The organism is Streptococcus sp. FSL E2-3488 (genome assembly GCF_038003585.1).
Classification (GTDB): Bacteria; Bacillota; Bacilli; order Lactobacillales; family Streptococcaceae; genus Streptococcus; species Streptococcus thermophilus.
On record NZ_JBBOPL010000001.1, the window covers coordinates 519,043 to 634,385 of the forward strand.

Annotated in this window: 86 protein-coding genes, 2 tRNA genes and 25 pseudogenes (2 of these 113 only partly in view); 85 read left to right on the plus strand and 28 right to left on the minus strand. The window is 38.3% G+C overall.

Features of this window, described 5'->3' with window-relative positions:
* From MHH90_RS02805 to MHH90_RS02820, 4 genes and pseudogenes are all read left to right on the plus strand, one after another.
* Window positions 1–1,707, plus strand: partial view of a rhamnan synthesis F family protein gene (locus MHH90_RS02805; RefSeq protein ID WP_340725769.1) — the 3' portion only. The gene continues 1,275 nt to the left of window position 1, outside the view; the window shows 1,707 of its 2,982 coding nt (coding positions 1,276–2,982); its start codon lies off the left edge, out of view; its stop codon occupies window positions 1,705–1,707.
* Window positions 1,694–3,001, plus strand: coding sequence for a DUF2142 domain-containing protein (locus MHH90_RS02810; protein ID WP_101415661.1), 1,308 nt, complete (start codon window positions 1,694–1,696; stop codon window positions 2,999–3,001). The genes MHH90_RS02805 and MHH90_RS02810 overlap by 14 nt, the downstream gene beginning before the upstream one ends.
* Window positions 3,002–3,004: 3 nt before the next feature.
* Window positions 3,005–4,252, plus strand: a complete 1,248-nt coding sequence (locus MHH90_RS02815; RefSeq protein WP_101415660.1) for a glycosyltransferase family 4 protein — start codon at window positions 3,005–3,007, stop codon at window positions 4,250–4,252.
* A 16-nt stretch (window positions 4,253–4,268) separates the two neighbouring features.
* Window positions 4,269–4,583: pseudogene (locus tag MHH90_RS02820) on the plus strand (glucosyltransferase domain-containing protein); the annotation flags it as partial.
* A gap of 48 nt (window positions 4,584–4,631) precedes the next feature.
* On the opposite strand, the gene MHH90_RS02825 reads toward MHH90_RS02820, so the two are convergent.
* On the minus strand, window positions 4,632–5,807 hold the full coding sequence (locus MHH90_RS02825; RefSeq protein WP_340725732.1) for an IS256-like element IS1191 family transposase: 1,176 nt from the start codon (window positions 5,805–5,807) through the stop codon (window positions 4,632–4,634).
* Between the two features lie 88 nt (window positions 5,808–5,895).
* Between MHH90_RS02825 and MHH90_RS02830 the strand changes: the two are divergent.
* From MHH90_RS02830 to radC, 7 genes and pseudogenes are all read left to right on the plus strand, one after another.
* Window positions 5,896–7,106: pseudogene (locus MHH90_RS02830) on the plus strand (glucosyltransferase domain-containing protein); the annotation flags it as partial.
* A gap of 197 nt (window positions 7,107–7,303) precedes the next feature.
* Complete coding sequence (gene cps2T, locus MHH90_RS02835; RefSeq protein WP_014608562.1) at window positions 7,304–8,452, plus strand: beta 1-4 rhamnosyltransferase Cps2T; 1,149 nt, start codon at window positions 7,304–7,306, stop codon at window positions 8,450–8,452.
* Window positions 8,449–9,387, plus strand: coding sequence for a glycosyltransferase family 2 protein (locus MHH90_RS02840; RefSeq protein ID WP_101415658.1), 939 nt, complete (start codon window positions 8,449–8,451; stop codon window positions 9,385–9,387). The genes cps2T and MHH90_RS02840 overlap by 4 nt, the downstream gene beginning before the upstream one ends.
* Window positions 9,388–10,194, plus strand: a complete 807-nt coding sequence (locus tag MHH90_RS02845; RefSeq protein WP_014608560.1) for an ABC transporter permease — start codon at window positions 9,388–9,390, stop codon at window positions 10,192–10,194. It begins immediately after the preceding gene.
* Window positions 10,194–11,396 (plus strand): ABC transporter ATP-binding protein, encoded by a 1,203-nt coding sequence (locus tag MHH90_RS02850; RefSeq protein WP_014608559.1) that lies wholly within the window; start codon window positions 10,194–10,196, stop codon window positions 11,394–11,396. The genes MHH90_RS02845 and MHH90_RS02850 overlap by 1 nt, the downstream gene beginning before the upstream one ends.
* Window positions 11,397–13,040, plus strand: a complete 1,644-nt coding sequence (locus MHH90_RS02855) for a rhamnan synthesis F family protein (RefSeq protein WP_340725770.1) — start codon at window positions 11,397–11,399, stop codon at window positions 13,038–13,040.
* Between the two features lie 45 nt (window positions 13,041–13,085).
* Window positions 13,086–13,772 carry a RadC family protein gene (gene radC / locus MHH90_RS02860; protein ID WP_011226324.1) on the plus strand — a complete coding sequence of 229 codons (687 nt, stop codon included), beginning with the start codon at window positions 13,086–13,088 and terminating at the stop codon, window positions 13,770–13,772.
* Between the two features lie 52 nt (window positions 13,773–13,824).
* Here radC and MHH90_RS02865 read toward each other — a convergent pair.
* From MHH90_RS02865 to MHH90_RS02890, 6 genes and pseudogenes are all read right to left on the minus strand, one after another.
* Window positions 13,825–14,521: pseudogene (locus tag MHH90_RS02865) on the minus strand (gamma-glutamyl-gamma-aminobutyrate hydrolase family protein).
* Complete coding sequence (locus MHH90_RS02870; RefSeq protein WP_064355764.1) at window positions 14,514–15,173, minus strand: redox-sensing transcriptional repressor Rex; 660 nt, start codon at window positions 15,171–15,173, stop codon at window positions 14,514–14,516. The pseudogene MHH90_RS02865 and the gene MHH90_RS02870 overlap by 8 nt, the downstream one beginning before the upstream one ends.
* A 143-nt stretch (window positions 15,174–15,316) precedes the next feature.
* A complete protein-coding gene (locus MHH90_RS02875; protein ID WP_002948028.1) occupies window positions 15,317–15,664 on the minus strand; it encodes a DUF1831 domain-containing protein in 348 nt (115 codons plus the stop codon).
* Window position 15,665: 1 nt separating this feature from the next.
* A complete protein-coding gene (locus MHH90_RS02880; protein WP_064355763.1) occupies window positions 15,666–16,778 on the minus strand; it encodes a cysteine desulfurase family protein in 1,113 nt (370 codons plus the stop codon).
* 3 nt (window positions 16,779–16,781) lie between these two features.
* Window positions 16,782–17,753 (minus strand): ribose-phosphate diphosphokinase, encoded by a 972-nt coding sequence (locus MHH90_RS02885; protein WP_011681428.1) that lies wholly within the window; start codon window positions 17,751–17,753, stop codon window positions 16,782–16,784.
* 362 nt (window positions 17,754–18,115) lie between these two features.
* Entirely contained in the window at window positions 18,116–18,691 is a 576-nt protein-coding gene (locus MHH90_RS02890; protein ID WP_100273465.1) for a CYTH domain-containing protein, read from the minus strand.
* A 95-nt stretch (window positions 18,692–18,786) separates the two neighbouring features.
* Between MHH90_RS02890 and MHH90_RS02895 the strand changes: the two genes are divergently transcribed.
* From MHH90_RS02895 to MHH90_RS02915, 5 genes and pseudogenes are all read left to right on the plus strand, one after another.
* The gene (locus MHH90_RS02895) at window positions 18,787–19,461 is read left to right on the plus strand and encodes a GTP pyrophosphokinase (protein WP_113870318.1); all 675 of its coding nucleotides are present in this window, start codon (window positions 18,787–18,789) and stop codon (window positions 19,459–19,461) included.
* On the plus strand, window positions 19,433–20,269 hold the full coding sequence (locus MHH90_RS02900) for an NAD kinase (protein ID WP_014608552.1): 837 nt from the start codon (window positions 19,433–19,435) through the stop codon (window positions 20,267–20,269). Before MHH90_RS02895 ends, MHH90_RS02900 begins: the two co-directional genes overlap by 29 nt.
* Window positions 20,266–21,162: an RluA family pseudouridine synthase gene (locus MHH90_RS02905; RefSeq protein ID WP_014727627.1), complete on the plus strand. Its 897-nt coding sequence runs from the start codon at window positions 20,266–20,268 to the stop codon at window positions 21,160–21,162. Before MHH90_RS02900 ends, MHH90_RS02905 begins: the two co-directional genes overlap by 4 nt.
* A 13-nt stretch (window positions 21,163–21,175) precedes the next feature.
* Entirely contained in the window at window positions 21,176–22,159 is a 984-nt protein-coding gene (pta, locus tag MHH90_RS02910) for a phosphate acetyltransferase (protein WP_011227420.1), read from the plus strand.
* A gap of 124 nt (window positions 22,160–22,283) precedes the next feature.
* Window positions 22,284–23,597, plus strand: a pseudogene (locus tag MHH90_RS02915) (IS3 family transposase).
* A 45-nt stretch (window positions 23,598–23,642) separates the two neighbouring features.
* Here MHH90_RS02915 and MHH90_RS02920 read toward each other — a convergent pair.
* Entirely contained in the window at window positions 23,643–24,848 is a 1,206-nt protein-coding gene (locus MHH90_RS02920; protein ID WP_011681420.1) for an L-lactate MFS transporter, read from the minus strand.
* A 346-nt stretch (window positions 24,849–25,194) separates the two neighbouring features.
* On the opposite strand from MHH90_RS02920, the pseudogene MHH90_RS02925 reads away from it, so the two are divergent.
* The 4 genes and pseudogenes from MHH90_RS02925 to MHH90_RS02940 form a co-directional block, all read left to right on the plus strand.
* Window positions 25,195–25,509: pseudogene (locus MHH90_RS02925) on the plus strand (TatD family hydrolase); the annotation flags it as partial.
* Between the two features lie 31 nt (window positions 25,510–25,540).
* Window positions 25,541–25,951 (plus strand): annotated as a pseudogene (locus tag MHH90_RS02930) (ABC transporter ATP-binding protein); the annotation flags it as partial.
* Window positions 25,945–26,135 (plus strand): annotated as a pseudogene (locus MHH90_RS02935) (IS3 family transposase); the annotation flags it as partial. The pseudogenes MHH90_RS02930 and MHH90_RS02935, both read left to right, overlap by 7 nt.
* A 235-nt stretch (window positions 26,136–26,370) precedes the next feature.
* Window positions 26,371–28,344, plus strand: a complete 1,974-nt coding sequence (locus MHH90_RS02940) for a peptide ABC transporter substrate-binding protein (protein ID WP_011681419.1) — start codon at window positions 26,371–26,373, stop codon at window positions 28,342–28,344.
* 44 nt (window positions 28,345–28,388) lie between these two features.
* On the opposite strand, the pseudogene MHH90_RS02945 reads toward MHH90_RS02940, so the two are convergent.
* Window positions 28,389–29,639: pseudogene (locus tag MHH90_RS02945) on the minus strand (ISL3 family transposase).
* A 355-nt stretch (window positions 29,640–29,994) separates the two neighbouring features.
* On the opposite strand from MHH90_RS02945, the pseudogene MHH90_RS02950 reads away from it, so the two are divergent.
* The 5 genes and pseudogenes from MHH90_RS02950 (at window position 29,995) to MHH90_RS02970 (ending at window position 36,459) form a co-directional block, all read left to right on the plus strand.
* A pseudogene (locus MHH90_RS02950) lies at window positions 29,995–31,961 on the plus strand (peptide ABC transporter substrate-binding protein).
* Between the two features lie 61 nt (window positions 31,962–32,022).
* Window positions 32,023–33,516, plus strand: coding sequence for an ABC transporter permease (locus MHH90_RS02955; RefSeq protein ID WP_014608541.1), 1,494 nt, complete (start codon window positions 32,023–32,025; stop codon window positions 33,514–33,516).
* Window positions 33,516–34,442 (plus strand): oligopeptide ABC transporter permease OppC, encoded by a 927-nt coding sequence (gene oppC, locus MHH90_RS02960; RefSeq protein ID WP_002946409.1) that lies wholly within the window; start codon window positions 33,516–33,518, stop codon window positions 34,440–34,442. Before MHH90_RS02955 ends, oppC begins: the two co-directional genes overlap by 1 nt.
* Window positions 34,443–34,451: 9 nt before the next feature.
* Window positions 34,452–35,537, plus strand: coding sequence for an ABC transporter ATP-binding protein (locus MHH90_RS02965; RefSeq protein WP_011226304.1), 1,086 nt, complete (start codon window positions 34,452–34,454; stop codon window positions 35,535–35,537).
* Window positions 35,530–36,459 (plus strand): ATP-binding cassette domain-containing protein, encoded by a 930-nt coding sequence (locus MHH90_RS02970; RefSeq protein WP_002951426.1) that lies wholly within the window; start codon window positions 35,530–35,532, stop codon window positions 36,457–36,459. The genes MHH90_RS02965 and MHH90_RS02970 overlap by 8 nt, the downstream gene beginning before the upstream one ends.
* Window positions 36,460–36,508: 49 nt before the next feature.
* Here the strand turns inward: MHH90_RS02970 and MHH90_RS02975 are convergent, their stop codons facing one another.
* The 3 genes from MHH90_RS02975 to MHH90_RS02985 are packed head-to-tail and all read right to left on the minus strand — an operon-like array spanning window position 36,509 to window position 38,386.
* Complete coding sequence (locus tag MHH90_RS02975) at window positions 36,509–37,294, minus strand: hypothetical protein (protein ID WP_002951425.1); 786 nt, start codon at window positions 37,292–37,294, stop codon at window positions 36,509–36,511.
* Between the two features lie 11 nt (window positions 37,295–37,305).
* Entirely contained in the window at window positions 37,306–38,004 is a 699-nt protein-coding gene (locus MHH90_RS02980; protein WP_023909821.1) for an ABC transporter ATP-binding protein, read from the minus strand.
* Between the two features lie 4 nt (window positions 38,005–38,008).
* On the minus strand, window positions 38,009–38,386 hold the full coding sequence (locus MHH90_RS02985) for a GntR family transcriptional regulator (RefSeq protein ID WP_011681413.1): 378 nt from the start codon (window positions 38,384–38,386) through the stop codon (window positions 38,009–38,011).
* Window positions 38,387–38,570: 184 nt separating this feature from the next.
* Between MHH90_RS02985 and MHH90_RS02990 the strand changes: the two genes are divergently transcribed.
* The 20 genes from MHH90_RS02990 (at window position 38,571) to MHH90_RS03085 (ending at window position 59,088) form a co-directional block, all read left to right on the plus strand.
* Window positions 38,571–39,365, plus strand: a complete 795-nt coding sequence (locus MHH90_RS02990) for an HAD-IIB family hydrolase (protein WP_011681412.1) — start codon at window positions 38,571–38,573, stop codon at window positions 39,363–39,365.
* Entirely contained in the window at window positions 39,358–40,173 is an 816-nt protein-coding gene (locus MHH90_RS02995; RefSeq protein WP_024010001.1) for a Cof-type HAD-IIB family hydrolase, read from the plus strand. Before MHH90_RS02990 ends, MHH90_RS02995 begins: the two co-directional genes overlap by 8 nt.
* A 13-nt stretch (window positions 40,174–40,186) precedes the next feature.
* Window positions 40,187–41,578, plus strand: coding sequence for a signal recognition particle-docking protein FtsY (ftsY, locus tag MHH90_RS03000; protein WP_014608538.1), 1,392 nt, complete (start codon window positions 40,187–40,189; stop codon window positions 41,576–41,578).
* 225 nt (window positions 41,579–41,803) lie between these two features.
* Window positions 41,804–42,433 (plus strand): guanylate kinase, encoded by a 630-nt coding sequence (gene gmk, locus MHH90_RS03005; RefSeq protein WP_014608537.1) that lies wholly within the window; start codon window positions 41,804–41,806, stop codon window positions 42,431–42,433.
* Between the two features lie 21 nt (window positions 42,434–42,454).
* On the plus strand, window positions 42,455–42,769 hold the full coding sequence (gene rpoZ / locus MHH90_RS03010; RefSeq protein ID WP_002951415.1) for a DNA-directed RNA polymerase subunit omega: 315 nt from the start codon (window positions 42,455–42,457) through the stop codon (window positions 42,767–42,769).
* 141 nt (window positions 42,770–42,910) lie between these two features.
* Window positions 42,911–45,307: a primosomal protein N' gene (locus tag MHH90_RS03015; RefSeq protein ID WP_014608535.1), complete on the plus strand. Its 2,397-nt coding sequence runs from the start codon at window positions 42,911–42,913 to the stop codon at window positions 45,305–45,307.
* Window positions 45,308–45,324: 17 nt separating this feature from the next.
* A complete protein-coding gene (gene fmt, locus MHH90_RS03020) occupies window positions 45,325–46,260 on the plus strand; it encodes a methionyl-tRNA formyltransferase (protein ID WP_014608534.1) in 936 nt (311 codons plus the stop codon).
* The gene (rsmB, locus tag MHH90_RS03025; protein ID WP_014608533.1) at window positions 46,250–47,572 is read left to right on the plus strand and encodes a 16S rRNA (cytosine(967)-C(5))-methyltransferase RsmB; all 1,323 of its coding nucleotides are present in this window, start codon (window positions 46,250–46,252) and stop codon (window positions 47,570–47,572) included. Before fmt ends, rsmB begins: the two co-directional genes overlap by 11 nt.
* A 43-nt stretch (window positions 47,573–47,615) precedes the next feature.
* Window positions 47,616–48,353, plus strand: a complete 738-nt coding sequence (locus MHH90_RS03030) for a Stp1/IreP family PP2C-type Ser/Thr phosphatase (RefSeq protein WP_220016104.1) — start codon at window positions 47,616–47,618, stop codon at window positions 48,351–48,353.
* The gene (pknB, locus tag MHH90_RS03035) at window positions 48,353–50,224 is read left to right on the plus strand and encodes a Stk1 family PASTA domain-containing Ser/Thr kinase (protein ID WP_340725772.1); all 1,872 of its coding nucleotides are present in this window, start codon (window positions 48,353–48,355) and stop codon (window positions 50,222–50,224) included. The genes MHH90_RS03030 and pknB overlap by 1 nt, the downstream gene beginning before the upstream one ends.
* A 636-nt stretch (window positions 50,225–50,860) precedes the next feature.
* A complete protein-coding gene (locus tag MHH90_RS03040) occupies window positions 50,861–51,028 on the plus strand; it encodes a potassium channel family protein (protein ID WP_014608530.1) in 168 nt (55 codons plus the stop codon).
* A 254-nt stretch (window positions 51,029–51,282) separates the two neighbouring features.
* Entirely contained in the window at window positions 51,283–51,981 is a 699-nt protein-coding gene (gene liaF / locus MHH90_RS03045; RefSeq protein WP_011226289.1) for a cell wall-active antibiotics response protein LiaF, read from the plus strand.
* Window positions 51,978–52,988 carry a sensor histidine kinase gene (locus tag MHH90_RS03050; RefSeq protein WP_011226288.1) on the plus strand — a complete coding sequence of 337 codons (1,011 nt, stop codon included), beginning with the start codon at window positions 51,978–51,980 and terminating at the stop codon, window positions 52,986–52,988. The genes liaF and MHH90_RS03050 overlap by 4 nt, the downstream gene beginning before the upstream one ends.
* Window positions 52,978–53,622 carry a response regulator transcription factor gene (locus tag MHH90_RS03055; RefSeq protein WP_002951384.1) on the plus strand — a complete coding sequence of 215 codons (645 nt, stop codon included), beginning with the start codon at window positions 52,978–52,980 and terminating at the stop codon, window positions 53,620–53,622. The genes MHH90_RS03050 and MHH90_RS03055 overlap by 11 nt, the downstream gene beginning before the upstream one ends.
* A gap of 283 nt (window positions 53,623–53,905) precedes the next feature.
* Window positions 53,906–53,977: transfer RNA gene (locus MHH90_RS03060), tRNA-Gln, on the plus strand.
* A 29-nt stretch (window positions 53,978–54,006) separates the two neighbouring features.
* Window positions 54,007–54,078: transfer RNA gene (locus MHH90_RS03065), tRNA-Glu, on the plus strand.
* A 215-nt stretch (window positions 54,079–54,293) separates the two neighbouring features.
* Window positions 54,294–54,812 carry a ribosome maturation factor RimM gene (gene rimM, locus MHH90_RS03070; protein WP_011226286.1) on the plus strand — a complete coding sequence of 173 codons (519 nt, stop codon included), beginning with the start codon at window positions 54,294–54,296 and terminating at the stop codon, window positions 54,810–54,812.
* A complete protein-coding gene (trmD, locus tag MHH90_RS03075) occupies window positions 54,802–55,521 on the plus strand; it encodes a tRNA (guanosine(37)-N1)-methyltransferase TrmD (protein WP_002951382.1) in 720 nt (239 codons plus the stop codon). The genes rimM and trmD overlap by 11 nt, the downstream gene beginning before the upstream one ends.
* Window position 55,522: 1 nt before the next feature.
* The gene (locus MHH90_RS03080; RefSeq protein WP_011226284.1) at window positions 55,523–56,521 is read left to right on the plus strand and encodes an NAD(P)/FAD-dependent oxidoreductase; all 999 of its coding nucleotides are present in this window, start codon (window positions 55,523–55,525) and stop codon (window positions 56,519–56,521) included.
* A gap of 152 nt (window positions 56,522–56,673) precedes the next feature.
* The gene (locus tag MHH90_RS03085; protein ID WP_011681401.1) at window positions 56,674–59,088 is read left to right on the plus strand and encodes a DNA translocase FtsK; all 2,415 of its coding nucleotides are present in this window, start codon (window positions 56,674–56,676) and stop codon (window positions 59,086–59,088) included.
* Window positions 59,089–59,213: 125 nt separating this feature from the next.
* Here the strand turns inward: MHH90_RS03085 and MHH90_RS03090 are convergent.
* Together MHH90_RS03090 and gshAB are read right to left on the minus strand one after the other, a co-directional pair.
* Window positions 59,214–60,298: pseudogene (locus MHH90_RS03090) on the minus strand (ISL3 family transposase); the annotation flags it as partial.
* Window positions 60,299–60,399: 101 nt separating this feature from the next.
* Window positions 60,400–62,664 (minus strand): bifunctional glutamate--cysteine ligase GshA/glutathione synthetase GshB, encoded by a 2,265-nt coding sequence (gene gshAB, locus MHH90_RS03095; RefSeq protein ID WP_113870324.1) that lies wholly within the window; start codon window positions 62,662–62,664, stop codon window positions 60,400–60,402.
* 690 nt (window positions 62,665–63,354) lie between these two features.
* Here gshAB and MHH90_RS03100 point away from each other — a divergent pair.
* Window positions 63,355–63,621, plus strand: a pseudogene (locus MHH90_RS03100) (ABC transporter ATP-binding protein); the annotation flags it as partial.
* A pseudogene (locus MHH90_RS03105) lies at window positions 63,618–64,211 on the plus strand (ABC transporter ATP-binding protein); the annotation flags it as partial. The pseudogenes MHH90_RS03100 and MHH90_RS03105, both read left to right, overlap by 4 nt.
* Before the next feature lie 54 nt (window positions 64,212–64,265).
* On the opposite strand, the pseudogene MHH90_RS03110 reads toward MHH90_RS03105, so the two are convergent.
* Window positions 64,266–64,517, minus strand: a pseudogene (locus MHH90_RS03110) (ATP-binding cassette domain-containing protein); the annotation flags it as partial.
* Window positions 64,518–64,745: 228 nt separating this feature from the next.
* Between MHH90_RS03110 and MHH90_RS03115 the strand changes: the two are divergent.
* Together MHH90_RS03115 and MHH90_RS03120 are read left to right on the plus strand one after the other, a co-directional pair.
* A pseudogene (locus tag MHH90_RS03115) lies at window positions 64,746–66,507 on the plus strand (ZmpA/ZmpB/ZmpC family metallo-endopeptidase); the annotation flags it as partial.
* A 121-nt stretch (window positions 66,508–66,628) separates the two neighbouring features.
* Window positions 66,629–67,183 (plus strand): annotated as a pseudogene (locus MHH90_RS03120) (IS3 family transposase); the annotation flags it as partial.
* Window positions 67,184–67,662: 479 nt separating this feature from the next.
* Here the strand turns inward: MHH90_RS03120 and MHH90_RS03125 are convergent.
* Window positions 67,663–68,657 (minus strand): annotated as a pseudogene (locus MHH90_RS03125) (LacI family DNA-binding transcriptional regulator).
* A gap of 141 nt (window positions 68,658–68,798) precedes the next feature.
* Here MHH90_RS03125 and MHH90_RS03130 point away from each other — a divergent pair.
* The 7 genes and pseudogenes from MHH90_RS03130 to MHH90_RS03160 form a co-directional block, all read left to right on the plus strand.
* The gene (locus tag MHH90_RS03130; RefSeq protein WP_084828964.1) at window positions 68,799–69,965 is read left to right on the plus strand and encodes a galactokinase; all 1,167 of its coding nucleotides are present in this window, start codon (window positions 68,799–68,801) and stop codon (window positions 69,963–69,965) included.
* 19 nt (window positions 69,966–69,984) lie between these two features.
* Window positions 69,985–71,466, plus strand: a complete 1,482-nt coding sequence (gene galT, locus MHH90_RS03135) for a UDP-glucose--hexose-1-phosphate uridylyltransferase (RefSeq protein ID WP_340725773.1) — start codon at window positions 69,985–69,987, stop codon at window positions 71,464–71,466.
* Between the two features lie 30 nt (window positions 71,467–71,496).
* On the plus strand, window positions 71,497–72,498 hold the full coding sequence (galE, locus tag MHH90_RS03140) for a UDP-glucose 4-epimerase GalE (RefSeq protein WP_084828962.1): 1,002 nt from the start codon (window positions 71,497–71,499) through the stop codon (window positions 72,496–72,498).
* A 68-nt stretch (window positions 72,499–72,566) separates the two neighbouring features.
* Window positions 72,567–73,613: an aldose epimerase family protein gene (locus tag MHH90_RS03145; protein WP_084828961.1), complete on the plus strand. Its 1,047-nt coding sequence runs from the start codon at window positions 72,567–72,569 to the stop codon at window positions 73,611–73,613.
* Window positions 73,614–73,718: 105 nt separating this feature from the next.
* On the plus strand, window positions 73,719–75,623 hold the full coding sequence (locus tag MHH90_RS03150; RefSeq protein ID WP_084828960.1) for a PTS sugar transporter subunit IIA: 1,905 nt from the start codon (window positions 73,719–73,721) through the stop codon (window positions 75,621–75,623).
* A 3-nt stretch (window positions 75,624–75,626) separates the two neighbouring features.
* On the plus strand, window positions 75,627–78,707 hold the full coding sequence (locus MHH90_RS03155) for a glycoside hydrolase family 2 TIM barrel-domain containing protein (RefSeq protein WP_084828959.1): 3,081 nt from the start codon (window positions 75,627–75,629) through the stop codon (window positions 78,705–78,707).
* Window positions 78,708–79,268: 561 nt separating this feature from the next.
* Window positions 79,269–79,427: pseudogene (locus MHH90_RS03160) on the plus strand (IS3 family transposase); the annotation flags it as partial.
* On the opposite strand, the gene MHH90_RS03165 reads toward MHH90_RS03160, so the two are convergent.
* A protein-coding gene (locus MHH90_RS03165; RefSeq protein ID WP_095559415.1) for an IS3 family transposase occupies window positions 79,424–80,571 on the minus strand; the annotation gives its coding sequence in 2 pieces (ribosomal slippage) (window positions 79,424–80,319 and window positions 80,319–80,571; 1,149 coding nt in all). The pseudogene MHH90_RS03160 and the gene MHH90_RS03165 overlap by 4 nt on opposite strands.
* Window positions 80,572–80,804: 233 nt before the next feature.
* On the opposite strand from MHH90_RS03165, the gene MHH90_RS03170 reads away from it, so the two are divergent.
* The 13 genes and pseudogenes from MHH90_RS03170 to MHH90_RS03230 all read left to right on the plus strand — a co-directional run bounded on the left by MHH90_RS03170 (window position 80,805) and on the right by MHH90_RS03230 (window position 93,662).
* Window positions 80,805–82,013 (plus strand): metallophosphoesterase family protein, encoded by a 1,209-nt coding sequence (locus tag MHH90_RS03170; RefSeq protein WP_084828956.1) that lies wholly within the window; start codon window positions 80,805–80,807, stop codon window positions 82,011–82,013.
* Window positions 82,010–85,189: an SMC family ATPase gene (locus tag MHH90_RS03175; RefSeq protein WP_340725774.1), complete on the plus strand. Its 3,180-nt coding sequence runs from the start codon at window positions 82,010–82,012 to the stop codon at window positions 85,187–85,189. The genes MHH90_RS03170 and MHH90_RS03175 overlap by 4 nt, the downstream gene beginning before the upstream one ends.
* Window positions 85,190–85,483: 294 nt before the next feature.
* On the plus strand, window positions 85,484–86,101 hold the full coding sequence (locus MHH90_RS03180; RefSeq protein ID WP_037622990.1) for a hypothetical protein: 618 nt from the start codon (window positions 85,484–85,486) through the stop codon (window positions 86,099–86,101).
* A gap of 152 nt (window positions 86,102–86,253) precedes the next feature.
* Entirely contained in the window at window positions 86,254–86,412 is a 159-nt protein-coding gene (locus MHH90_RS03185) for a hypothetical protein (RefSeq protein ID WP_011681388.1), read from the plus strand.
* Between the two features lie 235 nt (window positions 86,413–86,647).
* Window positions 86,648–87,987, plus strand: a protein-coding gene (locus MHH90_RS03190; protein ID WP_095559508.1) for an IS3-like element ISSth6 family transposase whose coding sequence is annotated in 2 segments (ribosomal slippage) — window positions 86,648–87,089 and window positions 87,089–87,987 — 1,341 coding nt in all. Because the reading frame shifts where the segments join, the coding sequence is not laid out codon by codon here.
* A 239-nt stretch (window positions 87,988–88,226) separates the two neighbouring features.
* Window positions 88,227–89,087: an Rgg/GadR/MutR family transcriptional regulator gene (locus MHH90_RS03195; protein WP_084829018.1), complete on the plus strand. Its 861-nt coding sequence runs from the start codon at window positions 88,227–88,229 to the stop codon at window positions 89,085–89,087.
* 82 nt (window positions 89,088–89,169) lie between these two features.
* A complete protein-coding gene (locus tag MHH90_RS03200) occupies window positions 89,170–89,262 on the plus strand; it encodes a KxxxW-cyclized peptide pheromone (protein WP_011681384.1) in 93 nt (30 codons plus the stop codon).
* Window positions 89,263–89,334: 72 nt separating this feature from the next.
* Entirely contained in the window at window positions 89,335–90,651 is a 1,317-nt protein-coding gene (kwcM, locus tag MHH90_RS03205) for a KxxxW cyclic peptide radical SAM maturase (RefSeq protein ID WP_340725775.1), read from the plus strand.
* On the plus strand, window positions 90,648–91,739 hold the full coding sequence (locus MHH90_RS03210) for an MFS transporter (RefSeq protein WP_011681382.1): 1,092 nt from the start codon (window positions 90,648–90,650) through the stop codon (window positions 91,737–91,739). The genes kwcM and MHH90_RS03210 overlap by 4 nt, the downstream gene beginning before the upstream one ends.
* Window positions 91,740–91,746: 7 nt before the next feature.
* Window positions 91,747–91,818 (plus strand): annotated as a pseudogene (locus MHH90_RS03215) (MFS transporter); the annotation flags it as partial.
* Window positions 91,815–92,435, plus strand: a pseudogene (locus MHH90_RS03220) (SPASM domain-containing protein); the annotation flags it as partial. The pseudogenes MHH90_RS03215 and MHH90_RS03220, both read left to right, overlap by 4 nt.
* Window positions 92,432–92,754 (plus strand): annotated as a pseudogene (gene wgkC / locus MHH90_RS03225) (PqqD family peptide maturation chaperone WgkC). The pseudogenes MHH90_RS03220 and wgkC, both read left to right, overlap by 4 nt.
* Window positions 92,751–93,662, plus strand: coding sequence for an MATE family efflux transporter (locus MHH90_RS03230; RefSeq protein WP_011681380.1), 912 nt, complete (start codon window positions 92,751–92,753; stop codon window positions 93,660–93,662). The pseudogene wgkC and the gene MHH90_RS03230 overlap by 4 nt, the downstream one beginning before the upstream one ends.
* A gap of 99 nt (window positions 93,663–93,761) precedes the next feature.
* Here the strand turns inward: MHH90_RS03230 and MHH90_RS03235 are convergent, their stop codons facing one another.
* The 5 genes and pseudogenes from MHH90_RS03235 to MHH90_RS03255 all read right to left on the minus strand — a co-directional run bounded on the left by MHH90_RS03235 (window position 93,762) and on the right by MHH90_RS03255 (window position 96,958).
* Entirely contained in the window at window positions 93,762–94,061 is a 300-nt protein-coding gene (locus tag MHH90_RS03235; RefSeq protein WP_011681379.1) for a hypothetical protein, read from the minus strand.
* Window positions 94,062–94,220: 159 nt separating this feature from the next.
* A complete protein-coding gene (locus tag MHH90_RS03240) occupies window positions 94,221–94,490 on the minus strand; it encodes a hypothetical protein (protein WP_011681378.1) in 270 nt (89 codons plus the stop codon).
* A pseudogene (locus MHH90_RS10200) lies at window positions 94,481–94,908 on the minus strand (transposase); the annotation flags it as partial. The gene MHH90_RS03240 and the pseudogene MHH90_RS10200, both read right to left, overlap by 10 nt.
* A gap of 324 nt (window positions 94,909–95,232) precedes the next feature.
* Complete coding sequence (locus tag MHH90_RS03250; RefSeq protein WP_011681376.1) at window positions 95,233–95,907, minus strand: ABC transporter ATP-binding protein; 675 nt, start codon at window positions 95,905–95,907, stop codon at window positions 95,233–95,235.
* A gap of 4 nt (window positions 95,908–95,911) precedes the next feature.
* Window positions 95,912–96,958: an FtsX-like permease family protein gene (locus tag MHH90_RS03255; protein WP_038694561.1), complete on the minus strand. Its 1,047-nt coding sequence runs from the start codon at window positions 96,956–96,958 to the stop codon at window positions 95,912–95,914.
* A gap of 647 nt (window positions 96,959–97,605) precedes the next feature.
* Here MHH90_RS03255 and MHH90_RS03260 point away from each other — a divergent pair.
* Together MHH90_RS03260 and MHH90_RS03270 are read left to right on the plus strand one after the other, a co-directional pair.
* Window positions 97,606–99,699, plus strand: a complete 2,094-nt coding sequence (locus tag MHH90_RS03260) for a glycosyltransferase (protein ID WP_167401549.1) — start codon at window positions 97,606–97,608, stop codon at window positions 99,697–99,699.
* A 558-nt stretch (window positions 99,700–100,257) separates the two neighbouring features.
* On the plus strand, window positions 100,258–100,617 hold the full coding sequence (locus MHH90_RS03270) for a hypothetical protein (protein ID WP_011226262.1): 360 nt from the start codon (window positions 100,258–100,260) through the stop codon (window positions 100,615–100,617).
* Window positions 100,618–100,957: 340 nt separating this feature from the next.
* Here the strand turns inward: MHH90_RS03270 and MHH90_RS03275 are convergent, their stop codons facing one another.
* The 3 genes from MHH90_RS03275 to MHH90_RS03285 all read right to left on the minus strand — a co-directional run bounded on the left by MHH90_RS03275 (window position 100,958) and on the right by MHH90_RS03285 (window position 102,571).
* Window positions 100,958–101,575, minus strand: coding sequence for a LysE family translocator (locus tag MHH90_RS03275; RefSeq protein ID WP_011226260.1), 618 nt, complete (start codon window positions 101,573–101,575; stop codon window positions 100,958–100,960).
* A 1-nt stretch (window position 101,576) separates the two neighbouring features.
* The gene (locus MHH90_RS03280; protein WP_002945812.1) at window positions 101,577–102,035 is read right to left on the minus strand and encodes a hypothetical protein; all 459 of its coding nucleotides are present in this window, start codon (window positions 102,033–102,035) and stop codon (window positions 101,577–101,579) included.
* A gap of 74 nt (window positions 102,036–102,109) precedes the next feature.
* On the minus strand, window positions 102,110–102,571 hold the full coding sequence (locus MHH90_RS03285; RefSeq protein WP_228024339.1) for a hypothetical protein: 462 nt from the start codon (window positions 102,569–102,571) through the stop codon (window positions 102,110–102,112).
* 114 nt (window positions 102,572–102,685) lie between these two features.
* On the opposite strand from MHH90_RS03285, the gene MHH90_RS03290 reads away from it, so the two are divergent.
* The 5 genes from MHH90_RS03290 (at window position 102,686) to MHH90_RS03310 (ending at window position 105,794) form a co-directional block, all read left to right on the plus strand.
* On the plus strand, window positions 102,686–103,045 hold the full coding sequence (locus tag MHH90_RS03290) for a hypothetical protein (RefSeq protein ID WP_064355586.1): 360 nt from the start codon (window positions 102,686–102,688) through the stop codon (window positions 103,043–103,045).
* 80 nt (window positions 103,046–103,125) lie between these two features.
* Complete coding sequence (locus MHH90_RS03295) at window positions 103,126–103,494, plus strand: hypothetical protein (RefSeq protein WP_340725776.1); 369 nt, start codon at window positions 103,126–103,128, stop codon at window positions 103,492–103,494.
* Between the two features lie 4 nt (window positions 103,495–103,498).
* Complete coding sequence (locus tag MHH90_RS03300; RefSeq protein WP_340725777.1) at window positions 103,499–103,849, plus strand: cytosolic protein; 351 nt, start codon at window positions 103,499–103,501, stop codon at window positions 103,847–103,849.
* Between the two features lie 173 nt (window positions 103,850–104,022).
* Window positions 104,023–105,438, plus strand: a complete 1,416-nt coding sequence (locus tag MHH90_RS03305) for a Y-family DNA polymerase (RefSeq protein ID WP_340725778.1) — start codon at window positions 104,023–104,025, stop codon at window positions 105,436–105,438.
* On the plus strand, window positions 105,435–105,794 hold the full coding sequence (locus MHH90_RS03310; protein ID WP_011681370.1) for a hypothetical protein: 360 nt from the start codon (window positions 105,435–105,437) through the stop codon (window positions 105,792–105,794). Before MHH90_RS03305 ends, MHH90_RS03310 begins: the two co-directional genes overlap by 4 nt.
* Window positions 105,795–105,839: 45 nt before the next feature.
* Here the strand turns inward: MHH90_RS03310 and MHH90_RS03315 are convergent, their stop codons facing one another.
* Complete coding sequence (locus tag MHH90_RS03315; RefSeq protein WP_014621771.1) at window positions 105,840–106,052, minus strand: hypothetical protein; 213 nt, start codon at window positions 106,050–106,052, stop codon at window positions 105,840–105,842.
* Here MHH90_RS03315 and MHH90_RS03320 point away from each other — a divergent pair.
* Window positions 106,052–106,552, plus strand: a pseudogene (locus MHH90_RS03320) (SSURE domain-containing protein); the annotation flags it as partial. The gene MHH90_RS03315 and the pseudogene MHH90_RS03320 sit on opposite strands and share 1 nt — an antisense overlap.
* Before the next feature lie 79 nt (window positions 106,553–106,631).
* A pseudogene (locus MHH90_RS03325) lies at window positions 106,632–107,286 on the plus strand (response regulator transcription factor).
* Between the two features lie 189 nt (window positions 107,287–107,475).
* On the opposite strand, the gene MHH90_RS03330 reads toward MHH90_RS03325, so the two are convergent.
* Window positions 107,476–107,739, minus strand: a complete 264-nt coding sequence (locus MHH90_RS03330; RefSeq protein ID WP_011227387.1) for a hypothetical protein — start codon at window positions 107,737–107,739, stop codon at window positions 107,476–107,478.
* 259 nt (window positions 107,740–107,998) lie between these two features.
* On the opposite strand from MHH90_RS03330, the gene MHH90_RS03335 reads away from it, so the two are divergent.
* A complete protein-coding gene (locus MHH90_RS03335) occupies window positions 107,999–108,343 on the plus strand; it encodes a hypothetical protein (protein ID WP_011681366.1) in 345 nt (114 codons plus the stop codon).
* 219 nt (window positions 108,344–108,562) lie between these two features.
* Here MHH90_RS03335 and MHH90_RS03340 read toward each other — a convergent pair whose 3' ends face one another.
* Complete coding sequence (locus tag MHH90_RS03340) at window positions 108,563–110,047, minus strand: DUF1846 domain-containing protein (protein WP_023909792.1); 1,485 nt, start codon at window positions 110,045–110,047, stop codon at window positions 108,563–108,565.
* Window positions 110,048–110,381: 334 nt separating this feature from the next.
* On the opposite strand from MHH90_RS03340, the pseudogene galE (MHH90_RS03345) reads away from it, so the two are divergent.
* The 6 genes and pseudogenes from galE (MHH90_RS03345) to MHH90_RS03370 all read left to right on the plus strand — a co-directional run.
* Window positions 110,382–111,382: pseudogene (gene galE, locus MHH90_RS03345) on the plus strand (UDP-glucose 4-epimerase GalE).
* A gap of 132 nt (window positions 111,383–111,514) precedes the next feature.
* Window positions 111,515–112,357, plus strand: coding sequence for an aldo/keto reductase (locus MHH90_RS03350; RefSeq protein WP_082245806.1), 843 nt, complete (start codon window positions 111,515–111,517; stop codon window positions 112,355–112,357).
* A 64-nt stretch (window positions 112,358–112,421) separates the two neighbouring features.
* Window positions 112,422–113,119 (plus strand): annotated as a pseudogene (locus tag MHH90_RS03355) (DUF1275 family protein).
* A gap of 92 nt (window positions 113,120–113,211) precedes the next feature.
* Complete coding sequence (locus MHH90_RS03360) at window positions 113,212–113,844, plus strand: nitroreductase family protein (protein WP_014608498.1); 633 nt, start codon at window positions 113,212–113,214, stop codon at window positions 113,842–113,844.
* A 188-nt stretch (window positions 113,845–114,032) separates the two neighbouring features.
* Window positions 114,033–115,325: a PTS transporter subunit EIIC gene (locus MHH90_RS03365; protein ID WP_014608497.1), complete on the plus strand. Its 1,293-nt coding sequence runs from the start codon at window positions 114,033–114,035 to the stop codon at window positions 115,323–115,325.
* On the plus strand, window positions 115,312–115,343 hold the beginning of the coding sequence (locus MHH90_RS03370) for an alpha/beta hydrolase (protein ID WP_113870330.1). Its footprint extends 832 nt past the window's final position; the window shows 32 of its 864 coding nt (coding positions 1–32); its start codon is at window positions 115,312–115,314; the stop codon falls past the right edge of the window. Before MHH90_RS03365 ends, MHH90_RS03370 begins: the two co-directional genes overlap by 14 nt.

Consider the following 115,343-nt stretch of genomic DNA (forward strand, 5'->3'; position numbering starts at 1 on the left):
TACGGTAAGGTTTTGACTCGTGATAACAGGGGATATGATACTGCGGCCTTTAGAGAAGGGATTTTTGCCTTTGGTAAAGACAAGCTTAAAGATTACGACCAGCTCCTCTTGGTGAATGATACTAATATTGGTCCGATGAGAGATTTGTCTCAAGTATTCCAGGAAATGGCTGACAAGCAGCTAGATTTCTGGGGAATCTCCTTTGGAGAAGAGCAAGAGGATGTTACTAGAGAGAATCCTTATGGCTACATTCCTAAGCATCTTCAATCTTATTTCCTAGTTATTGAAAAGCTCATGCTAAATGATGATGCCTTTTATGAGTACTGGGCGCATTTGACGGATACAGATTCTCGTGATAAGGCTATTGGTCGACATGAGACACGTTTTACCAAGCATTTTGCAGATTTGGGATATCGTTTCGATGCTGTTGTGCAAGAATACGAAGACTCTGCCATGTATATCCACCCGCTTAAGATGCTCAAAGCAGGTAGTCCTTTGGTGAAATACACGGCTCTGAAAAATTATGATGAAGACCAGTTCTTGTGGCAAGGTCTGGACCGTGATTCGGAAGTCCCTGACTTGTTAAAGTTTGTCGCAGAAGAAACAGACTACCCAGTGTCAATCTTGGAAGATATTGTGAATAAATTTAAGGCGGTTCCACGTGATCAATATATTTTATTGATTGATGGGGTTGAAAATATTATTCCGCAATGTACCCGTTATCGTGTCTTGAACAAGGCAGAACAATTACGTAAGCATGGTTTCGCAGTCAAAGTTGTTAACCTATCTGATTTCCAACTGTCGATGGCTCAAAATGCTAGTCATATCATCATCTACCGTTCACCAATCTCACCTGAACTTTTGCGTCTCTGTCATTTGGCTAAGGAATTTGGAAAACCTGTCTTCTTTGATATAGATGATTTGGTTTTTGATACGGTTTATACAGACCAATTGAGTTATACGCAAGGGCTTAATTCGGTTGAAAAAGGAAACTATGATGCAGGCGTTCGAAATTATGGTTATATGCTAGAAAACTGTGATGGTGCCATTACTTCGACTAACCAGTTGCAGGAGGAACTGTTTAAGTATCAAAGTAAGGTTTTACTTAATCGAAACTTGGCTTCTGATGACTTAATCGCTATTAGTAGTCAATACATCAAAGGTTACTCTCAAACATCCGATATTGTTAAGATTGGTTATTTCTCTGGTTCCATTAGTCATAATGAGAATTTTGAATTGATTAAACCAGCTATTAAAGAATTGCTTACAAAATATAGCAATGTCCAATTACATATTGTCGGAATTCTTGATATTCCAGAAGATATGAAGCCCTTTGAAAATCAAATTGTAACTCACGATTATGTGGACTGGGATAAACTGCCTGCCTTAATTAGCGAGGTTGACATTAACCTAGCACCGCTTGTGGATTCTATCTTTAATCGTGCGAAGTCAGAGATTAAGTGGATTGAAGCTGCCTTGGTGAAAGTACCAACAGTAGCAAGTAAGATAGGAGCTTTCTCAGATGCAGTTGTTGATGGTGAAACAGGATTGTTAGCTACTGACAAACAGTGGTTCGACAAGCTTGAAGCCTTGGTTTTATCTCCAGAATTAAGACAGAAAATTGCAGATGCTGCTTATCGGGCTGTTCTTGAAAACTGTACCTTAAGCAAGAAAGATGATATGGTGACTTATTTTGAACAGAATTAAACAAATAAAAGTTGAAAATTTATTTTTCATCTTAGCGACGATTTTTATTTTCTCATTTATGTTTGTATTTCCAATTAATCGTGTGCCAGATGAAACAAACCACGCGCGTATGACCTGGGAGACCTTCCATAAACCAACCGATACATCATTTAAGTGGATGGATGAGATTCCAAGTAATGATAAGGTTAAGTTAGCGGAATATAAACAAATTTTTGCTCAAAAGATTGATATGAGTAAGGAACCCTTTCAATTTGGTGTGAGCTTAAAAACAATCTCCTTTATTCCACAGTTGATAGGGATGACGATTGGAAGTTGGATTAGTCCCACAGTTGGGATGATCATCTATATGGGGCGTATCTTTAATGCACTGGCTTATATATTAGGAATTTACTTTTTAATACGTTATTTCAAGTATGGAAAGACTGCTTTAATGTTTATTTCACTTTTACCAATTATGGTTCAGCAAGCTTCATCACTTTCTTATGATGTGATGAACTACTTGGAAGTGATGTTGGCTCTTGGTTTTATCACTAATCTTGCCTATTCTAAACGGTTTACCAATCGTAATTTTATACAGGTGGTAGGTCTAGCGATTTTGCTTCTAGCAACCAAGCCAAATAATATTTTATTGTTGGGTTTGATTCCGTTTGTGCCTTTTGAGTTTGAAGGTGCCTTAGCCTTTCTAAATCGTCCAGTGCAATCCGTTAAGACCTTTATTTCAAAATATAAAGCAGTTTTCTACCTTCTCTTTGTAGTCGGCCTTGTAGTGGTTCTTCAGTTCTTAATGAAGAATCAGGGCGGTCTTCGTCATTATGGCGAGGTTTTGCGTAATACACTCTTTAATCCTGAGTTGAATGACAATTTGAATGGTATCTTGTCGCTTGGTATGTTCGGTTATCTTGGTAACCTGACTTTGCAAATGCCACTTTGGTTAATCTTTATTGATATCGTAGTTCTTACTATTTTATTCCTATCAAGTAAGAAGGATTTCTTTACAAAAGATTTTGCTAATGCCTCTTGTATTCTCTTCATACTAGAGGTTCTAGCTGCTGTTACAGTAATGTATATTGCGTGGACACCAATTGTTCTTGGACAGGGAGCTAATATATCAGTTGGTGCTCAAGGACGTTATTTTACGCCATTTATCATTCTCTTGTTACCGTTAATTGCTAATACAGCTAAAGTTGATTTAGCTCGACAGAAAAGATTGAAGATAGCAACTCTGACTTTAATTGCTAATTTCTTAGTGGCTATTTATTTGATTCTTTTCCATTATTGGGGGGTATTTGCATAATTTATGACTAAGACAATTTTATTTATATCTCCGACGGGGACTCTGGATAATGGTGCCGAAATTTCTATAGTCAATCTTATGAAATTTCTTGTAAAAAAAGGTTATCGTGTATTAAATGTTTTTCCTGATTACAAGGTGCCGTCTCAAGAGGAATATCAAGTAGAACTTCAGAAAGCAGGGATTGAAACCCACGGTCTTTCAGCTGTCAAATGGTGGTGGGAAGAAGCACCGGGTGGTTCGCCAGGCAATCATTATAAGCGTATTCAAGGCTACAAGAAAAATATTAGAGACTTGAAGAGGATTATTATATCTGAAGATGTAAACCTAGTGATATCAAATACTGTGAATGTTTTCCAAGGTGCACTTGCTGCAACTTTTGAGAATGTCAGACATTTTTGGTTGATTCATGAATTTCCTGAGGGAGAATTTGGTTACTATAAAGAAAAACTTGACTTTATAGACAAGTTTTCTGATGAGATTTTTGCTGTAACAGGAGCGTTGACCGAGGATTTACAAAAGCATTTCCCAAATAGGAAGATTTATTCTTTTGCACCCTATACTCAAATTGAAACCAAAGAAGGGGTGTCACTTGGATCCAACGACCACCATCGTATCGTTTCAGTTGGTCGCTTGACTCAGAGAAAGAATCAGCTTGAGTTGATTAAAGCTTTTCAAATGCTTAATCTAGCAGGCACTGAACTTGTATTTTTAGGTGCATGGGATGAGGATTATAAACAACTCTGTGATGATTATATTGCAGAGCATAATTTGAAAAATGTTTCATTTATGGGATATTTAGATGATCCTTGGTCAGAGATTACTGATAAGGATTTAGCTGTTTTCCCGTCGAGTATGGAGACGTTTGGTCTTGTTTATGTTGAATCTGTTTTAAATGGTATTCCAACGATTTTATCAGATAATGCGGGACATAAATCAGCCTTCGAGTATATGAATGAGCAAGGGCATATCTACCCTTCGGGGGACTTGGATACCTTAACTAGCATGATTTCAGAGGTCCTTGGTAGATTTGACCAAGAGAAACTTGAAGCAGTAAAAGCTGTTCCAAGTTTAAAAGAGAGATATTCTCTTGAGAGTGTCTATGCTAATATTACTGAAAAGATTGAGGACGATGAATTGCGTCATAAAAAAGTAAATCAGAAAGAGATCGATTTTTTAAACAACCGAAAAGCACTAACGAAAAGTGTGAAATCTGCTGTAAGAAAATTATTTCAGCTTAAAAAAATGAGTTAGAGGTTTAAATGTTTCAATGATTGAATTTATGTCTAAGAAAAAATCTTTAGTCATTTATACTATGTTTTTAATAGTATTGATCTATGGATTAAAAATTGCAAATACATCTTATGGAATGGATACCAATTGGTTTATTCAAAATCCATCAGGCTATATGAATTATTGGATAAGTATTGGACGTTTTGGCGAGGTGATTCTAAAAAAAATATTTTTGAAAGAGTTCACCAATATATATATGATAAATACCTTAACTTGTATACTTTTAGGGATAACTTCATTATATTTAACTTATCTTTTTAGTGATTATATAGAAATTAGAGAAAATAAGAAAGATACTGTCAATAATTATGTGTAAACACTCAAGTAGAGTTGAAGAATGTTAATCAAATAAGCTTTCAAGTGTGTCAGCACATTGGCCAAACCCTTTATGGATGCGTTGATTTTGCTTGAAATTATAATCTTCAAACAGGGTAACTAAATAACGTTCCAGAGCCTCCTCGTTAGGAAAAAGAACCTTCTTTTTCGTTTGACGTTTGATTTCTTTGTTAAGAGACTCAATGAGGTTTGTCGAATAAATGCTATGCCAAATCTGGTAGGGAAACTGATAAAAAGTTAAAAGATTATCCGTATTCTCCAGACTTTCCATGACTTTCCTATACTTTGGTTTCCATTCGGCGATAAAGTTCTCTAAAATTTGCACTGCCATTTCTAAATTTTCAGCACGATAAATCGTTTTAAATTGCTCCAGAATAACCGCTCTATCTGCTCGTTTCACTTTACTAGCTAGATTTCGACTAATATGAATTAAGCAACGTTGTTGTTTAGCTAATGGGTAAGCCTGATTGATAATCTGTTCAAGCCCCTTGAAGCCATCGGTCACTACAAGAGAAACCTGTTGGATTCCTTGGTTTTGAAGCTTGTCTAACAGGGTGGACCAAGAAGCATTGTTTTCATTTGGGGCGATTTCATATCCAAGAACAGCCTTCTGTCCTTCTGGTGTAATGCCAAGTGCGATATGAATACATTCTTTACTAACGGTTCCACGTCTTAAGGGGAGATAGGTTCCGTCAAGAAATAAAACAGAGTAATTGGCTTCTAAGCTTCGCTCATGAAAAGTAGCGACATTCTCCTGAGTTGCTTTTGAGATATTAGAAATTGTGGCAGGACTATAGTGATGACCATACATTCGCTCGATGATATCACTAATTTCTCGAGTCGTTACACCGGTTTGATAGAGTTTGATAACCATCTCTTCCAAGTGGTCATCTCGACGTCCATAAGCGGGAAGCAAAGCTGGACTAAAGTTCCCATTACGATCTCTAGGAATACTCAACTGAACAGTCCCATATTTGGTTTCGAATTTCCGTGCATAGCTTCCGTTACGACTATTCCCAGAATTATAGCCTAATTTATCGTAAGGTTCATACCCTAAAAAGGCTGATAACTCTGCTTGAAGCAGATCATTCATTGCTGTTTCAAGAGAAGTACGGAAAAATTCATCAATATCTTGCTTTTGGGCTAGGAAGTTAAGTAGTTCTGTGGTAAACTGAGTCATAGGAATAAATCTCTTTCTAGTAATGTTTTGCAACTCTACTATAACGGATTTATTCCTTTTTGTGTTTACACAACTTATTTTACACTACCATAAGAAACTTTTTATAGTTCCTAGTCTATTTACTATAAGCCAGTTATTTGTTTTTCAATATTATTTTGTTCTTCATAATTTTGAGTTTTCGCTGGCAATGTTACTGACTGTTATAGTGGCTAGTTATTGCTTAAAAGTGAGAACTTTTTCTGGATTAAAAAAATAATCATTTATATTATCCTAATTAGCCTAATGACCTTAGTTATAGGTGTCTATCAAACATTTATTTTATTCTTCATACAGATAATTGTTGCGATGCTTTTGTTGGAATATAAGAAATCAAAATTCTCTTTTTCTGAATTAATAGTAAAAGCTTTTCCTAGTGTACTAGTTTTACTATTAGGCATAGCTTGTTATTGGTTATTAGATAGACTTATTGTCTTTGCTCTGAAAACAACACATGCTAATCACTCCTTAGGAATGATAACGTGGTTTGATAAGTCATTTGTAGATGGTTTATCAAGTTTGAGAGTGGCATTTACTTCTATGTTCCCCACTTTAGGTGATACACCGAATATTTATGGCTTTAGTTTTATAGTAGGAATTTTATTTGCTTTTCTTATCTTAATAATTTATTTCTATAAAGGATATGATGTTAAGATTTGCTCTTTGTTACTCTTCTTGTTATTCTTTGCTGGTCTGGGAATTGTTATAGCTTCAGGAACTCTACCTACTCCGAGAAGTATGGTGCCCCAATACCCTTTTTTAATCGCATTTATTGCATTTTATTTGAGTATACTTATAGATAATGATAAATTAATAACTAATGTTATTCTTGGTATAGTGCTCTTATTAACGTTTACTCAGGTAAAAATGTCGAGTAATTTAGTGGTTGCTGAAGATGCAATTTTCAGAGAAGATCAACAAAAAATTCAACTAATTTATCAAGCAGTTGAAAATTTACAACTTGAAAATAAAAGTGACTATAAGTTAATGATTATTGGTTCCTCACCATCTAAGAATAAACAAAGATTTGGTAATTTTGGAGATTTGGTAGGAGTTTCTATGTTTGAATTTGGAGGAACGTATGCAATTTCTACTAACATTGTTTCAATAATGGAAAACATGGGGATGTCATACCAATCACCAACATATGAAGAGTATATGAATTATTGGAAAAATAGGACAACTTTGGAGCAAAAAAATACTGATTTTGGTATAGAGGTTATAGATAATATGATTATTGTTAAAGTTACTCCTAACTTATAAAAACTTTTTCTGATTTTAAAACAAACTATTTTTATCAAAATTTGATTATGGAAGATAGCCGTATAAAGACAGTTTTGGCTGTCTTTTTTGTTTTTCTATTTCAGTCCAATCATGCAAAATACCTTCCAAAATGGTATAATAAAAGCTACTGTGTATAATTGTGTGTATTTGAGAGATGTGACGAATGGAGGTAAACTTTGAAGGATATTTTTATCATAGGTAGTAGAGGTTTGCCTGCTCAATATGGTGGTTTTGAGACATTTGTTGAGAAGTTGGTTTCTCATAAGGTATCGCCTGCTATACGTTATCACGTTGCTTGCTTATCTGACGAAAGTACTGGTAACCATTTTGACTATAAAGGTGCGGATTGTTTTACGGTCAATCCTCCAAAGCTAGGTCCTGCGCGTGTCATAGCTTACGATATGATGGCTATCAATTATAGCTTGAAACTTATTAAAAAAGAGGGAATTCAATCCCCAATTTTCTATATTTTAGGAAATACCATCGGTGCCTTCATTGTTCATTTTGCCAAGAAAATTCAGTCCATTGGTGGGATTTTGCTAGTCAATCCTGACGGTTTGGAATGGAAACGTGCTAAGTGGTCTAAACCTGTTCAAAGCTATCTCAAATACTCTGAAAAAGAGATGACAAAGTATGCGAACTTAATTATTTCTGATAATCGAGGCATTGAGACCTATATTCGAAATACTTATCCGTGGTCTAGGACGACTTTTATTGCCTATGGAACCGATTTATCAAAGACGACTTTGACTGCTGAAGATAGTTCTGTTCGAGATTGGTATCAAAAATGGCAGACGCAAGAAAAAGAATATTATTTGATATTGGGGCGTTTTGTACCTGAAAATAATTACGAAACTGCGATTCGAGAGTTTATGAAGTCGTCTACAGAGCGTGATTTGGTTATCATCTGTAATCATGAAGGAAATGCTTACTTTGATGAACTACGACAGATTACAGGATTTGATAAAGATAAACGTGTGAAGTTTGTTGGTACTGTCTATGATCAGGATTTGCTTAAGTATATTCGCAACCAAGCCTTTGCTTATATTCATGGACATGAAGTAGGTGGAACGAATCCGGGCTTATTAGAGGCCTTGGCTCAAACGGACCTCAACCTTATTTATAATGTAGACTTTAACCATCAGGTTGCTCAAGAGACTGCCTTGTATTGGAATAAAGAGGATGGGAATTTGTCTCAGCTTATCGATTCTGTAGATGGTCAAGTGTCATTTGAGGACTTGGGAAATGCTGCTAAAGCAAATATGAAAGAAAATTACACCTGGGAAAAAATCGTGGGTGAATACGAGGAGCTATTTTTATCATGAAAGTAACTATTCTCATGTCTACTTATAATGGCGAGAATTTTTTAGCAGAGCAAATAGAGAGTATTCAGCAACAGACTTATACGGATTGGACCTTGTTAATTCGAGATGATGGTTCTAAAGATAAAACAAGAGAGATTATCAAACGTTTCGCTTTAGAAGATGATCGCATTACTTTTATCAATCCTGATCAAACTGAAAATTTAGGTGTAATAAAGAGTTTCTTTACGCTTTTGAAGTATCAAGAATCTGACTACTATCTTTTCTCAGACCAGGATGACATCTGGCTACCTGAAAAGTTATCTCTTCAGCTTGAGAAAGCGAGTAGATACTCATCTGATAAACCACTTTTGGTATACACGGATTTAAAGGTTGTGAATCAAGATTTAGAGGTGATTCATGAGAGTATGATTCGTACTCAATCTGACCATGCTAATACTGAGTTGGTTCAAGAAATGACAGAAAACACTGTTACTGGCGGTGTGTCGTTAATTAATCATGCTCTAGCCGAATTATGGACTGGCGAGGAACCCAATGAGCTTCTGATGCATGACTGGTATTTAGGTTTGCTTGCTTCAGCATTTGGTCATCTGGTCTATATTGATCAACCAACAGAGCTTTACCGTCAGCATGCAGATAATGTTTTGGGTGCTAGAACTCTTCGAAAACGTATGCAGAATTGGATTCGACCTCAGACTTTATTTAATAAATACTGGAAGTTGATCAAGGCTAGTCAGAGTCAGGCAGAAAACCTTCTTTCTTTGCCACTGGATACTGAAAGTAGGGAGTTGGTTGAAAACTTTGTGACTATTATGGATCAAGGATTAAGAGAGCGTTATCACCGTCTGAAAACATATGGTTATCGTAAAAACAGGGCTTTTCATACCTTTGTATTTACGAGTTTGATTTTGACAAAATTCATGTATAAGGAGGACTAAATGAATTTCTTTAGTCAGAAAAATAGGATTTTACTTAAGGAACTGATTAAAACGGATTTTAAATTACGTTATCAAGGTTCTTTCATTGGTTATCTTTGGTCTATTTTGAAACCTTTGATGATGTTTACAATTATGTACCTTGTCTTTGTTCGTTTCTTGAGATTTGATGATGGGACACCACACTATGCAGTAGGATTGCTTTTGGCTATGATTTTTTGGGGCTTCTTTACAGAGGCTACCAATATGGGGATGCTTTCCATTGTTTCACGAGGGGATCTCTTACGTAAACTTAACTTTCCAAAACAAACAATTGTTATCTCATCTGTACTAGGAGCTGCGATTAACTTTTTGATTAATCTTGTTGTTGTCTTCGTATTTGCTTTGATTAATCATGTTCCTATTGGGTTTAATACCTTGGTTATCATTCCTCTTTTCATTGAAGTACTATTGATGGCAATGGGAGTTGCTTTTATTTTATCAGCACTCTTTGTTAAATATCGTGATATTGGTCCAGTTTGGGAAGTAGTACTTCAAGCAGCTATGTATGCAAGTCCAATTATCTACTCAATCACTTATATTCTTCAAAGAAATCAAGAGTTTGTTGCTAAGATTATGATGCTTAACCCTATTGCTCAGATTTTACAGGATATGCGTCATTTTATCATTGACCCAGTTAATCCAAGAGGATGGGATATTATCAACAATAAGTTGATTGCCTTTGTTCCTTATGCGATTCCTGTAGTGATTTTTATCATTGGTTTCCTTGTCTTTAATCGAAATGCTAAACGATTTGCGGAGATTCTATAATGTCAAATAATATTGCTGTAAAAGTAGATCATGTAAGTAAGTATTTTAAATTACCAACTGAGGCGAGTCAGAGTTTGAGAACGACTCTAGTCAATCGCTTTAAAGGAATTAAAGGGTATACTGAACAACATGTCTTAAAAGATATTTCTTTTGAAGTTGAAAAGGGTGATTTCTATGGAATTGTTGGACGTAATGGTTCTGGTAAGTCAACGCTTCTAAAAATTATTTCTGGGATTTATGTTCCGGAGAAAGGTAAAGTTACTATTGATGGTAAGTTAGTATCTTTCATTGAACTTGGGGTTGGGTTTAACCCCGAATTGACTGGTCGTGAGAATGTCTATATGAATGGTGCTATGCTCGGCTTTTCAACGGAAGAAGTGGATGCCATGTATGATGACATTGTAGACTTTGCTGAACTTCATGATTTCATGAATCAAAAGTTGAAGAACTACTCAAGTGGTATGCAGGTTCGTCTAGCCTTCTCAGTAGCTATCAAGGCCCAAGGTGATATTCTTATCTTGGATGAAGTCTTAGCTGTAGGTGACGAGGCCTTTCAACGTAAATGTAATGATTATTTCATGGAACGTAAGCAATCTGGAAAGACAACTATCTTGGTTACCCATGACATGTCAGCAGTTAAAAAGTACTGTAATAAAGCAGTTTTGATTGAACATGGTTTAGTCAAGGTTGTCGGTGACCCAGATGAAGTTGCTAACCAATATAGCTTTGATAATGCTGCTGGTCAAAAAGTTTCGAATGACGACGTTGTTGTTGAGAATCCTAAGATTACTAATCTTCAAGTAAAACTCTTGAATGATAATATTATCAGTCCTGATCAAGATATTTCATTTGAGATTTCATATGATGTCAATGAGGAAATTGAGACCTATATTGCATTTTCATTGACAGATATTGACCGTGGTATCTGGATCTACAATGATAATTCTATGGACAATAAGACGAGTGGTTCTGGAAGAAAAACACTCACATATAAGTGTAGTCTTGCCCATCTTAATAATATCAAGCTTAAGCTTCAGGTTTCTGTCAGAGATAAGGATGATCAGATGATAGCTTTTGCTGATTCAGATAACTCACCAATTATTCTCTTGAATCGAAATGATATTGAGGATGATGATAAGTCTGCTAAAGATTCTGCAACTGGTATGGTTCAGAGAAATGGAAAATGGGAGATTCAAGAATAAATGAAACGTCTCTTATTGTATGTTCATTATAATAAGTACGACGAATTAAGTGGTCATGTGCTCTACCAATTGGAGCAACTTCGACCACTTTTTTCTAAACTTATTGTGATTTCAAATAGTCAACTAACAAAGTCTGCAACATCAACCCTCAAAGAGACTGGTGTGGATGAGGTTATCCAGAGAGAGAATTTAGGCTTTGATTTTGCAGCCTGGAGAGATGGTATGGCTCATATTGGATTTGAAGATTTAACAGATTATGATTCCGTTACTCTCATGAATGATACTTGCTTTGGTCCTCTTTGGGATATATCTGACATCGTTGAAGGATTTGAAGAGCGCCCGAATGTTGACTTTTGGGGAATGACGAATTTTAAAAAGACCAAATATTTCGATGAGCATCTGCAAAGTTATTTTATATCTTTCAAAAAACATGTTGTCGATTCAGAAACCTTTCAACAATTTTGGACTTCTATAAAGACTTTTACCGATGTTCAAGATGTTATTGACAATTATGAAACTAAGGTTACCAGTGTTCTTACTGAGGCGGGGTTTCGTTATGATGCTGTCTTTAATACCGTTTCTGAAGAGACTGGCGATTTAATTCACCCGGATTTTTCTTACTATAGACCGATAAGTACACTTGAACATAAGGTACCGTTCATTAAACTAAAAGCATTTACTGACAATGAAAAAAAAGGGAAACTACTTTTAGACTATATTACTAAGCTATCGGCATATCCATTAGCACTAATTAAGTCCCATCTTAACAGCTACCATTCGCCAGATAGCTTAGTCATTTTAGATGAGAAAATCATTGAACCTTCATTTCATTCGGTAAGTGGGAAAGGCTATCATTCGGCTATCCATGTACATATTAGTGACCTTGAGAGACTAAAAGTTTTCTCTGATAAAAAGTTATCTGCCTTTTATTATTTCACTTTATCAAGCCATTTGGATAAAAATATCGTTGAGAACACCTTATTAAATAGCTTTGATAAAGATAGATTTCAGCTAGTCTCTCAAAAATTTGATAATCATTACTATGCCTTAGTATCCTTGGCATCTCAGTTTAGCGAGTATGACTTTGTTGGGCATTTTCACACAGAAGACTTTGGAAATGAGGGCAAATTTGTTGATGAAGCTACAAGACTTGCTTTAGTGAATATGTTATTAGATGAAGAGAGAGTGGCATCAATCTTTGACCATTTTCCAGAGGTTGGTCTGGTTTTTGCTGATTTATCAAAAGAACTCTATTGGACAGATGCAATTGGTACTTTAAATCAAAATCAGGCAGCTAAACTAGATAACGAATGTCAAAAAACAATCAAAAATTCACTTCATGTTTTTCAAGGATCTATGTGGTTGTCAAAAGATTTTTTGGAAAAAATTATTCTAAAGGATAATCACATTTTCTATAACACTGACGAAAATACTCTCCCTTATCTTTTCTATCGAAAAGCTTGGGATGTAGGAATTGATTATCGCATTATTTCTTCCGAAAAAACATCTTTTGCAGAACGTTATAAGCTCCATCTTATTGAAATGTCGCAGGTAGCAGAACCACTGACGTTAAAGAAAAAATTTTCAGCATATCGAAAAGCCTTGTTAAAGAAATTAGGTTTAAAAAAATCCTCAGCTGTGTAACTTCCCCCTCCCACTTACGAATAATTAAGTAGGAGGTTTTTTCTTATGTATAGTATTGTAGCTGAGGAGTCGGGGCTTTTGCCTCGTGAGCGTCTCTTACAAAAGGGTGCAGAGGTCTTGTCTGACCAGGAACTGTTGGCGATAGTGCTGCGAACGGGGACTAGGTCTGAGTCGGTCCTATCCATGGCCAACCGTATTTTAAAAGGAATGACGAGTTTGGCTGATTTGTCTCGCTTGTCTCTGAATGAGCTTCAGGAGATTCCTGGTATTGGGCGTGTGAAATCCATTGAGCTGAAGGCTATGGTGGAGTTGGCTAAGCGGATTGAGAAGGCTGAGTTGGCTCGTTCTGAGCAGATTATGTCTAGTCAGCAGGTGGCACGTCGCATGATGTTAGATATTGGTGACAAGCCTCAGGAGCATCTGGTGGCCATCTACCTTGATACGCAGAATCGTATTATTCAGCAAAAGACGGTCTTTATTGGTGGGGTTCGCCGTTCGATTGCCGAGCCGCGTGAGATTTTGTATTATGCTTGTCATCTGATGGCAACTTCCTTGATTGTGGTCCACAATCATCCTTCGGGGGAAGCCTATCCTAGTCGCAATGATATTGATTTTACTCAAAAGATTAAGAGGTCCTGTGACGACTTGGGAATTTGTCTTCTTGACCATCTGATTGTTGGAAAATCAACTTATTATTCCTTTCGTGAGGAGAGGGAGGATTTTGAACTTTAAGTAGAGTCTATAAAGACACAAGAAAAGCAACTGAATGCAGTATCAGTTGCTTTTAAAGTTCGTTTACAACGTATTCAAAGAGTTTGAGGTCTTCTTCACGTTTGTGTAGGAGAAGTTCTGGATGCCACTGAACACCAAGGTAACGAAGATCTGGTGTGTTTGATTCAACAGCTTCGACAGTATTATCCTCAGAGTCACGCGCAATAACACGGAGGTCAGGGGCCAAGTGTTTTGATACTTTGATGGTGGAAAGAGTTGATAGAGGTTTCACGTCCGTAGATTTCAGCCAACTCACTGTTCTCATCAACAATAATCTTATGGTAGAGGTAATCAGAAGGCTTGTCCTGCCAGTGATGCTCAATATCTTGATGGAGGCTACCACCTAGTGCGACGTTCATGAGTTGGGTTCCACGACAGATTGAAAAGATGGGTTTCTTCTGCTTAGTGGCTTCCTCAATGAGTGCCATTTCAAAGATATCCCGTTCGAGGAAGAAGTCATCTTCACTGGCATGGTTCTCTTCGTTGTAGAATTTAGGGTCAACGTTTTGTCCACCGATGAGGATAAGCTTGTCAATCATGGAAATATAGGTTTTAGCCTCCGAAGGTTCGGATACGGGTAGTAGGATTGCTAAGCCACCGGCTCTTTGAACTCCTTCTACAAAGCCAGATGGGGCATAGGACCATTTGATGTCTTTATGGGCTGGATTAGGTCTTACATTGGCTGTGATTCCGATAATTGGTTTAGTCATTGTTTCTCCTTGATTTTTCCTCTTCTTTCATGAAATAGAGTAGGGTTTGTAGTTCGCTAGTCAAGTCTACATATTGGACCACCACGTGGCGTGGAAGATTGAGGTTGACTGGAGAGAAGCAGAGAATGCCTTCAATTCCAGCATCAACTAAAAGCTCAGCCACCTCCTGTGCCTTGACTGATGGCACTGTCAGGATGGCCGTTTTGATATCTTCCTGGGCAATCTTGTCCTTGATTTGAGAGATACCATAGATAGGAATATTGTCTTCAGTCTGGCTTCCTACCAGTTCGTTATCGTCTGTATCAAAAGCCATAACCAGCTGCATGCGGTTACGTTCTTGAAAACGGTAGTGAAGAAGAGCACGGCCGATATTTCCTACTCCTACAAGGACCACCTTAGTTGTCGCATTATCATTAAGGAGTTCTGCGAAAAATGTCATCAGCTTACTAACGTCATAACCAAAACCACGACGACCTAACTCACCAAAATAGGAGAAGTCACGACGCACTGTAGCAGGATCAATTCCAATTGCTTCAGCAATTTGTTTGGAACTTGTTTTGTCGATATTTTCACGATGGAATCGTTTGAATATTCGATAATAGAGAGAGAGACGTTTAGCAGTAGCGTTTGGAATGTTTTTCTCATATGTCATTGATCGCATTTCCCTTCTTGAATTAATATGATTCACTTATATTATTTTAGGAAAGGTTTGTGAAGATTGCAACAAAATAGTATAAATGATGCGATATAAATAACCTATCACTAGGATAGGTTATTTATATATCTAAAAATGGTTTAGACCTCTTCTTGCTCAAAAACTTGACGGTCTACTAAACTCTGCATCAAGAAGTAGAATTTTTCTTGTAAGATATGGTGGTCTTCATTTTTAAAGATATTAATGTTACGAAGGCCAGATTTGTCTGTGATTGACAATTTGAAACCTGTCAAATCTTTGTTAATAGTGATCTTTAGTGGGAAACCTTCACCTGAGTTAGGCACTTTTTCGAGTAGACGGTGTAACTCGTAGTGTCCAATTTTATTTTGTACAAAAGTTGTATCACGAAGGGTGAATTTTTTGACATTAGAGCTGATGGTGTAACGGTATTTACAGTCAGCCAAATGGATGCTTTTTTCAAATGCCATCTTAGTCTCCTATGATTTGATTAAGTTTTTCTGCTAGGGCCTGAAGTTCTTCAGCAGTGTTCTCCTCTGATAAACTAACGCGGATAGCTGTTTTAAGCTTGTCAGAATCCTTGCCATATAGGGATTGGATGACGTGGCTTGGGTCAACAGTTCCAGCAGTACAAGCAGATCCAGTTGAGACAGCAAATCCAGCCAAGTCTAACAGGGTTAAGAGAGGCCCATTTTCCTTGCCAGAAAAACTAATGTTGATAACGTGAGGTAGACTGGGTCCTACGCTGTTAATCTCGTAAGGAACAGTGAGAGAATTAAGGAACACCTGACGGATCGTTTCAACATGCTTGTAATTGTCTTGGTAGTTCTTACTAGCTTGTTTGTAAGCTGCGGTCATGCCTGCAATACCGACAAGATTTTCAGTGCTGGCACGACGCTTTTCCTCTTGTTCACCACCGTGGAGTAGGTTGTCAAAGTGCAAATCATTATAATAGAGCAGGCCGACACCTTTAGGTCCATGAAATTTATGAGCACTGATTGAGAGAAAATCGACACCGAGTTCTTCTGGGTGAATTGGAAGTTTTCCTGCAACCTGAACAGCATCCACGTGGAAAGCAGCCTGGTGGTTGGTGAGCAGGTCACCAATTTCCTTAATAGGAAGTAACTGACCAGTTTCATTATTGGCATACATGACAGAAACCAGAATAGTATCGTCACGTAAGGCCTCAGCAATCTGTTGGGCTGTAATGACCTGATTGACCGGCTGGATATAAGTAACCTCAAAACCAAAACGCTCTTCCAGGTAGGCCATGGTGTGAAGGACAGAGTGATGCTCGATAGCAGTCGTAATCAAATGTTTCCCCCTAGCTTGATTGGCAAGGGCATAACCTTTGATAGCTGTATTGTTACCCTCAGTCCCACCAGAGGTGAAAATGAGTTTTCGAGCAGGAACTTGAAATTGCTTGGCCATTTCTTCACGAGCCTCACGGAGTTCCTTAGAAGCCTGACGACCATAAGCATGTAGGCTGGATGGATTTCCAAAGGTTTCAGTCATGACATGTGTCATCGCTGAGATAGCAGCAGTATTCAAAGGAGTGGTTGCTGCATTATCCAAATAAACCATAAATTAGTCCTCGTTGGCAGTATATGCAAAAAGTGGGCTAAGTGGTTGACGTTCAAAGATACGGGTAATAGCATTAGCGATAAGCTCACTTGCTGAAAGGTATTTAACACTTGTAGGAACATTTTCTTTAGTTGCAACTGAATCTGTAACCAAGATTTCTTTGATTGGAGAAGCGTTGAGGACTTCACCGGCACCACCAGCAAAGAGCCCGTGACTAGCTACTGCATAGATGTCATTAACCCCACCACGTTCTAGGATTTTAGCCGCTTCGGCAAAAGTTTTACCCGTATTAAGGATATCATCAACCAAGATCGCAGTTTTACCTTCAACCTCACCGATGATGTAGCCTTCTTCACGTCCCGTATCATCTTGAGCATAATCAATAATAGCGATTGGAGCATCAAGATATTCAGCCAAGCTACGAGCACGTTTAACACCAGAATTTTTAGGGCTAACAACGACAACGTCTGCACCAGTCAACCCTTTTTCATTGTAGTATTCAGCAAAAAGAGGGATAGTAAAGAGATTATCCACGGGGATGTCAAAAAAGCCTTGAACTTGGACAGCGTGAAGGTCAAGCGTCAAGACACGGTTGACACCAGCTTTAACCAACATATTGGCAATCAATTTAGCAGTGATTGGTTCACGTGAAGCAGCAATACGGTCTTGACGTGCATAACCAAAATAAGGCATAACTACATTGACAGAGTTAGCACTGGCACGTTTGCAGGCATCAATCATGATGAGCAATTCCCAAAGGTGGTCGTTAACAGGGTTGCTAGTAGATTGGATGATGTAAATATCGTCTCCACGAACAGACTCTTCAATGTTAATCATGATTTCACCGTCAGAAAATTGACGTGAAGATACTTTTCCAAGTGGCAATCCGGTATTCTCAGCAATTTTTTCAGCAATTTCTGGATTTGAGCTGAGCGAGAACAATTTCAATTTTGGGTTTGCTTTTTGATGTACCATGACGATGGTGACTCCTTTAAAAAAATAAGATGCGAAGCCCAATTAGGGCTATTATAATAAAACTACAGATGCTTCTATTTTAACAAAAAAAAATAGAAATTTCAGCCTTCAGAAAGCGATATTGATGAAAATTGACGAACCATAAATCACTGAATCATTTTTGTATGCGTTTTTAGACAGAAGAGAGATTGTGGAAGTTGCCACAAGTACCAAATTGTTTTTGCATATATAAAAAAGACAAGGGTTGATCCTTGTCTTAAAATGAAGTAAATGGTTTTTATAGACGTTTTTACGGTGGAAAGTCCGCCTCAGAACGGATCAAAAATGACTAGTAGAATTTCTATAAACTCACATTTCACCAACTAGTCTTTATCTCGCTTTAGGGTTGCTATAAAACGTGCAACCTTACTCTTGGCATACTTAAAGTTAATATTATTTTCCTTAAGAAAGGCATAAAAGTCGTCTTTACCTCTCTTAGCATCTGAAACTTCCAACTCAAGCTCATAGTCTTTCTTATCAGCATAGACATTGACATCAAGTGCCATGAGACCAATATTGGTCTGGTATTCACGACGGGTTGTGGTTAAATGTCCAAGGATGGTTAGATTCTCTAACTTAACACCACGTTCTAGAAGAATGGACTTGATTTGGCATTCAGGGAAGTCAAGAGACTTGGTCATAGCCTTAGCCTCTGAACAGTCCATGGTGACATTGTATTCCATATTTCCGACCTTTTCAGGAATTTTCAAGGTCAACTCACCATGAGTGGGAAGGGTTCTGATACGTAAAGACAACCTTTTATTCCTCATGTCACCTTGGGGTGTATCAATGTAGTAATTGGTTTGCGTAACAGGTGTTACATGGGAGAAAAGCACTGCTAAACGATTATACTCGTCTTTGGTGAGCAGAGTCTTGTACTCTATCTCTAAATGGTTCATGTGTGTCCTCCCTTGTTCTTTTAAATGTGGTATAATATAACAGATTATATTTATTTTATAAAAAACTAAAGCTTTTGACAAGGAGGAGTCCTATCTTGACCATGGATTGGGAACAATTTTTAGACCCCTATATTCAGGCCGTAGGTGAGCTCAAAATCAAGCTCCGAGGCATTCGTAAACAATTTCGTAAGCAAAACCGTCACTCGCCTATTGAGTTTGTGACGGGACGTGTGAAGTCAGTGGCTTCCATTGAGGAGAAAATCGCCCTTCGTGGTCTTTCAATTGAAAATTTGGCTCAAGATATGCAGGATATCGCTGGTCTCCGAGTCATGGTCCAATTTGTCGATGATGTGGATGAGGTTTTGGCTTTGCTTCGTCATCGTAGTGATATGACGATTGTTTCAGAGCGAGACTATATCAGAAACCGTAAAAATTCGGGTTATCGCTCTTATCATGTTATTATCTCTTATCCCGTTGATACCATAGATGGTCGTAAGGAAATTCTTGCAGAGATTCAGATTAGGACTTTGGCCATGAACTTTTGGGCCACCATTGAACATTCTCTTAATTACAAGTATCAGGGGAATTTTCCTGAGGAAATTAAACTTCGCTTGGAAACTACGGCCCGCATGGCTTATGAGCTTGACGAAGAAATGCGGAAGATACGTGATGATATTAGAGAAGCCCAGTTGCTCTTTGATCCAATTAATAGAACTTTGAAGGATAGTGTAGGAAATAGTGATGACACAGATGAAGACCTCTTCGTATGAGATGAAGGTAGCTATTATTGCCAATGGCAAACCCCAAAGTAGGCGTGTTGCCTCGAAACTTTTTAATGCCTTTCGAGATGATCCTGATTTTTATTTGACCAAGAAAAATCCAGATGTGGTCATCTCAATTGGTGGTGATGGTATGTTGCTATCGGCCTTTCATATGTATGAAAAAGAGCTTGCGCGTGTGCGTTTTGTAGGGATTCACACGGGTCATCTAGGCTTTTATACGGATTATTTGGACAGTGAAGTGAATCAATTAATTGAAACCCTACGTAAAGATAACGGAGCAAAGATTTCTTACCCTCTTTTGAATATCAAATTGACCCTGGCTGATGGTCGTTCTTTTACGTCAATTGCCCTCAATGAAGCAGCAATTAAGCGTAATGAGAAAACCATGGCAGCAGATGTTTGCCTTAATGATGTCTTGTTTGAGAGCTTCCGTGGAGATGGGTTGTCGGTGTCAACGCCTACAGGATCAACCGCCTACAATAAATCTTTGGGTGGTGCGGTACTTCATCCCACTATTGAGGCTTTGCAGTTGACAGAAATTGCTAGTCTTAATAATCGTGTTTACCGTACCTTAGGTAGTCCACTTATCGTGCCAAAACATGAGAAGATTACTGTCTATCCTACTCGAATGGGGAGCTACACTCTGTCGGTTGATAATAAGACCTATACCAACCGGAATGTGAAAAAGATAGAATTTTCGATTGACCAACGTAAGATTTCTTTTGTTGCTAGCGCTAGTCACACAAGTTTTTGGGAACGTGTCCGTGAATCCTTTATTGGAGATATGGAAGAATGAGATATGAATTTACTGTAGGACGTTCATGTCGAGTTAAAACCTTTTTGAAGGAGCACGATATTTCAAAAGGACTTCTAGCCAAAATTAAGTTTGAGGGAGGTCACATCTGGGTCAATGGTGAGGAGCAGTTTGCGACTTATCCTGTCCATGAGGGAGACGTGGTTGCCATAGAAATCCCTGATGAGGCCCCGCATGAAACCTTGAAGCCAATTCCTTTTGACTTGGATATAGTCTATGAGGATGATAACTTCTTGGTGATTAATAAACCCTATGGCTATGCTAGTATTCCAAGTGTTAACCATGATAATACCATGGCTAACTTTGTCAAACATCACTTTGTCAGCAATAATTATCCCAACCAGCGTGTCCATATCGTGACACGTTTGGATAAGGACACATCTGGTCTCATGCTGTTTGCCAAGCATGGTTACGCCCATGCTCGTATGGATAAACAGTTACAACAGAAGTCTATAAAAAAACATTATTATGCCTTGGTTGAAGGTGAGACCAAGCTTGAGCAGCAGGGTGAAATCATTGCACCGATTGCGCGTGATGTGGATTCCATTATCACACGTCGAGTCCATAAATCGGGGAAATATGCCCACACTAGTTATCGTTTGGTAGGTGATTATGGTAGGGTTAAACTGGTTGATATCAATTTGCATACTGGGCGTACCCACCAGATTCGTGTCCACTTTGCCCATTTGGGACTCCCCCTTTTAGGAGATGACCTTTATGGTGGTTCTCTAGACTATGGTATTGAGCGCCAGGCCTTGCATTGCCACCGACTTGCATTTGTTGATCCTTTCACCAAAAAAGAAATGGTCCATGAGTCTTCCTTGACAGATGATTTTGAAACCGTTATCATGGGCTTGAAAACTAAAAAAGATTGATTGAGGAATTTTTATGCGTAGTCTATTTGGTGAACTTCGTGAACATATTTCAGGGAAAGGTGTTAGGATTGTTTTCCCTGAGGGTAATGATGACCGTGTGGTTCGTGCAGCTGCCCGTTTGAAATTTGAAGAATTAGTTGATCCTATTATTTTGGGAGACCCAACAGAGGTTCACAAAATCTTGAACGATCTTGGTTTTGTAGACTTTAACTGTACTATTATTAATCCTGAAACCTATGAAGGCTTCGAGGAAATGAAGGAAAAATTTGTTGAAGTCCGTAAAGGGAAAGCGACAATTGAAGATGCAGACAAGTTGCTTCGTGATGTCAACTATTTTGGTGTTATGCTAGTTAAACTTGGTTTAGCAGATGGAATGGTTTCAGGCGCGATTCACTCAACAGCGGATACCGTTCGTCCTGCTCTTCAAATTATCAAAACGAAACCTGGTATTTCTTGTACATCAGGTGTCTTCCTTATGAACCGTGAAGACACCAATCATCGCTTGATGTTTGCCGACTGTGCTATCAATATTGAACCAAATTCTCAAGAATTAGCAGAAATTGCAATTAATACTGCAGAAACAGCTAAAGTTTTTGGTATTGATCCTAAAGTGGCAATGCTTAGCTTCTCAACAAAAGGTTCCGCTAAATCACCAAAAGTTGACAGGGTTGTTCAAGCAACAAATATTGCTAAAGAAATGCGTCCTGACTTGGCTATTGATGGTGAGTTGCAGTTTGATGCAGCCTTTGTTCCAGCAACAGCAGCTATTAAGGCACCAGACAGTGACGTAGCAGGACAAGCTAACGTCTTTGTCTTCCCATGTTTACAGGCTGGTAATATTGGTTATAAGATTGCCCAACGTTTGGGAATGTTTGAGGCTATCGGACCAATCTTACAAGGTCTTAATAAACCAGTAAACGATCTTTCTCGTGGTGCTAGTGCTGAAGATATTTACAACTTAGCTATTATCACAGCTGCTCAAGCTCTTAATAATTAAAAGCAATAATAAAAGAAAGTCTGGCTAAGTGAACTGCACCCCAAAAGTTAGACAGAAAAAATCTAACTTTTGGGGTGTTTTTATTATGAAATTAATTTATGAAGATAAAGTTCAAATATATTAATTGAGAAAGCAAGGTCAAATCTTCAACCAACTTTCAAAACGATTTGGTGTGGATGCTTCTGGATTAAAATATATGACGAGATTGATTGAACGTTACGGAATAGAAATTATCAAGAAAGGTAAGAATTGTTACTATTCACCAGAATTAAAACAAGAAATGATTGATAAAGTGCTACTTGAAGGTCGTTCACAAAAAAAGTGTAAGTCTTGATTATTGTTTTCCAAGTGGTGGAATGTTGCCTAATTGGATAGCACAATACAAGAAAAATGGGTATACTCTTGTTGAGAAAAGAAGAGGGAGAGTACCTAAAATGGGGCGTAAACGTAAGAAAACTTGGAAAGAAATGACAGAACTAGAGCGACTCCAAGAGGAGAATGAACGCTTACGTACCGAGGTAGCCTATCTAAAAAAGTTAAAAGAGTTAGAGAAAAGGGACGAAGTCTTACAGCGAGAAAGGCAGAAACAGTTAGAGAAATGGTTTCAGGATGATTTCGACTAGATTTACTTCTTGAAACTGCACGTTTAGCTCGCTCGACTTACTATTATCAGTTGAAACAACTAGATGGGCACGACAAAGATGAAGAGACTAAAGGCGAAATTCAAGAAATTTATTATGAGCATAAAGGAAATTATGGCTATCGTCGCATCACTTTGGAACTAAGAAACTAAGGTATTTTGATTAACCACAAAAAAGTCCAATGCTTGATGAAAGAACTTGATTTGGCAGCCCGTATTCGTCGTAAACGCAAGTATTCTTCATACCAAGGAGAAGTTGGCAAGAAAGCAGATAATTTCATCCAACGACAATTTGAAGCTTCAAAGCCCTACGAAAAATGTTATACCGATATCACAGAATTTGCCATTCCAGTCAGTTCACAAAAGCTATATTTATCACCGGTTTTAGATGGCTATAATAGCGAGATTATCGCTTATCAGCTATCCACTTCACCGAATTTAGAACAAGTCAAAGCTATGTTAACACAAGCTTTTCCAGAAGAACATTATGACCAGACGATTCTTCACAGTGACCAAGGTTGGCAATATCAACACCAGTTTTATCATGATTTTCTTAAGAAAAATGGAATTCGTCCATCCATGTCCCACAAGGGAAACAGTCCAGATAACGGTATGATGGAATCTTTCTTTGGCATCTTAAAATCTGAAATGTTTTATAGTTTTGAGAAACAATTCAACTCACTTGACGAGCTCAAACAATCCATTATCAATTACATTGATTATTACAACAACAAACGCATTAAAGTAAAATTAAAAGGACTTAGTCCTGTGCAGTACAGAACTAAATCCTTTCAATAATTAATTGTCCAACTTTTTGGGGTTAGTACATTGTAGGGGTTATTTTTATGACAAATATTTATTTTCTTTTTTTGATTTTAGACAAAGTGTAATAGCTAGCGCAAATAGATAAAGTAGGATGAAGACGACAAGAGTGCTTGTGTATGATTTGGTTGCTGAGTATATGACAGCAAGCAACATTGGACCTGCTAGCGCAGCCATTCCCCAAGCTGTTAAAATATAACCGTGCATGGTTGCTAGCTCTTTAGCACCGAAAATATCGCTAAGATACGGTGGAATGAGTGAGAAGCCAGCTCCGTAGCAAGTCATGAGCACAGCCATGGCAATGGTGAATAATGCTGGCGCGTGAAGGAATATGAGAGATATAGTCATGAGGATATTAACAACAAATAAAATAGTGCAGGTCAGCGGACGACCAATATAGTCTGACAAGCTAGCCCAGAGCAATCTTCCAAAGCCATTGAAAATTCCCATAAGCCCGACGATAATGGCAGCTTGGTTAGCAGTCATGCCAGCTACATCTTGTGCCATAGGTGAGACAACAGAGATTAAGGCAAGCCCACAAGAAATGTTGATGAAGAGAATTAGCCAGAGCAGGTAAAATTCAACCGTTTTTAAGGCTTTTTTAGCCCCAATACCTTGGCTTAATTGCTTATGACTGTCGTTAGTATCCTGTTCACTGTAGTATGGAAATTTGAGAAATTGTGAGACGATAAGCATAACCAGAAAATAAGCCACACCTAACAGGTAAAAGGTGTTGATAACATCATATTTGGTGATTAAGAAATACGAAATTGGACTGGTTAAAAGAGAGGCAAAGCCAAACCCCATGATAGCTAGCCCAGTTGCCAGCCCACGTTTATCAGGAAACCACTTGATAATCATTGATACGGGTGTGACATAGCCCGTACCAAGCCCGATACCGCCAAGAACACCATAGCCTAGATAAAGTAGTAAAAGACTATGATTAGCAAGTGCAACACCGGTTAAAATATTTCCAGATGCGTACAGGATAGCTGAGATGGTCCCAGTCACCCTAGGACCAAATTTATCAACAACTTGTCCCATAAAGGCAGCAGACATGCCCAGACAGAAAATCGCAAGTGAGAAGGCAAAAGCAATTGACGATTGATTCCAGCCAGTTTCAGCGATAATAGGATTACGATAAACACTCCAAGCATAAGTAGATCCCAACATTAAATGCAAGATAACACCGCAGCTTGCGATGAGGTAACGATTTTTGGCTAACATATTTTCTCCTTTTTACGAATATTAAACCAATTAATTTTTATAAACGATAGGATATTATTGTATATTATTTTTTTAAATAAGTAAAGTAGTATTTATTTTTAAATAAACACGTACAATATAAAAAGAATGAATAATAACGTTCAGAGTTTGATGATTTGGTTAAATAAGTTTTTATTTTTTGATGATAAAGTTATCAACATGTGAAAAACTTAAAATGTTTTTAAAATAGTCATTATCCACAGAACGACCAAGGGTGAGAGATTTTAAGGTAAAATAAGGGGAACTTTCCCCCCATTTTCCTCACACTTGCTTTGGTGTCTTTTGTGGTGTGTGTTATAAAAAAAGCATGGAAATTTTCGATACACATACGTATCTTAACGCTGATGATTTTGCTGGTCGTGAAGCAGAAGAATTAGCCCTCGCTAAAGAAATGGGCGTTACTCGACACAACGTCGTTGGTTTTGATGCACCAACCATTAAACGAGCTATTGAATTAGCTGAAGAATACCCAGAAATTTATGCCACAATCGGTTGGCACCCAACTGAAGCTGGCTCTTATAATCAAGAGGTTGAGGATATGATTGTCGCCAACCTATAGCATCCAAAAGTGATTGGTCATGGTGAGATTGGACTGGATTATTATTGGATGGAAGATCCAAGAAATTGGTGTTGGTCCACGTAGTGGCATTATTCACTCACTTTCTGGGGGACAACGTCAACGTATGGGGATTGCGAGTTCTTTGGTCATGCAGCCTGATTTGATTATCACTGATGAACCAATCTCAGCCCTTGACGTGTCAGTTCGTGCTCAAGTTTTGAATTTGCTTAAGAAATTCCAAAAAGAGTTGGGGTTAACCTATCTCTTTATCGCTCACGATTTGTCAGTGGTTCGTTTCATTTCTGACCGTATCGCTGTTATCTAAAAGGGGACAATCGTGGAAGTTGCTGAGACAGAAGAGCTCTACAACAATCCTATCCATCCTTACACCAAGTCACTCTTGTCTGCTGTTCCTATTCCAGATCCAATCTTGGAACGTAAGAAAGTCTTGAAGGTTTATGATCCAAACCAACACGACTATTCGGTTGATAAACCAGAAATGGTATGATGGGATCCTTCTTTGGTATTCTTAAGTCTGAGATATTTTGTGGTTACGAGGCTACCTTTCAGTCACTTGAGCATTGAAATAAGCTATTGTAGACTATATTGATTATTACAACAACAAACGTATTAAGGTAAAATTAAAAGTACTCAGTCCTGTGCAATACAGAACTAAATCCTTTGGATAAATTAGTTGTCTAACTTTTTGGGGTCAGTACAAAGCGACTGGGCTTTTTTGTGGAACTTTTGTAATTAAAAATAAATCAATGTTAACTAAATGAGAACCTTTATTGATAAGGAATTACAGTTGTTATCGTGTTTACATTATGTTATCGAATTTTACAAAATTTTCTGATAAAAAGCTAGACTGCTTGATTATTTATGCTATAATAAAGTTGTAAAAAATTTTTTTGGAGGCATTTTATGAAAAAAAGCAAATGGTTGGCCCTCGCGGGTGTAGCACTTCTAGGTGTTGGTGTGTTAGCGGCTTGTTCATCTAAATCAAACACTAGCGGAACTACTTATGGTTACGTTTACAGTTCGGATCCAGAAACTTTGGATTATATTACATCAAATACGGGACCTACAAAATCTGTTGTGACAAATGGTGTAGATGGACTTATGGAAGCGGACAAATATGGTAATCTTGTTCCATCAGTAGCTGAAGACTGGTCTGTGTCTAAAGATGGTCTTACTTATACCTATAAAATTCGTAAAGGGATCAAATGGTATACTTCTGAAGGTGAAGAGTACGCTAATGTTACTGCTAAGGACTTTGTAACGGGTCTTAAACATGCTGCGGATTCCAAAGCAGGTGGTATCTATTTGGTTCAAGATTCTATTGCTGGATTGTCTGACTATCTCTCTGGTACCAATAAAGATTTCTCGAATGTGGGTGTCAAGGCAATTGATGACTATACTTTGCAGTACACGCTTAAGCAACCAGAACCATACTGGAACTCTAAGACAACTTATAGTTTGCTTTTCCCAGTAAATGAAGACTTCCTCAAGAATAAGGGAAAAGATTTTGGTAAATCAACAGACCCAACCTCTATCCTTTATAATGGACCTTTCCTTCTCAAATCTTTGACAGCTAAATCTTCAATTGAGTTGGTTAAGAATGAACATTATTGGGACAAGAAAAATGTACACTTTGATGCCATCAAATTCTCATATTATGATGGTTCGGATCAAGATGCTCTAGTACGTGGTTTCACTGATGGTGCTTATAATTTTGCTCGTGTCTTTCCAACAAGTTCAAACTATGCTTCCGTAGAAAAAAAATATAAAGATAATATTTTTTACACAGCACCAGGTGCGTCTACATCAGCTATTGGTATTAATATTGACCGTCAAAGTTACAAGTATACAGCCAAAAAGACGGATTCTGAAAAATCATCAACCAAGAAAGCCCTTCTAAACAAGGACTTCCGTCAAGCAATTAACTTTGCCATTGACCGTAAGGCCTATCAATCACAAATTAACGGTAAAGATGGTGCAACTCTAGGTGTTCGTAACCTCTTTGTGCCTTCTGATTTTGTGAGTGCAGGTGATAAGACCTTCGGAGATCTTGTAACAGAGAAAATGTCTTCATATGGGGATGAATGGTCAGGTGTGAATCTTGCTGATAGTCAAGATGGCCTCTACAATGCTGAAAAAGCTAAGACTGAGTTTGCCAAAGCTAAGGATGCTCTCCAAGCAGATGGTGTTCAATTCCCAATTCATTTGGACCTTCCAGTTAACCAAAGCTCTAAACTTAATGTTGCCCAAGTCCAATCTTTGAAACAAACCATTGAAAAATCATTGGGTAGCGAAAATGTTGTTATAGATATTAACCAATTGTCATCTGATGATTTGGAAAATGCAACACTTAATGCAGCCAACGCAGCAGCAGAAGACTGGGATATTTCAAATAGTGTCGGTTGGGCGCCAGATTACCAAGATCCATCAACCTACCTTGATATCTTTAAGACAACTTCAAGTGAAAACACTAAGGCTTTCATGGGTTATGATGATCCAAATAATGCGGCAGCAGCCCAAGTGGGACTCAAAGACTATGATGCTTTGCTGAATTCTGCAGCTTCAGAAACAAGTGACCTTAATGTTCGTTACGATCGTTATGCTCAAGCTCAAGCATGGTTGGAGGACAGTTCGCTTGTGATTCCATTGACTGTTGGTAATGGTGCGGCACCAGTTATCTCACGCTTGACACCGTTTACCGGTGCTAGCCTCCAGGTGGGTGATAAAAACTCATCAAACGACTACATCAAATATGTGAAACCACAAGAAAAAGTAGTTACTAAGAAAGAATATGAACAAAGTCGTGAAAAATGGCTTAAAGAAAAGAAAGAATCTAACGAAAAAGCTCAAAAAGATCTTGAGAAACACGTTAAATAATAATGGCTCTTTGTCAACTGTAGTGGGTGACGAAAAGCTAACATCTAGAGAGGACCGGGTAGGTCCTTTTTTTATGTATGTTCAGTGTGATGAAGACACGCTTCTTAAAGTTGATAAAGTTTCTAAAACCGAAGTCCAAGCGTTTGATGTCTTTGTTCAACTTGTTAGTAGCTTCCAGTTTTGCGTTTGAATAGTCTGTTTCTAGTGCATTTTGGATGTATTGCTTGTGTCTAAGAAAAATCCTAAAGACCGTTTGAAAATAGTGATTGACCTTGCTTCTATTTTCCTCTATCAGGTCAAAGAACTCACCTACTCTCTTCTCCTGAAAGTGAAAAAGCAAAAGTTGATAAAGTGTATAGTAGTCAGTAAGCTCTTTTGAAAAGACTAGTGTCTTCGCAATGACTTCATGTGGTGCTAAAGTTTGACGGAAAGTCTTTGAATAGAAAGAGTTGAGAGATAACTTACATCTGTCCTTTTGGAAGAGTCGCCAGTGATTTTTCAGGGCTCGATAGGGTAGTGACTTCTTATCGAATTGGTTCATAATTGCAATTCTTGTCTTTAAAAAGGCACATCCAAGGTGCTGGATGATGTGGAAACGATCAAGAACGATTTTTGCGTTTGGAAAGAGCTTGTGAGCCAGTGGAATATAAGCTCCAGACATATCCATCGTGATAAATTGTACCTGTTGTCGGACTTTCAATGGATACTTCAAAAAGTAGTTTCGTATAGTAGTTTGGCGGCGATTATCAAGGATGGTTATGAGTTCGTTTGTCTCATAATTCTGCGCCACAAAAGCCAATTCCCCTTTCTTGAACCCAAACTCATCCCAGGACATAACAGCTGGAAGTTTGTCATAATGTTCCTTGAAAGTAAACTGATCAAGCTTACGATAAGCCAGTGGACGTCGACACGCGAAGTCTTCTTGCAATATCAGTTAGTGACACTTTCTCAGTTAGGAGTTGTGTAACTTTTTGTCGGACTAGATTGGAGATTTGGCAGTTTTTCTCAACGATAGATGTCTCAGCTACCGTGACACTTCTACAACTTTTACACTGGAAACGACGTTTTTTCAGACGTAGTAGAGTTGGCGTTCCCGCTTGCTCGAGAAGAGGGATTTTAGAGTTTTTTTGAAAGTCATATTTGATCATCTTTCCTTGGCAGTGAGGACATGATGGTGAAGGGTAATCAAGTTTTGCTTGAATCTCGATATGAGTGTCAGTTTCAAAAACAAGTGAAATCTTGATATTTTGGTCTTTGATTCCGATTAATTCTGTGTTATTCTTAATAAGTCTCATAAGTTCTTCCTAATGATGGTTTGGTTGCTTTTCATTATAGTTCTTATTGGACTTTTTGTGTACACTCAAAAAGCTCTATAATCTCTACAGTAGTTTTACCCACTACAGAAATTATATAGCCTAAATAGTAAAAGAGCTATCCGTTTGGATGGCTTTTTTCTATTTTTTAGAAAATATGTGAAAGGCTATTGAAATTATTCCAACAATTGTGTAAAATGGTAAACGACAATTCAGATTATTCTGAAAAATTGTTTTAGATGATAGTTTTTTTTTATCACCTTGATTAAGTTTAAGTATTATTTAAGCTTAGTGAATTCTGTTACAATAAAAAAAATCAATCTCAAAGGAGAGTATTATGAAACTTAAAAAAATTCTTGGAATTACGGGTGTAGCCCTTCTAAGTGTAGGTGTGTTAGCGGCTTGTTCATCTAAATCAAACACTAGCGGAACTACTTATCGTAACGTTTACAGTTCAGATCCAGAAACCTTGGATTATATTACATCAATTATGGGAGGGACAAAAGCTGTTTTGACTAATGGTGTAGATGGTCTTATGGAAGCGGACAAATATGGTAATCTTGTTCCATCAGTAGCTGAAGACTGGTCTGTGTCTAAAGATGGTCTTACTTATACCTATAAAATTCGTAAAGGGATCAAATGGTATACTTCTGAAGGTGAAGAGTACGCTAATGTTACTGCTAAGGACTTTGTAACGGGTCTTAAGCATGCCGCTGATGCCAAATCTGGAGCCCTTTATTTGGTACAAGATTCTATTGCTGGATTGTCTGACTACCTTTCTGGTGCCAATAAAGATTTCTCAAATGTTGGCGTTAAAGCAATAGACGATTACACTCTGCAATACACACTAAAAAAACAGGAACCATACTGGAACTCTAAGACAACCTATGGTGTGCTCTTCCCAGTTAACGAAGACTTTCTTAAGAACAAAGGGAAAGATTTTGGTAAGTCAACAGACCCAACCTCTATCCTATATAACGGTCCTTTCCTTCTTAAATCTTTGACAGCTAAATCATCTATCGAGTTGACTAAGAATGAGAATTATTGGGATAAGAAAAACGTGCATTTTGACTCTATCAAATTCTCATATTCTGATGGATCGGATCTAGAATCAATAGAACGTAGTTTCTCTGACGGCGCTCTCAGCATTGCACGTGTCTTCCCTACGAGTTCAAACTATGCATCGGTAGAAAAAAATATAAAGATAATATTTTTTACACAGAACCAGGTGCATCTACATCGGTTATTGGTGTAAACATTGACCGCCAAAGCTATAAATTCTCAGCTAAGAAGACAGATGCTGAAAAGACATCAACTAAGAAGGCTCTTCTAAACAAAGACTTTCGTCAATCAATCAACTTCGCTATTGATCGTACAGCCTATCAATCACAAGTAAACGGTAAAGATGGCGCAGCTCTTGCTCTACGTAACCTTTTTGTTCCTTATGATTTTGTCAGTGCAGGCGATAAGACCTTTGGTGATCTTGTGACAGAAAAAATGAGCTCTTATGGTGATGAGTGGTCTGGTGTTAACTTTGCAGATGGTCAAGAGGGTCTCTACAATGCTGAAAAAGCTAAGACTGAGTTTGCCAAAGCCAAAGAGGCTCTTCAAGGAGAAGGAGTACAATTCCCAGTTCACTTAGACCTTCCAGTTGATCAAAGTTCTAAACTTAATGTTGCTCAAGCTCAATCTTTGAAACAAACCATTGAAAAATCATTGGGTAGCGAAAATGTTGTTATAGATATTAACCAAATGTCATCTGATGATATGCAAAATGCGACTAGTAATGCGGCAAATGCTGCAGCAGAAGACTGGGATATTTCTAACGGTGTGGGTTGGGGTCCAGACTATCAAGATCCATCAACTTATCTTGATATCTTAAAAACAACATCAAGTGAAAATACCAAGGCTTTCAATGGTTATGATGATCCAAACAATGCAGCAGCAGCCCAAGTAGGTCTTAAAGATTATGATGCCTTGATTGATTCAGCAGCTTCAGAAACAACAGACCTCAACGCTCGTTACGACCGTTATGCTCAAGCCCAAGCTTGGTTGGAAGATAGCTCTCTTGTCATTCCATTGACTGTTAGTAACGGTGCAGCACCGATTATCTCACGTTTGACACCATTTACGGGTGCTAGCATACAGGTGGGTGATAAGGGCTCATCCTACCTCAAATATGTGAAATCACAAGAAAAAGTAGTTACTAAGAAAGAATATGAACAAAGTCGTGAAAAATGGCTTAAAGAAAGGAAAGCATCTAACGAAAAAGCTCAAAAAGATCTTGAGAAACACATTAAATAAAAGGACGATGGAACTTTCTCATTAGATTGGGAAAAGTTCTTTTGGAATTAAAGGAAGAGACATGAAAAAATACATTTTATTGAGAACACTCCGTTCTCTATTGTCAATATTTGTCGTGACGGCTTTGACCTACACGATTATCTATACCATGGTGCCGAGGCGTCTGATTTTCAGACAAGACCCGAACTACAACAAGATTGCTAAGACAGCTGATTCTAAGGCTAACTATGAAAATACAATCTATGAACGCTTGGGTTACATTGATTACTATGACACCAAGGAGTTGCAGGAGAAAGCTAGCTCCCTTGATAAGTCAGTAACCACTAAGCCAACAAAAGAAAATAAGGCTATCTACCAAAAATATGTGGATAGTTTAGGACGTGGTTGGCGTTTGCATCAGTTCAAGCAAAGTAAACAATTCTATGCGACACGTGATGTGCCAGTGCTTGAACGTGTGTTTGGCTTCTATACGCACCTCTTTGAATTTGACAATACTGGATGGGTTAAAGATAAAACAAATCCAAACTTGAAGCGTTATATCCGTATTGAAAATGACCCAGCTATCGGTTGGTCAGTTGTTGGTTCAGGGACTAAGCATAAATATTTGCTTTACTTTAATGGTCAGTTCCCATTTGTTCACCAAAATTTTGTGAAGATGAATCTTGGAACTTCATACCCAACTTATGCTGGGCAAGGTGTTCTTGATGTTATTACACAAGGCCAAGGACAGACAAAAAGCTCTGTGGTTAACTTCCCTACTGGTAAGAAAATATCTTCAGTAGATATCTACTCTCGTACTTATAAATCACCAAGTCAGGCTGACGCTAGAGATCGTTCTTACTATGGAAATGATCCATACACAGCTACCAAGAGTCGTTATCAATACCCATCAATGGTGACAAGTTCTGCCATTGCAGGTTTGATTGGTTTGGTCTTGTCTTATGCTTTGGCAATTCCATTGGGATCATACATGGCACTCTTTAAAAACACACTCTTTGATAGTGTGTCAACAGGTGTCTTGACTTTCTTGCTTTCACTACCAACCATCGCCTTGGTTTATATCATTCGTTTGATTGGTTCTGAGATTGGTCTTCCAGATTCCTTCCCTATCTTGGGTGCAGGTGACTGGCGTTCATACGTCTTGCCATCTGTTATTCTCGGTCTCTTGTCAACACCAGGTCTTGCGATTTGGATTCGTCGTTACATGATTGACTTGCAATCACAAGACTTCGTTCGTTTTGCACGTGCCAAAGGGTTGTCAGAACAAGAAATTTCAAATAAACACATTTTAAAAAACGCTATGGTTTCCTTGGTTTCAGGGATCCCAGCATCTATTGTTGGGGTTATCACAGGGGCAACCTTGACAGAAACAATCTTCGCCTACCCTGGTATGGGTAAAATGTTGATCGATTCTGTTCGTGCTTCTAATAATGCTATGGTCGTTGGGCTGGTATTTATTTTTACAGCTCTCTCCATCTTCTCATTGCTTGTGGGTGATATCCTTATGACTATTATTGACCCACGTATCAAATTGACATCTAAAGGAGGTAAATAATGGCTTCAATTGATAAAAGTAAGTTCCAATTTGTAAAGCGCGATGATTTTGCCTCTGAAACAATTGATGCACCGTCTTACTCATACTGGAAATCAGTGATGCGTCAATTTTTTAAAAAGAAATCAACAGTTGTAATGTTGGGAATCTTGATTACTATTATTTTAATGAGTTTCATCTACCCAATGTTTTCTAAATTTGACTTCAATGATGTCTCAAAAGTAAATGATTTCAGTTTGCGTTATGTACATCCAAACGCTCAATACTGGTTCGGTACTGACGGTAATGGTAAGTCTCTATTTGACAGTGTTTGGTTTGGGGCTCGTAATTCTATCCTTATCGCTGTTATCGCTACCTTCCTGAATGTTATAATTGGTTTGCTTGTAGGTGCTGTTTGGGGGATTTCTAAGACCTTCGATATGATTATGATGGAAATCTACAACATCATCTCAAATATTCCCTCTCTCCTTGTGGTTATCGTCTTGACTTACTCATTAGGTGCTGGTTTCTGGAATATGATTTTTGCCATGACCGTAACAGGTTGGATCGGTATTGCCTATACAATCCGTATTCAAATCATGCGTTATCGTGATTTGGAGTATAACTTGGCTTCTCGCAATTTGGGAACACCAACGGCTAAGATTGTGATTAAAAATATCATGCCACAACTTGTGTCAGTTATTGTAACCATGGCTAGTCAACTTTTGCCAGGATTTATCTCTTATGAGGCCTTCCTTTCATACTTTGGTTTGGGTCTTCCTGTTACTACGCCTAGTCTTGGTCGTTTGATTTCAGACTATGCACAGAACGTTACAGTCAATGCCTATCTCTTCTGGATTCCATTGACTACCTTGATTCTTGTTTCTCTTGCCCTCTTTATTGTTGGTCAAAACTTAGCGGATGCTAGTGACCCACGTACGCATAGATAGGAGTCCAATATGACAGAAAATAAAAATGTAATATTATCGGCTCGCGATATCGTCGTGGAATTTGACGTTCGTGACCGTGTTTTGACAGCTATTCGAGGGGTTTCTCTTGATTTAGTTGAAGGTGAAGTTTTAGCCTTGGTTGGTGAGTCTGGTTCAGGAAAATCAGTCTTGACTAAAACTTTTACAGGGATGCTGGAAGAAAATGGTCGTGTAGCTAGCGGATCTATCGACTACCGTGGCAAAGACTTGACTAAATTTAAGAGTCACCAAGATTGGGCAGCTATCCGTGGAGCTAAGATTGCAACTATTTTCCAAGATCCAATGACCAGTCTTAACCCAATTAAGACTATCGGAAGTCAAATTATTGAAGTTATTGTTAAGCACCAAGGGAAAACAGCCAAGGAAGCTAAAAAAATGGCAATTGATTACATGGACAAGGTTGGTATTCCAGATGCTGAAAAACGTTTCAATGAATATCCTTTCCAATACTCTGGTGGGATGCGTCAACGTATCGTTATTGCCATTGCCTTGGCTTGTCGTCCTGATGTCCTTATCTGTGACGAACCAACAACTGCCCTTGATGTGACCATTCAAGCTCAAATCATTGACCTCTTGAAATCACTCAAAGAGGAGTATGGTTTCTCGGTCATTTTCATTACCCATGACCTTGGCGTCGTAGCAAGTATCGCGGACAAGGTTGCTGTCATGTATGCTGGCGAAATCATTGAATACGCAACTGTTGAGGAAATTTTCTATGAGCCTTGTCATCCATACACGTGGAGCTTGCTTTCAAGTCTGCCACAATTGGCTGATGATAATGGAAAACTCTTCTCAATTCCAGGGACGCCACCATCACTTTATACACCAGTTGTTGGGGATGCCTTTGCCTTGCGTTCAGATTATGCTTTGCAGATTGATTTTGAGGAAAAAGCACCACAATTCCAAGTTTCAGATACTCACTGGGCTAAGACCTGGCTCTTACATGAGGATGCGCCAAAAGTTGATAAACCTGCGGTTATCCAAAATCTACATGAAAAAATCCTAGCCAATATGGGATTTGCACATTTAGGAGATGAGGAGGAAGGCAATGCCTGAGAAATTAGTTGAAGTAAAAGATGTGGAAATTTCCTTCGGCGAAGGAAGAAAGAAGTTCGTTGCTGTCCACAATGCTAATTTTTTCATCAACAAGGGTGAAACCTTCTCCCTCGTTGGTGAGTCTGGTAGTGGTAAAACGACTATTGGACGTGCCATTATCGGTTTAAATGACACAAGTAATGGTGAGATTATTTTTGACGGTAAGAAGATCAATGGATACTTATCTCACTCTGAGAAAAACGACCTTATCCGTCGTATTCAGATGATTTTCCAAGACCCTGCGGCTAGTTTGAATGAACGTGCGACAGTCGATTATATCTTGTCTGAGGGCTTGTACAATTTCCATCTTTATAAAGATGAGGAAGAACGTAAGGCTAAAATCAAGGAAATCATCAAAGAAGTAGGACTTCTTGAGGAGCACTTAACACGTTACCCTCACGAATTTTCTGGGGGACAACGTCAACGTATCGGGATTGCGCGTTCTTTGGTCATGCAGCCTGATTTGGTTATCGCTGATGAACCAATCTCAGCCCTTGACGTGTCAGTTCGTGCCCAAGTTTTGAATTTGCTTAAGAAATTCCAAAAAGAGTTGGGGTTAACCTATCTCTTTATCGCTCACGATTTGTCAGTGGTCCGTTTCATTTCTGATCGTATCGCTGTTATCTATAAGGGGACAATCGTGGAAGTTGCTGAGACAGAAGAGCTCTACAACAATCCTATCCATCCTTACACCAAGTCACTCTTGTCTGCTGTTCCTATTCCAGATCCAATCTTGGAACGTAAGAAAGTCTTGAAGGTTTATGATCCAAACCAACACGACTATTCGGTTGATAAACCAGAAATGGTGGAAGTACGCCCAGGTCACTTCGTTTGGGGTAACAAGACAGAAATTGAGACTTATCGTAAAGAACAAAGTAAGTAAGTCTTTTCAATGCAAAAAAATCGTGTTCCAAAAGGAACACGGTTTTTCTTTAGTCCAAATTTAAATGCTTTGTCATGATATAGTAGGTACCAAAGTAACTTGCTGCGATGAGAACGAGAGACTGGACTAGACTAAAGATATATGACGAGTTATTAATTACAGTATTTGTTGCATTTCCGGTCAAGGATGCACCGATTCCAAAGAAGAAACCAATAAAGAATAGGATGGCCTGAATGGCGAAATAGGCGACAAATCCCATACGAACTTTGTTGGTGTTGAAGAGGTTTCCAATACTAATACAGAGGTAATAGAATAGGATACCGCTAATTTTTCCTAAAATTGTAGAAGGAATGAAGAGGTAGAGGGCCCCCATTTCTTTTAAGATTTGACCGAAGTAGCTGGTAGTCAGGAGGATATCTTTTATATCAAGGTTGAAAGCGGCTATAATGCCAATTGAAGCGAGTACAACGAGAGATGAAATCGTATCCAAAATAAAAGCTGCCAAAAGTTTAGACAAGATTAATTGGTGGGCAGAAACTGGGAGTGTATTGGTTAGGTAGCCTTCTCGTCCAAAGACACTAGTCGCAAAGCGTTTGATAATGAGAACAATGGTTGCGATATAGATGGTTCCCCAAACAACAATGGTGGCAATCACAATCAGTGTAAAGAAAGCCATAAACAGTAAGCTTGGTTCCTTGTGGATGTGTTCAAAGGTGACCGTTAGTTTTTGAAGCATTAAGCCCAAAGGTATGGACAGTAGGATGGCAATTCCATAGATGCCAAGATACCACTTACGGACTGATTGTAATTCATATTTAACTAATTTCCAAAACATGCTCATACCTCCTAATTGTGGAACATCTCTCTGAAGAGTTTGTCAATAGACTTGCCATGGACTTGACGGATATTATCTGTATCACCTTGAAGTTCGATCTGACCGTATTTTAAGAAGACAACTTCATCTAAGACAGATTCAATGTCTGCAATCAAATGGGTTGAAATAATAACAGAAGCATCTTCAGAGTATTGGTTGATAATAGTTTTTAGGATATAGTCACGTGATGCAGGATCGACCCCACCGATAGGTTCATCGAGGAGATAGAGTTTAGCTTCACGACTCATAACCAAAATCAACTGAACTTTTTCTTTGTTACCTTTTGAGAGGTCTTTAAGGCGCAAATCAGGTTGGAGCTTTAGATCCTCCAAGAGTTGCAAGGCAAGAGGATAGCGGAAATCAGCGTAAAAATCTTGGAAGAAATCCAAGTAGTACTGGATTGTCTTACTTTCATCTAAATAGGTAATGTCAGGCAAATAAGCTACTTGCGCCTTAGTGATAGGTGACGGATGAAATCCATTAATGGTCACTAAACCAGAAGTCGGTTGAAGGAGACCGTTTAAAATTTTGATTAGGGTTGTTTTACCACTACCGTTCGGACCTAAAAGGCCAACAATTTTTCCTGACGGGATGGACATGGTCACATCTCTAAGGGCTGGAATACCGTTATAGGTCTTGGTGAGATTTGTTAGAGTTACAATATCAGTCATTGGTCTATAAGTCCTTTCCTGTTTGTTCGATGTAGTCAGTGATGATAGTCTTGATTTCAGGTGAGCTAAAACCAATGGCTGTCATTTCAGTGACAAAGTTTTTCATGAGAGTTTGAGCAATCTCGTGTCTTTTTTGATCAATGAGTTTCTCATCTTCAGTAACGAAGCGACCGGACGTACGGGCAGAATAAACCAACCCCTCTTTTTCAAGTTCTTGGAAGGCTCTTTGTACGGTGTTGGGATTGACACCGGCTTCCTGAGCAAACTCTCTCACGGGTAAAAGTTGTTGTCCCATACTTAATTCTTTGGAAACAATCTTCAATTTCACACGATAGGCGATTTGGAGATAAATTGGTGATTTTTCATCAAATGTCCAAGCCATAAGAGACTCCTTTCTAAGAGATATAAAAGTATTATTTTTTTGTACTAAAGTAATGATACAACTAAAAAGGTGATTTTGCAAGTAATAATCCATATTTTCTCTAATTTCTTTAGCTTTTCCCTAACTTATATCCTTATTTTTGGTACAATAGGGGCAAGTATATTCGACCTGAAGGGAGTTTATTTTGAATATTTTAGCGACAGATATGGATGGTACTTTTTTGGACCACCTTGGTTCCTATGATAAGGTGCGTTTAGATAAGCTTTTGGATGCTTGTGAAGCTAAAAATTACGTCTTTACAGTAGCTTCTGGTCGATCTCTCTTAGCTTTGGAAGAACTCTTTGACGGCTTTGTGGACCGCATTGCTATTATTGCGGAAAATGGGGCCTTGGTTCAGTACAAGGGTGAAGTCTTGTTTGAGTCTAAGCTAGAACCTAAAGACTATTTGGAAATTGCAGATACGACCTCAGCTTTACCAACTTGTGAGGGAATTCTTTTGTCAGGACGTCGAGGAGCCTATGCACCAGAAGATGCAGATCCAGCCTATCTTAAGGCCATGGAACGCTACTATGAAAATGTCATGGCAACAAACCTTGAAGGGGTTACAGATGATATTTTCAAGGTTACTGCTAAGTTTCAAGGGGATACCATCATGGAACGTGGTGACTATCTCAATACGATTTTTGAGGATATAACAGCTGTAACTACTGGCTTTGATTCTATGGATATTATCCTTAAAGGTGTAGACAAGGGATTTGGGCTTTACCATCTTTGTCAAGAGTTGGGGCGTCAGGCTTCAGATGTCGTTGCTTTTGGTGATAATCTCAATGATATGGAGATGCTGACATTTGCAGGATGTGCGGTTGCTACGGAAAATGCGCGTGATGAGATTAAGGAAGTGGCAGATGAGGTGATTGGTCACCATAGAGATGGTGCAGTCTTTGACTACATGGAAGGATTGGTAGGTTCAGATGGCTGAGATTAAATTGTTGGCCTTGGATTTGGATGGGACGCTATTTACCAAGGATAAGCAAGTGACTGCTGAAAATAGAGCTGCTCTTAAGGCGGCAGAAGCTAAGGGGATTCACGTGGTTATCACGACCGGTCGTCCCCTTCCAGCTATTAATCATGTCTTAGGAGACTTGGGTTTGTTAGACGACAAACACTACAGCGTAACCTTCAATGGTGGGTTGGTTCAGCGTAATAACGGCGATATTTTAATCAAGAAAGAGATGACCAGAGATGATTTAAAGCAGATTTATGCTGTTTTTGAACCTCTGGGACTCCCTATGGATGTTCTTAGTGATGGTATTGTCTATGGAGTGCCTAGTAAAGGGAATCATTCGCTCTATCGTCAGGCTAATCCTACTTTGACTTTTGTTGATGTGGATAGCATTGATGACATTCCGCAAGATATCGTCTATAATAAGGTAGTTACGGTTTGTGAGGGAGACTTTTTGGATTCCCAAATTGGAAAACTACCTGACCATCTATACCAAGCGTTTGAGGTCTTTAAGTCTCGTGAAATTATCCTAGAGGTTATGCCAAAGGGTGTTCATAAAGCTGCGGGTTTGAGACTCTTGACTGATTATCTCGCTCTTGACAGAAGTCAAGTCATGGCTATGGGAGATGAAGAGAATGATTTGTCCATGCTAGAGTGGGCTGGTCTGGGTGTCGCTATGGCGAATGGTGTTCCTCAGGTTAAGGCTGTTGCTAAGGCTGTAACGACAAAAACAAATGAAGAATCTGGAGTGGCTGAGGCCATCCATAAATACATTCTAGAGTAATAAGGAGAAACAGATGGGTCTATTTGATCGATTATTTAGACAAGAGAAAACCGATTCACAGGAAACTCTTGCTAATAAAGAGCTTACAGAGGTGATTTCAGAAATGGATTCTATTGCTGATCAAGATTTGTCATCAAGTGAATTAACAACTGGAAATCAAGCAGGACAGTTTAGCAAGACTGATACTCAAGTAGAAGAAGATTTATCCACAGAATCTGTTGTGACAGATGAAAGTGAAGAGGCACTTACTGAAGAACTTTCTGTGGATAATCAGCCCTCAAGCGAATCAGAAATAGCTTCAGAATCAGTCGATAGTCAAGCAACTGTGGATAGCCACTTTGCGGATGTCATGGCTGATTACTATGCTAAGAAGGCTCAAGTAGCTGCAGCAGCGGAAAAAGGTGAGATAGTTACTTTTGAAGCGGTCCAAACCCGTAAGGTTGAGGAAACAGCTACAGAATTACCTGATTTCAAGACTGAAACAGAGCAAGAAAAGTATAATCGTACGCTTAAGAAGACTCGTACTGGTTTTGCTGCTCGCTTGAATGAATTCTTCGCTAATTTCCGTCGTGTTGATGAAGAGTTTTTCGAACAATTGGAAGAAATACTGATTCTCTCTGACGTTGGGGTCAATGTTGCGACGCAATTAACGGAAGACTTGCGCTATGAAGCTCGACTTGAGAATGTCAAAAAGACTGAGGATTTGCAACGCTTGATTATTGAAAAACTTGTGGATATCTACGAGAAGGACGATGTTTACGAGGAGCAGATTAATTTCCAAGATGGTTTGACAGTTATACTTTTTGTTGGTGTTAATGGGGTTGGTAAAACGACTTCTATTGGTAAGTTGGCAAATAAATACAAACAAGAAGGCAAAAATGTCATGCTAGTTGCTGCTGATACTTTCCGTGCGGGAGCTGTTGCTCAATTGGTTGAGTGGGGACGTCGTGTTGATGTGCCTGTAGTGACTGGTGCTGAAAAGGCCGACCCTGCTTCCGTGGTTTTTGATGGTATGGAGAAGGCTCTTGCTGAAGGTGTTGATGTTCTTATGATTGATACTGCGGGTCGTTTACAAAACAAAGACAACCTTATGGCAGAGCTTGAAAAAATTGGCCGTATTATCAAGCGTGTGGTGCCAGAAGCACCCCATGAAACCCTCTTGGCTTTGGATGCTTCAACAGGTCAAAATGCACTTAATCAGGCTAAGGAATTTTCAAAAATCACACCTCTTACGGGTCTTGTTTTAACCAAGTTGGATGGTAGTGCCAAGGGTGGTGTGGTTCTAGCCATTCGCCAAGAGTTGGATATCCCAGTTAAGTTGATTGGTTTCGGTGAGAAGATTGATGATATTGGCGAGTTCCATTCAGAAGAATTCATGCAAAGTCTCTTGACTGGACTGGTTTAAAAAGATATTTAAAAAGAGTGAGTACTGGGAAAAGGTATTCACTCTTTTTAATAGTGTCCTCACCTTGAAAAAAGTCGCTTTTATTGATAGAATGGTAAGAGAATAAGACTGCTTTGAAAAGTGAGCTGTAACTTAATCACTGAACAACCACTAAAAAGAGATGATTTACTTCTCTTTTTAAGGTGAGTCATAATAAGAATTTTAATCTTAGTTTAAGGAGAAGACATGTCTGAACGTGGACTTTTAATTGTTTTTTCAGGGCCTTCTGGTGTCGGAAAAGGAACTGTTCGTCAGGAGATTTTTTCAAAACCTGACCACAAATTTGAATACTCAGTATCAATGACCACACGTGCTCAACGTCCTGGTGAAGTTGATGGGAAGGATTATTTCTTCCGTTCGCGTGAGGAATTCGAAGAGCTTATTCGTAATGGTCAAATGCTGGAATATGCTGAGTATGTAGGCAACTACTACGGAACACCTTTGGCCTATGTCAATGAAACCTTGGATAAGGGAATTGATGTTTTCCTTGAAATCGAGGTTCAAGGCGCCCTACAGGTTAAGAAAAAGGTTCCAGATGCTGTCTTTATCTTTTTGACACCACCAGATTTGAACGAACTTGAAGAACGTTTAGTTGGCCGTGGGACAGACTCTGAAGAAGTTATTGCTCAACGTATTGAACGTGCGCGTGAAGAGATTGCTCTCATGAGCGAATACGATTATACCATTGTCAATGACGAGGTGTCTTTGGCTGCCGAGCGTGTAAAGCGTGTTATTGAAGCGGAACACTTCCGAGTTGAACGTGTGATTGGCCACTATCGTAATATGATTTCAGATAAGAGATTATCAGATAAATAAATTAGAAATAGGTATAGAATTATGATGTTGAAACCCTCTATTGATAAACTTTTGGATAAAGTGCCTTCAAGATATTCATTAGTTATTTTGCAAGCAAAACGTGCCCATGAATTGGCAGCTGGTGCTGAACCTACTCAAGAATTTTCGTCTGTAAAATATACGCTTCAAGCCCTTGAAGAAATTGAATCTGGTAATGTCATTATTCACCCAAATCCAGAAGCTAAACGTAAATTGGCACGTTTGAAAGTTATCCAAGCGCGTCTTGCTGCTGAGGAAGAAGAACGTAAAATCAAAGAACAAATCGCTAAAGAAAAAGAAGAAGGAGATAAAATCTAAAATCAAAGTCTTGCTTTGGTTTACGAGGATAAGAGGAGCTGAGGCATAGTGTCTCAGCTTCCTTCTTTATGATGCATATCACTAGCTCAGGATTTCTGGAGTTTAGGAAATCGCTGGACCAAAGGTGAAGAGAGGAGATATATGGTTTTAGTTGCACAAATAATTGTAGATGTTCCTCTAATGCAGACGGACAGGCCTTATAGTTACCTTGTACCAGAATCCATGCAGGGGCAAATTACTATCGGTATGAGGATTCATGTGCCTTTTGGTAAAGGAAATCGTCTCTTGCAAGGGTTTGTTATTGGCTTTGGAGAGCAAGAAAATGTAAGAAATCTGCCAGACTTGAAGCCAATTGCGGAACTTTTGGATTATGAACCAGTCCTTAATCAGGATCAGCTGGATTTGGCTGACCAAATGCGACACACGGTTTTTTCCTATAAGATTTCCATCTTGAAGTCTATGCTTCCGGGTCTCCTTAATTCACAGTATGACAAAGTTATCATGGCAACTGATAAACTGAGCGAAGAGGAGAGGGACCTTTTTCTTCAGGGGAGAGACCATATTCTCTTCTCTCAATTGTCGAAAGAACAAGGTCAAGCCATTCCGCGTTTGGTGGGATCTGGTCGCGTAACGGTTGATTACATTGCTAGGGATAAACAAAATATAAAAACGGAGAAACATTATAGTGTTCAAAGAGGCATTTTAGAGACTTTGGATATTTCGCAACGAGCCAAGAAGCGGCTGGAGTTGCGGGACTTCTTGTTAGAAAAGAATGAGCCTGGAAAGTTAGTAGACCTGCATAAACTTTTTTCTCGAGATGTGGTGAAGTTTTTCATTGAGGCTGGAGCTCTAGCCATCACTGAAGTTGAGGTCAATCGTGCTGATAGCTACTTTGAAAAGGTAGAGAAGACGGATTTTCTAGAGCTTAATGCTCAGCAAGCACATGCTGTTGAAGTAATGACAGGTCAGATTGGTCATGGTGGGAAGCCGTTCTTGTTGGAAGGAGTTACGGGGTCAGGTAAGACTGAGGTTTACCTGCATCTTATTGAGAGAACCTTGGCTATGGGAAAAACTGCCATTGTCTTGGTTCCAGAAATTTCTCTGACGCCACAAATGACCAATCGTTTCATCTCCCGTTTTGGTGACTTGGTAGCAATCATGCATTCAGGCTTGTCAGATGGTGAAAAATTTGACGAGTGGCGTAAGGTTAGGTCTGGTCAAGCAAAGGTCGTTGTAGGAGCACGTTCTGCTATCTTTGCTCCCTTGGACAATATTGGAGCAATCATTATCGATGAGGAGCACGAGGCGACCTATAAGCAGGAATCCAATCCTCGCTATCATGCTAGAGATGTGGCCTTGCTTAGGTCCAAAAGTCATGGCGCTATTCTTGTACTTGGTTCAGCCACGCCTTCTATTGAGTCGCGAGCGAGGGCTCAGAAAGGGGTCTACCATTTTTTTGAATTGACGGAGAGGGCCAATCCTAGTGCTAAAATTCCGCAGGTTGAAGTGGTGGACTTTAAGGACTTTGTCGGTAGACAAGAGGCGAGTGATTTTACGCCACCTCTCTTGGAGAAAATCCGAGAGCGATTGGCACGTAAGGAACAAGTCGTTTTGTTGTTGAATCGTCGTGGGTATTCTTCATTTGTCATGTGTCGTGACTGTGGCTATGTGGATGACTGTCCGAACTGTGATATTTCACTGACTTTGCATATGGATACCAAGACCATGAATTGTCACTACTGTGATTTTCAAAAAGCTATTCCTAATGTCTGTCCTAATTGCCAGAGTCGTCAGATTCGCTATTATGGGACTGGGACACAGAAGGCTTATGATCAATTGACGGAACTTTTTCCAGAAGCCAGAGTGATTCGTATGGATGTTGATACTACACGTAAAAAAGGCGCTCACGAGAAACTTTTAGAGACTTTTGGGAGTGGCAAGGCTGATATTCTGCTAGGCACCCAAATGATTGCCAAGGGCTTGGATTTTCCCAATGTTACCTTGGTAGGGGTCTTAAATGCGGATACGTCGCTAAATTTACCAGATTTTCGTTCGGCTGAGCGCACTTTCCAGCTGTTGACTCAGGTGGCTGGTCGTGCTGGTCGTGCGGACAAGGAAGGGGAGGTTATTATTCAGACCTATAACCCTAGTCATTATGCCATTCGTTTTGCTCAGCAACAGGATTATGAGGGATTCTATGCCTATGAGATGGGGATTCGCCGTCAGTTGGCCTACCCGCCATATTTTTATACGGTAGGGATCACTCTTTCCCACAAGGATGAAGAGTTTGTAGTCCGTAAGAGCTATGATGTCATGGCTTGTTTAAGAGAACATTTGTCGGACAAGGTGACTTTCTTGGGACCAACACCAAAACCTATTGCCCGAACACATAACCTTTATCATTATCAGATTATTATCAAATATCGTTTTGAGGATAGCTTGGAAGAGACACTTAATAGGATCCTTGATATGACTCAGGAACCTGAAAATAAGGATCTACGTTTGATTATCGATCATGAGCCTCAGAATTTTACCTAATTTAGAAAAGGAAGAATATGACAAAAATAATATTTATGGGAACGCCGGCCTTTTCAGCGACAGTGCTGGAGGGACTTTTGACAGATGAGCATTACGACATTGTCGCTGTTGTCACACAGCCAGATCGTGCTGTCGGCCGAAAAAAAGAAATTCGCATGACACCAGTTAAGGAATTAGCCTTGGCGCATGAGTTGCCAATCTATCAGCCTGAAAAATTATCAGGCTCTGAAGAAATGGCCCAACTGATATCACTTGGAGCTGATGGTATTGTTACTGCGGCTTATGGTCAATTTTTGCCAAGCAAATTGCTTGATAGCATGGACTTTGCGGTTAATGTTCACGCATCGCTCTTGCCAAAATATCGTGGTGGTGCACCTATCCATTATGCTATCATCAATGGTGATGCAGAAGCTGGTGTGACCATTATGGAAATGGTCAAGGAAATGGACGCTGGTGACATGGTCAGCCAAAAGGCCTTGCCAATTCTGGACCAAGATAATGTCGGTACTATGTTTGAAAAATTGGCAGTTTTGGGTCGTGACCTCTTGCTTGAAACCTTGCCTGCCTACATTGCAGGAGAAATCAAACCTGTTCCTCAAGATGCCAGTCAGGTAACGTTTTCACCAAACATTAGCCCAGAAGAGGAGCGCCTTGATTGGAATAAGTCGGGTCGTGACATTTTCAATCAAATCCGAGGTATGTATCCATGGCCTGTGGCACACACTTTGCTTAATGGCAAACGTTTCAAAATTTATGAGGGAGACTTAGTAGAAGGACAAGGACAGGCTGGTCATATTATCGAAAAAACTAAGAAGAGTTTGGTCGTTGCGACTGGTCAGGGGGCTATTTCGCTTAAGAGTGTTCAGCTTGAAGGTAAACCTCGTATGGCTATTGCTGATTTCCTTAATGGAGTCGGTCGCAATCTTGAAGTAGGTGATGTCTTTGGCCAATGATTGGAAAAAAACAGCCCGTGGACAGGCACTTGAAGTTTTAGAAGAAGTCTTTCAAGAAGGGGCTTACTCAAATATTGCCCTCAATGCACGTCTGAGCAATTCATGTCTAACAGATAAGGACAAGGCCCTGGTAACGGAAATTGTTTATGGAACTGTTGCCCGTAAGATCACTTTGGAATGGATCTTAGCCCATGTCATTGAGGATCGAGATAAACTTGAAGCTTGGGTCTATGACCTATTGCTTTTGAGTCTTTACCAGTTGGCCTACTTGGATAAGATTCCATCCCATGCGGTGGTTAACGATGCCGTTTCTATTGCCAAAAATCGTGGCAATAAAAAAGGAGCTGAGAAGCTGGTGAATGCAGTTCTTCGCAAACTATCTAGCCAGCCATTGCCAGATCCAAGCAAGATTAAACGTGTCAATAAACGCTATTCTGTTCAATATTCCCTACCTGTATGGTTGGTGAAAAAGCTTATTGAGCAGTATGGGGAAGAGCGAGCTCTTGCTATTTTCCAAAGTCTCTTTGTGAGAAACAAGGCCAGTGTCCGTGTGACGGATGTGTCCCGTATGGAAGAAATTGCGGAGGCCACTGGAGCTGAGCGTTCAGATTTGTCACCAGTTGGGCTTGTTAAGTCTTCGGGTTATTTTGCTGGGACTGATTATTTTAAAGAGGGGTTATTGACCATTCAGGATGAGACTAGTCAGCTAGTTGCACCAACTTTAGCAATTCAAGGTATGGAAGAAATCCTGGATGCTTGTGCGGCACCCGGAGGTAAGACTGTCCATATGGCATCATACTTGACGAGTGGACATGTGACGGCTCTTGACCTTTATGATCATAAGCTTGCTCTTATTAAAGAAAATGCACAACGACTTGGTCTGGCTGATAAGGTTAAAACTCAGAAACTAGATGCTCGTCAGGTGCATCAAGTCTTTCCGACTGCTAGTTTTGACAAGATTCTAGTGGATGCTCCTTGCTCAGGGATCGGTCTCATTCGTCGAAAACCAGACATAAAATACAATAAGGATCTCCAAGACTTTAAATCCCTCAAGTCTGTGCAATTGGATATATTATCCAGTGTTTGTCAAACCCTACGAAAAGGTGGTATAATAACCTACAGTACTTGCACCATCATAGCAGAAGAAAATCAAGAGGTAATTCAGGCCTTTCTTGAGAGCCATCCTGATTTTGAGCAAGTTGCCTTGGATCATCCATGCAAGGACATCGTGGTCAATGGCTATTTGGCTATCACCCCCGAACAGTATCTAACTGATGGTTTTTTTATCGCTCAGTTGCGTAAGAAAGTCTAGGGTTACAGAGGAGGAAACACTGACGCAAGTCAGAAAGAAAATTATGGAAATATCGTTATTAACGGACATTGGTCAAAAACGGTCAAACAATCAAGATTTTGTTAATAAATTTGTCAATAAGGCTGGTGTTACACTTGTCATTGTTGCAGATGGAATGGGTGGACACCGTGCTGGAAATATTGCCAGTGAGATGTCAGTATCTGACCTTGGTCGTGACTGGATTAACACTGATCATCGTGAGTTGAGCCATATTCGTGATTGGATGATTGCTGCCATCGACGAAGAAAATCGTAAAATCTATGAGCTTGGTCAAAATGAAGAATATAAAGGAATGGGAACGACTATCGAGGTTCTTGCCTTAGTTGATAATGCTGTGATTTTCGCTCATGTTGGGGATTCACGTATTGCCCTTATCCGTAATGGTGAGTATAAGCAATTAACGAGCGATCACTCCTTGGTCAATGCTCTTATCAAGGCTGGTCAGTTGACAGAAGAAGAAGCTGCAGTTCACCCACAACGTAATATTATTACGCAATCTATAGGGCAAGCTGCTCCAGTTGAAGCAGATCTTGGTGTTCAACAATTGGAACCGGGAGATTATATTTTGGCCAATTCAGATGGATTGACTAATATGATTTCAATTGAACAGATTATTCATATTGTTAACAGTCCTGGTCTTGTCGAAGAAAAAGCCAGTCGTTTAGTTGCTGCTGCCAATGAAGCCGGTGGTCATGATAATATTACAGTTGCTCTCATCGAAGTAGAAAGTGAGGAAGGATAATGATCCAAGTTGGCAAATTGTTTGCTGGACGTTATCGAATCCTTAAATCTATCGGACGTGGTGGTATGGCGGATGTTTATCTGGCTAACGACCTGATTCTGGATAATGAAAGTGTAGCTATTAAGGTGCTACGTACCAATTATCAAACTGATCAGGTTGCTGTGGCGCGTTTCCAGCGTGAAGCACGTGCCATGACTGAGCTTAGCCATCCGAATATCGTTGCGATTAGAGATATTGGTGAAGAAGACGGTCAGCAGTTCTTGGTGATGGAGTATGTGGATGATTCGGACTTGAAGAAATTCATTCAAGACCATGCACCATTGTCTAACCAAGATGTTGTGCGTATTATGGGGGAAGTCCTTTCCGCCATGACTCTTGCCCACCAAAAGGGTATTATTCACCGTGACCTTAAGCCACAGAACGTTCTATTAACTAAGGATGGTAGAGCTAAGGTTACAGACTTTGGTATCGCAGTAGCATTTGCTGAAACCAGCCTGACACAAACTAACTCAATGTTGGGGTCAGTCCATTATTTGTCACCAGAACAGGCACGTGGTTCTAAAGCCACTATCCAAAGTGATATCTATGCTATGGGGATTATGCTCTTTGAAATGTTGACAGGGCATATCCCTTTTGATGGCGATAGTGCAGTAACCATTGCACTTCAACATTTCCAAAAGCCCCTGCCATCGATTTTGGCTGAGAACCGTAACGTTCCTCAAGCTTTAGAAAATGTTGTTATTAGAGCAACTGCTAAAAAGCTTGAAAATCGTTACAACAGCACTTTGGAAATGAGTCGCGACCTAGTAACTAGTTTGCATCCTAGTCATAGTCGTGATTCTAAGGTAGTTTTTGATGACATGACGGATGCTAAGACCCTGCCAAAGGTTGATTCAGTTTCATCAGTAGGTCCTGAGAAAAAGATTTCTCCTAAACCATCAGAGCCTACACCGGCTCCAAGCAAACAACCGAGGGAAAAAGCTTCTCTATCTAAAAAAAAGAAAAATCTCTTTTCAACTCTACTCAAGGTTTTACTAGGCTTCGTCTTTATAGGAATTATCATTTTTGCCTATCTTGTTTTTACCAATCCTGACAATGTCCAAGTACCAAATGTTGTAGGTCAAGAGTTGTCAACAGCTCAGACGAAACTTGAAAGTGCAGGCTTTAAGGTTGGCGATGTTAAAGAAGTCGAAAATGATTCAGTCAATAAGGGCAAAGTTATCAAGACCGACCCTACAGCTGGGACAATGCGTAAAGAGGGAGCAAGCATTGATGTCTATGTTTCTTCTGGTAGCAAAGGTTTCACTCTGAAAAATTACAAGGGGAAAAATTATAAGGATGCCATTGAGGATTTAACCTCGAATTATGGGGTTTCCGAGGATCAGATCGATATTCAACATGTCGAAGACGATAATGCTAAAGAAGGCGAAATTCTATCTCAAAGTTCGGAGAAAAACAAGTCCTTCAATCCTAAAGATAGTAAGGCAAAAATCAAGTTTCGTGTGGCAACTCCTAAGACTATAACTATGCCTGATGTGACTGGTTTAACTGTCTCGACAGCAGTCCAAACCTTGAATAGTAAAGACATTTCAAGCAGCAGTATTGAGTATCATGACTATAATACTGGTGTTAAGTTGGATAAGAGTAAGGTACCTAGTAATACAGAGGTCCTTTATCAAGATCCTCAAGTTGGTACTGCTGTTGATGGCACAGTGATTCTCTATGTTTCAGTCGTAACTAAGAGTTCAAGTATTCAACAGTCAAGCTCAGCAAGTACGACACAATCGTCGTCATCTACAAGTTCTAGTTCTGAAAGTAGTACAGCTTCTAGTACCGAAACAGCTACAGAAGCTACTCACACAGAGCAATAATGAGTTTGAAAATTTTAGATATAAGAAAAAGAGAGGCTTTCTGACTCTCTTTTTAATTCAATTGCTTGGGAATTTTAAAGTGGCTGCTTGTCAGGGATGGCAGATTCTTTTATGATGAACGCGCATCACATAGAGGAGAGGCGTAATGAGAAACCGTAGAAAACTGAAAAAGGTATATTATTAGCTACGATATTGTCATGACGGTTCTAGCCCTTCTTTTCATAGGGAGAGTAATTTTTTGATTTGGTTGGGTTGATTACTATTGGGAGACATTCTTTTCTATCTATTAATCAGACCATTACCCTTAAATTTGCTTTAGATTATACTATTCGTTTTTCCTTGGCACTTCGGGAGCGGATTTTTGTTAAAACGCATGTGTTGGACTTGTTGACCATCATTTCTTAAAATGAAGTATTTACCTTCCTTTGTTTTTCAAGGCTGGAACGCTTTGATCGTTTGGAAAAAATCTCACGTTGAATTGGTCTAAGTAGTAAGTTTAAGCATAATTCAAATCGTATTAATCGTAGAAATGGTTTTCACTTTTTGTTTTCGGCTAATAGTATTATCATCCTTATCAGTAGTAGTATTATTGCCCGTGTGGAGCATCATAATTTTATAGATGATATTTGGTGATCTGTGGCAACAGTTACCACAGTAGGTTACGGGGATATTGTCCCTAAAAACCTCGTAGGTAAGGCAATTGCTGTTGTGCTCATGTTTAGTGGAATTGCTACTCTGGGGTTGTTGACAGCTCTCTTAATAATATTTTTTTGCGTTCAGGTCGCTAAACTGAACGAAAAATAGCTGAGCTTGAGAAGGAGTTGGCTGAATAACGTGTCATTCTTGAGGAAATCAGAAGTACGGTGCTTGCTATGAGTAGGAAAATGAATAAGAACGACGACTAGGTTTTCTGTAGATTAAAGATTGTGCTTCCTATGATGGGGGTGCTTTTTTGTCGCTATCTCGTATAGCCAGTAATCTCTCGAACTAGTCCTCTTTGTCAATTAGTCCAAAATTTGATAGAATGAACCCTGTATACTTTTATTTGAGAGGTCCTTATGACCAAATTTAATTTTTTCTTAGTGGTGGAGGCTCTTCTTTTAACTCTAGGCTTAATCACCATCTTTAATAATGATATTATCCGTTTTATTTTCATACTGGTTTTAACCTTGTTGGCCGTTCGCTTTTTTAACAAGGAGTCCAAGAGCGACTTTGTCTTGACGATCTGCTTGATTTCACTTTTTTTGGTTTCCATGTGGAATATCTATGTGGTTCTTGCTATCTTAGTGGGTGTGGCCTATGTCATGATTAACCATTTTTCACAGGTCAAGAAAAAGAATCGTTACGCTCTCATTCAATTTAAGGAAGATGACTTGAATCCACAGGCTGTGCGAAATCAGTGGATTGGAACTCATATGGAACCTGTCAGTGATCGCTATGACTTTGATGATATTAATATTATCCGTTTCTTTGGGACAGATGTGATTGATTTGACCCAGGTTATCGTTTCAGGTCGAGAAAATGTCGTCATTTTACAGAAACTTTATGGACCAACGACAATCTTGGTACCAATTGATATTTCCGTTAAGTTGAATATATCAGCTATCTATAGCTCTGTGACCTTCTTTGATGAAGATGAATACGACCTCCGTTACGAAAGCTTGACCTTGCAGGGGGCAGAGTATGAGCATGCCCATCGAACGCTTAAATTGATTCTCAATGTGGGAGCTGGACCAGTGGAGGTACGTCGTAAATGAAGAAACAGTACCTATTTTTAATCCTAACTTATTCAGTTGTTGTTTTAATTGGGGTTACCCTTGTGGTTATGGATAGCTTTAACCTCAACTTTTCACTGGTTTTCGGTAGTATCTCTCAGGTATTTCACTTCCTTTTTAACATGTTTTTTGTGGTTCTGAGTTTGCTCATTTTGCTGTATATTCTTTGGGCCATTGCAAATGATAATAGTATGCGTTCGGTCAATCAAGACTTGCGTCGTATTATCAATAACCAACCTGTCAAACGTCAGGGAGATAGTGAGTTGGACAAGAATATGATGCGTCTATCTCATAAAATGCGTAAATTGACCAAGGATCTGCAAAAAACGGAAAATGCTCAGGCTTTGAAAAGTCGTGATATTATTAAGAAAGAGCGAGGTCGCATTGCTCGAGATCTTCACGATACCGTTAGCCAGGAGCTTTTTGCGGCTAGTATGATTCTATCTGGTGTTTCTCAGATGGTGGACCAGCTAAGTAAGGAAGATTTACATCATCAGATTCAGGCAGTCGAGGCCTTGCTGACTGATGCTCAAAATGATATGCGTGTCTTGCTTTTGCACCTTCGTCCGACAGAACTTGAGAACAAGACTTTGCAGGAAGGCTTGCAGATGATTCTTAAAGAATTAACTGATAAATCCAATATCCGTGTTGTCTATAAGGATATGGTTAAGAAAGTGCCTAAGCGTATTGAAGATAATCTCTTTAGGATTGCCCAAGAGTTTATCTCTAATACCCTTAAGCACGCCAAGGCCAGCCAAATAGAGGTCTACCTCTATCAAAATAGTCAGGAAATTCAGTTAAAAATGCTAGATAATGGTGTTGGTTTTGATTTGAATGCCTCGACTGACGAGATGAGTTATGGACTAAAAAATATCCAAGAGCGTGTTGATGAAATGGCGGGAACTGTGCAGTTCCTATCAGCTAAAGGTAAAGGGACGTCTATTGATGTTCGTGTGCCAATATTAAGAGGAGAAGACAATGTCGAATAAGATTAATGTAATTTTGGTAGATGATCATGAAATGGTTCGTTTAGGCCTTAAGAGTTTCTTGAATCTCCAAGGAGATGTAGAAGTGGTTGGAGAGGCAGAAAACGGCCGTGAGGGTGTCGATCTTGCCCTGGAGCTACGACCAGATGTCGTTGTTATGGACCTTGTTATGCCTGAGCTAGATGGTGTTCAGGCGACTTTGGAATTGCTAAAAGAATGGCCTGAAGCTAAGATTCTAGTTTTGACCAGCTATTTGGACAATGAAAAAATTTATCCAGTCATTGAAGCTGGCGCCAAAGGCTATATGCTTAAAACGAGCAGTGCAGCAGAGATTCTAAATAGTATCCGTAAGGTTTACCGTGGAGAGGAAGCTATCGAAACTGAGGTAGACAATAAGATTAAATACCATGATAGTCACCCGAACTTACATGATGACTTGACCGCGCGCGAACGTGATATCTTAGCCCTCCTAGCTAAAGGCTATGACAATCAAACCATTGCTAACGAACTTTTTATTTCTTTAAAAACCGTCAAGACTCATGTGTCTAATATCCTTGGGAAATTAAATGTTGATGACCGTACTCAGGCTGTAGTTTATGCCTTTAGACATCATCTGGTTTCACAGGATGATGAATAAATCTATTTTAGGAGTTGGAAAAGGTTAATTATGGCTGTGCAAATTATCTCTTATTTTACGAGTCAAAGTGTTTGACTTTATTTCTAGCAACATATATAATTAGTCTGTCCTAAAACTTTTTTTCATATGAGGTTTCTTCAACCTCGAATCATCATCTAAGGTCACTTATATGATAAAATCTCCTAACTCCTAGCAATCGGTTATGCCGATTGTTTTTTTTGAAAAAAAGTTAAAAAAGGTATTGACAGCCTCCTGATTTTTCTGTAGAATAATAAGAGTCTTTTGGGGTATAGCCAAGCGGTAAGGCAAGGGACTTTGACTCCCTCATGCGTTGGTTCGAATCCAGCTACCCCAGTTCTATCTGAGGGTAGAGATACAGATTATGGTCCGTTGGTCAAGGGGTTAAGACACCGCCTTTTCACGGCGGTAACACGGGTTCGAATCCCGTACGGACTATAAGCTCCAGCTAAAGAAAGCTGGTTTTTTTGTGTCCTTTTTGATAAAATAGAGGGGTTGAATGGTCTAAGCCAGACATTTTATATCTCTTTGAAATGAAGAATAATAAAAATCTAACCTGGTTTAAAATGCGCGTTTTGAGATAGCCGTCATGGGCTACTTGATAATTTGTTGACTCATGGTTTGATTTGAATAAGAAATAATAAGGAAGTTGAATGACATATTATAACGTTGGAAAGATTGTAAATACACAGGGATTGCAGGGTGAACTTCGTGTTTTATCTGTAACAGATTTTGCGGACGAACGTTTTAAGAAGAAGAGTGTACTAGCTCTTTTTGATGACAAAGATAATTACATCATGGATGTTGAGGTTGCGAGTCACCGTAAGCATAAGAACTTTGATATCGTTAAGTTTAAAGGTCTTTACCATATCAATGATGTAGAAAAGTATAAGGGCTGTAGCCTAAAGATTGCTGAGGAAAATCTAACAGATCTTGATGATGGTGAATTTTACTATCATGAAATCATTGGTCTTGATGTCTATGAGGGTAATACGCTAATCGGTCAGGTTAAAGAGATTCTCCAACCGGGTGCTAATGATGTTTGGGTAGTGAAACGTAAAGGGAAAAAAGACCTGCTCTTGCCATATATTCCACCAGTGGTTCTTGATGTTGACGTTGCAGCCGGTCGTATTGAGGTTGAGCTCATGGAAGGATTAGACGATGAAGATTGATATCTTGACTCTATTTCCAGATATGTTTGCTCCTTTGGAACACTCCATTGTTGGTAAGGCAAAGGACAAGGGCATCCTAGAAATCAACTATCACAATTTCCGTGACAATGCGGAGAAGGCACGTCATGTAGATGATGAGCCCTATGGTGGTGGACAAGGCATGTTGTTACGTGCTCAGCCAATTTTTGATACCTTTGATAAATTAAATGTGACTAAGCCTCGCGTTATTCTCCTAGATCCTGCAGGTCGTACCTTCAATCAGACCTATGCTGAGGAATTGGCGCAAGAAGAGGAATTAGTTTTTATCTGTGGCCATTATGAGGGCTATGATGAGCGTATCAAAACTTTAGTAACTGACGAAATATCACTAGGAGACTTTGTCTTGACTGGTGGAGAGCTAGCCGCTATGACTATTGTAGATGCCACTGTCCGCTTGATTCCTGAGGTTTTAGGCAAGGAAGCCAGTCACAAGGATGATAGTTTCTCATCAGGTCTTTTGGAGTTCCCACAGTACACTCGCCCAGCTGAATTTCGTGGCATGAAGGTGCCAAATGTTCTCTTGTCGGGCCATCATGTTAATATTCGACGTTGGCGTATGGAGCAGAGCTTGCGAAAGACTTGGGAGCGTAGACCTGATCTCTTGGAAAACTATGATTTTACAGACGAAGAACGTCAGATTTTAGAAGAGATAAAATCAGAAGGAAAATAAAATGGCAGAAGAAAAGATATACGATATTACTATTATCGGTGGTGGTCCAGTCGGCCTTTGGGCCGCCTTTTATGCCGGCCTACGTGGTATGACTGTGAATATTATCGAGAGTTTGTCAGAGCTTGGTGGTCAGCCTGCCATTCTCTACCCAGAAAAGAAAATCTATGATATCCCAGCCTTTCCTCAGACGACAGGTGCCGAATTGATAGAAAATCTCTTGATCCAGCTTAAGCGTTTTGAAGATCGTGTCAGCATTCACTTAAAAGAGGAAGTTCAAACTTTTAAAAAAACAGATGGTATCTTCACAATCGCTACTAGCAAGGGTCAACACTTGTCCAAGGCTATCGTCATTGCTTGTGGAAATGGTGCTTTTGCTCCACGTCCTTTAGGTGTGGACAATGAAGAAGATTTTGCGAACAATAACTTGTTATATAATGTGCATAGTCTGGACCAATTTGCTGGCAAGAAGGTTGTGATTGCTGGTGGCGGTGATTCAGCTGTTGACTGGGCCAATCACTTGGATGGTGTTGCTGAGAGTGTGACCTTGATTCACCGTCGTGATGCCTTTCGTGCCCATGAGCATAGTGTGGAGCTTCTTTATCAATCATCAGTTAATGTGATGACACCTTATGTCCCTCTCGAAATTAAGGGTGAAAATGGTCATGCTCAAAGCTTGACTGTTCAGAGAGTTAAGTCGGATGAAGTTGTAGAATTGCCAATCGATGCCCTCATTGTTAGCTTTGGTTTCTCTACTAATAACAAGAATCTTCGTAACTGGAATGTCGACTACAAACGTTCTAGTATTACTGTTAATGCTCAGTTTGAAACTTCACAAGAAGGTGTCTATGCTATTGGTGGTGCGGCAGAATATGACGGTAAGATTGATTTGATTGCGGTTGGTATGGGTGAAGCTCCTATTGCTATCAACCAAGCTATTCAATATATTGAACCAGACGGTAAGAATCGTCCGGTTCACTCAACATCATTAATTGAAGAATAATTAAAAAAAGAAGAGATAAGTCACTCGAAGTGGGCGAACAGGGAGATTTTCTACTATTACCTTAGGAAAGTCTCAAAAGATGACCTTGTCTTCAATCTTAAGAGAGACTCGTCTCTCTTTTTTCGTGTCTAAAAACATGGTATAATACATTTATGGCTACAACGAAAAAAATGAAAAAAGGGGCGGCTTCTAAGAGTGGTAAGAAGCGTCTCACAAAAGCAGAATTAGACAGACAGAAGGCGATTAAGCGAATGCTATGGACCTTCTTTTTTGCCTTTGTCTTAATTTTCCCAGTTTTTCGATTGGGTTTCTTTGGGATTACACTATATAATCTCTTTCGAGTGTTCGTGGGGAGTATGGCTTATCCCTTGATTTTTGCCATCTATATCTATCTCTTTGGTTTTAAATGGTTACGGAAACATAGTAACTACGTGACTGGATTTTGGATGGTCTTTGCAGGTCTTCTACTCGAGTTTCACGCCTATCTCTTTAGTATAGAACGCATGGATGGGCTGGATATTTTTCTGGGGACTAAGGATTTGCTTTTTGGAGATTTGGTGAGTGTTCAGGTGGCTCGTTTTGCGGGTGGTGGTATGTTGGGTGCACTCTTGTACAAGCCTATTTCTTTCCTCTTTTCAAATATTGGTAGCTTCATGATTGGGGGCTTGATTATTCTATTGGGTGCTTTCATTTTTAGTCCTTGGGATGTTTTAGATATCATGGATTATGCAAAAGGCATCTGGCAGAGAGGTGCCGAGAAGCATTTGGAACGAACGGTCAAACGTCTGGAGAAGAAGGCGGAACGTCAGGCTCAGAAAGAGCGTGAAGCGCAAGAACGTGCCGAGAAAGAGCGTCTGGCCGATTTGATTGTCGACGAGGAAACGGGTGAAATCTTGGATGATGCTTCAGAAGAGTTACCACAAGAAGCCGAGATTTTTGAACCTGAACCTGAAATCAGTGATTATGCCTCTGAGGATTACTATGATAATCCGCCTCCAGGGGATCGTGAGGATTTCCAAGATAGTTATGTTCCCTATCCGGAGGAATTGCTAACCGAAGAATTCCCACCATCTATGGTGGTTAAGGGAGATGATGCTCCTGTTGAGGTTGATTTTACACCGAAGGAACTCCTACAGTATAAACTTCCTGATATAGATCTCTTTGCACCTGATAAACCAAAGAGTCAGTCTAAAGAGAAAAATATCGTTCGTAAGAATATCCGAATCTTAGAAGATACCTTCAAAAGTTTCAACATTGATGTCAAGGTTGAGCGGGCTGAGATTGGACCGTCTGTAACCAAGTATGAGGTCAAGCCTGCTGTTGGGGTCCGAGTCAATCGTATCTCTAATTTATCGGATGACTTGGCTCTGGCTCTTGCTGCAAAAGATGTCCGTATTGAGGCACCCATACCTGGAAAATCTTTGGTTGGTATCGAAGTACCTAATTCCGAGATAGCAACAGTTTCTTTCCGTGAACTTTGGGAACAGTCTAAGACGGATCCTAATAAGCTCTTGGAAGTTCCTCTTGGTAAGGCGGTTGATGGTTCGGCTCGTAGCTTTGACCTAGGTCGTATGCCTCACTTGTTAGTGGCTGGATCAACTGGTTCTGGTAAATCTGTTGCGGTTAATGGAATCATCTCTAGTATTCTGATGAAGGCTCGCCCAGACCAGGTTAAGTTCCTCATGGTCGACCCTAAGATGGTTGAACTTTCTGTTTACAACGATATTCCTCATCTCCTTATTCCTGTGGTGACCAATCCACGTAAGGCCGCCAAGGCTCTTCAAAAAGTAGTTGATGAGATGGAAAATCGTTACGAACTCTTTAGTAAGTTTGGCGTGCGTAACATCGCAGGCTATAATTCCAAGGTTGAGGACTGGAATGCCAAGTCGCAAGAGAAACAGATTCCCTTGCCTTTGATTGTGGTTATCGTTGATGAGTTGGCTGATTTGATGATGGTGGCCAGTAAGGAAGTGGAAGATGCCATCATCCGTCTGGGACAAAAGGCACGCGCGGCTGGAATTCACATGATTCTTGCAACCCAACGTCCATCAGTTGATGTTATCTCTGGCTTGATTAAGGCCAATGTGCCATCTCGCGTGGCCTTTGCTGTGTCTTCTGGAACAGATAGTCGTACCATTTTAGATGAAAATGGGGCAGAAAAACTACTTGGACGCGGGGATATGCTTTTCAAACCGATTGATGAGAATCATCCTGTTCGTTTGCAAGGGTCCTTCATTTCAGATGATGACGTGGAACGTATTGTGACCTTTATTAAGGGGCAGGCTTCAGCTAACTATGACGAGAGCTTTGATCCTGGTGAAGTTTCAGAGAATGATTTTGGTAGTGGTTCATCCACTAATAGTGGTAGCTTGGAAGGAGATCCTCTCTTCGAAGAAGCGAAAGCATTGGTATTGGAAACACAAAAAGCTAGCGCTTCTATGCTTCAGCGTCGTCTGTCGGTCGGATTTAACCGTGCTACTCGCTTGATGGAAGAACTAGAAGAAGCCGGAGTGATTGGACCTGCTGAAGGCACTAAGCCACGTAAGGTTTTGATGACTCAAGAGTGATGATGGAAAAAGTACTACCCACCATTTACACATGTTTTAAATATAATAAAAGGATGTGAGAGTAACTGTTTCGGCGCAAATTTTCGGCTCCTTGTCAACTGTAGTGGGTTACGAAAAGCTAACATCTAGAGAGGACCGGATAGGTTTTCTCTTTTTGTATGTTCAGAGTGATGAAGACACGTTTCTTAAAGTTGATGAAGTTTCTAAAACCAAAGCCCAACCGTTTGATGTCTTTAATCAACTTGTTAGTCGCTTCGAGTTTTGCGTTTAAATAGTCTGTTTCTAGTGCATTCTTGATGTGTATTGTTTGTGTCTAAGAAAAGTCCTAAAGACAGTTTGAAAGTAATGATTGACGACGTTTAAGTTTTCTTGAATGAGCTCAAAAAACTCATCTACTCTTTTTTTTCTGATAGTGAAAAAGTAAAAGCTGATAAAGTTTGTAGGCATTAGCGATCTCTTCTGAAAGGACCAATGTCTTCTCAATGATTTCATGTGGTACCAAAGTTTGTCTGAAGGTCTTTGAATAGAAGGAGTTGAGAGATAGCTTACGACTGTCCTTTTGAAAAAGTCGCCAGTGATTTTTTAAATCTCAATAAGGTAGTGAATTCTTATTAAACTGGTTCATAATGGCAATTCTTGTCTTTAAAAAGGCACGTCCAAGGTGCTGGATGATGTGGAAACAATCAATAATAATTTGGACATTTAGAAAAAATCTTCGAACTAGTAGCATATAAGATCCTGACATGTCCATCGTGATAAACCTTACCTTTTGTCGGATTTTCAATGGATACTTCAAAAAGTAGTTTCGTATAGTAGTTTGACGGTGATTATCAAGGATAGTTATGAGTTTGGTTTCAACAAAAGCGAGTTCACCTTTCTTGAAACCAAACTCATCCCAGGACATAACCCTTGGGAGTTTATCAAAATGTTCCTTGAAAGAAAACTGATCAAGCTTACGATAGACAGTGGATGTCGACACACGAAGTCTTCTGGCAATATCCGTTAGTGACATCTTCTCAGTTAGGAGTTGTGAGACCTTTTGACGGACTAGATTTGAGATTTGGCAGTTTTTCTCAACGATTGATGTCTTAGCCACCGTGATTCTCCTACAATTTTTACACTGGAAGCGACGCTTTTTAAGACGTAGTAGTGTCGGCATTCCCGCTTGTTCGAGAAGAGGGTTTTTAGAAGGTTTTTGAAAGTCATATTGTCTACATTAAAAAAGCTCTATACTCTCTACAGTGGTTTTACCCACTACAGAAATTATAGAGCCATGATAAAGGTGCCTTTAGGTTCCTAAAGTTACAGCTATTAAGTTTGACCAGCCACTATTTCTGGAAAAAGTTTATCTAGGATTTTAGTAGTGATAGCTTGGCCAGGACCCTCAGCACAGTAGGTGTGCATATACATCGAAGGGTTAAAGTTGAGCTCAATGCAGGTGCAATGAGGATTTTCCTTGGTGGCAATTTGAGTTTCATCTGGAATTATCAGATCAACCCCGCAAGCCCAGGCGCCCATGCTAGTTGCCATGGCTGCGGCTAATTCTTGGTAAGAGGAATCCATGGTCTCAGTGACATCAATAGAGTCACCACCTGTAGAGATGTTGGAATTACGACGCAGATTGACCTTTTTTCCTTCTGGGAGAATATCATCAGGTGTATAACCCTGTTGAGCTAACATTAGTTGTTCGATGTCTCCTAGCTCAATGATTTCCAGAGGTGACCGGTGATCACGGCCACGCAATGGATTAGCATTTTTCTGAGCGACTAGTTCACGAATGGTGTGTTTGCCATCACCAATAACATTGGCAGCAACACGCAGAAGCACAGCCTCACAACGCCCATCCAAGATGAAGAAACGGTATTCGGTTCCTGGAATAAATTCTTCAACAAGGACAGAGGTATCTTCTGCGAAAGCAATTTCAAGGGCTTTTTGATAGTTGTCAAGACTGGCAGGTTCTTGGAAAATGGAAATTCCCAGACCAAAGTTAGTTGACTTGGGTTTGACAACAATTTGCTTATCCTTGATAAGAGGGTAGTAGGCAAGTCCTTCCTCAAGACTGGTAAATTCGTCTCCTGAAGGAACTGAAAAGCCAGCATCTGCTAGAATCTTCTTGGTTACGGTCTTATTAGCCATAGCAAGGGGAACCACGTAGTTGTCTTTTGAGGTCATGTTACCGTTTTTGACGTATTCAACATGGTCTTGGTGCCAAAGTTTTAGGAATTGATCTTGCTCATCCAATATTTCAAAGTGAATTCCCTTTTGGATGGCATCAAAGAGCAACATCTGGGTGGAGAGTTCCATCTCTTCATAGCCCTTGAGAGCATAGTGGGCAGTCCAGTCGTAATCATGATAGGCAAGAGCCTTGTTTAAAGCAAATTCGGCTAGAGATTTGTCTTTGATATAGGGTAAGAGCTGGGCAGAGAGCGTTTGATTTGGATCCGCAAAGGCTGCCTTAACTTGCTTAACCAGATCTTGATGATAGTCACCAAGTCCAAAGTGTTGCACCAGTTGGTCTAGGGCAGTTACAATGTCCTGAGTTTTAGCCTCCGAAGGTAGAGGTTCTAGAGGATGAGAGAGGGCAATTTTCTCATTTAGCGCGTGGCCTTGTGCAAGAGCTTGGTTGACATTTTCAGGGCTATCAAGCCAAAGGAAGGCTAAAATGAGTAAGTGCACAGTGTCCATAGTAGTCTGACTAATACCGATACGCTCAAAAGGGTTAAGGTCGAAATTACGGAACTCTAGGTAGGTGATTCCCTTGTCAAGGAAGGAACGATTAACCTTTTGTCCACGGAAACGAACAGCTGAGTAAAATTCTTTCTCTGCAATCAAATCTCCTTGTTCGATATAGGTTTCAATGGCTGAGACATAATCTTCTAGACTTACAAAGGATACTTGAATCTCTTCCTTATTGACATAGCCGTGGTCACTGTTACGGAAGGAACGCACAGGTTCTGGAACTTCCTGGTCAAAGAAACCTTGTTCGGCGATGGGTGAGGCCCCAAAGAGATAGGTAATCACCCAACGGTAGCGCAAGTAGTTCTGAGCTAGCTTAAGATAGAGGGCGTTTTTGAAGGCAATCATATCGGTCTGATCACTTTCTTGGAACAAGGCCTCAACTAAATCTTTACCCAGTTCCATATTATAGTGGATACCTGAGATAGCTTGTAGTTTAGTTCCGTATTTTTCAGCCAAATAGTTACGATAATAGCGTTCGAAGTCATTTTCCAGTTGAGCAACTTGAATCTCCTCTGCCTTTAGACGAGGTGGCATGGACAAAGGCCAGAGAACCTCGTCTGTAGCAATAGAGCGGCCAGCTACATCAGTGATAGCTCCCAGAAATCGGCGAGCCTCAGTAGTAGATTTGGCAACTGGTGTGATGAGTTCCATCTGAAACTCGCAAAAATCAGTCTGAATATAGGGGTGGAAACTACGAGCTCCTAGACAGGATGGGTGAGGTGTATGCACCAGTTGTCCTTGCCTATCGACACGTAGACTCTCGCGCTCGATTCCAAAATTAGCTTGGAGAATAGGGCTGGTAGCTTCCAGTTTTTGAAGAAGTTGGTTTAATGTCATAGAATCACCTTTTCATCTAATGTTAGTGATAGTCTATTATAAATAGGAACAGAAAACAAATTTCTGCTACGGTTAAGAGGAATTTCCGAATATTTTGAATGAGTTTGTGAAAAATGAACAGATTTCAATCAAAAAATGAGAAATTAGAACAATTCTCAGTTACATAAAATTTTACTTGCAATTTAAATCAAATTAGCCTATACTTGTGAAGTATATATGAGAACGAAAGAATCCCTAGGATATGCCCTCAGGGGCTTTTGTATGCCTTCAAAAGGGTATAACCGTTCTTTTATAGATAAAATATGAGCATTTAGCTGGATATTTTAAATGTTTCCTTTGAATAGAGCAGACAATTTTTTTCATAGTGGCAGTAGTTAACCAATAGTCTAGGTCTTGTTGAGAACAAAGTAATAATCTCACAAGTCACCCTGTTCGCCCAGCGATACTTTCACTGTGATGACTTGGAGAACTCGCTTTATCTATCACTGAATGAAACACGCTCTGCACAGAGTAGGCGATATTTTTCACCGTGGTAGTAGTTATAGAAGTCAAAAGACTTCTATAACACGGAAGTTTTGAGACTGAGGATCAAAACTTAGCTATGAGATTCCGAAGGAAGCTGCTAGCGTCCGAAGCCACTTAAGAAAAATATCAAAAAATAAAAGAAAAACAAATAAAACGGAGATAATTATGTTTCAAACTCTTATCGCCCAGATAAAGGAATACAAGAAACCCTCATTTCTATCGTCCCTCTTTATGGCGCTAGAAGTCATGTTTGAGATTTCCATTCCCTTTGTCATGGCTAATCTTTTGGACAAAGGTGTCCAACAATCCAACATGTCTAACATTTGGTTCTATGATGGTCTCATGTTGGTTTGCGCCTTTCTATCCTTATTCTGTGGTATGCAGTCGGCTCGCTATGCGGCTGTTGCTTCTGCTGGATTTGCTAAGAATCTACCTTGATTAATCGTTTCTACGACATCCAATCTGGTGTGATTACTTATGATGGCATCGATGTGAAACTGATTGAAAAAGATTCTCTTCGTCGATCACTTGGTATCGTACTTCAAGATACGCATCTCCTCACAGGGACTATCGCTGAAAATATTGCCTACGGCCGTGCGGATGCGACTCGCGAGGAAATTCTTGAAGCTGCTCGTATTGCTAACGTGGATTCTTTTGTGCAACATTTGGACAATGGTTACGACACTGTTCTTACAGATGATGGCGCAGGCTTGTCTGATGGACAACGTCAGCTGATTGCCATTACGCGTGCTGCCCTTGCCAATGCACCGGTTCTCATCCTTGATGAAGCGACTTCTTCGATTGACTCTCGTACTGAAAAATTGGTACAAGAGGGGATGGACCGGCTTATGGAAGGACGTACGGTCTTCGTTATCGCCCACCGTCTTTCAACCATCGTTAATTCTGACGTTATCCTGGTTATGGATCATGGGCGTATCATTGAACGTGGTGACCATGATACCCTTATGGAACAAGGTGGTACCTACTACCGACTTTATACTGGCGGTCTTGAAATTGATTAATATGTAAAAGGTTTCTTTTGAGTTTTCTCTTGTAAAAACGATAGATTTGATCTCTTAAATCTCAACTTCTTCTAAACCGTGTGCATCCAGGCGATATATCTTTTGACAAACTTGTCTGAGGTAGTTGACATCATGTAATACTGTAAGAAGTGCACCTGGATAGTTCTCGAAGAGCTGTCGGACTTGGGGTTGTGAGGTGGGTGAAAAATTTCTGGTTGGTTCATCTAAGATCAAGAGTTGAGGGCTTTCTATGACGATGTGCAGTAGGAGTAGTTTTCCTTTTTGGCCACCAGATAGGCCAGCGATTGAAGGCACTGCATCTATAAAATGAGACACAAGAAAACACTCTTGTTGAATTCTGGTAAACTAGAAACAGGAGTGTTTTGTTATGGTCAAAAAAGCATATTCAGTAGAAACTAATCTAGCCTGTATCGAATGATTCTATTCTGTTCTCAAATCTGAAACCTTCTATCTCCATAAGTGAAGAAACTTAACTAAAGATAGTATAACAGATATTGTTAAAATTACATCATATTAATTGAAATTGGCTCTAAGGAAAATAATATCAGTGGCTCAAGAACATATGATTCTTTCGGTGAAGTTCTAGCGAAATATACTAAATCTGAGGATTTAAACGACTTCCTCAACTACAATCGAAAACTTTTTACGACTATCGACAATATGAATGATTGGTTTATCGATGCCACTAAGGATAAGGTCTACGTTGTAGAAAAGGCGTCTCAAAATGAAGGTGTTGGCGAGCACAAGTATCGTGCTTAAGATAACTTAACACGTGGTCTACACAGAAAAATGATTCTACCATTATTGAATCTTGATAAGACAGAGATGTTCTTGATTTCAACCTATGACACCATGTCTTATGGAACAGATAACAAGTACAATACGACTCTTGAAAAACTGAAATCTGAGATTGATTTAGCTGCCCAACGTCAAATCAACTACCTTGATTTCTGGCATAGATTGGCTAGAGACAAAGTTAAAAACAGGTTGTTCAAAGATATTGTCAATCCTGTCTGGGAAGGTTTCTATGTCTGGGGTCATGGTTGGCCAGAGCGTTACGGCCAATTCAAGAACAGTACGGAAGTCTATGCGCCAATTCGTGAAATCTATGGTCCAGTTGGTGAGTACTATGGAGACAATGGAGCCATGGCTGGTGCCTATGCTGCTATCTATGACAATCCATATGATAATCCGTGCCAAGGTTACTTACGTCATGTCTAACATGATTAGTGAGTACGGTGCTTCGGCCTTCACGCATGAAACTCCCCACCTCAATGACCGTATTGCCTACTTTGGAGATTATGGTCGTCGTGAAGGAACAGACGTTGAAGCTTATGCCCAAGGTCTTCTTCAATCACCAGCTACTCAGGGGCATCAAGGTGGATACGGTGCCTTAGGACTGAACATGGCCTTTGAAAGAGAAAACGACGGTAATCAGTGGTACAACACTAATCCAAACAAGTTGAACTCACGTGAAGCCATCGACCGTTACATGAAGGGTTACAACGACACCCTCATGCTTCTTGACTCACTTGAAGGGGAAGCAGTCCTCAATCAAGGAAATCAGGACCTCAATAACGCATGCTTCAAGAAGGTAGATAAACAGTTACGAGGTAACAGTAAAAATCAATACGACCAGGTTCGTTCTCTAAGTGATAGTGAAAAGGCTATTAACTTGACTTCTATTGATGACCTTGTAGATAATAACTTTATGACCAATCGTGGTCCTGGGAATGGTGTCTATAAACCAGATGATTTCTCTTCTGCCTATGTCAATGTCCCTATGATGTCTGCTATTTATGGAGGTAATACCAGTGAGGGATCTCCAGGAGCTATGTCCTTCAAGCATAACACCTTCAGACTCTGGGGTTACTATGGCTATGAAAAAGGCTTCCTAGGTTATGCAACTAACAAGTATAAACAAGAAGCAAAAGCGGCTGGTAAGGACACCCTTGGAGACGACTTTATCATTAGCAAGATTTCTGATGGTCAGTTCAACTTACTAGAAGACTTCAAGAAGGCCTATTTCAAAGAAGTGAAAGACAAATCATCACATGGTTTGACGACAGTTGCAATTGACGGTACAACAATAAGCTCTTATGATGATTTATTAGCCTTGTTTAAAGCTGTAGTAGCAAAAGATGCTGCAACTATTAAAACAGATAATAAGGGGAATAAATCTGTGTCAACAAGTCATACGACGAAACTCAAAGAAGCTGTCTATAAGAAACTCCTACAAGAGACAGATAGTTTCACAAGTTCTATTTTCAAATAATAGATGAAAGAATTCCCTTTGGCGAAAATGAATTGCACCCCAAAAAGTTAGACAGAGAAGATCTAACTTTTGGGGTGCTTTTATTATGAAATTGAGTTATGAAGATAAAATTCAAATATATGAATTGAGGAATCGTGGTTTTGTAGTGAACCATAAGAAGGTCTAACGTCTGATGAGAGTTCTTGGTCTAACCGCTCTAATTCGTCGTAGACGCAAGTATTCTTCATATCAAGGAGAGGTTGGCAAGAAAGCAGAGAATCTCATTCAACGCCAGTTCGAAGCATCTAAAACAATGGAAAAGCGCTATACAGATTTGCCACTCCAACAAGCAGCCAAAAACTCTATTCATCACTCGTTTTAAATGGTTTCAATAGTGAACTTATTGCTTATAATCTTTCTCCATAGTGACCAGGGATGGCAATATCAACATCAGTATTATCATCGATTTTTAGAAGAGAAAGGAGTCCAACCGTCCATGACAAGTAAGGGGAATCGTCCAGACAATGGCATGATGGAATCCTTCTTTGAAATTATTAAGTCTGAGATATTTTATGGTTATGAGAAGACGTTATAGGTACTTGAGCAATTGGAATAAGCTATTGTAGACTATATTAATTATTACAACAACAAATGCATTAAGGTAAAACTAAAAGGACTCAGTCCTGTGCAATACTGAACTAAATTCTTTACTTAAATTAATTGTCTAATTTTTGGGGGTCAGTACAGTAAGGTGGTGGTTTTGCGTACGCTTTTTACACTGAACTTTAGTTCAAAAATAGAGAATTTCCTTAGTTTGACTATGGGATTCAATCTATTTGGGGTGAGTAGATAATTGAGCCGCTTTTCAAACTTTTTAATGGTGAAAAAATAATCCATCTCACTCTTGATGAAGTAAGACAGATTATTGTTGTTTAAATTAGTACTGTCTTTTAAAGTGCTTTAAAAAGAGATTGATCAGGTATAGTATTTCCTTAGTATTTGTTATTCTATGAAAATCTCTAGTTTAAATCAATTTATGTATGTTATTTTCCTATTCAGGTTTATGGTTCAAATCGTTATCTCTAAAAAACTAGACATTGGAGTAAAAGGTATCATTTATCTGAATATTGTAATTATGATCTCAAAACCGTAGAAAATAGTGATGATATGATTTACCTATTTTGTACTGTTTCTTAATGTTAATTTTGTTCCTAGTTTAGTAAGTGTTGGTATTTTTCGAGGTGCTAAGAATTGTTTATTGAGAATATCCATAGCTGTTCGTCCCATTTCTTCTGTATAGACAGTGACACTAGAAAGTGGAGGATACACTTGTTTAGCTAGAGTTGTATCGTTAAAAGAGATAATTTGAATGTCGTCAGGGACCTTGATACCATTTTCCTGAAGTGCTCTGAGTGCACCAATAGCTAGACTATCACTAGCCGCAAAGTAAGCATCAGGTAAAGTAGCTCCACTCTTAATCTTAGAATCAAGAAGTTCATAGCCAGATTGGACAGTGAAGTCACCAGTCAGAATAAAAAGAGGGTCATAGATTCCCTTTTCCATACAGTAGTTCCGATAAGAACGTAAACGAGGATCAGAGATGATTTCAGTTGCATCTGTTGTTTTTTCTTGCCCAATGAGTAGGCCTATATTATTACAACCTTGTTCTTTAAGATAACAGAGTGCCGATTGTACGGAGTTTTCAAAATCAGTAGTAACACATGGATGTCCTTGATTAAGAGTATCACTATCAACAAAGACCAGAGTCTTTTTTAGTCTTTCTAGTTTCGCAATTTGTTCACGACTAAATTTTCCGATACAGAGTACACCAACGACCTCCTCTCCTAGACTTGAAGGAATGTCGTTGAAAAAGTGAAGCATCTCGTAGTCTAGTTCATAGGCTCTTTTTTCAATACCAAGTCTAATATTATAATAGTAGATGTCATCTAACTCGTGTTCTTCACTAACCCATTGAATAATTGCCACTTGATACTTTTTTTTTTTGAATTATTAATTGTTTTGTATTTAGTATATCCGATTTCATCAGCGATAGTTAATATCCGATGTCTAGTATCCTCTGTTACGGAAAGAGTTTCATCTTTATTAAGAACACGTGAAACAGTTGAAATAGATACACCTGCTAAGTTTGCGATATCTGTTAATGTAGCCATAGTATCCTCCGCATATTTCAGTATAACATAACTTTTCTTTTTTACCTATATTTTACTAAAAAAATAGTAAAAGTATTGATTTTTCATGTGAAAGGGATTACAATTTCAGTGTAAACAAAAAGAATAAGTGAGATACAGCCTATGAATACGTTACAGTTAAGAGAAAAGTTTAAAGAAGTTTTTGGTGTAGAAGCAGATCATACTTTCTTTTCACCAGGTCGTATTAATTTGATTGGTGAGCATACGGACTACAATGGAGGTAACGTCCTTCCGGTAGCTATTACCCTAGGTACTTACGGAGCGGCCCGCAAACGTGATGACAAAGTTTTACGTTTCTTCTCAGCTAACTTTGAAGAGAAGGGAATCATCGAAGTGCCACTTGAAAATCTTCGTTTTGAAAATGAACACAACTGGACAAACTATCCAAAAGGTGTTCTTCATTTCTTGCAAGAAGCTGGGCATACGATTGATTCAGGTATGGATATTTACATCTATGGTAACATTCCAAACGGATCAGGCTTGTCATCATCATCATCTTTGGAATTATTGATTGGTGTTATTGTTGAAAAACTTTATGACCTTAAATTGGAACGCCTGGACTTGGTTAAAATCGGAAAACAAACGGAAAATGACTTTATTGGCGTTAACTCTGGTATCATGGACCAATTCGCTATTGGTATGGGAGCTGATCAATGTGCGATTTACTTGGACACAAATACTCTAAAGTATGACTTGGTACCCCTTGACCTCAAGGATAATGTCGTAGTCATCATGAACACTAACAAACGTCGTGAATTGTCTGATTCTAAATACAATGAACGTCGTGCTGAATGTGAAACAGCAGTATCTGAACTACAAGAAAAATTGGATATCCAAACTCTCGGTGAATTAGACCTCTGGACATTTGACGCATACAGCTATTTGATTAAAGACGAAAACCGTATCAAACGTGCACGCCATGCAGTTCTTGAAAATCAACGTACACTTCAAGCTCGTAAAGCTCTTGAAGCAGGAGAATTGGAAGGCTTTGGACGCCTTATGAATGCTTCTCATGTGTCTTTGAAATATGATTACGAAGTTACAGGTCTTGAACTTGATACTTTGGCACACACAGCTTGGGAACAAGAAGGAGTATTAGGAGCCCGCATGACAGGAGCTGGTTTCGGTGGGTGTGCCATTGCACTTGTAAACAAAGACAAAGTTGAAGACTTCAAAAAAGCAGTTGGTCAACGCTATGAAGAAGTCGTTGGTTATGCACCAATCTTCTATATTGCCGAAGTAACTGGTGGTTCACGAGTACTTGATTAATGAGAAAGAAGTAGAGATTATGGCTGAAAATTTAGTAAACACTTTTGTAACTCAGGTTATTGAAAATAGTGATTACGAGGAATTGGACCGTATCTATTTGACAAACAAAGTTTTTACTTTGGTTGGAGAAGGAGTTGCTGATGTTGAAACAGATAGCTCTGAATTGATTGACCTTAAAGACCAGTTGCTTCAAGCAGGTGTTAAAGCTGGTTCCGTAGGTGAACTTGACGAAGAACAAGATATCATCGGTGCTCAACTCATGGACTTAATTACACCAAGACCGAGCGTTGTCAATCGTAACTTCTGGGGTACTTATAAATCTAAACCAGAGCAAGCAATTGCTGACTTTTATGCACAAAGTAAACAAAATGATTATGTGAAAGTCAAAGCCATTGCACAAAATATTGCTTATAAAGCACCAACTAAATACGGTGACTTGGAAATTACGATTAACCTTTCAAAACCTGAAAAAGATCCCAAAGCCATCGCTGCAGCTAAAAATGCGGTAGCTTCTGATTATCCAAGATGCCAACTTTGTATGGAAAATGAAGGTTATTTGGGTCGCATTAATCACCCAGCCCGCAGCAATCACCGTGTTGTTCGTTTCCAAATAGAAGACAAGGAGTGGGGCTTCCAATACTCGCCTTATGCTTACTTTAACGAACATTCTATTTTCTTTTATGGGAAGCACGAACCAATGCACATCAGTCCATTGACGTTTGGCCGTCTCCTAACAATTGTTGAAGCATTCCCTGGTTACTTCGCAGGTTCAAATGCCGATCTTCCAATTGTAGGTGGTTCAATTCTTACACATGAACACTATCAAGGTGGTCGCCATACCTTTCCAATGGAAGTAGCAGGCATTAAAGAAAAAGTTAGCTTTGATGGTTACTCTTATGTTGAGGCTGGCATCGTTAATTGGCCTATGTCTGTTCTTCGTCTAAGAAGTGAAGACAAGGAAAGACTTATCGCTCTTGCAACTAAAATCCTAAATTGCTGGCGTGGTTATTCAGACGAAAAAGCTGGGGTCTTGGCTGAATCTGATGGACAACCTCACCACACCATTACTCCAATTGCTCGTAGAAAAGACGACAAATTTGAATTGGATTTGGTTCTTCGTGACAATCAAACTTCTGAAGAACATCCAGACGGTATCTATCACCCACATAAAGATGTTCAACATATTAAGAAAGAAAACATTGGTTTGATTGAAGTTATGGGATTGGCCATTCTTCCACCTCGTTTGAAAACAGAACTTAAAGATGTTGAAGATTATCTATTAGGTCAAGGTAACCAAGTTGCTCCAATTCACCAAAAATGGGCAGATGAACTCAAAGCTCAAAATCCGAATATTACGGCTGAGGAAGTGACAGAAGTTGTTCGACAATCTGTTGCAGATATCTTTGCTCGTGTACTAGAAGATGCAGGTGTTTATAAGACTAATAGTGAAGGCTTGGATCAGTTTAAAGCATTTGTAGATTTTGTAAATTTAGCTGATTAATTGTTTTTTTCTGAAGAAAGGAGATAAGAAATGGCAATTTTAGTATTAGGTGGAGCTGGTTATATCGGTTCTCACATGGTTGATCGCTTAGTTGAAAAAGGTCAAGAAAAAGTAGTAGTAGTAGATAGTTTGGTAACAGGTCACCGTGCTGCCGTACATCCAGATGCTATTTTCTATCAAGGCGATCTTTCTGATCAGGATTTTATGAGAAAGGTCTTCAAAGAAAACCCTGATGTTGATGCTGTTATTCACTTTGCGGCCTATTCTTTGGTTGGTGAATCAATGGAAAAACCACTCAAATATTTTGATAACAACACAGCTGGAATGGTTAAATTGCTTGAGGTTATGAACGAATGCGGTGTTAAATACATTGTCTTCTCATCAACAGCAGCAACTTACGGAATTCCAGAAGAAATTCCAATTCTTGAAACAACACCACAAAATCCTATCAACCCATATGGTGAAAGTAAGTTGATGATGGAAACCATTATGAGGTGGTCAGACCAAGCTTACGGCATCAAGTATGTCCCTCTTCGTTACTTCAACGTTGCTGGTGCCAAACCTGATGGTTCGATTGGTGAGGACCACGGTCCAGAAACTCACTTTCTACCGATTATTCTTCAAGTAGCTCAAGGTGTTCGTGAAAAAATCATGATCTTTGGGGATGACTACAATACTCCAGACGGGACTAACGTTCGTGACTATGTGCATCCATTCGACTTGGCGGACGCTCACCTCCTTGCTGTTGAATATCTTCGTAAAGGTAATGAATCTACAGCCTTTAACTTAGGTTCATCAACAGGTTTCTCAAACCTTCAAATTCTTGAAGCAGCTCGTAAGGTAACTGGTAAAGAGATTCCAGCTGAAAAAGCTGATCGTCGTCCTGGTGATCCTGATATATTGATTGCTTCATCTGAAAAAGCACGTACAGTTCTTGGATGGAAACCACAATTTGATAACATCGAAAAAATCATCGCAAGTGCTTGGGCATGGCATTCTAGCCATCCCAAAGGGTACGATGATCGAGGATAATTAAAATAATAAACAAAAAACAAAGAGTATATATAATTGTTGTACTCTTTGTTTTTTGAGGAAATAATATGAAAATAAGCTGTGAAATTATTGGAAAAGTTGATTCAGGCGATGTCAGTAAAATTTCAATGGAAAACAATAATGGTGTTGTCATTTCCACACTCACAACAGGTGCTACACTTCAGGAGTTTTTGGTTCCAACGGAAACTGGTGCTCTTAAAAATATAGTACTTGGTTTCAGTGATTTCGAGGATTACTATAAGAATAATTTATGTGCCTGCCAGTCCATTGGTAGGGTTGCTGGAAGAATTGGGAAAGCTTCGTATACTCATAATATGGTTCTTTATAGCCTTCCTAAGAATGAGGGAGAAAACTGCTTACATGGCGGTCCAAAAGGAATGCAGGTCCAAAATTGGAACTATGTCACAAACCTGAATGATGAATATGTTGAGACAAAATTTATTAGAAGACTTTATTCAAGTGTAGATGGCTTTCCTGGTGATGTGACAGTCTCTATTAGTTATAGACTTGACAATAATAACCGCTTAACAATACTCTTTGAAGCCTTCGATGTTACAGAGTCAACAATTTTTAATCCGACAAACCATGTTTACTTTAATCTTAGCGACAAACAGGATTTATCAAGTCATGAGTTACAAATCTATTCAGACTATCGTTTAGAGTTGGATTCTGAGTTAATTCCAACAGGACAAAAAATTAATGTAGATGAAACGAATTATGATTTTAGAAAGACAACTGACTTGCTACCTCGAATTGAAGCAAATAATGGTTTTGATGATGCCTTTGTAGTTGGAGGGGGAACTTGTGATCATGTCAAAGAAGTAGCTATTTTGCATGACAAAGAAAGCGGAGATGGTATTGAAATCTTCTCAAACAGAAATGGTTTAGTTATTTATACTATGGATATTATAGAGGATAATATTTACTTTGCAAGAGATCGAGGAACAATTGCAAAAGGACGAGAAGCTATAGCCATGGAAGCTCAAACCCTTCCAGATGCCATTAATCACAAAGGTTTTGGAGATATTATCTTAGATAAAGGTCATAGTGTAAACTATGAAATTGGCTTCCAATACTTTAATTCATCAAAATAATCATGTATTAGTAAAAGTTTAGTAAAAAACTACTAAAACTATTGACAATTCAAACTAATACTTGTATAATGGAAGCGTATTCAAAAATAACAGGAGGTTCTCATAATGAGAAAATCTAACGTTCAGATGAAGTCTCGTCTATCCTATGCAGCGGGTGCTTTTGGTAACGACGTCTTCTATGCAACGTTGTCAACATACTTTATCATGTTTGTGACAACTCACTTGTTTAACACAGGTGATCCAAAGCAAAATAGTCACTACGTACTATTAATTACTAACATTATCGCTATTTTGCGTATCTTGGAAGTATTTATCGATCCATTGATTGGTAATATGATTGATAACACTAACACTAAGTATGGTAAATTCAAACCATGGGTAGTTGGTGGTGGTATCATCAGTTCTATCACCTTGTTGCTTCTCTTCACCGATTTAGGTGGTTTGAATAAAACAAATCCTTTCTTGTACCTTGTACTTTTTGGAATTATCTACCTTATAATGGATGTCTTCTACTCGATTAAAGATATCGGTTTCTGGTCAATGCTTCCTGCCTTGTCTCTTGATAGTCACGAACGTGAAAAAATGGCAACTTTTGCCCGTATCGGTTCTACGATTGGTGCCAATATTGTAGGTGTTGCCATCATGCCAATCGTTTTGTTCTTCTCTATGACGAACAGTAGTGGCTCTGGAGATAAATCTGGATGGTTCTGGTTTGCATTTATCGTTGCACTCATTGGTGTGATTACATCAATTGCTGTTGGTATTGGTACACGTGAAGTTGAGTCAAAACTTCGTGATAACAATGAAAAAACTAGCCTTAAACAAGTCTTTAAAGTTCTTGGTAAAAACGACCAATTGATGTGGCTGTCTCTCGGATATTGGTTCTATGGTCTTGGTATTAATACACTTAATGCTCTTCAACTTTATTACTTCACATTTATCCTTGGTGATTCAGGGAAATACTCAATCCTTTACGGATTGAATACAGTTGTTGGTTTGGTTTCAGTTTCACTGTTCCCTAGTCTTGCTGGTAAATTCAACCGTAAACGTTTGTTCTATGGATGTATTGCAGTAATGCTCGGTGGTATCGGAATCTTTAGTATTGCAGGTACTTCACTTCCAATGATCTTGACTGCAGCTGAACTCTTCTTCATTCCACAACCTCTTGTGTTCCTTGTTATCCTTATGATTATCTCTGACTCAGTAGAATATGGTCAATGGAAATTGGGACACCGTGATGAATCACTTACTTTGTCAGTTCGTCCACTTGTTGATAAACTTGGTGGTGCGATGTCAAACTGGCTTGTTTCTACAATTGCCGTAGCTGCCGGTATGACAACAGGTGCCTCAGCATCAACAATTACAACACATCAACAGTCTATTTTTAAGCTTAGCATGTTTGGTTTCCCAGCAGCAGCAATGCTTATCGGTGCCTTCATTATTGCTCGTAAAATCACTTTGACTGAAGCACGTCACGCTGAAATTGTTGAAGAATTGGAAAATCGCTTTAGCGTAGCAACTTCTGAAAATGAAGTTAAAGCTAACGTCGTATCTCTTGTAGCCCCTACAACTGGTAAACTAGTTGATCTTTCAAGCGTTAGTGATAAACGCTTTGCTTCAGGTAGCCTAGGTAAAGGATTTGCAATCAAACCTTCAGATGGTAAGGTTTTTGCCCCAATTAGTGGTACAGTTCGTCAGATTCTACCTACTCGTCATGCGATTGGTATTGAAAGTGATGATGGTGTCGTTGTTCTCGTACACGTTGGTATTGGAACAGTTAAACTTAAAGGTGAAGGGTTCATTAGTTACGTAAAACAAGGTGATCGTGTTGAAGTTGGACAAAAACTTCTTGAGTTCTGGTCACCAATTATTGAGAAAAATGGTCTTGATGACACAGTACTTGTCACTGTAACTAATTCAGAAAAATTCAGTGCTTTCCATCTTGAACAAAAAGTTGGAGAAAAGGTAGAAGCTTTGTCTGAAGTTATTACCTTCAAAAAAGGAGAATAATTTATGAACACGACTGAAAAAATTCAAACTTACTTAAACGATCCAAAGATTGTTAGCGTTAATACTGTTGACGCTCACTCAGATCATAAGTATTTTGAATCTCTTGCAGAATTTTCTGAGGGGGAGATGAAGTTAAGACAATCTCTTAATGGAAAATGGAAAATTCACTATGCTCAGAATACAAATCAGGTTTTAAAAGACTTTTATAAAACAGAATTTGATGAAACTGATTTGAATTTCATCAATGTACCAGGTCATTTAGAGCTTCAAGGTTTTGGTTCTCCACAATATGTGAATACCCAGTATCCTTGGGATGGTAAAGAATTCCTTCGTCCACCTCAAGTTCCTCAAGAATCAAATGCTGTTGCATCATACGTTAAACATTTTACCTTGAATGATGCATTAAAAGATAAAAAAGTATTTATCTCATTCCAAGGGGTTGCTACTTCCATCTTTGTATGGGTCAATGGTAACTTCGTAGGATACAGTGAAGATTCATTTACACCTAGTGAATTTGAAATTAGTGATTACCTTGTTGAAGGTGATAACAAGTTGGCGGTAGCTGTTTATCGTTACTCTACAGCAAGCTGGTTGGAAGACCAAGACTTCTGGAGACTTTACGGTATTTTTAGAGATGTTTACTTGTATGCTATTCCAAAAGTTCACGTTCAAGATCTCTTTGTTAAGGGAGATTATGATTACCAAACAAAAGCAGGTCAATTGGATATTGATTTGAAGACTGTTGGTGATTATGAAGACAAGAAGATTAAATATGTTCTTTCAGATTATGAAGGCATCGTTACAGAAGGTGATGCATCTGTTAATGGTGACGGTGAACTATCTGTAAGTCTTGAAAATCTTAAAATCAAACCTTGGAGTGCTGAAAGTCCTAAACTTTACAATTTGATCCTTCATGTTTTGGATGATGACCAAGTTGTTGAAGTCGTTCCAGTTAAAGTTGGATTTAGACGCTTTGAAATTAAAGATAAACTTATGCTTTTGAATGGTAAGAGAATTGTCTTTAAAGGGGTTAACAGACACGAATTTAATGCTAGAACAGGACGTTGTATCACTGAAGAAGATATGCTTTGGGATATCAAAGTGATGAAACAACATAACATCAATGCTGTTCGTACTTCACACTATCCTAACCAAACACGTTGGTATGAATTGTGTGATGAATATGGACTTTATGTTATCGATGAAGCCAACCTTGAAACACACGGTACATGGCAAAAACTTGGTCTATGCGAACCTTCATGGAATATCCCAGCTAGTGAACCAGAATGGTTGCCTGCTTGTTTGGATCGTGCCAATAACATGTTCCAACGCGATAAGAACCACGCTAGTGTTATCATTTGGTCTTGTGGTAATGAATCATATGCTGGTAAAGATATTGCTGACATGGCTGATTATTTCCGTAGTGTTGACAATACTCGTCCAGTTCACTATGAAGGTGTTGCATGGTGTCGTGAGTTTGATTACATTACAGACATCGAAAGTCGTATGTATGCGAAACCAGCTGATATCGAAGAATACCTCACAACTGGTAAACTAGTTGATCTTTCAAGAGTTAGTGATAAACACTTTGCTTCAGGTAACCTAACTAACAATCCTCAAAAACCTTATATTTCATGTGAATACATGCACACAATGGGTAACTCTGGTGGTGGATTGGAACTCTACACTGACTTAGAGAAATATCCAGAATACCAAGGTGGATTTATTTGGGACTTCATTGACCAAGCTATTTACAAAACACTTCCAAATGGTAGCGAATTCCTATCATATGGTGGTGACTGGCATGATAGACCTTCTGACTACGAATTTTGTGGAAATGGTATTGTCTTTGCAGATCGTACCCTAACTCCAAAACTTCAAACAGTTAAACATCTTTACTCTAATATTAAGATTGCTGTTGATGAAAAATCAGTAACTATCAAGAATGATAATGTCTTCGAAGATCTTTCTGCTTATACTTTCCTAGCTAGAGTTTACGAAGATGGTAGAAAAGTTAGTGAAAGTGAATATCACTTTGATGTTAAACCAGGCGAAGAAGCAACATTCCCAGTTAACTTTGTAGTCGAGTCTTCAAATTCTGAACAAATTTACGAAGTTGCTTGTGTTCTGAGGGAAGCAACTGAATGGGCTCCTAAAGGTCATGAAATTGTTCGTGGTCAATATGTTGTTGAAAAGATTAGCACTGAAACACCAGTTAAAGCACCTTTGAATGTTGTTGAAGGCGACTTCAACATCGGTATTCAAGGACAAAACTTCTCAATCTTGCTTTCACGTGCACAAAATACTTTAGTATCTGCTAAGTATAATGGTGTTGAATTCATTGAGAAAGGTCCTAAACTTAACTTCACTCGTGCTTACACTGACAACGATCGTGGTGCTGGATATCCATTCGAAATGGCAGGCTGGAAGGTTGCTGGAAACTATAGTAAAGTTACAGATACTCAAATTCAAATCGAAGACGACTCTGTTAAAGTGACTTATGTTCATGAATTGCCAGGCTTGTCTGATGTCGAAGTTAAGGTAACTTATCAAGTTGACTACAAGGGTCGAATCTTTGTTACTGCAAACTATGATGGTAAAGCAGGTTTGCCAAACTTCCCTGAATTTGGTCTAGAATTTGCTATCGGTTCACAATTTACAAACCTTAGCTATTATGGATACGGTGCAGAAGAAAGCTACCGTGATAAACTTCCTGGTGCCTATCTTGGTCGATATGAAACATCTGTTGAAAAGACATTTGCTCCATATCTAATGCCACAAGAATCTGGTAATCACTATGGTACTCGTGAATTCACAGTATCTGATGATAACCATAATGGTCTTAAATTCACCGCACTTAATAAAGCATTCGAATTCAGTGCTTTGCGTAACAGTACTGAACAAATTGAAAATGCTCGTCACCAATATGAGTTGCAAGAATCTGATGCTACATGGATTAAAGTTCTTGCTGCTCAAATGGGTGTAGGTGGTGACGACTCATGGGGTGCTCCAGTTCATGACGAATTCTTGCTTAGCTCAGCAGATAGCTATCAATTAAGCTTCATGATTGAACCACTAAATTAGGTAGTTATTAAGAATCTAGTTGTACATTATTTGATAATTATAAAAGAGAAGCTTTGGAGGCTTCTCTTTTCATGTTTTAAAGGGGATTAAATCATTAGTGTGTTAGTATCTTCCAAAAATCTACAAGCGGTACTGATTAGCACTCCAACACATTATAAATATATTTCAAGTGATTTAAGATAGGAATTAGCTATTACCGGTGTTTCTCTAAAAGAAATAAAAATCATACCATTCGTTCAGATGGAATAATGCATGTGACTTATAAAAAATCTCAAGTAGGGAAATAGTAAATACTACATGCCTAGTTCCAAGTCAGCTAACAAGCTACGGATAAAAAATGCCTAGAATAAAGTAAAGTCAGGAGTCCTTAGGGTTCGGATTATTTTTAGGTTTTCATAGTGAAAAATTTAAAAAGGATCGGTACTGACAATAACGAAAAGTGAGTAAATATTATTGCCTAAAATACAAGATGTGCACTAGTACCAACCTATATGATAATGCTTAGAATCTATAAAAGTCAATTAAAAGAATAGATAATATTGATTTTCTTGGTTAGAGGTATTTAAATTACTTAACCAATTGAGGCAGGGTAGTCTAGACTATATTGATTACTACAACAAATGCATTAAGGTAAAACTAAAAGGACTCAATCCTGTGCAATACAGAGCTAAATCCTTGGAAAGTCAACGAAAAACTAGACACGGAGTTAAGAGAATTTAAGAATTATATTTTTCAAAGTCTTTTGGAGACTTGTAATCAAGACCTGAATGCATCCTTTTTGTATTGTAATAGGTCTCAATGTATTTAAATATTTCTTGAGTAGCCTCAGCTCTTGTCTCAAAATGAGCATCATTAATAAGCTCCCTCTTTAGCGTCTTATAAAAAGACTCCATCATTGCATTGTCATAGGGATTTCCTTTACGACTCATGCTAGATTGAGCACCGACTTGACGAAGAGTAGATTGATAACGAGAGCTTGTATATTGACTCCCTTGATCAGTATGGACAATCAAGCCAGGCTGAGGATGTTCTTTCCCACAAGCTTGTAAGAAGCAATCCCTCACCAGTTTATCTTGCATCCGTGAAGACATTGACCAGCCTACAATCTTACGTGAAAAAACGTCGATATTCACGGCTAAGTATAAGGTGCCTTCTTTGGTAGGGATATAGGTCATGTCTCCCAGCCATACTTTATTAGGAGCTGTTGCTTTAAAGATCTGATTAATTAAATTGGGTCTTGAAAGCGAAGCTCCTTTTCTGTTGTAATGTTTATATTTATAACGGCTTCCCTTGGCATAAAGTCCCATCAAGTGCATCAGTTTCCCAACACGTTTCGTGTTGGTCATAATACCAGTATTATGAAGTACCTTGGTAATTCTAACCGCACCATAGCGTCCCTTATGCTCATGAAAGACAGCTTTTATCTTCTCTGAGAGAATTTCTCTCTCCACTTGTTGTTTTGAAGGACGACGATGCATGTATTCATAGAAACCTGAGCGAGAAACCTTAAGAACTTTTACTGCATGCTTAATTTTTATCTTCCCATGATGTTTCAAGAGAAATTCAAAACGTTTTACTTGCTTCGCTTCAAGAAGACCCGGAACTTTTTTAGAAGTTCAAGTTCCTCCTGAAGATAACGATTTTCTTTCTCTAACAATTTAATCTTATGTTGGGCATTAGCTAGGGCTGTCCCATTGCCTGGAAAAGCACTTTCTCCATATTCTTCAACTTCTTGAACCCAGCGATAAAGACTATTGGCATGAACCTCAAGCTCTTGGCTGACTTCTTTAACAGAGTAACCCTCTTCAAGAATGAGTTTTACTGCAGAATTTTTAAATTGTTTATCGAATTTTCTTCTTGCCATAATAAACCTTTCCACGATTTCTCTTAACTTTGTGTCTAGTTTATTATAACCTTTCCACCTTTGCTTACATAAATTGTCTAACTTTTTGGGGTCAGTACAGGATAGCTTGGGAGAGATTTTTTGATCTTTACAGCTAAAAAACGGGAAAACTATCAAAGCCTGTGAAACTTTTAAGCAGTATTTAGCTTGATAAGGTACAATAGAAGTAAGACAAAATGAATGAGGAGGTTGTCATGAAGTTTTTACATACGTCAGATTGGCATGTAGGACGAACCCTCAATGGCTGGTCTTTGTTGGAGGAGCAGGAGTGGGCTTTTCAACAAATTGTGGATTTGGCTATTAGCGAAAAAGTGGATGGGGTTATCATTTCTGGGGACCTCTATGACCGTGCGGTGCCCCCTGTGGATGCGATTAAGCTTTTTAATAAGACCTTGGCCCGCTTGGTACTGGAGGAGCAGATTCCTGTCTATGCGATTAGTGGTAATCACGATGGGGCTGAACGTTTACATTTTGGGCGTGACTTCTTTCAACATCAGGGCCTTCATTTAAGTACACGTTTGGAGGAGGCTTTTGAGCCTATTGAGTTGGAGAATTGCCAGATTTTTCTGCTGCCTTTTATCGATCCTATTGATGCTCGTATTTACTATAAGGATGATGAGGGAAAGGAAATTCAGGGGATTGGTGATGCCTTGACCTACATTCTTGAGGATATGGAAAAAGCTTTTGATCCTGACAAAGCTCATGTCTTGGTGGCGCATTTTGCGGTTTCTAAGAAGGATGATAGCGATGGTCAGGGTCTTCGAGAATTGATGTTGTCTGAAACCAGTAATACGGTAGGTGGTCTTACCAATGTGACCAGTGACCTTTTCAAGTCTTTCGATTATGTTGCCTTAGGGCATATCCATACGCGTTTTGCTAGTCCTACCAAGCGCGTGCAATATTCAGGCAGTCCAGTCGCCTTTAATGTCAAAGAAGCCAAGCGTAAGGAAGAAAAGGGTGTCTATATTCTTGAACTGGATGCGTCTGGTGATATGTCTCAGACCTTCCATACTCTAGAGGTTAAACGGCCGATTGTGGCTTTACAGGAATCTTTTGAAACCTTGATGTCACCTGAATTTTATAAGAATCAACCTTGTCAAAAAGCCTGGTTCGCCTTTGATATTCAACTGTCTAGTCGTAAGGAATTAGAGGGTATCAATGTGCGTGCCCAACTGGAAGAGATTTATGGGACAGACATTGTAGAAATTACTTTCAGTCGTCTGGGTGATGTTAGGGAAGAAAACTTGACCGTTGATCAGCACTTAAAAGATTTGGAAATGCAGTCGCCCCAGGAAATCGTATTTGATTTTTACCAGACAGTAACTGGGGGCGATGTCTTATCTGAGAGACAGACTGCCCTTGTGGAAAGTGTTTTTGAGGAGATTGAGAGGAGTCGACAATGAGACCAGTCCAGTTAGAATTGACCAATTTTGGACCATATCGTAAGGAAGTTATTAATTTCACTCAGTTTGACCATGCTCCCCTCTTTTTGATTGGAGGGGACACAGGGGCTGGTAAGAGTACTCTCTTTGATGCCATAACGGTAGCCTTGTTTGCTACGACCAGTGGTGATCGTAATGTTGAGGAGATGCGGTCAACTTTCGCTGGTCCAGAGGATGATTTGACCAAGGTGACTTTCTATTTCCAACAAGGCAATCACCTTTATCGCATTGACCGAGTTCTCCAGCAAGAGAGGGCCAAGCAGGGTGGGGGCACTACCATGCAAAAGGCGACGGCTTCTCTAGTCATTGTGGATAAGATTGGTGGTCAGGAAATTGAAAAGCTTGGGGATAAGATCAAGGAAGTGAGTGACCAGATTGAGCAGATTTTGGGGCTCAATGCTGAGCAGTTCAAACAGATTATTCTCCTTCCACAAAATGATTTCAGCCGTTTCTTGAAAGAAGATTCTAAGACCAAGACTCAAATTTTAAAGAAAATCTTTGGAACGGGTATTTTTGACCATTTTCAAAAGAGCTTGGAAGAGCGTCTTCGTCAGAGTAATAAGGATATGGAAAAGCGTCAGGCTCAGCTAGATGGTCATTTTGCCAGTCAGGTTTGGTCTGAGGAAGAATTATCCGTCTTGGAGCAAACGCCAGCCTCTGAAAAATTGACACGTCTTGAAGAGTTTTTGTCTCAGCGTCAAGAAAATGTTACGAAGCAAAAAAGTATCTTGAAGGCTGCCCACGAGGATTTGGCACAACTGCAGAAGAGCTTGCAAACTGCCCAAGATTTGGCAAAGATTTTTCAAGAATTGGAGCAAGCCAAGGAACGTTACCGTCTGGAAATTGAGGAGGGGGCTCAAGGACAAGCAGAGGCAAAAGTGCATCTGGAGGAATTACAGTTTGCTCAAGGTCTGCAGGAAACCATTCGGACCTTGAAGCAGTATCGGAAACAGTTGATGCAATTAGAGCAGGACCTTGAAATTGCTCAAGAAGCCTTAAGTGAAAAGCAACAGGCGTTTGAGGATGTTAAGGCTAAAAAAGAGGAACTCACAGTTCAATCTAAGGATTTTCTTCAAAAAGAAGAGGAGCTTGAAACTTGGAAAGAGAATATTATCTATGCCCAGAGTCTTGCCCAAGAACAGGAGAAAATCAAACGTTCAACGACTAACTACAAGCAGTTGGAAGAGACCTATCAGCAGGCTAGAAAAGAGGTTGAGATGCTTAACAAGTCCTTGTCTGACTTGGAGGCTAATCGTCTTAGTTTAGATAGTTTACATGAGGCCGAAAAACTCTTCCAGATTGTGGGCTACAGTGTGGAGAATCAACTTGCTCAGGACCTGAAAGAAATAGAGAACTTGAATCAGGAGTTGACAAAGACCGAAAAACGTCATCAAACGTTATCTTTTGATATTGATCAAGCTCAAGAAATTCTCAAAGAATTGGAAGAGGAGTTAAGAAGGACTTTGGTTTCACGCCGTCAACTCATTATTGTCCAACTGCAGGCAGAGTTAGAGGAGGGGCATCCTTGTATGGTTTGTGGTGCTCTGGAACACCCTAATGTTGGTGGAGCACAGGCTGATGAAGTGGCCTTGAAAAATCTCATGGATCAGGTGGAGAAGCTTCAAGCTCAAAAAGAAAAGCAAGTCGCTACTTTATCAAATCGTCAGGCTACCTTGAGTGAAGTTGCATCTAAACGTCAGGATTTGCTTGACCAAGTGGCTAAAGTCAAGGCAACTCTTGAAAAGCACTATCAAGAATTAGAAGAGCACGTTAAGGGACGGTTTGATTTTGATTTTTCGATAGACTATGAAACTGACCGTGGGCAAGCCCTACTCCTGAAGGTTGAGCAGTATTATCAAGAGTTACAAAAACGTTATGATAAGGAAGAGACAGATTATATCCGATATCAAGATGAGCTAGGTAAGGCTCAAAAAAAAGCGACAGATTTGGCTAAAACCTATCAAGAGGCCAAGGCAGTGCTTGACCAAGCTCAAGAACGCCTAGAGGACTTGCAGGAAGCTCATCCAGAACTTGAGTCTGTTGAGGTATATCAAGAACGGATTTCCCTTGCTCATCAGGAGCTGAACCTCTACAATAAGCAAGTCAAGGAAAATAGCGAAGCCTACAACCAACTTCATGCCGACATTAAAGGAATCAAGGGGCAGATTGAGAGTATAACTAAGTCTAAAGATAAGGTAAATCAAGATGTTAAGCGATTATCTGCTGAATTAGAGCAAAGTCTCAAGGCTGAAGGAGCCCTCGCCAATGACTTAGAGCAGGTCGAACTCTGGCTTATTGAGGTAAATAATCAAGCTATTCCTATGCTTCAGGCCAAATTAACGACCTATGCAACGCTCAAACAAGAATTACAGGCGCAGATTCGTAAGGGGCAAGAGCTTCTCCAAAATCAAGAACAACCAGATCTCGATAGTCTAGCGCAAGCAGTACAGAATTGTCAGGAAATCTATGATAGGCAGCTCGCTCAGTTTTCTGTCATGGAAAAGGGACTTAAGGATGCGACGGCTACCTACCAAGCGGCTAAAACCCTTCAAGACAGCAACCAAGAGGCCTTTAAGGCCCACCAAGAACTCAGTGATTTGGTTAAGGTGGTTAAGGGAGAAAATACTGCTCTAACTGGTCGTCTTAATCTTGAGGTCTACGTTATCCGTCAGTATTTCCAACAAATCTTGGACTATGCCAATGCTAACTACATCGGACTATTAACGGATAACCGCTATTCCTTTGTTCTAAGTGAGGAAGGACGCAGGGCGCGTGATCACTTCGGTTTGGATATCAACGTCTATGACCAGCTGACAGGTAGTGAACGCTCCGTTAAATCCTTGTCTGGTGGTGAAACCTTTATCGCTGCACTGGCCATTGCCCTATCCCTCTCAGAAGTTGTCCAAAATACCAGCAAGGGTGCCGTTGTTGAAGCACTCTTCATCGACGAAGGTTTCGGTTCACTTGATAAGGAAGCCCTCACTAAGGCTATCTCTGTCCTAGAACAAATCGGTGAAAATCGCATGGTCGGTGTCATCAGCCACGTGGACGATATGAAAGAAGGTATTGCTCAGCAACTAGTTATCATCAAGTCGCACGATGGCAGTAGCCGTATTAAAATTGTGGATAAGGGGTAGGAGGAATCAGTTTATATAATACTCTATATCAGATAATCGCAGTTGTAGCCATGTCAAATTTGTTCTAATAAGCATAGAAAAAAGGTAGTTGCATCAACAACTACCTTATGTAGAATTGTTAAAAAGCTGATGGTTTGTATAACATATTTAATTCGTCCTACTCGTAAAAAAGTGCGGACGGATTTTTTTGTCATCATATTTGACAATGTTATAGCAAAAACTAATCAAGGTAATATGAGGCTACCTAATGTCTCCCTAATTCGTTGAACTTTTAGCTAGGTGAAGTAATTATCAATTTCCTCCTCATTTTTTAGTATATCCACCTCATCAACACCACAACTTACTGCTAATTCTATTGGTCAACATTCTACTGCCAAACAAAGTCGAAAAGAAATCGAATTGGCTGCAGCTAAACTTGTAGAGGACAAACAAGCAGAAGATAAAGCAAGTATTTTATCATCAGATACTGTAAAAGAATTTTTGACACAGTACTATACGAAAGAAAAACTAGGGGAAAATAATACACGTATTCAACCTTATATGACTGAATCGGCCTATTCTCAAGAATTGACAAGTCAAAATGATGCCATGAACCAAGTGTATAAGGACTATATTTTGGATTATCATTTTGAAAAAGCAGATATCTTTGTCAATCAGACTACGAATCAAGCCATTGCCATGGTCTCTTATAATGTAACTTATGTATCTGATTTAAAGAATGCCAACCAATCAAAGACAAACCAAACAGAAACCAGAACGGTTAATTTGAACTATTCGAAACTACCTGGTAAGTTATTGGTCAACCAAGTACAGGTTTGGAAATCTGGGTTAGATGATCTAGATAAGGCAACTCCTAAAACTTTAGAAGAATCCTCATCTGTTCCATCATTGCCGAATACTACGACAAAATGATGATATTTTATGAATATAGAGGAATGTAAGCAAATTTCAATTCTTGATGTAGCCAATCGATTAGGTATCTCCTTTAAACAAGTTTATGATAAAGCAGTTTACTGGATCTATAGTGGTGTTAAAGGACAATATGAATATTAGAAGGAGAAAAAATGACTAAACATAGTTATGTTGCGAAATTTAAGCGTAAAGACGAAACCGTCTTTACGAAAAGGTTTCTAGCTTCAGATTTATTTGAGGCTGTTGAACATGCGCTAGAGTATGCCACTAAGCGAGATATTCTCTATCTCGACTTAGGGCATGCAGGATAGTAGTCAGTAGAAAGTAGAGGCTGGGACAAAAAGTTCTCAGTCACAAAAAAGCTAGAGATTTCCAATTGTGGAACTCTAGCTTTTTAAATTCGAGTCACTCTCTTGTTATATTTCAGAAGATTTTTGGTCAATTCTATTTCACCAAGTCTATCACAATCATGCAAAAAGCAACGGTTTTATGAACTGCACCCCAAAAGTTAGACAGAAAAAATCTAACTTTCGGGGTGTTTTTATTATGAAATTGACTTATGAAGATAAGGTTCAAATCTATGAACTTAGAAACCAAGGATATAGCTTAGATCAGCTTTCAAATAAATTTGGGATAAACATTTCTAATCTTAGCTACATGATTAAATTGATTGATCGATACGGAATAGAAATCGCTAAAAAAGGAAAGAATCGTTACTACTCTCCTGAATTAAAACAAGAAATGATTGATAAAGTCCTATATAAAGGCTATTCTCAAGATAGAGTTTCTCTTGAATATGCTCTCCCAAATCGTGGGACGCTTCCTAACTGGCTCGCACACTATAAGAAAAACGGGTATACTATTGTTGAGAAAACAAGAGGAAGGTTATCTAAAATGGGACGTAAGCCAAAGAAAAAACTGGAAGAAATGGAACGTCTTCAAGCAGAAAATGAGTACCTTAGAGCGGAGAATGCAGTTCTTAAAAAGTTGAGAGAACTCCGATTGAGGGAAGAAAAAGAGCAAGAAGAAAAACGGAAATTGTCCGAGGATTGGTAACTGAGTTTTCTTTAGATATGCTTCTAAAGATTATTAAGCTTGCTCGTTCAACCTATTATTACCACTTAAAACAGCTGGATCAAAATGATAAGGATTATGACATTAAAGCTGAAATTCAAGCCATTTTTACTGAGCATAAAGGAAATTACGGCTATCGTCGAATGACTCTTGAATTGAGAAATCGAGGAATTGTGATTAATCATAAGAGAGTTCAACGTCTTATGAAAGTACTTGGTTTAACCGCTAGAATTCGCCGTAAACGTAAGTATTCTTCATATCAAGGAGAGGTTGGTATGAAAGCAGAGAATCTCATCCAACGCCAGTTCGAAGCATCCAAACCATTGGAAAAATGCTACACAGATGTAACAGAATTTGCCATTCCAGCAAGCAGCCAAAAACTCTATTTGTCGCCAATTTTAGATGGCTTCAATAGTGAAATTATCGCCTACAATCTTTCTAAGTCACCGAACTTGATACAAGTGAAAGCTATGTTAGAACAAGCCTTTACAGAGAAACATTACAAAAATACAATTCTCCATAGTGACCAGGGATGGCAATATCAACATGATTTCTATCATCATTTTTTAGAGGAGAAAGGAATCCAACCATCCATGTCACGTAAAGGCAATAGTCCAGACAACGGCATGATGGAATCCTTCTTTGGCATTCTTAAGTCTGAGATGTTTTATGGTTATGAGAAGACGTTTAAGTCAATTGAGCATTTGGAACAAGCAATTGCAGACTATATTAATTATTACAACAACAAACGCATTAAGGTAAAACTAAAAGGACTCAGTCCTGTACAATACAGAACTAAATCCTTTACTTAAATTATTTGTCTAACTTTTTGGGGTCAGTACATTATGCCGTTGCTTTTTGGAGCTAAAGGACTTTTGTCCCAGACTCTTTATCCCACGACGATAACGATAATGCCTTCAAATACGACAAGAAGAAGTGTTAGTAAAATTTGCTTTTTCATGTGATAATCCTCACTTTTGTTTTTCTTTATTGTATGATATGATGAAAGCAAATGAAAATTATTCCCATATATGCGTGATGGAGGTGTAGTATGAAAAAATTTGGAGAAATTTTTAAAAAGTTTCGAGAATCGAGAGGATTACGATTAAAAGACGTCGCAAAGGCTGGTATATCAACGTCTCAGCTCTCTCGATTTGAGAAAGGAGAAACAGATTTAACGATTTCAAAGTTCATGTTTATTTTAGATGAAATCAATATGCCAATAGATGAATTTATGTATGCGGTCCATGATTTTCATAGAGATGAGTTAAACGAACTGTTATCGAAAGTACGTCATTTTGTGTCAACACGTGACGTAGAAGGTATGAAAAAATTACTTTATTCTCAGATGGAACTGGAAGATAGGCGAGAAAAATTTCATCAAATCAATATTATTTTATTGAAAATTCGTCTACAGGATTTATCAGGAGAAACTTACTATACAAAGGATGATTTGACATATTTAACAGATTATCTCTTTAGTGTAGAATACTGGGGGTACTATGAGTTATTGATTTTCTCGAATACTTTAGATGTATTAAATCATGATGTTTTCATGGTCTTAGCAAGAGAAATGTTTAGGCGTTCTGATTTTTACAATGAAATTCCAAATAACAGACGATTAATTTCAACGATGCTTTTAAATGGATATATTACATGTGTTGAAAGAGAAAAATTTATGGATGCTTTATATTTTGAAAAGCAGCTAAATCAATGCTTTTTTATTGAGACAGAAGTATATGAACGTTTAGTCTTTAAGTATGCACAAAATCTTTATCAATATAAAGAGGATGGAAATGTGAAAGCAATTATTGAAATGAAGAAGTGTGTTGGAGCGATGAAATTAGCAGGAAGTCATCACTTAGCAAAGACTTATGAAGGACATTTAGAAAAAATTTTAGCTAGTAGTTAGAAAATGCAAATATGGGAATATTTTATTGTAAGTGTTGAAAAGAAATATAATCACAGTATCATATTCGAAAGGAGTACCAAATATGTCTAAAGAGCTTGAAAAAGTCCTTGAGTCTAGTTCAATGGCAAAAGGTGACGGCTGGAAGGTGATGGCAAAAGGTGACGGCTGGGAGTGATAAAGTAATTTATCCCATAAGTTAAGCAGAGGCTATATTTTCCTCTGCTTTTTTAGAAAGGTATTCAATATGATGACAATTTCAGAAGATTTTTTATTTAGACTAGAAAAGTTTGGTGGAATTTTGATAAATAAAGTAACTTTTGACCGAATTGAGTTAGATGAGAGTGAAGCTTATTTTCTTTATTTGGTTCAAAATCATGGTTTTGAAATTGCTACGTCCTTTTTTAAGAAAGAAATAAAAGCAGGGAAACTAGAGCGAGTACTCTTATTAAATATCTATTCTGATAATAATATTGAGGGATCATCGAAAAATCCTGACGAGACTCTTCAAAATGCGAGAAAGCATGTAGCAAAATTAAAAAAACATAACATATTGAGTTTTCCGCTTGAACTAGTAATATACCCCAGTATGTACTGTGATTTAAAATGTGGTTTTTGTTTTTTAGCAAATCGTGAAGATAGAAATGCCAAACCTGCTAAAGATTGGGAAAGAATTTTGCGCCAAGCAAAAGATAATGGAGTGTTAAGTGTTTCAATTTTAGGAGGGGAACCGACTAGATATTTTGATATTGATAATTTGTTGATAGCTTGTGAAGAACTGAAGATAAAGACTACTATAACAACTAATGCCCAATTAATAAAGAAAAGTACAGTGGAAATTCTAGCTAAATCTAAATATATTACACCGGTTTTATCTTTGCAGACTTTAGATCCTAAATTAAATTTTGAATTAATGGGGGTGAGACCTGATAGACAAATTAAATTAGCGAAGTACTTTAAAGAGGTTGGAAAAAAATGTAGAATTAATGCAGTGTATACAAAGCAAAGCTATGAGCAGATTATAGAATGGGTTGATTTTTGTATAGAGAATAAAATAGATAGATTTTCAGTAGCTAATTATTCTGAGGTAACAGGATATACGAAAATAAAGAAAAAATACGATTTAGCTGATTTGAGAAGGTTGAATGAGTATGTTACAGATTATATAACTCAACGGGAAGCTAATTTAAATTTTGCTACTGAGGGATGTCATCTTTTCACCGCTTATCCGGAGTTGATAAATAATTCAATTGAATTTTCAGAGTTTGGCGAAATGTATTATGGATGTCGTGCAAAATATACTAAGATGGAAATAATGTCTAATGGGGATATCTTGCCTTGCATTGCTTTTTTAGGAGTTAATCAAACTAAGCAGAATGCCTTTGAAAAAGATTTGTTAGATGTTTGGTATGATGATCCGTTGTATGGAGGGATTCGTTCTTTTAGAACGAAGAATTCTAAGTGTTTATCTTGTGGATTGTTAAAAATTTGCGAGGGTGGCTGCTATGTTAACTTGATTAAGGAGAAGAGTCCAAAATATTTTAGAGACCCAGTTTGTAACTTATGAGTAAGAAGATTTTTAATTTATACGGAATGAATATGTTTCTATCTGGATTACCGTACTACTTTGTAGGAATTTTACTATTAAAGCACTTAGGTTTTTCGTTCACAGAAATAGCTACTTTATCAGTTATTACTGAGCTATGTGGCTCAGTTTTTGATATTCCTTTAAGTTATATTTCAAGTAAGATTGGTTACAAGAAAATTTTGGCTATTTCAAATTTATTATTAATTTTAGCATTATGGGGCCTATTGTTTGGAAAATCAAATATAATATATATTTCAGCGATATTTTTTGGATTGTCAGAATCATTATCTTCAGGAGTTCTTATTTCTTATAATTTTGAAATAATTGATGACGAAGTTGTATATAAATCATTTTTGAAAAATCTCAACACATTAAAATATATTTTTATTGCTATTATTACGATTATATCTCCACCTTTATTGCATAGGAATTATATTTATCCTATTATTATATCCATTGTATTTGTAATTTTCAGTTTATTATATTTAATAGGATTACCCGAGATTAAAAAGGAACAAAATAATAAACAAAAATTTTTTAGCCTCGATAATATTCAAAATATTCCATGGTTATTAATAATATTAGGAGTAGCATTCTCAACTCTAATTATGATTAGCAATTCTTATGCAGGGATATTCTTAAATGAACAGGGACTTTCACTAGATATGCTGGGAATTATACTATTTATGTTTAATATATCTATGGCTTTGGGGAGTTATCTAAAAATTAAGTTTGAAGTAAGCTTGATGTTACCAGTATTAGCTATACTCATGTTTTTTCAAACTAATCTAATCATCCAAATTATAATCCTTTTATTAATGCGTGTTCTTAATTCCAACTACAATAATCATTTTTATTATAAATTTAATATGTCAATAGAAAAAAATAGAGCAGTATCATGGTCAGTATATAATTTGTTTATTTCGATTAGTTTTATGTTAGCTGATTTCCTAGCTGGTATTTTTGCTGATAACTTTAGTATTAGGAGCAATTATTTAATATTTGGTATAGTAGCTCTTTGTTGCTTAGTATCTTATTCATTTTCTAACAGAGAGAAAAGAACTTAAAAGTTGTATTTCTAATTCATTTGCCAAATTATTGATAGCACAATTGTTTGCAAATTTAGCAGATATTTTCTTTAGAGTATAAGATTGAATGATATGCTTGGTATTGAGTATATGTCAGTTATGGTTATTTGTCCTACTGGTAGGGCTAATGACGGTAGTATTTTAGCAGATAAAAAACAATGGTATCCTGTTTTTCTTGATTTAACAGAGCGGATTTCTAAAGGAGAGTTCAAAGTTAAATTTAAAATTGTTCCTCCTAATGAAAGTGATGTTTTTTTGACACATTATTTTCCGCTTGCATTTTATAATAGATCAGATTTATTAGAAAATGTTTGGCATCAAAAAGTAGATATAAATTTTGATAAGCCAAGGGAAATATCTTGTCAAGCTGGAGTTAGAGCATGTTCAATTAATCATAAAGGAGATGTATACGGGTGTGACTTGATGAATGGTATAGATGAATTAGTTGCTGGAAATGTTAAAGAACAAAAGTTTAGCGAAATTTGGCACCATTCTGCTGTATTTAATAAACTAAGATCAATTACATTTGATGATATTTCTGGGAAATGTTCAGAATGTCCCCTACCATGGTGTGGTGGGGGATGTCGATGCAGTGCCTTGGAATTAGATGGAACGTTACTGGGCTCTGATTTAGCCTGCTTTTATGAACAAAAAGGAGGTGGAGTAGTCGTATGAAAGAACATTTTGTGATAAGAGGTAAGAGAGATTTCATTGTAAATAAAGTAGCAGATGAATACATAGGATACGATCTACTTGATTAGAGTACTATTCATTTGATGAAATAGGAGCAGAAATACTTTATTGCATTTCTAAAAATTTTTCTTTAGACAAGATTGTAGAACTATTACAGCAAGATTATGAGGTATCTGCTAATGATTGTAAGCAGGCAATTATTTCATTTTTAGGAGAAACTCCTATTTTGCATATTATTTATGCAAATTTAGTTAAATCTGATCTTTACTTACATTTGAAGCCTTTTAGAGAGGAAAAATGATAGATTCAAAAGAAATTAACAAATTTGCCTTTCCCTTAGTTTTAACAAATATTGGTCAAGTAATTATTGGGCAGATAGCATTGCATTTTGCTGTGAACAATTCCTCAATTGCTCTGTCAGGAATTTCCATTATTCAGAATCTCTTATTTGCTTTTGGTGGACTTTTAGGAGCATTCAGTTTGTCATTTAATATTAAAAGCTCTAAGGCGTACTCTAATCGGCAAACTAACAGGTTTGATGATTTATTGAAATCAAATCTAACCTTAGATTTAATTATCGGAGTTGCCTTTGCGGTTTTTGTCATTATTTTTGGAAATGTAATCTTGAAGCAGCTCTATGGATTTAAAGGGCAACTATTGTCCTTATCCACCATTTATTTAGTCTTCATGTCTCCATATATCGGATTGACATTATTAAACTTTTCGCTGACAAATTTATTAAGAGTTCAAAAGAAAACAAAACCAATTATGTGGGTTGGACTTATCAGTTCATTAATAGATGTTGTGTTAAATTATGTACTGGTACCACAAATCGGAATTAAGGGAGCAGCCATATCAACGATTGTATCCTTAGCTTTCATATCGCTTAGTTACTTGTTTATGGTTTATCCAATGATTTTGAAGGCTTTATCCATTACATCTACAACTAAATTTGAATTAATAACATTTGGTATTCCTTTGGTTGGTCAAGAAATTCTGGAGAGTGTTTTGTTTATTATGGTGTTTGATGCCTTGATGTCGAGATTAGGAGTAGAATTGTTGGCTATTTATGCAGTTATTAGTCAATTGCTTTCAATTGTGAGTGTACCTTCTTTTGTTTATTCGACAACCGTTTCTATCTATTTACCTGAAGCAGAGAAAATAGGAGAGGTTAACGTATTTTTAAAAAACATATTTAAAAATTCATAAGATCCCTGAAAAGCGATATTATAGTCAGGAGAAAATGCCTTCCCTAAAAGTTTATAGTAATTCTTAATCTCTCTGAAGTTGATGATTATATAATTCAAATTAATTATCTAAAAAATAGTTATATTCTTGTATCTCTTTGAAATAATCTGCTATCAGTAATTTCTCTTTCATTGTGAGATTATCTTTAGCGATTTCATATAGGAAAGTTCCTATATTATTTCCAATAACGGATCCTAAAATAGGTATTGGAATTACAGCATGTCCTAATATTGAGGATAATGCACTAACTGATACTTCAACACATAATATTTGCGAATTTAGTAAAAATTCTTCTTTTGTGATTAAGTTTTTACGGAATTTGTATGCTTCTTTAGCGATACCAAATGAAGCAGTGCACAATGAACTTGCTACTGCTGCAGGAGTAGCTGTGTAATTCGTTAGGGCGTATATCGTAATGCCTCGAGTACTTCCTTTTATAGCTCCAATTCCACTATCTTTAGAAATTTCAAGACAATCGTCTTTTGTAAACTCACTAATAGTTTTCCCTAAGCGCTTTTTTTAATTATTGCTGTTATAAATGCAGTACCCCCCTTCTAGAGAAGCTGCTATAGCGGATATATAGGCTCCCTGTTTTAAAGTAGGTTTGCTTTTATCGTACATATCTCTTATAATGCTAGTATCAATATCCTTTATATTACCTTTTTCATTATAAATAGTGGTATTGATTTGATTCCTTTGTACCTCCCTATAACTAACTTTCGAAGGCTCTATATCAGAAAGTTTGATGCTTTCTGTTTCGAAGAATTGATTTACTTCTTTCCATTGCACTCATGGTAGATATCTCGAATAGTATTAAGAATAGCTTTCTTTTGACGATGATAGTTAGTCCTTGTCTTTTTAAGATAATTATAATAAGCATTGGGATGAATATTCATATGCAAGAACAACCAACGCAAACCAAAATCTTCTTTATAGTTATCAATAAAACGATATGCCTCTAATCGATTTCCTTTGCAAAGAATGCCGCTGCTTTTTTTAAGAAATCATTTTCCTTTTCAAGCTCTGCCTTTTCTTGACGTAATTTACGAACCTCCTCCATGAGTTCAAGCTGTGATTTTTCTTTATTATTAGTTTGGCATTCTTTGCGATAATGTCTTACCCAATTAGAGATTGAGGCTTGGGATACGCCATATTCAGCAGCTAAGCTTTTTAATGTTCATCCGTCTTGAATGTGCAGTCGAACAATTTTTTATCGTGTTTCGTCTGGATAGTGTTTCATGTTATGTCTCCTATTCTAATGAATAGTTTAACTTATTAGGTAGGAGTGTTACAAATTTACTATACCAGAACAGTCTAGTTTACTATATAAGTCTCTAAATCGTTCTAAATGTTTAATATACAAATCTAATTGTTCTGGTTTTAACCATATTTTCGTTGGCATAATTTTTTCTCTTTTCCTAATAAATAAAAAAGATAGCACAAATATTTCCTTGTGCTATCTCAACATTTAGTTAATAAAATATTCCTTAGTCATAATTATATTTTTGCTGATTTTTAGTCATAAATTAAATTACTTCTCCAGGATTGTCATTTTACCGTCAATTATCTGATAAACTTTGTCTGCCATATCTTTTAACCTTAAGTCATGAGTAACTACAATAATAATTTTATTTCTTTTGTGCGCTAAATCTCTGAGTAACTCGATTACTTTCATGGATCTATCTGTATCTAATGCGGCTGTGGGTTCATCTGCTAAAATATAGTCAGGATCAGTGTATAATGCTCTAGCAATTGCCACACGCTGCTTTTGTCCACCAGAAAGTTGATTAGGATATTTTTTTAGCAGTTCTAAAAGTCCTAAATCAGAAAGAAGCTCATGCAATTTTTGTTCAGTCAAATTTTGTTTTTTTAGTTTATCTACGAATTTAAACTGTTCTTCGACCGTTAAAAATGGGACTAAGTTATAAGATTGTAAAATAAATCCTATTTTTTCCAATCTTAATTTTGTTTGTTGTTTTTTGGACAAACTGTTAATTGTACTGTCATTTATTTTTACGTCACCATTAGTTGGTGTCTGTAGTCCGCCTGCTATAGTCAAAAATGTAGTTTTTCCTGATCCTGATGGCCCTACAACTAAAATAAGCTGACCGCTTTCTGCTTCGAAATTAATATTTTCTAGTGCTACGTACTTACTACCCCCCTCACCAAAAATTTTTGTGACTGAGTCGAAAATGAGATTTGACATGAAATTAACCTCCAATAATTTTGTAAGGATCAACTTTGGCAATTTGGCGAATTGGTATCAACGCACCCAACAAGGACATAATAATAATACCGATTCCAGTTACAATAATATTACTTTTATCGATGACAATGGGTACCTCGCTGGGTAACGTAATAGCTGTTATTTCACCTAATATAATGGCTATAATAACGCCAATAACTGACATAATAAATGATTGAAATAACGTACTCAAAACAAGATATTGCGTTGAGACTCCTTGCGCCTTCAAGACACCTAAGTTAGGTAATTTTTGAACGGTCAGAATATACAAGAAAATTGAAATAACAATTAGAATAATAATATACAAAAAACCAATCATGAAGTTGAATGTGAGTTGTTGTGCACTATATCCGGGTAATTTATTAATAAATGAGTCAATGCTTAACTGAATAGTCCCTTTTGGTATTTTTGAATTATTTAACGTATTCTTGAATACCACAGCATTTGTTACACCTTTATTCAGTGATTGAATAGTGTCTGGTGAAATATAAACCACGGGAAGAGCACTTAAAGTTGCCCTGGGTGTAAAACCTGTAATTTTAATCCTCAATGATGAATTAGCAACTAACAAGTGGTCACCGATTTTGAATCCATCACGTTTGAATTTATCCGATACGACGCCGGCATTGTTTCGGACATTTTTACTACCACTTGTTATTTTCAATTTTTTAAATATGAACGATTTGGAATCAAGAGCTACTAATTGAGTATTCTCTTTTAATCCATTTTCTGATTTTACAAGTGTACTATACTGTGAAATTCTGGTACCATTATTGGGTAAACTAGCAACCTGATCTTGTGAAAGAAAAGATTGTTGTAAACGTCCTTCAGAATCACTATTTAAGACAATACTTGAAGCATCCCACTCGTTAATTGCCGCTTTGTTTAGGTTAGCTAAACCAGTGGCTAAACCAGTAAGAATAATCAAAAGATAACTTACTAAAAATATAAGTGCCACTATTAGGCTATAACGCAATTTTTCATGTAGCATCTCTTTAATAGCTAAAAACATAATAATCTCCTGTCATTAATTCTATTTATTATTAGTGTATCACTTAATGTGTTGAAAAGGTTTTTAATGTTCATCCGTCTTGAATGTGCAGTCGAACAATTTTTTGTCGTGTTTCGTCTGGATAGTGTTTCATGTTATGTCTCCTATTCTAATGAATGGTTTAACTTATTAGGTAGGAGTGTTACAAATTTACTATACCAGAACAGCAAGTCTATTTTGTATCGCTTTAACAGTATAAGAAAGACTGCATTTTTTGATTTGAAATATGGTTAAATTTATTCGATTTTGGAATTTGAAATTATAAGTTTAGGAAGAAAGAGATAGTTTCACATCTGAGCTATCTCTTTTTCTATCCACTTATTTCAATCTTCCTAACTATCAGTTTTTTCTGAAAATAAAAGGAAATTAGTTTGAAAAAATCCCTCATAAAAAAGTTAACCATATTAAATTAAGTGATACTATGTTATAATTTAACATGGTTAGGTCTCGATAAAATCAAGGAAAAAGTGTATAGAATGTGTTTCCGGCCCTTATATCTTGTGACCGTAAAATACTTATCAGATTCTTAGACTATTCCTTGCTATCTTATGAAAGTTTGAGACAGGAAAATAAAAAATGTACTAGCTAGAAAAAATAGGAAATAAAAAATGACAGAAAAAATTTCCGTAATTATTCCCGTTTACAATGTAGAAAATCAACTCCAGACCTGTCTAGACAGTGTCTTGAGTCAGACCTATCAAAATCTTGAAATCATCCTTATCAATTATGGATCAACAGACAATAGTGATGCCATTTGCCGTAGTTATGCCGCTAGGGATTCTCGCATCCTCTATTTTAAAAAAGATAATGGAGGGCTTTCAGATGCTCGCCATATTGGTATTCGTCAGGCTAAGGGAACTTACGTCACCTATGTGGATGCTGAGGATTGGGTAGAGCCAACCTATCTGGAGGAGCTTTATAAGGCGCTTCAAGCTCACAAGGCAGATATTGCAGTAGCTAATTATAGTGTCTATAAGGAATCGGAAGATCCCTTTTATTGTTATATCAAGGATGAAGATTATTACGAACGGGTCTATTCACCCGCTCAGATTATTGATGGACTCTTTGAAGAAACCAATAACACCAATATTGCTCTGATCTCAGCCACTGGGAAACTCTACAAACGTTCCTTGTTTAATGACTTGATTTTCCCAAAAGAACATGCAGGAGAAGATGGCTTTTTCAACCTTAAAGCCTATCTCATGAGTGAGCGTACGGTTTATCTCAACAAGGGACTGTATGTATATCGTGAGAGTCCAGAGATGCTATCAGCGACTTGGATGCAAGACTGGATGATGACCTTGGTTTATGCCATGGAAGAACGCTTGGCTATTGTTGCTAGTCATGGTTTCCCTTTGGAGAAATACATGGTCACCTACCGTCAGATGCTAGAGGCTTGCTTGAAAAATGTGGAGGAGCAAGGTCTCAGGGATTCTGATGCCTACCGCTCCATTCAGGAGAAATTCCAGGTCTTGAGTTTAGCTCCTCAACGTTATGAGACTAAAAAGCGTGCTATTGTTCTTGCGGCTAACTATACTTATGTTGACCAAGTGCTTACGACTATCAAATCCATCGTTTTCCATCATCGTAACATTCGTTTTTACTTGATTAACGATGATTTCTCTCAAGAGTGGTTTAGAGGACTAAACCGTCATTTGGCTGCCTTTGGTAGTGAAGTGATTAACTGTCGTGTGGATAGTAGTCATATCAAGCAATTCAAGACTAATAGCAACTATGCAAGCTATCTTCGCTATTTTGTGGCGGACTTTGTGTCTGAGGAACGAGCTCTTTATTTGGACAGTGACATGGTGGTTACCGGTTCTCTGGAAGACCTCTTTACCCTTGATTTGCAAGGCCGTCCTTTGGCTGCTGTACGTGACTATGCTGTTCAAGGTCAGGATCATCAGGCAATGTTTGATGCAGGCTTCATGGTGATTGATACGGCTTATTGGAAGCAGTACAACATGAGACGTCACTTAATTGACATGACTAGCGAATGGCATGATAAGGTACCATTTGCGGAGCAGTCAATTCTTAATATGGTTTTTTGTAACAACTGGTTGACGTTGTCTTTTGACAACAACTACGCTGTGACCAAGTCTAGTCTATCTGGTTACCATTTGCCAAATGGTCAAGACTATCCTAAGGTTTTACACTATACTTCACACCGTAAGCCCTGGTTACCTTTGGCTTGCCAAGCCTACCGTGAGGTTTGGTGGTTCTATGCCCAAATGGATTGGTCAGGAGTAGCTGAAAATGCCTCCTTACTGCCACTTTCAGAGGACATGATTTATCCTAAGGGCCGTCCATTTACTTGTTTGGTCTACACCAACATTTCAGAAATCCCTCATTTGACGGATCTTATCTCGGCTCTTCCTAAGGTGCAGTTTAAAATTGCCTCTCGCCAGCATGTGACGGATAAATTGGCCCAATTGATTACCTATCCAAATGTGACAGTTTACTCAGCCATTGCAGGTTTAGATGGGCTAGATTTGGAATTGGTGCGTACTAGTGACTTGCTTTTGGATATTAATCCAGGTAGAAAAGTAGTGGAAATTCTTGATGCCTTTAGGTTTGAAAACAAACCAATCTTAGGATTTGAGGACCTCAAGTCAACCAAACATAATCAGCAAACCTACTCAAGAGATCGTTGGAAGGAGATGGCTGAGACCATTCGCCAGATGCGTAAGAAGAGTCTGTAATCCATTATTTGGATAAGTGGGCTGCAATTTAGTTTATGTCTCATTTCTAACGACATAACATCAGCCTGTCTATAGGGCAGGAAATAGGAGTAACAGTAAAAAAATTAGTCAATCGATAATCACCAAATGTGTGTTATGGACCGTCTTTTTCCTCTTTATTTATTGTTTAGGAAATCGCTTGGTTCTACCACTTGTGGATTTGAAAAATGCAAATATCTTTGGGGGATCCATGGGTTCCTTGGGTTTCTCTAGTGCCATGATGGGTGGGAAACCTCAGTTCTAAGTCTCTTTTTTCAGTAGGCTTGTCACCCTGGATGTCAATACATTGATAGTTATCTCTATTACTTCAAGGAAGATGGTAGCCAATCTAAGAGGGAAAGTATCGAAAAAATGGCATTAAATATTACTATGAGCCAGAATCAGGTATTCTCGCTAACGGTCGCTACCTCCAAGTAGGTGATGACCAGTGGATGTACTTTAAACAGGACGGTTCACTGGCTATCGGACAAGTTCGTGCTTCTATCTAGACTTCTTTCGAAATAGTCTTGACAGTAGTCTATGAAGAGTGTAGAATCTTTTTCAAAAAAGGATATAGGTATGCTCACCAAGATAGCATTTCTTTCCGAATTTGATGATAGTATAAATCAAATGTTAACCTTGAGAAAAGTAGGCCTCATTGAAGAAGCGAATCAGAAGAATTTTATTTATTATCAAGCAGAAGTCGTTTTCCTTCAAGGAAGTTATACAGCAGCAGTTTATTTCGCTGACAACGAAGTGACTAACCCAGTTGCTGGTGCTGATTTAGTAGCAAAAGGTACGGATGCAGGTGGATGTGTTAATGAGGACATGATGGTGCAGGGTAATCGAGTTTTGCTTGAATCTAGATATGAGTGTCAGTTTCAAAAACAAGTGAAATAATGATATTTGGGTCTTTAATTCCGATTAGTTCTGTGGTATTCTTAATAAGTCTCATAAGTTCTTCCTAATGGTAGTTTCGTCGCTTTTCATTATAGTTCTTATGGGACTTTTTGTGTACACTTAAAAAGCTCTATAATCTCTACAGTGGTTTCACCCACTACAGAAATTATAGAGCCATTTTTAGAGTGTTTTTTTGTTTATGTGTTAAAAATAATTTTTCCTGTCATATTTATTTGAGGTTGAGTTTTAGGTATTAGAGTAAAGTTAATGAAGTAGAAAAGTGATTTATGAATAATTCGGAGAATTTCTTAATTCCTAAGATAATTCCTTCAAAATTTTACTAAAAATTTTGAAATACAACGATTATAGCTGATAGTATCATAGCTACACCACCGATGTAGGCAATCCACTTTTCAGAATGTTTTCCAAGTACGTTTCCAATATTTGAAGCAAAAAAACTATATAAATAATCGTTGATTAAACCAACAATTAGATATGTCAAACTTAATATTGTAGTTTGTAATAAAAACGGAGAGTTGTGATTAATGAATTGAGGTAAAAATGAAGCAAAGAAAATAATATTTTTAGGATTTAAAAATATCAATAAAAATCCATTTTTAAAGGCTTCTCCTTTTTCAGGAGGTACCATTTTTTCAGTTTTATCTTTTACCTTATTAGCATCAAGAAAACTTTTGATTCCTAAATAGATAAGATAAGCGATCCCAAGTAGACGTAAAATTGCATACAAGGTTCCTGAAGTTTTGAGTATAGCTCCAATCCCAATAAACGAGAGGATTAGACAAACAAGTCCTCCCCAGAAACTTCCCCAAACAATTTCATAAGCAGTTTTTTTCCCATGAGTCATACTAGTAGTTATAAGATAAGTTACTGTTGGTCCAGGAGGGGAAATAAGTAGAATGCAAGCGATAGTGTATGATATCCAAGTAGATAGTGACATATTATTTTTCCTTTATTACTCTGTATTTTATTTCGTTTTTATTTAAGTTCAGCAATGCAACTGGAAGATCGGTATGTACAAACTGATTAGGAGTTAATGCTGGTGTCATATTAGATAAAAAGCTTAAAAGATTATTTTTGCTATTAGATGCGTAGACTGTATAGAAATTTCCAGAATTCCAGTTTATAACAGCATATTTAAAGAAGTCAGCTAAAATGTTTTTAAATGTGTCAATTGTAACAAGACCATTATTCATATCTGTTAATACATTGTCTTTTTTCAATTGAATGTCTTTTTGTGAGAAAAATCTATTTTTAAAAAGTGAGTCTTTGATATGTTCTCGTTTTAGAAATTCCGTAATATCTTTATTGGAAAATTTCTCAATAAAACCAATTATACCATCTTTTTTCAGCTTTTCTTTTGTAAATTTTATTTGTTTAGCTCTATCTGGACTGTACATCTGAAATGTTGTATCTTCTATTATGACGTCAAAACCATTGAAATTAGGAAATAATTCTCTGATATTTGAGTTGGTTATTTTATTGTAAGGGGATAGGATAAATTTGGAATGTAGTGGCTTACCATATCTAAAAAATTATCCTGATTAGCTTTTGTTGGGCTACAAGATAAAGTTTTTATCTTACCATTGCTCAAATTTCCAATTGTTCTAGCCATTGTTCCTTCAGCGGCTCCGAGAACATATAAATACTGTGTACCATCTCTTTTTTCTAAGTAATCTTTTAATGCTGAGCCAACGCGACATTCTTCTTCTAATATAAAGGGAATACTTAAGTAGAAATGCTTGTCAAATTGTCCTTGTAATTTTCTATGATTTAAATAAAAAGATAACATTTTTTCGTCATTTTTAAATAAATTAATATCACTTAAATAAGTATTGTTTGGCTCTCCCAACTCGCCTAATGCAGTTTTTTCAAAAAAATCTGCAAGTACCCCTGTTCTAGGGGCAGTGGTAATACTATCTTCAATGTTTTTCATAAATTTCCTACTATATGTTATAATTATACACAAAAAATAGTGAATCGCAATCAAAAAAAGATAGAATTTTCGGAAAATTATATAAATATATAGACTATGAAAGAATCTTCTTTTATGAAAAGAATTAATACAAAGAAAAGTGCCGTAATTTCTCTTATCGTACTACTCTGTTTTGGTATAGGGTACTATGTACTTGCAATTTCACCACATCAAATAGCGGTACAGTCATTTAATGAAGTGATAGCCAAAATTGAAAAAGAAAACCGTAGCTTAGAGGAAACAATAAAAGCGTCTAAGAAACTACTTAGTAGTAAAGATAAACCTTTAGACGAAAATCTGACGGTTAAGTTAAAAAACGAAGTCTCAACTGTTGAAAAGAAAAAACAAGTAATTCCTAAAATCAAAAAGAAAACAAGCGACATCAATAAACAAGTTAAATCACTAAAAAACCAATCAACTACACAACAGAGATAAAAGAACTTAAAGATAAAAATCAGAAGTATTCAACGAGTGTAAAGCAGTTAAAACAAATTACAAATCCTTCCAATACATTTGTGGAAAGTCGTCTTAAGGAAATTGTTACGATTACTGATGTTCAGTCAGCCACAGAAAATAATGATCCAAACCAAGACTTAAATAAGCAAGGAAGTTATACAGCAGCAGTTTATTTCGCTGACAATGAAGTGACTAATCCAGTTGCTGGTGCTGATTTAGTAGCAAAAGGTACGGATGCAGGTGGATGTGTTGAAGTCTATAAAACGGCAGAAGATGCCAAAAAACGAAATGACTATTTAAGTGCTTTCGATGGCCTTCCCAACTGTCATCAATCCTGGTTCACACTATGTATACGGAACAGTTGTTATTCGTGTCGCAGCATCATTAACGGCCTCACAACAAAATACATTAACGCAAAAAATATATGAGAAGTTGACTCAGTTAGAAAATGATAACACAAGCAAAAACACCTCAAAAACGGAAACCTCATCCTTTACGAAACCATCATCATCTAGTTCAAGCTCTACTCAAGCAACTATTAGTGAATCAGCTCAGAGTGACACCAAAACGGTAGCTGGAAGTGCCCCAACAACACCTACGCAACAACAAGATTCTGGAGTTTCCGATTCATCACAAGACATGGGGGTAAATCCTGAATTTCATAGCAATATTGATGAAAATGGTTATAATTCGCTCTTGGGTGCTAATGTCCTAGATAATAGCAACGGAGGCAATAACTCTAATGCCTCTACCGAGTCATCATCAATGGGAAGTTCTGAATAAGTTACTTATAACTCGATACTCCTTTTAAAATGAATTAGAAGACTACTGAAAACGCCAATTACACAGTTATTGGTGTTTTTTTTACTCTCGAAGACTATTGGTAACACTTGATAACTTTACCAAAATAGTCTATACTTTTTGTTAGTTTATAAACTAACAAAAAGAGGTGGCACATGGGATATTTTGATTATTCAAGAGAACCAAGAAGTGATATCGCTTTTATCGATATGAAGTCTTTTTATGCTAGCGTCGAATGTGTTGAGAGAGGACTACATCCTCTAAAAACTTCTCTATGTGTTATGAGTAGAGCTGATAACTCTGCAGGTCTTATTATTGCTTCTTCACCGATATTTAAGAAAGTGTTTGGGAAATCAAACGTAGGAAGAGCATACGACCTCCCTTTTGATGTTCAAACAAGAAAGTTCTCGTACTACAATGCCAAGAAACAAGGACTGAGAACAGATCCAGAATACGTGCGATTCATTGAAGACTGGGCAAAAGTGACTTTCATCGTTCCTCCCAGAATGGACAAATACATCTCAGTTAATATGGAAATCCAAGGCATTTTTCAAAACTATGGTAGCCCAAATGATATTTACCCTTATTCTATAGATGAAGGTTTTATTGACCTATCTAGTTCTCTTAATTACTTCGTTCCAGATAAGCAGTTGTCTCGAAAACAAAAACTCGACCTTATTTCTGCGAAGATTCAGAGAGACATTTGGAGACAAACTGGCATCTATTCAACCGTTGGTATGTCCAACGCTAACCCCTTACTTGCTAAACTTGCCCTTGATAATGAAGCAAAGAAAACTCCAACTATGGGAGCTAACTGGTCCTATGAGGATGTGGAGAATAAGGTATGGTCTATTCCAAACATGACAGATTTCTGGGGTATTGGTAAAAGAATGGAGAAACGCTTCAACACATTAGGTATCCACTCAATCAAAGACTTAGCAAATGCTAACCCAGATATCTTGAAGAAAGAATTAGGAGTAGCTGGTCTTCGATTATGGTTTCATGCTAATGGTATTGATGAAAGTAACGTTCACAAACCCTATAAACCAAAATCAAAAGGTCTAGGCAACTCCCAGGTTCTTCCTAGAGACTATTTCAGACAACGAGATATTGAAATTGTCCTTAGAGAGATGGCCGAACAAGTTGCTATCCGACTGAGAAAGATAGGCAAAAAAGCGACTGTTGTTTCTATACACCTTGGCTACTCTAAGCAAGAAAACAAACGCTCTATCAATACTCAAATGAAAATTGAACCAACGAATAACACTAACATGCTGACAAACTATGTGTTGAAGTTATTCCATAATAAATACACTTCAGGAGCAATCCGAAGTGTAGCGGTTAATTATTCTGGTTTTGTAGATGAATCTTTTGGTTTAATCTCACTGTTCGATGATGTCGAACAAATTGAAAAAGAAGAAAGGCTCCAGACAGCAATAGATTCTATCAGAGACCAATTTGGCTTTACCTCTCTACTAAAAGCTAATGCACTTGACGGTGCATCGAGAAGTATTGCCAGAAGTAGGCTCATCGGAGGACATTCTGCTGGAGGATTGGATGGTTTAAAATGATTGATCGTTCCTATTTACCATTTCAAGCAGCAAGAGAATACCAGGATCCAGGGATGCAAAAGTGGATGGGGTTCTTTCTGTCCGAACATACCTCATCATTACATGCTGCTAAATATCGTGTTGACTTTTCAACAGACTTAAGTAAACCTCAGAAACTCTTATTACTTTCTCAACTCTATGCCAACCAACTTAAAGGGCAGTTCACTATCAAACATCGTGATAGGAAAATTACTTTATTTGGTGAAGTGAGAGAACTGTCTCGTAAGGAAATATCAATAAAGACTAATGAAGGGTATAGATTAGTCCAACTCGACAATATTCTTCAAATTCATCTTTTGGAAAATCACATATACTAAAAAAAGCAACAACCTATATTATGTGGTTGTTGCTTTTTAACTAGATTAACTAAAATCAACTGTAATGATTGAACCATCTTCATCAATGATAATATCGACAATTTCATCATCTTTATCTGCTTCATTCAATAGATTTTCAGCATAATCCTTTGCACTTGTTTCCTTAATAGTTTCTATTTCGTTTTTTTCTTCTACCTTTAATTCCTTATGTGTTTTATATTTATTCCAACCCCACTTACCTAAAGATACAATCAACACCTCCAAAAGGCTTGGCTAAAGGCCAATATTTCTAAGAAGTAGATTTGAATGGTAACACGACAGGCAAAGAAGGACAAGCCCTTCTAGACCAACTTCGTGCCAATGGCACTCACACTTACCAAGCTACTGTCAAAGTGTATGGTTCTAAAGATGGCAAACCAGACTTGAGCAATCTAGTTGCTACTCATCAAGTAACGATTCGACTTCATGGATCAGAAATGATGTCCAGAACTCCTCAAGGAGATCAGATATCTATGTCTTCTTCTACGTCAGACTCAATGAACAAAATTAAATATATGACGAAAGAGGCCCATGTTTCAGAGATGAGAATGGCTGATTCCACAGATAATTCCATGGCTAAGACTAAGAAAAATGATGGGCAACCTATACTACCAAATACTGGGAAAGCTCAAACGGCTACAGCTGGCCTTGGTATGTTTGGTCTAGCCTTGGCAGGTCTTGTTGGACTTTTAGGTTTGACAACCAAACGAGAAGATTAAGATTCAAATCATTTAAATATTAGAATAAATAGTATTATACTGACTATGTGTAACACTGTTTTTATCAAAGGAGCGTCAGATGAAAAAGACAATTTTGCTGGTTGATGATGAGATAGATATTCAAAACCGCTATTTTTTACAGGCGGGATACGATGTTTTAGTTGCTCATGATGGCAAGGAGGGATTAGAACTTTTCAGAAAAAAGTCTATTGACGTCATCATCACAGATATCATGATGCCCAATATGAACGGTTATGATTTTATCAGTGAGGTTCAATATATTGCTCCTAATCAACCCTTTCTCTTTACAACTGCTAAAACAAGCGAGCAGGATAAGATTTATGGATTAAGTTTGGGGGGGATATGATTTCATAGCCAAACCGTTTAGCCTGCACGAATTGGTTTTAAGAGTGAATAATATCTTACGTCGCCTTAGCCGTTGAAGTGAGACAGAGCGGATCGATCTTGGTGACTTAGTAATCTACCATGTGACTCATGAGGTTCACATAGGGGACCAATCTTTGGAATTGACAGTGAAATCCTTTGAACTTCTATGGATATTGGCTAGCAATCCTGAGAGAGCCTTTTCAAAGACGGAACTTTACGAGACGGTATGGCAAGAGGAATATGTGGATGATAGCAATACACTCAATGTTCATATCCATGCTTTGAGGCAATAGTTGACCAAGTATACAAATTCAAATACTCCTGCTATCAAAACTGTTTGGGGTTAGGGCTATAAGATGGAAAGACCAAGAGATTGAAAATGAAATAAAAAAACTATAATCAAATAGACATGGGAGAGACCAAAAATATAGGCTAAGTAAACCAACCGATGAAGCCAATGCCAAGTCTCGTATTTGAGACTTTTACCAAGAAAGTATGTATTCCAAGGTTTCCTAGCTGACCAGCTAGATGGACCCCTATAGACTCCCCATACCGATGTTGTGGAAGACAAGGAGAATAACTGATAAGATGGCAAGAAATTTGTGGATAGCGTACATTCTCTCAATTCCGTTAAAGAGTTTTTCTAAAAGTCGTGATCGTGTTGCCAACATAAAAGTCCATGATAAGGTTGTTAAAGCTAGACCGGGAGTGACGAAGTTTGTCATGCCCGTTGCTAACCAGACGTAGACCGTAAGAACAATGCTTACGGTTAGTAGGAGAATTCCTTTATATGATTTCATGTAACCTTTTTTCTATATTTACATTATTACCAACTAGTTGTAAACGACGTTGTTACATTATATCTTATAACGGATTTCCTGTCAAAAATAATTGATTTTTTGAAGGAAAAGTGGATAGTGATATAGCAATCAAGATATCCAATACTTTTTGAAAAGGCACAAAATTGTAAAGGAACCTTGATTTAATAGTCGATTATCTTGTGAAAGCTTTTCGAAAAAGTGTATACTATAAGTAGAAGATAGGAAAAGGAGATGCTTAGTGGCTAGTATTACAATAGAAGCTAGTAAGGTGGCTAGAAAGAGTCCCATTCGAGTAGACACTAGTCTTGTCGGGACGGTTTCTGGTGTGGAAGCAGTGACTGTTTCCCTACCATCATCAAAAGCTCGATTGAGTGTTGGTAAATTGGGTTACAAGTCCAACACTATTACTGTGGAGGATGGACAAACCGTTCGGGTTACTAGCAATTTTCTAAATCATTTGATAGCGATAGCTCCATTGCTTCTCTACCTTTTTGGAGGTCGTTACCTCCCACTTGTTGCTGTTCTATCTACTATAGTTTTGCTTTTTAGCTTACCTTTTCTCAAGTTAGAAATCGTAGGCTGATTAGAATCGGGAGTGGCTTAGCCCTCTGTTTGATACCTTTAACTCATTTTTTCATAATAATGCTAGGCCACCCCTTTTTATTAGGAACGGGTTGAGACGAAAAATTAGTTATCAAAAAGGGAACTCGATAGAGTTTCCCTTTTTTCTTTATCAAGCTAAAGTCATTTTTAAAAGACCCTAGTTATTAAAACTGAGGTCTTTGATGTTTATAGTCAGTTATCACTTACGGTACAATTTGTCGTATTGATAGTAAGGATCGAATGTGACATTGATACCAAGCTTACGAAGAACATTTTTATCTTCATCAGTAAGGATTATAGTTGAGTGAGCTTCAGACCCCTTAAGGTTATCAAGTTCCTCCATGGCACGCGCCGCATCCGCATTGTTGGCAGCAGTAATGGCCAAGGCGATGAGGATTTCGTTGGAATGGAGACGAGGATTACGGCTACCCAGATGGTCAATTTTCAGTCCTTGGATTGGTTTAACTACCTCAGGCTCGATAAGTTTCGTTTCATTAGTAATGCCTGCAGAAGTCTTGATAGCATTAATCAAAGCTGCAGCTGTTGGACCAAAGAGTTCCGAATTTTTACCAGTGACGATTTGACCATTCGGCAATTCGAGGGCAAGGGCAGGACCACCTGTTTCTTCAGCCTTAGCGCGTGCTGCAACGACCACTTGGCGATCTTCAGGCGTGATACCAAGATCGTTCATGAGCAACTCAATCTTCTTGACAGCAGTCTCAGGCACACGTTCATTTTTGAAATCAAGAACGGTTTGATAGTAGCGACGGATGATTTCTTGTTTAGAGGCTTCTTTAGCTGCCTCATCATCCGTAATGGCAAAACCAACCATGTTAACACCCATATCCGTAGGTGAAGCGTAAGGTGACTCACCAAGGATGCGCTCAAGCATACGTTTGAGGACTGGGAAAATCTCGATGTCACGGTTGTAGTTTACCGTAGTTTTGCCATAAGTTTCCAAGTGGAATGGGTCAATCATATTGACATCATCAAGGTCGGCAGTGGCAGCTTCATAGGCCAAGTTAACTGGGTGATGAAGCGGCAAATTCCAAACTGGGAATGTTTCAAATTTAGCATAACCTGATTTGATACCATTGATTTGGTCGTGGTACATGTTAGACAAACATGTTGCTAATTTACCAGAACCAGGACCAGGTGCGGTAACGACAATCAGGTTACGGCTAGTCTTGATATAGTCGTTTTTTCCCATACCTTCAGGAGAAATGATATGGTTGATATCCGTTGGATAGCCCTTGATAGGGTAGTGGATGTAAGACGTGATGCCATTTTTTTCCAGTTGGTTACGGAAGGCATCAGCTGCAGGTTGACCTGAATACTGCGTAATAACAACAGAACCCACATAGATATTGAGCTCGTTGAATTTATCAATCAGACGAAGGACCTCTTGGTCGTAAGAAATACCAAGGTCACCACGAGCCTTAGAGTGCTCGATATTGCTAGCATTAATGGCAATGACCACTTCAACCTGATCTTTGAACTCTTGAAGGAGCTTGATTTTATTGTCAGGCTCATAACCAGGAAGGACACGGGCAGCGTGGAAATCTTCCAACATCTTTCCACCAAACTCCAAGTAGAGCTTACCGTCAAACTGGTTAATACGCTCTAAAATATGGTCGCGTTGTAGATTCAAATACTGTTCAGAACTAAAAGCTTGTTTCTTCATAAATAAAAATACCTCTGAGAAAAATTATATCAAATGCCGAAGGTAAATGCTATTAGCGAAGGACGATTTATTGGAGAAAAAGAGGTGAAAGTCAATCATGAAACGTATTTTTTATGATAGTCCTTTAGAGTTATTATTTAATTTGGGTTCTCATCTCAGCAGTTAGATTTCTAGATAACAATCGCTTTAGAATATTTAATTTCATAAAGGAAAAATGCTTGCCAACTAACTGTTGGCGACCATTTTTTATCCTCTTTCACCTTACTTAACTCAAGTTGGTCTCGTAGACTAGAAGTATGTTATAATAATAGAAAAATAAGAAAAAGGTAAATTTATGGCAATCTTAGTTTTAGGTGGGCTGGTTACATCGGTTCTCACATGGTGGACCGTTTGGTTGAAGCGGGCCAAGAAAAAGTTGTTGTCGTGGATAACTTGGTGACGGGTCACCGTGCGGCAGTCCATCCAGACGCTGTATTCTACGAGGGGGATTTAGCAGATCAAGATTTTATGCGTAAAGTCTTTAAGGAAAATCCTGATGTTGATGCGGTTATTCATTTTGCGGCTTACTCACTTGTGGCTGAGTTTATGGAAAAACCACTTAAATATTTTGACAATAACACTTCTGGTATGGTGAAGTTGCTTGAGGTCATGAACGAATGTGGTGTCAAATACATTGTCTTCTCATCAACAGCTGCGACTTATGGTATTCCTGAGGAAATTCCAATCCTTGAAACCACACCACAAAACCCAATCAATCCTTACGGTGAAAGTAAGCTTATGATGGAAACTATCATGAAGTGGTCAGACCAAGCCTACGGCATCAAGTATGTTCCTCTTCGTTATTTTAATGTGGCGGGTGCCAAACCTGATGGTTCGATTGGTGAGGATCATGGTCCTGAAACCCACCTCTTGCCAATTATTCTCCAAGTGGCTCAAGGTGTTCGTGAGAAAATCATGATTTTTGGAGACGACTACAATACTCCAGATGGTACCAATGTTCGTGACTATGTACATCCATTCGACTTAGCGGATGCCCACCTCTTAGCAGTGGAGTATCTCCGTAAGGGCAATGAGTCAACAGCCTTCAACTTAGGATCTTCAACAGGATTTTCAAATCTTCAAATCCTTGAAGCAGCTCGTAAGGTTACTGATAAAGAAATTCCAGCTGAGAAAGCAGGTCGTCGTCCTGGTGATCCAGATACATTGATTGCATCCTCTGAAAAGGCTCGTACAGTCCTAGGTTGGAAACCACAATTTGACAATATCGAAAAAATCATCGAAAGTGCCTGGGCATGGCATTCAAGCCATCCAAAAGGTTATGACGATAGAGATTAATCATAAGGAATAGGAGCACCACCTGGTAGAAAACTGCAATTTGGAGTTTTTCCTGTAGTCCATAGCAAATCTTTGCATTTTTATCTGATATCTTTTAAGATAATCCTATTACAACTTGAAAAGGAGAACAGGATGGAAACATATACACTTTCAAATGGGGTTGCTATTCCTAAAATTGGTTTTGGGACTTGGCAGATTCCAGAAGGGGAAGAAGCCTACAATAGCGTTAGTTTCGCACTTAAGGCTGGTTACACCCATATTGATACAGCACAAATCTACGGTAACGAGGTTTCTGTAGGTAAGGCGATTGCTGATAGTGATGTGGCGCGTGAGGATCTTTTCCTAACGACTAAACTCTGGAATGACAAGCACGATTACGATTTGGCTAAGGCCTCTATCGACGAATCTCTCGAAAGATTAGGTGTGGATTATTTGGATCTTTTTCTCATCCACTGGCCAAATCCAAAGGCACTTCGTGAGAATGATGCTTGGAAGGCTGGCAATGCAGGGGCTTGGAAGGCAATGGAAGAAGCCTACAAAGAAGGTAAGGTGCGTGTTATCGGTGTGTCTAACTTTATGCAACATCATCTAGAAGCTCTTTTTGAAACAGCTGAAATTGTGCCACATGTCAATCAAATTCTCTTGGCTCCAGGTTGTACCCAAGAAGATTTGGTTGCCTATTGCCGAGAGCGTGACATTCTTCTTGAAGCATATAGCCCACTAGGTACTGGTAGTATTTTTGGGAATGAAGATGTTGAAGCGGTGGCTGAACGTAATGGAAAATCTGTTGCTCAAGTTGCCCTACGTTGGAGCCTTCAAAAAGGTTTCTTGCCACTACCTAAGTCAGTGACACCAAAAAATATTGAAGCCAACTTGGATATCTTTGACTTTGATTTGTCAGAGGAAGACATGGCAGTCTTGGATAAGATTCAAGGGATCAAAACTCAGGTTGATCCTGACACAGTTAATTTTTAGTGTGTTTCTTTAGATTTGCTATAATAAAACTATCATTTTTTTATTTATAGATGGGAGTTACGTAATGGAGTCTCGAAATCTTTTGCCTCAGAATACACGTATGATGGCCCATTTGCTCAGTTTTTCGGGGGGAGCTTTGGAATGTCTTTTGTCATGTGTATTACCATAGTTTGGTTGCCACTCAGACGGGGAATATTCTCTTGTTAGTTGCTGACTGGCGTAGTAGTAGCATGTACCATAACATGTTGCGATGTTTTTCTACTCTATTCTATTCTATTCTTTTCCATAGGTTTTCTTTTTGGAATATGGTTTAAAGACCATCGTAAGAATGCTTACTGTCGTGTTCATGGTCTACTTCCTCTTTGTGTGATGACTGCTATTTTACCATTCTTATGGCCAAATGCTCTAATAGAGCTTCCGATTATTGCATTTTCTGAGGGTGTCATGATGAAGACTTTTACCAGTAGTCAGATTGAAAATCACCCCTTTGTGATTTTTATGACTTCAGGAAATTATCGAAGGATGCTGACGGCACTTTATTATGTTATTCAGGGTAGCAAGGATCAGAAAGAATATCGTTGCCAGGCGGTCAATTATGGCTTTGTCGTAGGCAGTTTTGTGCTTGGTGCTGTTGTATCAGCTCTTCTCATGCGCTTCATTTATATTAAGTCAATCTGGCTAATCACACTCAGCCTCTTGACCATCATGGTTTACTATTCATCTGAAGTGAAACGTCTGGGACTCAAGAAAACCAATCTTTAGGTATTTTTGTAGTAATTGTTTTTGATAAAAATAGTCTTGTGCTATAATCTTGGTTATATTAATTTTGTCTAATGATAAAAAGGAGACATAAGATGCCTATAGTAAGTAATGATTTTTCAGATATTGTATATAACCGTCGTTCCATTCGTAAGTTTGATACCTCTGTCAAGATTCCACGTGAAGAAATGTTGGAAATCTTGGATAAAACCGTTACGGCACCATCATCAGTGAACATGCAACCTTGGCGCTTTGTTGTCGTTGATAGCGAAGAAGGCAAAGATAAATTGAAACCTTTTGTCAGCTACAATGGTGTACAAAATGAAACATCCTCAGCCATGGTTCTCATTTTTGCCGATTTGAAGAGCCAAGAAAGAGCAGAAGAAATCTATGGGAAGGCCGTTACTCAAGGAAAAATGCCAGAAGAGGTCAAGGAGAAACAACTATCAAGCATTGTACCAATGTATGAGAAAGCTCCTTTCGAAGTGATGAATGAAATTGTCCATATCGACTCTAGCCTTGCTGCTATGCAGTTAATGCTCGTTGCTCGCTCTTATGGATACGATACAAATGCCATCGGTGGCTATAAAAAAGACGGTCTTGCCAAAGCGTTTGGTCTTGATGAAGACCGACATGTGCCTATTTTGATTATTGCCCTTGGGAAAGCTGATGAAGAAGGCTTTGAGTCTGTTCGTTTGGACGCCTCTGATGTGACTACTTTTGCTTAATAAATAATCGGCCATGAGTCTCAAAAGTGGAGACTCATGTTTTTTTGTATTAAAAGATAACAAAGTATTTTTAGTAAGATTGAGAAGTTGGTGTAACCCAGGATTAAGGTGAGGCCTCTTTCTTTGTGCTATAATGTAAGAAAACGTTGCATTTAAAGTTTACTTTTGCCAATTTCTAGGAGTCTTTCATGATAGACTATTTGATCCTGAGGTTTCTCTGGCTTCGTGAGCGGGGCTTTGTCCAGATTACTCAAAAGACCTTGATTTCGCTCTTTCCATTTTTTCTGATTTCAGGAATTATTCGGGTGATTTCACTATCTGTTTTTTCGGAGATGGGCTATATCAATCAGCTGTTTTCAGTTTCTGACTGGTTACCGACCTTTAAGATAACTGGGCAGGTGCTCATTAATCTTTCCAACTTTCTTGGTGGCTTAGCAGGGCCCTTATCAACCTATTTTGCAGGGAAATACACAGCTGGTCACTATGGTAGAAGTACTGGTACAGCTGGTGTGACATCCCTTTTGGTTAGCTTGATTATAGGATCGCAGGAGCTGTTGCTGTCACCGCTAAACGATGGTGTCTTGACTCGTATCAATTTACCGGATTCAATCAACATTATTTTGGCTATATTTGTGGGGTATCTGGTTGGCCAGATTTTTCGCTTTTCGAGAGCTAGTGATGATCAGATTGTGGATAAGGACTATATTTATCAACCAAAGACTGTTCGTCCCATTTTTTTATCACTCATTTTAGCTATTGGGCTTAACCTTCTTCTTGTTATTGGAGATCAAGCTAATGTTTTTCAAACGATTAGGAAGTTTACTTCTACCTTTACTGTAACTGATAATCATCTGTTGTCAACCTTTATGATGGGACTTTTGAACACTTTTTCTGCTTGGATTGGGAATAATCAGGTTTTTACCCCAAATTCCATTGCCGAGGATAGTTTTGCCTTGGAAAATCTGACCTATGCTGTTTCTCATCATACGACGACTGGGCTTCCCCACCTTTATACGCTAACAAACCTTTATCATAGTTATGGTATGGTTGCTGGCATTGGCTCAGGGCTAGCCCTCTTGGTGGCTCTGCTTTTAGCATCAACCAGTTATAAGGATAAGAAGGTGAGTCTTCTAAGTGTCTTTCCTAGTCTCTTTAACTATGGGGCTCCATTTATGGTGGGGATACCAGTCTTGTTAAATTTAGTTTATTTGGTTCCTTTCCTACTGGCACCTATGGTAAATATAGGTATTGCTGCGGTGTCCTTGGCTATCCATCTTATGCCAGCTGCGGTTTATCCAGTTCCAGATGGCACACCAAGTCTTCTTTACGCCTTTATCGGAACTGGGGGTAGCTTACGAGCTCTAGCTATTAGTATCCTCTGTTTGGGAGTCGACATTCTTATCTTTATTCCATTTGTGCGTCTGTCTAATAAGGTACAACACGGTCTAAAAGAGGAAGGAGAAAGCCTTGAAACTAAATAAAAAAACTAAGTTGGTCTT

Bases quoted from the DNA above. Each gene is read 5' to 3' on its own strand.
- MHH90_RS03055 (WP_002951384.1), top strand. From the start codon at position 52,978: ATGTCGAATAAGATTAATGTAATTTTGGTAGATGATCATGAAATGGTT.
- MHH90_RS03270 (WP_011226262.1), top strand. From the start codon at position 100,258: ATGAAGAGTGTAGAATCTTTTTCAAAAAAGGATATAGGTATGCTCACC.
- MHH90_RS02890 (WP_100273465.1), bottom strand. From the start codon at position 18,691: ATGAACCATTTAGAGATAGAGTACAAGACTCTGCTCACCAAAGACGAG.
- MHH90_RS03340 (WP_023909792.1), bottom strand. From the start codon at position 110,047: ATGAAGAAACAAGCTTTTAGTTCTGAACAGTATTTGAATCTACAACGC.
- MHH90_RS03195 (WP_084829018.1), top strand. From the start codon at position 88,227: ATGAAAAAATTTGGAGAAATTTTTAAAAAGTTTCGAGAATCGAGAGGA.
- trmD (WP_002951382.1), top strand. From the start codon at position 54,802: ATGAAGATTGATATCTTGACTCTATTTCCAGATATGTTTGCTCCTTTG.
- MHH90_RS03210 (WP_011681382.1), top strand. From the start codon at position 90,648: ATGAGTAAGAAGATTTTTAATTTATACGGAATGAATATGTTTCTATCT.
- MHH90_RS02905 (WP_014727627.1), top strand. From the start codon at position 20,266: ATGAGATATGAATTTACTGTAGGACGTTCATGTCGAGTTAAAACCTTT.
- MHH90_RS03050 (WP_011226288.1), top strand. From the start codon at position 51,978: ATGAAGAAACAGTACCTATTTTTAATCCTAACTTATTCAGTTGTTGTT.
- MHH90_RS02870 (WP_064355764.1), bottom strand. From the start codon at position 15,173: ATGACATATGAGAAAAACATTCCAAACGCTACTGCTAAACGTCTCTCT.
- MHH90_RS03130 (WP_084828964.1), top strand. From the start codon at position 68,799: ATGAATACGTTACAGTTAAGAGAAAAGTTTAAAGAAGTTTTTGGTGTA.
- liaF (WP_011226289.1), top strand. From the start codon at position 51,283: ATGACCAAATTTAATTTTTTCTTAGTGGTGGAGGCTCTTCTTTTAACT.
- ftsY (WP_014608538.1), top strand. From the start codon at position 40,187: ATGGGTCTATTTGATCGATTATTTAGACAAGAGAAAACCGATTCACAG.
- MHH90_RS03365 (WP_014608497.1), top strand. From the start codon at position 114,033: ATGATAGACTATTTGATCCTGAGGTTTCTCTGGCTTCGTGAGCGGGGC.
- fmt (WP_014608534.1), top strand. From the start codon at position 45,325: ATGACAAAAATAATATTTATGGGAACGCCGGCCTTTTCAGCGACAGTG.
- MHH90_RS03310 (WP_011681370.1), top strand. From the start codon at position 105,435: ATGATTGATCGTTCCTATTTACCATTTCAAGCAGCAAGAGAATACCAG.
- MHH90_RS03305 (WP_340725778.1), top strand. From the start codon at position 104,023: ATGGGATATTTTGATTATTCAAGAGAACCAAGAAGTGATATCGCTTTT.
- MHH90_RS03085 (WP_011681401.1), top strand. From the start codon at position 56,674: ATGGCTACAACGAAAAAAATGAAAAAAGGGGCGGCTTCTAAGAGTGGT.
- MHH90_RS03285 (WP_228024339.1), bottom strand. From the start codon at position 102,571: ATGAAAAACATTGAAGATAGTATTACCACTGCCCCTAGAACAGGGGTA.
- MHH90_RS03015 (WP_014608535.1), top strand. From the start codon at position 42,911: ATGGTTTTAGTTGCACAAATAATTGTAGATGTTCCTCTAATGCAGACG.
- gmk (WP_014608537.1), top strand. From the start codon at position 41,804: ATGTCTGAACGTGGACTTTTAATTGTTTTTTCAGGGCCTTCTGGTGTC.
- MHH90_RS03185 (WP_011681388.1), top strand. From the start codon at position 86,254: ATGACTAAACATAGTTATGTTGCGAAATTTAAGCGTAAAGACGAAACC.
- MHH90_RS03155 (WP_084828959.1), top strand. From the start codon at position 75,627: ATGAACACGACTGAAAAAATTCAAACTTACTTAAACGATCCAAAGATT.
- MHH90_RS02875 (WP_002948028.1), bottom strand. From the start codon at position 15,664: ATGGCATTTGAAAAAAGCATCCATTTGGCTGACTGTAAATACCGTTAC.
- MHH90_RS03290 (WP_064355586.1), top strand. From the start codon at position 102,686: ATGAAAAGAATTAATACAAAGAAAAGTGCCGTAATTTCTCTTATCGTA.
- MHH90_RS02850 (WP_014608559.1), top strand. From the start codon at position 10,194: ATGTCAAATAATATTGCTGTAAAAGTAGATCATGTAAGTAAGTATTTT.
- gshAB (WP_113870324.1), bottom strand. From the start codon at position 62,664: ATGACATTAAACCAACTTCTTCAAAAACTGGAAGCTACCAGCCCTATT.
- MHH90_RS03255 (WP_038694561.1), bottom strand. From the start codon at position 96,958: ATGTTTTTAGCTATTAAAGAGATGCTACATGAAAAATTGCGTTATAGC.
- MHH90_RS02815 (WP_101415660.1), top strand. From the start codon at position 3,005: ATGACTAAGACAATTTTATTTATATCTCCGACGGGGACTCTGGATAAT.
- MHH90_RS02840 (WP_101415658.1), top strand. From the start codon at position 8,449: ATGAAAGTAACTATTCTCATGTCTACTTATAATGGCGAGAATTTTTTA.
- MHH90_RS03260 (WP_167401549.1), top strand. From the start codon at position 97,606: ATGACAGAAAAAATTTCCGTAATTATTCCCGTTTACAATGTAGAAAAT.
- oppC (WP_002946409.1), top strand. From the start codon at position 33,516: ATGGCTTCAATTGATAAAAGTAAGTTCCAATTTGTAAAGCGCGATGAT.
- radC (WP_011226324.1), top strand. From the start codon at position 13,086: ATGTATAGTATTGTAGCTGAGGAGTCGGGGCTTTTGCCTCGTGAGCGT.
- MHH90_RS02885 (WP_011681428.1), bottom strand. From the start codon at position 17,753: ATGGTACATCAAAAAGCAAACCCAAAATTGAAATTGTTCTCGCTCAGC.
- MHH90_RS02825 (WP_340725732.1), bottom strand. From the start codon at position 5,807: ATGACTCAGTTTACCACAGAACTACTTAACTTCCTAGCCCAAAAGCAA.
- MHH90_RS03230 (WP_011681380.1), top strand. From the start codon at position 92,751: ATGATAGATTCAAAAGAAATTAACAAATTTGCCTTTCCCTTAGTTTTA.
- MHH90_RS03330 (WP_011227387.1), bottom strand. From the start codon at position 107,739: ATGAAATCATATAAAGGAATTCTCCTACTAACCGTAAGCATTGTTCTT.
- rpoZ (WP_002951415.1), top strand. From the start codon at position 42,455: ATGATGTTGAAACCCTCTATTGATAAACTTTTGGATAAAGTGCCTTCA.
- MHH90_RS03145 (WP_084828961.1), top strand. From the start codon at position 72,567: ATGAAAATAAGCTGTGAAATTATTGGAAAAGTTGATTCAGGCGATGTC.
- galE (WP_084828962.1), top strand. From the start codon at position 71,497: ATGGCAATTTTAGTATTAGGTGGAGCTGGTTATATCGGTTCTCACATG.
- MHH90_RS02985 (WP_011681413.1), bottom strand. From the start codon at position 38,386: ATGGCTTGGACATTTGATGAAAAATCACCAATTTATCTCCAAATCGCC.
- MHH90_RS03170 (WP_084828956.1), top strand. From the start codon at position 80,805: ATGAAGTTTTTACATACGTCAGATTGGCATGTAGGACGAACCCTCAAT.
- MHH90_RS02965 (WP_011226304.1), top strand. From the start codon at position 34,452: ATGACAGAAAATAAAAATGTAATATTATCGGCTCGCGATATCGTCGTG.
- MHH90_RS02920 (WP_011681420.1), bottom strand. From the start codon at position 24,848: ATGTTAGCCAAAAATCGTTACCTCATCGCAAGCTGCGGTGTTATCTTG.
- MHH90_RS02900 (WP_014608552.1), top strand. From the start codon at position 19,433: ATGACACAGATGAAGACCTCTTCGTATGAGATGAAGGTAGCTATTATT.
- MHH90_RS03080 (WP_011226284.1), top strand. From the start codon at position 55,523: ATGGCAGAAGAAAAGATATACGATATTACTATTATCGGTGGTGGTCCA.
- MHH90_RS03175 (WP_340725774.1), top strand. From the start codon at position 82,010: ATGAGACCAGTCCAGTTAGAATTGACCAATTTTGGACCATATCGTAAG.
- MHH90_RS02970 (WP_002951426.1), top strand. From the start codon at position 35,530: ATGCCTGAGAAATTAGTTGAAGTAAAAGATGTGGAAATTTCCTTCGGC.
- MHH90_RS03350 (WP_082245806.1), top strand. From the start codon at position 111,515: ATGGAAACATATACACTTTCAAATGGGGTTGCTATTCCTAAAATTGGT.
- MHH90_RS03280 (WP_002945812.1), bottom strand. From the start codon at position 102,035: ATGTACAGTCCAGATAGAGCTAAACAAATAAAATTTACAAAAGAAAAG.
- MHH90_RS03200 (WP_011681384.1), top strand. From the start codon at position 89,170: ATGTCTAAAGAGCTTGAAAAAGTCCTTGAGTCTAGTTCAATGGCAAAA.
- rimM (WP_011226286.1), top strand. From the start codon at position 54,294: ATGACATATTATAACGTTGGAAAGATTGTAAATACACAGGGATTGCAG.
- MHH90_RS03250 (WP_011681376.1), bottom strand. From the start codon at position 95,907: ATGTCAAATCTCATTTTCGACTCAGTCACAAAAATTTTTGGTGAGGGG.
- MHH90_RS02940 (WP_011681419.1), top strand. From the start codon at position 26,371: ATGAAAAAAAGCAAATGGTTGGCCCTCGCGGGTGTAGCACTTCTAGGT.
- MHH90_RS02975 (WP_002951425.1), bottom strand. From the start codon at position 37,294: ATGTTTTGGAAATTAGTTAAATATGAATTACAATCAGTCCGTAAGTGG.
- kwcM (WP_340725775.1), top strand. From the start codon at position 89,335: ATGACAATTTCAGAAGATTTTTTATTTAGACTAGAAAAGTTTGGTGGA.
- pta (WP_011227420.1), top strand. From the start codon at position 21,176: ATGCGTAGTCTATTTGGTGAACTTCGTGAACATATTTCAGGGAAAGGT.
- MHH90_RS02855 (WP_340725770.1), top strand. From the start codon at position 11,397: ATGAAACGTCTCTTATTGTATGTTCATTATAATAAGTACGACGAATTA.
- MHH90_RS02995 (WP_024010001.1), top strand. From the start codon at position 39,358: ATGGCTGAGATTAAATTGTTGGCCTTGGATTTGGATGGGACGCTATTT.
- MHH90_RS03150 (WP_084828960.1), top strand. From the start codon at position 73,719: ATGAGAAAATCTAACGTTCAGATGAAGTCTCGTCTATCCTATGCAGCG.
- MHH90_RS03275 (WP_011226260.1), bottom strand. From the start codon at position 101,575: ATGTCACTATCTACTTGGATATCATACACTATCGCTTGCATTCTACTT.
- pknB (WP_340725772.1), top strand. From the start codon at position 48,353: ATGATCCAAGTTGGCAAATTGTTTGCTGGACGTTATCGAATCCTTAAA.
- MHH90_RS02880 (WP_064355763.1), bottom strand. From the start codon at position 16,778: ATGGTTTATTTGGATAATGCAGCAACCACTCCTTTGAATACTGCTGCT.
- MHH90_RS02980 (WP_023909821.1), bottom strand. From the start codon at position 38,004: ATGACTGATATTGTAACTCTAACAAATCTCACCAAGACCTATAACGGT.
- MHH90_RS03030 (WP_220016104.1), top strand. From the start codon at position 47,616: ATGGAAATATCGTTATTAACGGACATTGGTCAAAAACGGTCAAACAAT.
- MHH90_RS03360 (WP_014608498.1), top strand. From the start codon at position 113,212: ATGCCTATAGTAAGTAATGATTTTTCAGATATTGTATATAACCGTCGT.
- MHH90_RS02845 (WP_014608560.1), top strand. From the start codon at position 9,388: ATGAATTTCTTTAGTCAGAAAAATAGGATTTTACTTAAGGAACTGATT.
- MHH90_RS02955 (WP_014608541.1), top strand. From the start codon at position 32,023: ATGAAAAAATACATTTTATTGAGAACACTCCGTTCTCTATTGTCAATA.
- galT (WP_340725773.1), top strand. From the start codon at position 69,985: ATGGCTGAAAATTTAGTAAACACTTTTGTAACTCAGGTTATTGAAAAT.